We start from the raw sequence: 85,169 nt of genomic DNA, 5'->3' as shown, positions 1-85,169 counted from the left end.
GCTAGTGCCCGGCGCCCAGGCGCCCGGCGAGTCGCGCGTGCCGGTCCCGGCTGTCGTCGTTCATCCCGGTGACGGTCAGGGTCCGCCCGGCGCGCTCGTAGCGCCGGTGCAGGTCGTCGAGCACGGCGACGGTCGAGGCGTCCCACACGTGCGCGGCGGACAGGTCCACCGTCACGTCCGCGGGGTCGTCGTCGGGGGTGAACGAGCCGGGCAGCTCGCTGCTGGAGGCGAAGAAGAGCTGGCCGCGGACCCGGTAGACGACGCCGCCGTCGCCGTCGGTGACCCGATCGACCTCGACCAGGCGCGACACCCGGTTCGCGAACAGCACCGACGCGACCAGCACACCGGCGCCGACGCCGAAGGCCAGGTTGTGCGTGCCGACGGTGACGGCGACGGTCGTCAGCATCACCGCCGTCTCGCTGCGCGGCATCCGGCGCAGCGTCGTGGGCCGCACGCTGTGCCAGTCGAAGGTGCCGACCGACACCATGATCATCACGGCGACGAGCGCGGCCATCGGGATCAGGGCCACGACCTCGCCGAGCCCGACGACCAGGACCAGCAGGAACGCCCCGGCCAGGAAGGTCGAGAGCCGGGTCCGGGCCCCGGACGCCTTCACGTTGATCATCGTCTGGCCGATCATCGCGCAGCCGCCCATACCGCCGAAGAACCCGGTGACGACGTTCGCGACGCCCTGGCCCCAGGACTCGCGGGTCTTGTCCGAGCCGGTCCGGGTGATGTCGTCGACCAGCCGCGCGGTCATCAGCGACTCGATCAGCCCGACCAGGGCGACGCCGACGGCGTACGGGGCGACGATCCGCAGCGTCTCCGCGCTGAACGGGACCGCCGGGACGTGCAGGAACGGCAGCGTGTCCGGCAGCTCGCCCTGGTCGCCGACGGTCGGCACGGCGACCGCGGCGGTCACGGTGAACGCCGTCAGCACCACGATCGCCACCAGCGGCGCCGGGACCGCACGGCTCAGCCGGGGCAGCCCGACGATGATCGCCAGCCCCACCGCGACGAGCGGGAGGACCGCCCACGGCACGCCGACCAGCTGCGGCACCTGCGAGGTGAAGATCAGGATCGCGAGTGCGTTGACGAAGCCGACCATCACGCTGCGCGGCAGGAACCGCATGAGCTTCGCGACGCCGGCCGCGGCCAGCGCGACCTGCAGCAGGCCGCCCAGCACGACGGCCGCGAACAGGTACTCGACGCCGTACTCGCGCGCGAGCGGCGCGACGACCAGCGCGATGGCACCGGTCGCGGCCGAGATCATCGCCGGGCGGCCGCCGCAGAGGGCGATGACGACGGCCATCGTGAACGACGCGTACAGCCCGACCCGCGGGTCGACGCCCGCGATGATCGAGAAGGCGATGGCCTCGGGGATCAGGGCGAGCGCGACGACGAGGCCCGCGAGGACCTCGGTGCGCAGCAGCCGGGGGGTCCACCGCGCGCGCAGCGCGGCGAGGTCGGGCGGGCCGGGGAGGGCCGGAGTGGTGCGGGACACGGTGCGACGGGTCGCTTTCACGTCGGGGGAGGGGGCGGGCGCGGGCCACGACGCCGGGGACGCGCGATCACGACGACCGTACCCTCACGTGATGGGAGAGTCTGCGGAGTGTGACGGCCCCGACGGTGCTGTCCCGCAGGAGGATCTGGGCGCGGTCCCGGCATGGTCCTCAGCGTCGTCACAGCGGCGATGAGCACCATGGTGTGCATGGCGACGATTCCGGACGTACCGACCTGGGTGGGCGAGCTCGACCGGCTCGCCCCGGCCGCGGACCTCGACGTCGACCCGCGCTTCGGCGCCGCACGCCTGCTCGTGACCGTCGGGGGCACCCCGCAGGGCCAGGTCACCGTGCCGCTGCGTGCGGGCCGGGCCACGGCCGCGGAGCTCTCCGCCGCCGTCGCCGGGCTGGGCCCGGTCGAGGCCGTCGAGGCCGCCCCGGCCGGCACGGAGCCGATCACCGTCGTCGTCGCGACCCGCAACCGTCCCGAGTCGCTGGCCCGCTGCCTGCGCGCCGTGCTGGCCTCCGACCACCCCGCGCTGTCGGTCGTCGTGGTGGACAACGACCCGGACGACGAGCGCACCCGGCAGGCGGTCCTCGACACCGGCTCGGACCGTGTGCGCTACGTCCGCGAGCCCCGCCGCGGCGCGTCCGTGGGCCGCAACCGCGGCCTGGCCGAGGCCCGCACCGCGCTCGTCGCCTTCACCGACGACGACACCGAGGTCGACCTCGCCTGGGCCTCCCGCATCGCCGGCGCCTTCGCAGGCGACCCCGACCTCGCCTGCGTCTCCGGCCCCGTCCTCGCCGCCCGCCTCGCCAGCCCCGAGGAACGCGCCGCCGACATCGCCCTGGCCTGGAACAAGGGCTTCACCCCCCGCCGCTTCACCCTCGCCGAGCCCCCCGCGGACTCCCCGATCTTCCCCTTCGCCCCCGGCCTGTTCGGCATCGGCGCCAACCTCGCCGTCCGCGCCGCCGCCGCCCGCGCCGTCGGCGGCTTCGACGAGGCCATGGGCCCCGGCACCCCCACCCACGGCGGCGAGGACTGCGAGTTCCTCGTCCGCATGATCCTGGCCGGACACGTCCTGGGCTACGCCCCCGGCGCCTACCTCTGGCACCACCACCGCCCCGACCAGGCCGCCCTGCGCACGCAGCTCGAGGGCTACGCCGTCGGGCTGGGCAGCTTCCTGGCCAAGGTCGCGCTGTCCCCGCAGGGCCGCGCGGTCGCGCTGCGCCGGCTGCCCGCGGCGGTCGCACGGCTGCGCCACATCTCCGAGCGCGAGTCCGGCGCCGGCGAGGCGATGCCCTCGACCGGGCTGCTGGAGCGCGGCGGCCGGTTCGCCCGTGGCGGGTGGGCCTACCTGCAGCGCTCCCGCGAGGTCCGCCGCAACGGCGGCGCGGTGCCGCCGATGGTCCTGCCGGCCCGCTCGGGGCTCGTCCCGGCGCACATCCGGCGGGCCGCCGAGGCGGCGCGGGTGCGGTCTGCGGCGGGTCCGGTGCGCGCGGTCCCGACGCCGCGGTCGCGCTGGGGTGCGACGGACGCGGCCGCGGAGCTCACCCGGAGCCCCGCGGCCTGACCCGCTACAGGCCGTAGGACTTGCCGATGATGTCGCGCTGGATCTCCGAGGTCCCGCCGTACACCGTCGACACCACGCTCTGCCGGAGCAGCCGCTCCATGCCGTACTCGGTCGCGTAGCCGTAGCCGCCGAGCATCTGCATGCCCTCCAGGGACAGGTGCTTGGCCAGCTCGGTGGCCTTGAGCTTCGCCATCGACGCCTCGCGCGGGAACAGCGCGCCCGGCTCGGCCTCGTCGATGGTCCGCGCCGTGTCGTGGACCAGCAGGCGGGTCGCGGCGAGCTCGGTGGCGTTGTCGGCGATGCGGTGGCGCATCGCCTGGAAGCTGCCGACCGGGCGGCCGAACTGGGTGCGCTCCTTGACGTAGGCGACCGTGTCGTCGAACGCGCGGCGCGCCAGCCCGAGCATCAGTCCGGCCAGGATCATCCGCTCCAGGTTGAGTCCGGCCATCAGCTGGCGCCAGCCCTGCCCCTCGGTCCCGACGACGGCGTCGGCCGGCAGCTCGCAGGCGTCGAAGTACAGGTCGTTGACCTCCTTGCCGCCCATCGTCTCGATGCCCCGGATCGTCAGGCCCGGCGCGTCGGCGGGGACGACGAACATCGTGAGCCCGTCGTGCTTGCCGCCCTCGGTCGAGGTCCGCGCGACGAGCAGGATGTGCGACGCGATGTGCGCGTTGGAGCACCAGGTCTTCTGGCCGTCGATCCGCCAGCCGGTGTCGGTCTTCGTGGCACGGCACTTCAGGCCGCCGACGTCGGAGCCGGCCTCGGGCTCGGACATCGAGATCGACAGCACGTCGCCCCGGCACATCCCGCCGAGCAGCTCCTGCTTCTGGGCGTCGGTGCCGAACTTCTCCACCGCGGCGGCGGTGATGACCGTGGTGCCGAACCCGGAGATCGGGGCCTGGTTGTAGGCGGTCTCCTCCAGGAACACCAGCAGCTCGCGCATGCCCTGGCCGGCGCCGCCGTACTCCTCGGGGGCCGCGATCCCGAGCCAGCCCAGCCCGGCCATCTTGCGGTAGATCTCGTCGGAGTGCGGGTGCCGCCCGCCCCCGGTCAGCTCGTCGCGGCGCTCCTTGGACCCGATCTCGCGACGGCAGAACTCGCCGATCGCGTTCGCCAGGTCGGCCTGGTCCTCGGTCAGGGTGACGGGCATCAGGTGTCTCCTCCGTGGTCGGTCCACATTCCGGTGCGGTCCAGATGGGTGAGCAGCAGGTCGCGTCCGTCGAGCACGTGCCGGCGCATGGCCGCGCGGGCGGCGTCGGGGTCGGCCGCGGCGAGCGCGTCGAGCAGGACGGTGTGCGCGTCCAGGGCGCCGGCCCGCCAGGTGGGGGAGCCGGTGTAGAAGTGCGCCGGCAGGTAGTGCGACGAGCGGCCCACCAGCCAGGCGAGCTTGCGGGAGCCCGCGAGCCGGTTGACCTGCGCGTGCAGCCGGTGCTCGGCGGACACGAGCGGGTCCAGCCCGGCGGGGTCCTGGGTCTCCGGGGTGCGCGCGCACAGGTCGGCGACCCGGTCGGCGAGCTCGCGCAGGGGCGCCAGGTCGGCGGGGGACAGGCGCTCGGCGGCGCGGGCGGCGAGCGTGCCGGTCAGGTCGGCCTGCACCTCGAACAGGTCAGCGACGTCGTCGCGGGTCAGCTCGGCGACGACGAACCCGCGCCGCGGCACCGCGTGCACCATGTCCTCCGCGCGCAGCGACTGCAGGGCCTCGCGGACCGGGGTGTGGCTGACGCCCAGGTCGGCCGCGATGCGGTCCATCCGCAGGAACGTGCCCGGGCGCAGCTCGCCGGAGAGGATGCGGTCGCGCAGGACGAGCGCGATCCGGTCGGGCAGCTGCGGGGTCCGCCCCGGGGAGGGGTCGAGCACGAGGTCGGCCGTCGACACGACGACTATCATATACGATCTGACGGCGACAGGCGCGACGGCGATCTCAGGGCCTTCACCCCGACGACATCCCCGGTTAGCCTGGCCTCAGTACCGGTGAGGGAGGGCTTGGATGTCTCTGCGAGTGCCGACCGGCAGCATCACGGTGCTGCTGGGGCCGTCGGTGCAGCGTCGCCGGATGATGAACCGGCTCGACGACGCCAGCGGCCGCTGCGCGGACGGGCACGACGCCGTCGTGCGCCGGCTCGGGGCCCGCGAGGCCGAGTCGGCGGCGGACCGGCTGGCCACCGTGGACACGGCCCGGACGGGGCCGACCGCGATGGTCCTCGCCGACCGCCTGACCGACGGCCTCGACGCGCACGACCGCAGCACCGTGCTGAGCGCGCTGCGGGCGGTCGCCGCGGACGGGGTCGCCGTCCTCGTGGACGACGTCGACCCCGTGGCGGCCCTCGCCGTCGCCGACAACGCGCTGCGCATCGACGAGACCGGCGAGGTCCGCGCGGAGGAGCTGGCCTACTTGGCCTCGTAGGTGAGGCAGTCGGCGGCGTCGGCACCCTTGCCGATGTTCACCGACGACGCGGTGCACTCGAGCTTCTCGTTGAACCGGCAGTCCGAGCGGTGGCAGGCGCCGACGAGCCCGTTGCCGTTGCCGCCGCGGAACGAGATCTCGACGAACGTGCCGCACGCGGCGTGGTCACCGGAGATCGTGATCGCCCCCGCGCCGCAGCTGGAGTCGGAGTTGTACGAACAGCTGGTCGCGGAACACTGCTGAACCTGGGGCATGTCCTGGGCCGTGGTCATGGGGGGAGCGTGTCGGTTCCCGCCGGGGCCCACCAGGCAACGCAGGCTCGCCTGACTCCCGGTGGGGTCGTCCTCACTCCCGGTGGCGACCTGCGCGGATCGCCTGCCAAACGCCGATCGTCTGTGATGGACGTCACCTTGTGCGTCGACCCATCGGGTGACGCCCCGGTCCCGGGTACGGGCCGTCGCGCCGTGGCGGGCATGCTCGTCCCGCCGCCGACACGGAGGGGACGCGTGGACAGCGATCTGATGACCCGGCTGATCCGGTACGCCGACCTGACGGCCTGGCCGGCGTTCGCCGCGCTCGGCGTGCAGGAGCAGGAGGTCGACCGGCTGCTGGCCGTCACCGCCGGGCTCGACCCGTCGGCCGTCGCCGGGGTGCGCGCGGAGCTGGGCGGACGGGTGCGGGCCGCGGCCGGGGCGCTCGTCGGCGAGCCGCCGGTCGCGGACGGCCTGCGGCGGATGGCGCTGCGACCCGGCGAGCGGGTGGTCGTGGTCGGGGACTCGATCTCGGCGGACCGCCTGAGCTGGGCCCGGCTGCTCGCCGAGCTCGTGCCGATGGCCGAGCCCGAGGCCTCGGTGGAGGTGCTCGCGCTGTCCGGGCGGACCAGCTCGGAGGCGCTCGCGCTGGGACCGGTCCTCGTCTCCCGGATGCCGACCCGGGTGCTGGTGATGCTCGGGACCAACGACGTGCGCCGTGAGGGGGCCGCCACCGGGATCCGGATGGTGTCGGCCGAGGAGACCGGCCGCAACCTGCGGGCGCTGCGGCTGCTGCTGGAGACCGAGGCCGGTGCGCGGGTCCGGTTCGTCGTGCCGCCGCCGCTCGACCCGGGCCGGGCCGGGCTGACCCGCGAGCTCACCGGGGAGTGGTGGGACGGCGCGGACATGCCCGGCCTCGTCGCGATCGTGCGCGACGTCGATCCCGACGCCGTCGACCTGTCCCGGATGCCGCTGCGCGGCGACTTCTGGGAGGACGACGGGCTGCACCCCAGCCCGATCGGCCAGGTCGCGATCCTGCGCGCGGTGCTGACCCGCATCTGACCCCGGCCCCGCGCGGGCGGTGCGCTCAGGCGCGTACCGCCGCGATCGCCGCCCGGGCCGCGTCGGCGACGGCCGCCTCGCCCCGGGCCTTGTCGGTGGGGTCGGCCGGGACGGTGAACACCGTCAGCACGACCGGGGCGCCGTCGGGCGGGTAGAGCACGCCCGAGTCGTTGCGCTGGCCGAGCGGGCCGGTGCCGGTCTTGTCCCCGACCGTCCAGCCGGGCGGGACGGCGGCGCGGATCTGCCGGTCGCCGGTGGTGTTCGCGCGCAGCCAGCCCGCGAGCCGGTCGCGCTGGGCGGGCGGCAGCGCGTCGCCGAGCACCAGCGTGCGCAGCGTGGCGCCGAGCGCGGCGGGGGTCGAGGTGTCGCGGTCGCCGTCGCGGTCGTTGAGCGCGGTCTCCGTGCGGTCGGAGCGGGTGACGGTGTCCCCGGTGCCGCGCAGCCAGGCGGTGAGGTCGGCGGGGGACCCGACCTCGCGCAGCAGCACGTTGTGCGCGGTGTTGTCCGAGACGGTGACGGCGGCCTCGCACAGCTGCGCGACGGTCAGCCCGGTGCCGAGGGCGCGCGTGGTGACCGGTGCGTACTCCAGCAGGTCCGCGCGGCTCCAGCGGACGGTGCGGTCGAGCAGCCCGGGGTCGGACAGCGAGCGGTGCAGCACGAACCCGGCCATCAGGGCCTTGGTCACCGAGCAGAGCAGGAAGCGGTCGCCGTCGCGGTGCCCGGCCGCGACGCCGGTCCCGGTGTCGAGCACGTGCACGCCGACGGTGCGGCCCCAGCGCCGCTCCACCTCCGCCATCGCCGGGATCGGTCGTACGGGTGCCGGAGCGGCCGGCGCCGGCGCCGCCGGGGCGGGCGCGCCCGCGCAGCCGGTCAGCGCGGCTCCGGCGAGTGCGGCACCGGTGAGCAGCAGGGAGCGGCGGGAGATCGTCATGGACGCACGGTGGCGCAGGGAGGGGTGATAGCGCGAATATCATCGTGCTCCGCGTGTGATACTCGATGGATATGGGGTGAGGCCGGTGGACCTGCTGCGGCACCTGAGCTTCGTCGTCGCCGTCGCCGAGGAACGTCACTTCGGCCGGGCGGCGGCCCGTCTGGGGATGGCGCAGCCGCCGCTGTCACAGGGGCTGCGCCGCCTGGAGGCCCGGCTCGGCGTGGTGCTGTTCGACCGCGGTCCCGGCGGCGTCGCGCCGACCGCGGCCGGGCGGGACCTGCTGCCGCGCGCCCGCGCCCTGCTGGAGGACGCCGAGGCCCTCGCCCGCGCCGCGGCCCGGCACGCCGACGCCGCCCGGCTGCTGCGCCTCGGCGTCGTCGCCGACCTCGGCCCCGCGACGACGGCGCGGCTCGCCGCGCGCGCGGCCGCGGTCACCGGGTTGCGCGTCGCGCCCACCGTGACGACGACGGTCGCGCTGGTCGACGCCGTCTCCGACGGCACCCTGGACGTCGCGGTCGTCGCGCACCCCACGGTGCTGGAGTCGGCGCGCGGCGGGCCCGTGGTGGCGCTCCCGACGGCGGTCCTGCTGCCCGCGGGCCATCCCGCGGCCGGGCCGGGCCCCGTCGTGCTGCGCGCCCTGCGCGGGCTGGCGCTGGCCACCGCGCCCCGCGCCCACGCACCGGCCGCGCACGACCTGCTGCTCGACACCCTCGACACGCGCGGCTGCCCGGCCTCCGCGGCCGGGGCGGCGTCGCCCGCGGAGGCGCTCGCGCTGGTCGCGACCGGTGCGGCGTTCGCGCTGACCGCCGACCCCGGGCTCGGCGCCGACGGCGTCGCCCGCCGCGAGCCCGCCGGCGCGCCGGTGCCGTTCCGGGTGCGGGTGGTGCACCGCGACGGCGTGCCCGACGGCGTCGTCGACGCGCTGGCCGGGGTGCTGCGGGAGGGGGCGTGAGCACCGCCGCCGCGGTCCGCGCCGTGTTCCGCGACGCCGGGGTGCGCGGCTGGCTGCACGCCCGCCCGGTCACCGGCGACGGGTCGGGCTGGGCCGGGCGCGCGGTCGGCGCGGGCGCGGACGTGCCGGTGGTGATGGCGTCGGTCTACAAGGTCTTCGTGCTCGTCGCGTACTGCCGGGAGGTCGACGCGGGCCGGATCGACCCGCGCGAGCCGGTCGTCGTGCCCGAGCGCCGGACCGCAGGCGGCACCGGGATCTCCGCGCTGTCCGACCCGGTCACGATGAGCTGGCGGGACCTGGTGACGTCGATGGTGACGGCGTCGGACAACGCCGCGGCCGACGTCGTCCACACCCGGGTGGGGCGCGACCGGGTGGCGGCGCTGCCCGCCGAGCTGGGGCTGGGCGGTACCCGCATCCGCGGCGGCACCGACGACGTGTTCGCCGACCTGCTCGCCGACACCGGAACCGACGACGTCGCCGCGGCCTTCGGGGTGCTCGCCGACAACGACGTGCCCGTCGAGATCCGCGCGCTCAGCCCGGTCTACGGGTCCTCGACCACCGCGGCCGACACCACGGCGCTGCTCGCCCTGCTGTGGCGCGGGGAGCTGGCCTCGCCGGCGTCGACGGCGTTCGCGCGCCGGGTGCTCGGCGCGCAGATCTGGCCGCACCGGCTGCGCGCGGGATTCCCCGCGGCCGCCGCGGTCGCGGGCAAGACGGGCACCGTCGGCGCGGTCCGCAACGAGGTCGGCGTCGTGACCTACCCGGGGGAGCACCCGGTCGCGGTCGCCGTCTACACCCACGCCGCCCGCAGCGACGCCACCGTGCCCCGCGCGGACGCGGCGATCGGCGCCGCCGCGCGGGTCGCGGTGCACGCGCTGCGCGCACCCGCCGTCTGAGCCGGGCCGGTCAGCCGGCGGGCAGCCACTCCCGGGCCGCCGCGACGAGTGCCGCGACCCCCGTCGAGAGCGTCGGCTCGATCACCGGCGCGTAGCGGGGGGAGTGGTTGGACGGCAGCGACGCGGTCCGCTCCCGGATCTCCTCCACCGTCGTGCAGCCCTCGAACGCGGCCGGGTCCGCCCCGCCGAGCAGCCAGAACACGCACGGCACCCCGGCGGCGACCGCGAACCGGCCGACGTCCTCGCTGCCGGTCACCGGGCCGGGGTCGACCACCGGCAGCGGGGTGACCGCGGCCAGGGCGGTGCGCGTCCGCCCGACGGCGGCGGCGTCGTTGACCACCGGCGGGAACGACTCCAGCAGCCGGACCTCGGGGTCGCGCGGCGCGCCGGACGCGGCCGCCTCGCCGCGCACCGTGCGCTCCACGGCCGCCAGCACCCGGTCCCGCACGGCGGCGGTGTAGGAGCGCACGGTCAGCCCGAGCTCCGCGGAGTCCGGGATGACGTTCTCTTTCGTCCCGGCCCGCAGGGTGCCCACGCTGAGCACGGCGGTCTCGCTCGCCGCGACCTCGCGCGGCACGATCGTGTGCAGCCGCAGCACCGTCGCCGCGGCGAGCAGCACCGGGTCGACCGTCGTCTCCGGGCGCGAGCCGTGCCCGCCCGAGCCGTGCAGGGTCGCGCGCAGGGTGTCGCTGCCGGCGAAGGCCGGGCCCGGGGTGACGGCGAGCAGCCCGGCGGGCAGCGGGGCGACGTGCTGACCGAGGACGACGTCCGGCGTGCCGAAACGCGCGTAGAGGTCGTCGTCGAGCATGGCGTCGGCACCGGCGCCGAACTCCTCGGCGGGCTGGAACACCACGAGCAGCGTGCCCGCCCAGGTGTCGCGGGCGGCCGCGAGCTCCTGCGCCGCCCCGATCAGGCAGGTGACGTGCATGTCGTGCCCGCACGCGTGCGCGACGCCGGTCTCCTCGCCGTCGCGGGTCGTCGCGCGGGCGGTGCTGGCGTAGGCGAGCCCGGTCTCCTCGGTGACCGGCAGCGCGTCCATGTCCGCGCGCAGCAGCGCGGTGGGGCCCTCCCCGTTGCGCAGCACCCCGACGACACCGGTCCGGCCGACGCCCTCGGTCACCTCGTAGCCGGCGGCGCGCAGCCGGCCCGCGGCGACGCCCGCGGTGCGGGTCTCGGCGAAGGAGAGCTCGGGGTGGCGGTGCAGGTCGCGGTACACGTCGGCCAGGTCGGCGGGGTCGGCGCTGCTCACCCGGCCGAACCTAGTGACCGGGCGCGGTACCCGCACCCGGCCGCGGGTCCGGGCGCACGGGGCCCTGCTCGGCCGTCCGGCCGTCACCCCGGTGCCGCGACACGAACGGGTGGATCGGCCATCCCGGCGACGGGCACAGGACCGGTCGAGTTAACCGCGTGTTCAGCCACCCCCTACGATTCGCCCATGGAGCGACAGTTCGGGACGAGTCGATGACGCTCGAGGAGATCCGGCCGGTCACCGCGGACGGCGCGGGTTCCTGGCGGGGTCTGTCGGTGTTCGTCGTCCGGTCGGCGGCCGCGCCGCTGCTCGACGAGGCGGTCGCCGGCGTCGCGCGCGGGCTCGAGATCCTCGATGTCATCGTGCTCGACGACCTGCAGGCCGCACGGGTCCGCGGGATCGTCCCGGCCCCGCCGGCCCGGCCGGTGCCGTGCGGCGCGCCGTACGCGCTGGTCATCGCCTGCGACGTCGTCGCCCCGGTCGGCATGTCCGGCGTGCGGGCACCGGCGGACCGGGTCCTGGCCGTGCTGGACTACACCGAGAAGCGGGTGCTGCGCCGCGTCCCGCCGCGCGACCGCTACCTGCCGGTGCAGGCGTCGTCCTCGCCGGAGCAGGCCCTCGACCTGATCGACGCCGTCGGCGACCCGGGTCTGCGCGAGCGCCTCGTCGCCCCGGTGGCCGCGCTCGCCCGCCGCTGCTCGATGCCGTTCCCGGTCGTGCGCATGCTCGGGGGCACCTCGCCCGGCTTCCGCGCCCGCGTCGCGCTGGTGCACCACCCGGTGCACGGGCCGTCGGTGTGCAAGGTGTTCCGGCCCGGCGCCCGCGAGGCCTTCGACCGCGAGCTCGACGCGCGGCTCGCGCTCGGCGACCTGCCCGAGGTCCCCGAGCTGCTGGAGCGCGGCGACAACTGGCTGCTCACCCCCTTCTACGGCGACACCGGCCGGCACGTGCTGCGCCGCCTGCCCGGCGAGCTCGCGCAGCTGCGGCCCGAGGTCGTCCGCGCGCTGCTGCGCTTCTGCCGCGACCTGCACGACCGCGGCCGCTTCGTGCTCGACCTGTCCCCGCACAACCTGGTGTACGACGACCGGGCCGGGCTCAAGGTGCTGGACCTGGAGTTCGTCCTGCCCTACCCGGACCCGGCGCCGGACTGGGAGCACTGCTGGAGCCTCAACGGGGTCCCGGACTCCTACCGCGCGTCGGTCGAGGGGCTGCCGGACCTGGTCCTGACCCGCGGGGTCGGCAACTCGGTGTTCCACCCGGCGATCTCGGGCATGAACCGCGCCCGGCTGCTGGGCGCGCCCCGGCGCGGCGAGACCGCCCGCCGCGCGGCCACCCAGCTCGCCTGGGCGGGGGCCCTCGGTACCGTCGGACGGTTGCATCCCGCACTCCGCGGGACGCGCTGACCCGCCCGAGAACCGGAGGACCCCGCGTGACCGGACCCGGAGGCGACCCGTCCGACGACCCGACCCGCCCGCTGCAGCGGGTCGGCCCGGAGCCCCGGCCGGACCGTCCCGGTGCCGGTGCGTCGCTGACCGCCCGCACCGCGCGCGGCTTCGCCTGGGCCTTCACCGGGACCGTCGGCCAGGCGGTGCTGCAGATCGGCGCGACCGTCGCCCTGGCCCGCCTGCTCACCCCGGACGAGTTCGGTGCGGCCGCGGCCGCGCTGCTCGTCGTCGGGCTGACCCAGCTGGTGACCCAGCTCGGCGTCGCCGCGTCGCTGGTGCACCGCGAGGACCTGGGCGAGCGCGACATCACCGCGGCGTTCTGGTTCTCGGTGCTGACCGCCGCGGTGTTCGCGGCGGTGCTCGCGCTCGGGGCGCCGGTGCTCAGCCCGCTGGTCGGGCTGCCCGCGGACTCCGGGCTGCTCCCGCTGCTGTCGATCGCGCTGCTGCTCGCCGGCGGCGCCGCGACCCCGCTCGGGCTGCTGCAGCGCGACCTGCGGTTCCGCTCGATGGCGACGGTCGACCTCGTCGCCGCCGGTCCGGCCCTGATCGGGGTCAGCGTGGCGCTGGCCGCCGCCGGCTTCGGCGCGAGCGCGCTGGCCTTCGGCGAGATCGCCGCCGGTGCGGCCAAGTGCCTCGGCTACCTCGCGCTGACCCGCCCGCGGCTGCGCCCGGAGGGGCCGTCCGCGACGTGGGCGCGGCTGCGCCCGCTGCTCGGCTACGGCGCCGGGTTCTCCCTGGCCCAGCTGGGCAACTGGTTCGCGCTCAACGCTGACAAGCTCGTCGTCGCCAACGCGCTCGGCACGGCCCCGCTGGGTGTCTACGGCCGCGCCTACAACCTGCTGTCCGAGCCCGCCAACATCATCGGCGGCGCCGCGGACAAGGCGCTGTTCCCGGCGATGGCCCGGGTCCGCGACGACGGCCCGCGCCTGCGCGCCGCCTACGTCCGCAGCGCCAGCCTGGTCGCGCTGGTCACCGCACCGGCCGCGGTGCTGCTGTGCGTGCTCGCCCCCGAGGTCGTGCGGGTGCTGCTCGGCGACCAGTGGGACGCCGTCGTCCCGCTGGTGCAGCTGTTCGCGCTGGTCCTGCTGCCGCGCACCTCCTACAAGATCAGCACCTCGCTGACCCGGGCGACCGGGGCGGTCTACCGCGCGGCGTGGCGGCAGTGGCTCTACGCCGGCTACGTCGTCGCCCTCACCGTGACCGGCGGGCTGCTGTGGGGCCTGACCGGCGTCGCGGCCGGGGCGTCGCTCGCCATCGTGATCCACTTCCTGGTGATGCTGCAGTTCTCCGCGCGCGTCTCGCCCGGGCTGATGGGCGCGGTGCTGCGGATGTACCTCAAGCACCTGCCCGCGCTCGTGCTGACCGTCGTCGCGACCTGGGGCGTCGCGACGCTCGTGCGCCCGCTCGGGATCGACCTGCTGACCCTCGCGGCGGCCGCGGCCGCCGGTGGCGTCGCCACCCTCCGGACGCTGGTCGTGCTGCGCTCGCGCTTCGCCCCCGAGCTCTCGGTGGTCCGCAGCCTGCGCGGCGGCGGCGGCCCGCCGCCCGGTGCGCGTCCCGAGGCCCCGGAGCCGGCGCCGGTCGGCCCCGCCGCGCCGGACGCCCCCACCGTCCAGCTGCCCGCCGTCGGGAGCACGGCCGAGCGGCGCTGACCGCTGGGCGGGTGAGTCCGCGCACGCCGCGGGGCGCCGGGTTGTGCGCGCGGCCCCCGCGACGGAAGCCTCGACGGGTCGACCGCGTCCCGGTGATCCCGGGGCGCCCGAGGGGAACGAGGTGCGCATGGAGCGCGTAGGCGTCGTCGGCTGCGGCCAGATGGGATCGGGGATCGCGGAGGTCGCGGCCCGCGCCGGGTACGGCGTGCGGGTCGTCGAGACCTCCGCCGCGGCGGTGGCCGCCGGGCGGGCCCGCCTGGAGTCGTCGCTGGCCCGGGCCGAGAAGCGCGGCCGGATCGGCTCCGCGGAGGAGGTCCTGGCCCGTCTCGAGGTCGTCGAGGGGCTCGACGCGCTCGCCGACCGCGAGCTCGTCGTGGAGGCGATCGCGGAGGACGAGACACTCAAGACCGGGATCTTCCGGGAGCTGGACCGGCTCGTGGCCGACCCGGACGCGGTGCTGGCGTCCAACACGTCGTCCATCCCGATCATGAAGCTGGCGGTGGCGACGGGGCGGCCGGAGAAGGTCGTCGGGATCCACTTCTTCAACCCGGTGCCGGTGCTGTCGCTGGTCGAGCTGGTCCCGAGCCTGATGACGGCCGAAGACACGCTGACCCGGGCGCGGACCTTCGTCGAGGGCGGCCTGGGCAAGAAGGCCATCGACTGCCAGGACCGCGCCGGGTTCGTGGTGAACGCGCTGCTGGTGCCGTTCCTGCTCTCGGCGATCCGGATGATGGAGTCCGGGTTCGCCACCGCCGAGGACATCGACGAGGGCCTGGTGCGCGGCTGCGCGCACCCGCAGGGCCCGCTGGCGCTGTCGGACCTGATCGGCCTGGACACCGTGCAGGCCGTCGCGGAGTCGATGTACGCGGAGTTCAAGGAGCCGCTGTACGCCCCGCCGCCGCTGCTCGCCCGGATGGTCGACGCCGGCCTGCTCGGCAAGAAGACCGGGCGGGGCTTCCACACCTACCCCTGACGGGGGCGTCCCGGGACACCCGGGGCGGTCTCGCCCCGGGTGTCAGGACCCGGCGGCCTCCGCCGCGCGCAGCCGCCGCTTGAGGATCTTGCCCTGCGGGTCGACCGGCAGCTCGGGCACCAGGTGGACCGCCTTGGGCACCTTGTAGGCCGCGAGCCGGGCCCGGCAGTGCGCGACGAGCTCCTCGGCGGTGAGCTCGCACCCCTGCCGGGCCACGACGAAGGCGGTGACGGCCTCGGACCAGTACGGGTCGGCCAGCCCCACCACGGCGGCCCGCTCCACACCGGCGTGCTCGTGCACGACCCGCTCGACCTCCTGCGACGACACGTTCATCCCGCCGGTCTTGATCATGTCCTTGAGACGGTCGTGGAAGAACAGGTTCCCGTCGGCGTCGATCCGCACCATGTCGCCGGTGCGCACCCAGCCGTCGCGGAACACCGCGGCGGTGCGCTCGGGATCGTCGAGGTAGCCGAGCATCGCCGACGGCGAGCGGCAGATGAGCTCGCCCACCTCGGCGTCGCGGTCCTCGGCGTCCACGACCCGGATCTCCAGGTGGGTGACCGGCTTCCCGATCCAGGTCGGGTCGCCGCCGGGGACCTCGTCCAGGGTGCGGAAGAAGCCGACCGTGCCGAGCTGGGAGAGTTCGGACTGGCCCCAGTAGGTGCCCCACAGGACCTCCGGGGCGGCCGCCGACCACGCGTCGATCACGTGCGGCGGGATCTGCCCGCCGTAGGTCATGCACCGGCGGACCTGGCCGACCGTGCCGGGGCCGAAGCCGTCCTGGGCGGACAGCGCGATGTAGAAGGTCGGGGTCTGTGCGATCACGGTGACGCGCTCGCGTCCGATGACCCCGAGCGCCGTGGCCGGGTCGGCGCTCGCGGGCAGCACGAGGGTGGCGCCCATCAGCGTCAGGCTGGTCATCGACCCGAGCCCGGCGATCGTGTGGAACGGCATGACGAACAGCCAGGTGTCGCGCGGCCCGGTGTCCAGGCCCCAGCCCCACGCGGGGGCGGTGGAGGCCAGGTAGTTGCGGTGCGGGATCAGCACGCCCTTCGGGGCGGCCTCGGTGCCGGAGGTGTAGACGATCAGGGCGACGTCGTTCTCGTCGAGGTCGGTCTCCGGTTCGGTGGCGGGCTGCGCTGCGAGCAGCGCGTCCAGCTCGGCGCCGTAGCCGAGCCGGTCGACCCCGGCGGGCCGGGCCGCGTCGACGACGGGGGCGAACGCGTCGTCGGCGAGCACGAGCGAGGCCCGGCTGTGGCCGAGCTGGTGGGCGACCTCGGCCTCGCGGTAGAGCGGGTTCACGCCGGTGAAGGCGGCGCCGATCTTCAGCGCGCCGTAGTAGGCGGCCACCACGTCGACCGCGTTGCGCGCCATCGACGCGATCCGCCCGCCCCGCCCGATGCCCCGGGCGGTGAACAGCTGTGCGAAGCGGTTCGCGCGCTCGTCGAGCTCGCGGTAGGTGGTCTCGGTGCGGACGCCGTCGAGGTCGTAGGCGACGAACGCGACCTTGTGCGGCCGGGTGCGGGCGTGCCGGCGCAGCTGGTCGCCGATGGTCGCGCGGCCCAGGAGCGTGCGGTGGTGCGGGGCGAGGTCGGCCACGGTCGTCCTCCGGGCCCGGTCAGACGCCCGCGGCGGCGAAGAACGGACGGCCGTAGGTCTCGGCCGAGACGATGTCCTCCACCGGGCTGCGGGTCAGCGAGGTGGGGAAGCCCTTCTCCGGGTAGCCGACGGCGACGTGCGCGGCGGTGAGCACCCCGTCCGGGATCTCCAGCAGCTCCCGGACCTCCTCCTCGTGGTGGCAGAGCAGCGTGGTCACCGCCGAGCCGACCCCCTGGTCGCGCAGCGCGAGGCAGAAGTTCTGCACGGTCGGGTAGATCGACGCGCCGCCGACCACCGACACCCGCTCCAGCTCCAGGTCGGTGGGGTGCAGCCCGTCGACCTGCGCGCAGACCACGACGATCGCCGGCACGGTCGCGAGGTTCTCGGCGAAGTGGTCGGCGTCGCGCACGGTCCTCGGCAGCGCGCCGACGTTCACGGTGCCGTCACCGATCCCGCCCAGATAGGCCTTCCACATCGGCAGGTAGAGGTCGGCGAGCGCCTGCTTGCGGGCCGCGTCCCGCACGACGACCCAGCGGACCGGCTGGCGGTTGCCACCCTGCGGGCCGAACCGGGCGACGTCGAAGGCCCGGCGCAGGACCGCGTCCGGCACCGGGTCGGCGGTGAAGTACCGGCAGGTCCCCACGGTGCGCATCGCCTCGGTCAGCTCCATCGCCAACTCCTACCTATCTGTGGTTAGGTTCTGGTGCGGATAGTGGTGTGACCCCGTGCACATGTCAAGCGACCGAGGGGGACGACGTGGCCTCGACCGACCCGGAGCTGCTCCGCGCGCTGGAGCACGCCAACCTGCCCTCGCTCGTGCCGGTGCTGCACCAGCTGACCGGCGACCGGCGCTGGCTGCGCGACCCGTACCGGCCCACCCGCAGCCGCGGGATGGACGACAACGACCAGGGCGGGTTCGCGCCCGGGGTGGCCGCGGAGATCCGCACCGCCGTCGCCGCCGCGGTCGCCGCGCACGACGCGGGCCGCCCGCCCGCCGTCCCCGCCCCGACCGGCGAGGCCCTGCGCGAGCTGCTGGAGCTCGCCAACGGCGAGCCCGTCGCGCCGGAGTACGCCGAGATGCTGGCCGAGGACATGGGCTTCGCCCCCGCGCCGGCCAGGGTCGCGCCCGGCACCGGCATCGACGCCGTGGTCATCGGGGCCGGTGTCTCCGGGATGCTCGCCGCGATCAAGCTCGCCGAGGCCGGGATCGCCCACGTCGTGCTGGAGAAGAACGACGACGTCGGCGGCGGGTGGTACGAGAACACCTACCCGGGTGCCGGCGTCGACACCCCCAGCCAGCTGTACTCCTACTCGTTCCACCCGCGGGACTGGAGCACCCACTTCGGCAAGCGGGACGAGGTGCAGGCCTACCTGCGCGACGTCGCCGACACCCACGGCCTGCGCGACCGGATCCGGTTCGGCACCGAGGTCGTGGGCGCCGACTGGGACGACGAGCGCGGCACCTGGACCACCCGCACCGCCGACGGTGCGGCGTTCACCTCCCGGATCCTCGTCAGCGCCACCGGGGCGCTGAACCGGCCGCGGGTCCCGGACATCCCCGGCCTCGACACGTTCGCCGGCCCGGCGTTCCACACGGCGCGGTGGCCCGCGGACCTCGACCTGGACGGCAGGCGGGTCGCCGTCGTCGGGGCCGGGGCGAGCGCGATGCAGGTCGTGCCCGCGATCGCGGGCCGGGCGCGGGAGCTGACGGTGTTCCAGCGCTCCCCGCAGTGGGTCGCGCCCAACGACGTCTACTTCACCCCGGTCGACCCGGCCGTCGCCGTGCTCATGGCGCGGGTGCCGTTCTACCGGCGCTGGTACCGGGCCCGGCTGGCCTGGAACTTCAACGACCGGGTGCACGCCAGCCTGCAGGTGGACCCGGAGTGGGAGCACCCGCAGCGGTCGGTGAACGCGGTCAACGACGCCCACCGCCGCGTCTTCACCCGGTACCTGGAGTCCGAGCTGGACGGGCGCCCGGATCTCGTCGCGAAGGCGCTACCCACCTATCCGCCGTTCGGTAAGCGGATGCTGCTGGACAACGGCTGGTACCGGGCGCTGCGCCGCGACGACGTCACGCTCGTGACCGAGGCGGTCGCCGAGGTCACCCCGACCGGGCTGCGCGGCGACGGCGGCACCGAGGTGGCGGCCGACGTCGTCGTGCTCGCCACCGGGTTCCACACCCACCGCTACCTGTGGCCGATCGAGATCCGCGGCCGCGACGGTGTCCGGCTCGACGACGTGTGGGGTCCCGAGGACGCGCGCGCCCACCTGGGCATCACCGTCCCCGGCTTCCCGAACCTGTTCGTGACCTGCGGCCCGGGCACCGTGCTGGGGCACGGCGGCAGCTACATCACGATCGCCGAGTGCCAGGTCCGCTACCTGGTGGACCTGGTCGTGACGATGGCGGAGAAGGGTCTGCGGTCGGTCGAGGTCCGCCCCGAGGTCGAGGCGGAGTGGACCCGGCGGCACGACGAGGCGCACGCCCGGATGCTGTGGACCCACCCGGGGATGACGAACTGGTACCGCAACGCCGCAGGCCGGGTGGTGTGCACCATGCCCTGGCGGATCGTCGACTACTGGCGCATGACCCGCGCCGCCGACCTCGCCGACTTCCGCGCGGAGCCCGCGCGGTGACCGTCCCGGAGCCGATCCCGCAGCCCGCCGCGCGGCGCAAGCGCACCACCGAGCGCCGCGCCGAGATCGTCCGGGCCGCCGCCCGGATCTTCGCCGACCAGGGCTACGCGCAGGTCGGCATGCGCGACATCGCCGACGCCATCGGCGTCCGCGGGGCGAGCCTCTACCACCACTTCCGCTCGAAGGAGGAGATCCTCTACGCGATCTGCCTGACCGTGACCCGGGAGCCGGTGGAGGAGAACCTGCCCCTGCTCGACGCGGCCGGCACCCCCGCCGAGCGGCTGGCCGAGCTGGTCCGCGCGCACGTCCGGCACCTGCTGCGCCGGCGCACCGAGTACCTGGTGGGCCTGCACGAGCGCGCGGCGCTCACCCCGGAGCACCGGGCCGAGATCGACGGCCACGTGCGCCACTACCACCGGCGCGTCCGCGACGTGCTCGCCGCCGGGATGCGCGGCGGCGAGCTGCGGGAGACCGACCCGACGCTGGCCGCGCTCGGGCTGCTCGACATGCTCAACGGGGTGAGCGGCTGGATCCGCGGGGAGTCCGACGCCGACGCCGACGCGGTCGTCGCGGCGCACACCGCGCTGCTGTTCGACGGCCTGCGGATCCGCTGATCCCCGCGGCCCGGACGTCAGATCCGCTGCCCGCCCAGGAAGCCGGTGACGACCTTCGTCAGGTCCTCCGGCCGCTCCAGGTGCATGCAGTGGCTCGATCCCGGCCCGGTGACCAGCTCGAAGCGGGCCCCGGGGATCCGCTCGGCCACCGCGCGGGACTGCCACTGCGGCGTCAGCAGGTCCTGCTCGCCGACCACCACCAGCGTCGGCGCGGTGATCGCCCCGAGCCGGTCGAGGGTGTCGTGGGCGAGGTCGGCGTCCCACTGCTCGACCGTCACCTGCATCTGTGCCTCGTCCTGCGGGAACCCCGGGAGCAGCGCCTCCAGCAGCGCGCCGACGTCCGGGTCGTCGAGGGCCTGTGGGGAGAACGCGATCCCCGACGCCGCCAGTGCCGACTCCATGTCGCGGTGCACGTAGGGCAGCCGCAGCGCCGTGAGCACGGCGCGCTGGAAGCCGTCGCAGCGGCCCCAGGTGCCGTAGAGGACCTGGGAGGCGACCTGCTCGGGGCGGGCCAGCGCCATCTCCTGCGCGACCGCCGAGCCGAGCGACCAGCCCAGGACGTGGGCGCGCGGGACCTGCAGCGCGTCGAGCAGCGCGGCGCAGTCCGCGGCCATGGAGGCGACGGAGATCGGGCCGTCGCCGCGGTCGCTGCCGCCCATGCCCCGGTTGTCGACGGTGATGACGCGGTGGGTCTGGGCGAGCCGTGCGGCGAGCTCGCCCCAGAGCGGGAGCGCCCCGGAGGTCCCCATGATCATGAGGAGGGGGTCGCCGTCGCCTGCGGTCTCGTAGTGCAGCTCGACGCCGGTCGACACGGGGATGCGGGGCACGGTGGGTCTCCTGGTGGGTGTGGTCGGGGCGGGCGGGGTCAGCGGTACTGCAGGCCGTCGTCGAGGTCGGCCTTCGGCAGCTCGACCCGGTCGACGTCGTGCTCGTGCATGTGGGTCCACGGCTCGCGGTCGCCCTGGCGGAACATGCGGTGCTGGGAGCGGCCGACGTAGCCGGGGTTGAAGTTGTCCTCGGACACCCACGGCAGCAGCGGCATGTCGGCGTCCTGCGGGCGCAGCGTCGGCACCACGGCCCGGTGCCCGCGCTCGTCCATCCGCGCCAGGATCCGGGTGATGACGTCGTTGACCAGGTCCAGGCGCAGCGTCCAGCTGTGCCGGAAGTAGCCGAAGGCGTAGGCCATGTTCGGCACGCCGCTGATCATCAGGCCGCGCCAGGTGACCGAGCGGGTGAAGTCGACCGGCTCGCCGTCGACGCTGAAGGGGACGTCGCCGAACACCGACAGGTTGAACCCGGTCGCGGTGACCACGACGTCGGCCTCGATCGTCTCGCCGGAGTCGAGCTCCACGCCCTTCTCGGTGAACCCGGCGATGGTGTCGGTGACGACCGAGGCCTTCCCGGCGCGCATGGCGGCGAAGAAGTCGCCGTCGGGGACGAACGCGATGCGCTGCTGCCACGGCCGGTACCGCGGCACGAAGTGCTTCTCGACGTCGACGCCCTCGGGCAGCAGCGGCCGGATGGACTCGACGAGGAACTCGTGCAGCGCGTCGGGGTCGTCGCGGCCGGTGGTGGCGAGCCAGTCGAGCTGCTGGACGTAGGTGCGGCGCAGGATCTCGTGCGTCCACTCGGCGGGCAGGTCCAGCGGCTCCAGCATCGTCGCGAGCTCGTGCACGGTCGGCGCCGGGAACCAGTACGACGGCGAGCGCTGCAGCATCGTCACGTGCGCCGCGTCCGGGGCCATCGCCGGGACGACGGTCGCCGCCGTCGCGCCGGAGCCGATGACCAGCACCTGCTTCCCGCCGGTGTCGAGGTCGTCCGGCCACGCCTGCGGGTGCACGACCCGGCCCTCGAAGCGGTCGAGCCCGGGCCACTCGGGGGTGTAGGGCTCGTCGTGGTTGTAGTAGCCCTGGCACATCCACAGGAAGGACGCGGTGATCGACAGCGTCTCGCCGGTGTCGGCGCGCGTGACCTCGGCGGTCCACCGGTTCTGCGGCGATGACCAGGACAGCCCGGTGACGCGGTGGTGGTAGCGGATGTGCCCGGCCAGGTCGTCCTCGGCGATGACCTCGTCGAGGTAGGACAGGATCTCGCCGCCGGCGGCGATGGACGGGCCCCGCCACGGCTTGTGCCGGTAGCCGTAGGTGAACAGGTCGCTGTCGGAGCGGGCGCCGGGGTAGCGGTGCGTCCACCACGTCCCGCCGGCGGCGTCCTGGGCCTCCAGCAGCACGAAGCTCCGCTCCGGGAACTCCTCCCGCAGCCGGTGCGCCGCGCCGATGCCGGACACCCCGGCTCCGACGATCAGGACGTCGACGTGCTCGGCGGTGGTGGCGGTCATGGGTCCTCCGGGCGGTCCGTGACGGTGGTCACCCGAAACTAGGTCCGCCGCGGGACCGTCCGGTGTCCGAACTTCGGACACCGGAGGCTGTTGACCGGTGACGCATGATGTGAGGACGAGCACAGAGAGGTGCAGGCATGGGGGATCCGCTCGCCCGTCGGCGGGAGCTCGTGTCCGCGCGCGCCGCGCTGCTCGACCGGCCCGACGCCCGGCTGCCCGGCGTGCCGCAGCACGTCGCCGCCTCGTGGCGGCGCAGCATCGCCGGGGGCGTGGACCCCGCGATGATCGCGAACCGCTTCCACCCGGACCTCGACACCGGGTCCCGGCTGGTCCGCTGCGCGCGTCCGGTGATGGAGCAGCTGGCCGAGCAGGTCGCCGGCATCGGGGTGTGCGTCGCGCTGACCGACGACCGGGCCCGGCTGCTCGTGCGCCTCGACACCGAGGCCGCGATCGCCCGGGCCGCCGACGGCAACGCCTTCGCCGAGGGGTTCGGCTACGCCGAGGGCTCCGTCGGCACCAACGGCGTCGGGACGGTGCTGGAGTCGGGCCGGCCGGTGCACATCGTCGGCGCCGAGCACTTCGTCGAGCAGCTGCACGACTACGCCTGCGCCGGCGCCCCGGTCCACGACCCGGCCACCGGGCGCGTCGAGGCGGTGCTCGACCTGTCCTGCCGCGCCGAGCACTCCTCGCCGCTGCTGCTGTCGCTGGTGCGCTCGGCCGCCGCCCGGATCACCGACGCGCTGCTGCACGACCGCGACGCCGCCCAGCAGGCGCTGTTCGACGCCTACGCCCGCACCGAGTCCCGGACCCGGCGGGCGGTGCTCGCCGTCGGGCGGCGCACGGTGCTCGCGAACACCGCGATGCAGACCCTGCTGGGGCCCGGCGACCACGCCGCCCTGACCGACCACGCCCGGTTCCTGCTGCTGCGCGGCCCCGGGGTCGACGACCGCGTCGACCTCCCGTCGGGTGCGCGGGCGCGGCTGCGCGGCGCGGTCGTCCCGGTCGGCGGGTCGGTGGCCGGGCTGGTCGCGGTGGTGACGCTGCTGGGCGAGCCGCCCGCCGGGCCGGTGGTGCCCGCCGCCGGGCCGCCGCCGTCGCGGGCCGGTGCGGCGGCGCCGGGAGCGGCCACGACGACCGGCCCGGCCGCGGGCGGCGGCCCGGCCCGGCGCTCGGCCGCCGCCGCGGTCGCCGCCGCGCTGGCGGCCGGGACCCCGCTGCTGGTCACCGGCGAGGCCGGGTCGGGGCGTGCCCGCCTGGTCCGCGACGGCGCGCCCGGCCCGGTCGTCGAGCTCGCCGCCGGGGACGACGGCGCCGACCTCGCCGACCGGCTCGACGCCGCCGGGCCGGACGCGCTGGTGCTGGCGCGCGACCTCGACCGGCGGAGCACTCCACTGCCCGCGCTGCCGCCCGGGCGCCGGATCGCCGGCACCCGGTCCGACACCGCGGCGCCCGACCCGGCCCGCGACGCCGAGCTCACCCGCTTCCGGGCGTCGGTACCGGTGCCGCCGCTGCGCAGCCGCCCCGCCGACCTCCCGGGCCTGGTCACCGCGCTGCTCGCCGAGCTGGCCCCGGGCCGCGCGGTGCGGCTGTCGGGCGCCGCGCTGCGGACGCTGGCCGCACACCCGTGGCCGGGCAACGTCGCCGAGCTGCGCGACGCCCTGACCGCGGCGCTGGGCCGGCGCCCGGTCGGGACGGTCGAGGCGGCCGACCTGCCCGCGTCGTGCCGCAGCGCGCCGTCGGCGACGCTGCGCCCGGTGGACCGGGCCGAGCGGGACACGATCGTCGCGGCGCTGCGCGACTCGGACGGCAACCGGGCCGCGGCCGCGGCCGCGCTGGGGGTGGCCCGCTCGACGCTCTACCGCAAGATCGCGCAGTACCGGATCACCGGCTGAGGAACGCCGTCAGCTCGCGGGCCACCTCCTCCGGACGCTCCTCGGGCAGGTAGTGGTCGGCGTCCAGGGCGACGCCGCGCACGTCCTGCGCGTGCTCCCGCCACACGGCGGGCACGTCGTAGGTCCGCCCGACGAAGGAGTGCGCGCCCCACAGCGCGAGCAGCGGCGCGGTGACGCGGCGGGCGGCGTCGGCCCCGTCGTGCTCCCGGTCGATCCCGGCCGCGGCGCGGTAGTCCGCGCAGGACGCGGCGATCGTGTCCGGGGTGAGGCAGCGGACGTACTCGGCGATCGCGCGCTCGTCGAACGGGGTGCCGCCGTGGTGGCGCGACCGCATCCGCGCGGTGATCCAGAACTCCGGGTCGTGGCCGATCAGGCGTTCGGGGATCCCGGCCGGGGCGGTGAGGAAGAACCAGTGCCAGTAGCCGTGCCCGAACCGGGCGTCGGCGTGGTCGAGGGCGTGGCGGGTCGGGACGATGTCGAGCACGGCCAGCGCCGACACCGCGTGCGGGGCGTCGAGGGCGAGCCGGTGCGCGACCCGCCCGCCCCGGTCGTGCCCGGCGACGGCGAACCGCCCGAACCCCAGCGCGGCCATGACGGCGAGCTGGTCGGCCGCCATCGCCCGCTTCGCGTACGCGGCGTCGCCGGGGCCCGGGGGCGGGGCCGCGCTGTCGCCGTAGCCGCGCAGGTCGGTCGCGACGACGGTGAACCGCTCCGCGAGCAGCGGCGCGACCCGGTGCCAGATCACGTGGGTCTGCGGGTAGCCGTGCAGGAGCAGCAGCGGCGGGCCGTCGCCGCCGACGAGGGTGTGCACGGCCGTCCCGCCGGCGTCGACGGTGCGGGCGGTGAACGAGGTGGGGAACAGGCTCATCGCGCCGCGCCCCCGCCCGCACCGTGCTGCCTGGCCGGGACCGCGCCCGGCGACCGGGCCGTGGTCTACCGGACCGGGCCGGGCGGCGGGGTCGTCGCGCTGTTCGCGTTCACCGGACCCGTCCGGCCCCACCCCGGCGGCCGGCACGCGCCCGGCGAGCTCGTGCCGGTCGGCCGTGAGGTGCCGCGCCCGGAGCTGCTCGCCGACCCGGTCCTGGCGCCGGTGTTCCGGCACCTGCGCGGCCGTCGCCGGCTGCCGCCGGACGCGGCCCGGCGCCCGCTCGCGCTGCTCGAGGGCTGACGTGGTCCGCGTCGCCGCGGCGCCCGGCGGGCGGGTCACCGGCGGTCCCGCACGGCCCCGGCGATCGCGGCGCCCAGCTCCGCGGTGGTCGCGGTGCCGCCCAGGTCCGGGGTGACGCCCGCGCCGCCCCGCCCGACGACCTCCTCGACCGCGGCCAGCACCGCGGCGGCGGCCTCGTGCTCGCCGAGGTGCTCCAGCATCATCGAGCCGCACCAGATCTGGCCGACCGGGTTCGCGACGCCGGTGCCCGCGATGTCCGGCGCCGAGCCGTGGACCGGCTCGAACAGGCTGGGGAAGGTCCGCTCGGGGTTGATGTTCGCGCTCGGTGCGACGCCGATCGTGCCGGTGCAGGCGGGGCCCAGGTCGGACAGGATGTCGCCGAACAGGTTGCTGGCGACGACGACGTCGAAGCGCTCCGGGCTCATCACGAACCGGGCGGCGAGGATGTCGATGTGGGCGGAGTCGACGTCCACGTCGGGGTACTGCGCGGCCATCGCGGCGACCCGCTCGTCCCAGTACGGCATGGTGATCGCGATGCCGTTGGACTTCGTCGCCGAGGTCAGGTGCCGGTTCGGGTGCCGCCGCGCGAGCTCGAAGGCGTAGCGCAGGATCCGGTCGACGCCGGTGCGCGTCATCACGGTCTCCTGGATGACGACCTCGCGGTCGGTGCCCTCGAACATCCGCCCGCCGACCGAGGAGTACTCGCCCTCGGTGTTCTCCCGCACGATCAGCATGTCGACGTCGCCGGGGGAGCGGCCCGCCAGCGGCGACGCGACGCCGGGCAGCAGCCGGGCCGGGCGCAGGTTGACGTACTGGTCGAAGCGGCGCCGGAACTGCAGCAGGCTGCCCCACAGCGACACGTGGTCGGGCAGCACCTCCGGCCACCCGACGGCGCCGAAGAACAGCGCGTCGAAGCCGCGCAGCTGCTCGAACCAGTCCTCGGGCAGCATCGTCCCGTGCTCGAGCCAGTGGTCGGCGCTCGCGAACCCGAACTCGGTGAGCTCCAGCCCGATGCCGAACCGCTCGGCGGCGGCCCGCAGCACCCGGACGCCCTCCGGGACGACCTCCCTGCCGATCCCGTCACCCGGGATGACGGCGATGCGGTGCGTGGTCATGTCGTGTCCTCCTCGACTCGGTTGCTTCTATCCTGAGCAGCGACCGGACCGCGGAGAAGTCCCATCCGGACCGGAGAGTCTTTCGTCAGGGGAAAGGAATGCCGGTGGAGCTGCCGGATCTCGACGACCTGAGCTTCTTCGCGGGCGTCGCGGCGGCCGCGACGCTCACCGAGGTCGCCCGGCAGTGGGGCGTCTCGGTGTCGGCGGTCAGCAAGCGGCTCGCGCGCCTGGAGCGACGCCTGGGCGTGCGCCTGGTGAACCGCTCCACCCGGCGCCTGACCCTCACCGAGGAGGGCCGCCGCTACGCCGAGGGCGCCCGCGACGTCCTCGGCCGGATCGACGACCTGGAGGACGAGATCGGCCGCCGCCGCGCCGGGCTGCACGGCCGGATCACCGTGCACTCGTCGATGGGGTTCGGGCGCGCGCACGTCGCCCCGCTGCTCGGGACGTTCGAGGCGGCCAACCCGGACCTGCGCATCGACCTGGAGCTGTCGCACCTGCCGGTCGCGGTCGGCGGATCCGGGTACGACTTCGCCGTGCGCGTCGGGCCGCTGCCGGACTCGCGGCTGCACGCCCGCGTGCTGCACCGCAACCGCCGCGTGGTGTGCGCGGCGCCGTCGTACCTGGCGCGCCGGGGCGCCCCGCGCACCCCGGGCGACCTCGCGGAGCACGACTGCATCGTGATCCGGGAGAACGACACCGCCTACGCGCACTGGCGCTTCGGCACCGACGCCGACCCGGCCGGGGTGCGCGTGACCGGCGCGATGACCTGCAACGACGGCGAGGTCGCGACCGCGTGGTGCCGCGCCGGGCGCGGCCTGGTGATGCGCTCGCTGTGGCAGGTCGCGCCGCTGCTCGCCGCCGGTGAGCTGGTGCAGGTGCTCGACGGCATCCCGACGCCGTCGGCGGACCTGCTCGCGGTGCACGACGCCGCCCCGCCGCGCCGCGTGGTGGCGGCGCTCGACCACCTCGTCGCCGGGCTGGCGCAGCGGCTGCCCCTCAGACCGGGGCCCGCTCCCGGCGCCGCGTCCACGGCCACGTGATCGCCGCCCACCCGGCCGCGACCAGCACGAGCTCGACCACCAGGTAGGTGGGCCACGGGCCCAGCAGGTCCAGCGCGGAGGCGTTGGTCGGCTTGTGCGCGAGGAAGCCGTAGTTCGTCCCCGCCGCCAGGTCGAAGGGCAGCACGACCGCGGCCCAGGCCACCGTCGCGGCCAGGGCCACGCCCATCCCGCGCCAGTCCGGGCGCACCCCGGCGCCCCAGGTCAGGTACACCGCGGCCCACGTCACCAGGAGGTGCAGCGCCCAGAAGTGCAGGAACGCGACGTGCGGGAAGTCCGGGGCGTCGGTCGCCGGGGTGAGCAGCGCCTGCGGGGTGAGGGTGAGGCCCCAGTAGTACAGCGGCGCGCACGCCCACCACCGCCGCGTCCACAGCGCGACGGCGGCGGTGACCCACGACAGGTCCGACAGCTGCAGCGGCAGCGAGATGTGCACGTCGAAGGCGGCGGGGGTCAGCAGCCGCAGCTGCAGCGGGACCAGCAGCACCACCACGACGACGGCGGCCGCCCGGGAGAACCGCCGCTCCGCCGGGGTGCCGCGCAGCCGCCGTCCGAGCAGGACGAGCACGGCCCCGCCGAGGACGCCGACGGTCAGCGCGGCCCAGTGCGTCGGACCGTAGGGGACGAAGTGGGTCATGGCCGCCCGGGCAGCGCGGCGAGCAGCCGCCACAGCGGGCGCTGCACCGCGTCGGGGAGGCCGGCGAGGGAGAAGTCCAGGTCGTGGGCCACGTTGAGCCGGGCGAGCCGGCGCAGCGGCGGCAGCCGCCCGGCCGTGGCGAGGATGCGGAACTGCTCCTCCAGCGACCCGGCCGGGGTCTCGACGGTGCGCACGCGCACCGGTGCGTCGCCGCCGTTGCCGAAGGAGTGCGTGACCCCGGGCGGCACCACGATCCCGTCGCCGGGGTGCAGCAGGCTCGTCCAGCCCCCGACCCGCACCCGCAGGACGCCCTCGAGCACGGTGAACGCCTCGGTGGCGCCGCGGTGCCGGTGCGGCGGGGGACCGGCCACCCCGGCGGGCACGACGGCCTCGAACTCGAAGGCCGGGGCGCCGCTGTGCAGCACGTCGATCGTCTCACCCGTCGGCATCACGATGCGGCTCACGGCGGCCCCCGGTCAGGCGTGTGCGGTGTCGTCCTTCGTCCCGCGCCGCGGGACCAGGTGCAGCACGGCGACGATCACCGCGCCGACGACGATCCCGAGGATCGCCGACCCGACGGTGTTGGTGAGCCAGCCGAGGAACCCGCCCAGCGCGCCGGTCGCGTCGGCGACGGCGACCTCCAGATGGTGCACCAGGTCGTAGGGCGGGGTGAAGCCCAGCTCGTCCAGACCGACCAGCAGGATGTGCCCGCCGACCCACAGCATCGCCGCGATCCCGACCACCGACAGCGTGCGCAGCACGATCGGCATGGCCTTCACCAGGCCGCGGCCCAGCGCGGCGACGGCGCCGGTGCCCCGCCTCGCCAGCGCGAGCCCGGCGTCGTCCATCTTCACGATCAGCGCGACCGCGCCGTAGACCAGCGCGGTGATCGCGACGGCGACGACGGCCAGGATGACCGCGCGCGACACGAGCCCCTCGGAGGCGACCTCGTTCAGCGCGATCACCATGATCTCGGCGGAGAGGATGAAGTCGGTCCGCACCGCGCCGGAGACGACCGTCCGCTCGTGCTCGGCCGGGTCGGCCGCGACCTTCTCGTCGCGCTCCTCGGGATGCTCGGTGTGCCCGGAGAACGCCTCCCACAGCTTCTCCGCGCCCTCGTAGGCGAGGTAGCAGCCGCCGAGCATCAGGATCGGCGTGAGCGCCCACGGCGCGAACTGGGACAGGATCAGCGCGACCGGCAGGATGAACAGCAGCTTGTTGCGCAGCGAGCCCTTCGCGATCCGCCAGATGATCGACAGCTCGCGCTCGGGCTTGAGCCCCTGCACGTAGCGCGGGGTGACGGCGGCGTCGTCGACGACCACGCCGGCGGCCTTGGCGCCGGCCCGCCCGGCCGCGCCGGCCACGTCGTCCAGCGACGCCGTCGTGAGCCGGGCGAGGGCCGCGATGTCGTCGAGCAGGGCGAAGAGTCCGCTCATCGGGTCACCGTCCGTTGCGGGGCTGAATCCGTGCGCACGCGCGGCAGCCTACGGCGCGAGCGTGACGAACGGGACCGAACCCGCGGGCTTGACCGTGCCGCGACGGCACGGTGTCGACTGGCGCCATGTCCCAGGACACCACCGCCGCCCCGCCCCCGGCCGACGCCGACCCGGTCGCCGCGTTCTCCGCCCTGCGCGAGGCCGTGCCCGTCGCCGAGATCCCGCTGGAGGTGCCCGGCAGGGCGACCCAGCAGGGAATGCTGGTGACCCGGCACGCCGACGTCCGGGCCGTGCTGACCGACGGCCGCCTCCGCCACGACGCCGCGTCGGTCCCCGAGGCCCGCAACTTCCTGACCGAGGTCCAGACCGGGCTGATCGGGCTGCCCGAGGACCTGGCGCTGCTGCGCCGCCCGCTGCTGTCGCGCGACGGCGCCGACCACGCCCGGCTGCGCCGGCTCGTGTCGCGGGCCTTCACCGTCCGCCGGGTGAACGCCCTGCGTCCGCGGGTGGAGGAGATCGTCGCGGGCCTGCTCGACGACATCGCCGCGGCCGGGGCCGACGGCAGCCCGGTCGACCTGGTGGAGGCACTGGCCTACCCGGTGCCGATCACGGTGATCTGCGAGCTCGTCGGGGTGCCCGAGGCCGATCGCCGCCGCTGGCGGGAGTTCGCGCGGTTGCTGATCCACCCCGACACCGGCCGGATGCCCGCGGTCGCCCGCGACGTCGTCGCGCACGTCCACGAGATGATCGCCGCGCGCCGTGCGCAGCCGACCGGCGACCTGCTCTCCGGGCTGGTCGAGGCGCACGAGGAGGACGGCGACCGGCTCTCGGAGCAGGAGATCCTCGACCTGACCGTGAACCTGACCGTCGCCGGGTTCGAGACCACCGCGCACGTACTGGCGAAGGGGACCCTGGCGTTGCTGACCCGGCCCGGCCAGCTCGCCGCGCTGCGGGCGGAGCCGCAGCTGTGGCCGACGGCGGTGCACGAGCTGGTCCGCACCTGCGGCCCGGTCCCGACCGGCGTCCCGCGCTACGCCGCCGGGCCGATGGAGATCGGCGGCACCGCCGTGCCCGCCGGGACCGCGGTGCTGCCCGGCCTGCTGACCGCCAACACCGATCCGCGGGTCCTGCCCGACCGGCCCGACGAGCTCGACGTCCGCCGCGACCCGGGCCGCGGCGAGGGCCACCTCGGGTTCGGGCACGGGCCGCACTACTGCCTCGGCGCGGCGCTGGCCCGCCAGGAGGTGGAGGTCGTGCTGTCGGCCCTGCTGACCCGCTTCGACGCGCTGCGGCTCGCCGGGCCGGCGGACGGGCCGTCGGTGCTGGGCTTCGAGCGCCTGCCCGCGCTGCGGGTACGGGTCGACCGGCCGGACCCGCAGGCCCGGCCGGCCGGTGCTCAGGACGAGGAACGCGACTCGTAGAGCCGGCGCGACCAGAGCACGCAGGCCGCCGTCACGACCACACACCAGCCGACGGCCAGTGCCGCGTCGGTGCCGAGCCCGGCCGTGTCGCCGACGCCGAGCAGGCCGCGCAGCGTGTCGATGACCGGCGTGAACGGCTGGTACTCCGCGAACCACCGCAGCCCGGCCGGCATCGACTCCACCGGCACGAACCCGCTGCCCAGGAACGGCAGCAGCACCAGGAACATCGGGGTGTTGCTCGCCGTCTCCACGCTGCCCGCGGCCAGGCCCAGCGCGACGGTCAGCCAGGTCAGGGCCAGGGTGAGCAGCGCCAGCATCCCGGCGACGCCGAGCCAGGCGAGCGGGCCCGCGTCGCTGCGGAACCCGAGCAGCAGCGCCACGCCGAGCACCACCGCCAGCCCGGCGGCGGTCTGGACGAACGCCCCCGCGACGTGCCCGGTCAGCACGCTGGAGCGGGCGATGGCCATCGTCCGGAACCGGGCGACGATCCCCTCGGTCATGTCGGTCGCCACCCCGATCGCGGTGCCGAGCGCGACGCTCGCGACGGTCATCAGCAGCACGGCCGGGGTGATGAAGGCCAGGTAGGCGTCGCGTCCGCCGCCCGGCCCGGCCAGCCCGGCGCCCATCGTGGCGCCGAAGACGAACACGAACAGCAGCAGGAACACGATCGGCTGGGCGATCAGCATGATCGTCAGCGACAGGTAGCGGCGCAGGTGCCGGACACGGCGGCGCAGCATCGTCGCGGTGTCGGCGACCAGCATGGGACGGTCGGTCGCGATCGGGATCACGGGCGCGCTCATGACGCGGCCACCTCCTGGGCGGTCGGGTGGCCGGTGAGGGCCAGGAAGACGTCGTCGAGGTCGGGGGTGTGGGTGGTCAGCTCGTCGGGCTCCACGCCGGTCGCGGCGAGCCGGTCGAGCACGTCGCGCAGGTCGCGGGCCCCGGTGGCGGGCAGCTGCAGCGTCACCGCGGACGGGTCGGCCACCGCGGCCGGCAGCGCGGCCCGGGCGGCGGCGAGGACGCCGTCGTCGGCGAAGCGCAGGCGCACGTGCCCGCCGGGGACCCGGGCCTTGAGCTGCGCCGGCGTGCCGCGGGCCACGAGCCGGCCGCCGTCGAGGACGGCGACGTCGTCGGCGAGCTGGTCGGCCTCCTCCAGGTACTGCGTGGTCAGCAGCACGGTGACGCCGCGGCCGACGAGGTCGCGCACGGCGTCCCACAGGTCGCGCCGGCTGCGCGGGTCCAGGCCGGTGGTCGGCTCGTCGAGGAACAGCACCTGCGGGTCGGAGACCAGCGTCATGGCCAGGTCCAGCCTCCGGCGCATCCCGCCGGAGTAGGTCCCGGCCCGGCGGTCCGCGGCGTCGGCGAGGTCGAACCGGTCGAGCAGCTCGCGTACCCGGTCCCGGCGCCGCCCGCGGGGCAGGTGGTGCAGGTCGGCCATGAGCCGCAGGTTCTCCGCCCCGGTCAGCAGGCCGTCGACGGCGGAGAACTGGCCGGTCACCCCGATCGCGGCGCGGACGCCGTCGGGGTCGGTCGCCGGGTCCCTCCCGGCGATGCGGATGCGGCCGGAGTCCGGCGCGAGCAGCGTCGACAGGATCCGGACCAGGGTGGTCTTGCCGGCGCCGTTCGGGCCGAGCAGGGCGAGCACGGTCCCGACGGGGACGTCGAGGTCGATGCCGCGCAGCACGGCGTGGTCGCCGAAGGACCGGTGCAGGGCGGCGACGGCGATGGCGGGCGGGGGTGTGGGCACGGTGGTTCCTCTCGTGGTGGTGACGGTGGACGGCGGTGCTCAGGCGCGGCGGACGACGATGTCGCCCTCGCGGGAGCGCGCGTGGACGGTGACGGTGTCGGTGAACCCGTCGGGGTCGTCGCGGGGGGTGAGCGTGTTGGTGATCCGGCCGGTGGTGTCGGCGTCGAGCCAGACGGCGCTGCCCTCGGCGACGCCGACCTCGAGGCGGCCGTGGGTGCTGGTCATCGACACCTCGCCGCGGTGGACGCGGCCGAGCCGGACGTTGCCGTAGGCGGTGCGCACCCGGGCGCCCGCGCCGAGCTCGTCGACCTCGATGACGCCGTGGGTGCCGGTCAGCTCGGCCTCGCCGGTCAGCTCGTCGGCGCGGATCACGCCGTGCTTGCTGCTCAGCGTCGCGCTGCCGCCGATCCGGTGGACGGTGAGGCCGCCGTGGTCGGAGCGGACCGTGGCGTCGCCGCTGACGGTCCCCCCGATCCGGACGTGGCCGTAGCCGGTGCTCAGCTCGGCGGAGCCGGAGTCGTCGAGGCGGACGTCGCCGTAGCGGGTCCGGGCGGTGCAGCCGGCGAGCCTGCCCTCGACGGTGATCCCGCCGTAGGTGGTGCCCGCGGTCAGCGACGACCCGGTGGGCAGCGCGATCTCGACCTCGACGGAGCGGCCGGGGGTGCGCGGGGTGAGCTTCTGCAGCAGTCCGAGCTGCGGGCCGGTGACGCGCAGCTCGCGACCGGTCAGCTCGACGCGGACCTGGTCGGCCTGCGCGCGGTCGGCGGGGGAGGACCGGACCTCGACGACGGTGTCGGTGCGGTCCGACGCGGTCACCCGCACCTCGCCGATGGTGAGGTCGACGGTCGCGGTGACGGGCTCGGGGGTCTCGTAGCTGGGCACGGGGCATCGCCTCCTCGGCGTCGCGGTGACGCCGTGAGTCAGGGGTGGGTGGTGGGCCTCAGCCGAACCAGCCGACGCGGCCACGGCGGGCCGGGTCGGCGGGCCGGTCGGTGGCGGCGGGCCGGTCGAGCGCGGCCGCGGCGACCCGGGTCAGCCACGTGTTGACGCTGAGACCGTCGCGGCCGGCGGCCTCCTCGATCCGGGCCTTGAGCGCCTCCGGCGGGCGGAAGTTGATCCGGGCGACCGGCCCGGACTCGCTCTCGACGCCGACGGCCGGTGCTGGCGCCACGGGTGGCGCCATCGCCGGCGTCTCCGTCGCCACCGGGGGAGCGGCGTGCTCCGTGGTGACGACGAACTCGGGGTCGTTGCCGCGCAGCCGTACGTGCACCGACCCCGGTGCGAGCTCGAGGGTGATCTCGTCGGCCGCCGCGGCCAGCGCCTCGAGCAGGACCAGCCGGGTCGTCGACGTCAGGGGGGTGAGCAGCCGCTCCGCGGCCGCCGCCGTGTCCTCGCCCGCGGCCTCGCCCAGTGCGGCGAACTCGGTGCGCAGGCGGTCGACATATCCGTCCAGCTCCATGGCGCAACTATGGCGCACGATGGCGCCATCGTCAAGCCCGCGGCGCCACGGCGGGTGCGGGCTTGACCCGGACGCGACGGCACGGTGTCGGGTGGTGGGGTCCCGCCGTCGTCGTGGAGGAGCAGCCCGTGGACCGCACCGCCGACCCCGCACCGCCCCGTACCTGCCCGGTCGCCGCCTTCGGGCGCCTGCGGGAGGAGAGCCCCGTCGTCGCGATGCCGGGGCTGGAGGGCGTCTCGCTCGTCACCCGCCACGACGACGTGCACGCCCTGCTGCTGGACCCCCGGCTGCGCAACGACCCCACCGGCGTCCCCGGCGCGCGGGACGTCATGGGCACGATCCTCACCGCCGTCGGGCTGCCGCCCGAGCTCGGCCACCTCGGCCGGGGGCTGCTCGCCCGCGACGGCGCCGACCACGCACGGCTGCGCCGGCTGGTGTCGCGGGCGTTCACGGTCCGCCGGGTCACCGGGCTGCGGCCGCGGGTCGAGGCGCTCACCGCCGCCCTGCTCGACGACGTCGCGGCCGCCGGCGCGGGCGGCGCGCCCGTGGACCTGGTCCCGGCGCTGTTCCGGGAGCTGCCGATCGCGGTGATCTGCGAGCTGGTCGGCGTGCCGGTGGAGCGGCGCGGCGCCTGGCGGGAGCTCGCCGGGCTGTTCGTCGCGCCCGACCCGGAGCGGATGCCCGCGGCGGCGCACGCCGTCGTCGGCCAGGTGCACGAGCTCGTCGCGGCCCGCCGCGCCACCCCGGCCGACGACCTGGTCGGCGCGCTCGTCGCGGTGCACGACGACGGCGACCGGCTCACCGGCGAGGAGCTCGACGTGCTGCTGTTCGACCTCGTCGTCGCCGGGTTCGAGACGACCTCGCACGTGCTGGCCCGCGGTGCGCTCGCCCTGCTGACCCGCCCCGGCCCGCTCGCCGCGCTCCGCGCCGGTCCGGAGCGCTGGCCCGCCGCCGTGCACGAGATCGTGCGGACCTGCGGCGCGGTCCCGACCAGCGCGCCCCGCTACGCGAGCACCGACCTCGTCGTCGGCGGGGAGCCGGTCGCGACCGGCGGCGCGGTCACGGCGGGCCTGGTCACCGCCAACTTCGACCCGCGCCGCCACGACCGCCCCGACGAGTTCGACGTGACCCGCGAGCCGGGCCGCGGCGAGGGGCACCTCGGGTTCGGCCAGGGCGCCCACTACTGCCTGGGCGCCGCGCTGGCCCGCCTGGAGATCGAGGTGGCGCTGCGGGCCCTGGCCGAGCGCTTCCCGGCGCTGCGGCTCGCCGAGCCGGCGGACGGGCCGTCGGAGCTGGGGTTCGAGCGGCTCGGGTCGCTACCGGTGCGGGTGGACCCGTGACCGGCTCCCACCCGTTCGGGTGGCGCGGACCGGCGGCGTCACTGGGACCGTGACCGGGGTCACCCGCTGCGGCGTCGCGGCGGGCTGTCGGACCGGAGCGGGGGCGGTCGGGGATGACGACGTCGGTACAGCGGGCGGCACCGGAGGACCGGGCACGGCCCGCGGGCTTCCGCGGCCCCGGTCACGTCCGCAACGTCATCGCGCGCCGGCGCCTGACCGACCTGCTCGACCGGGCCGGGCCGCGCCCGCTGACCGTCATCCACGCCCCCGCCGGGTACGGCAAGACCACCCTGGCCGTGCAGTGGCTGCAGATGCTGCACGCCCGCGGCGCGACCGTCGCCTGGATGGGCCTGCACCGCGACGACGACACCCCGCACTGGTTCCTGACCCACCTGCTCGGCACCGTCCGCCGGGTGCTGCCCGACCCCACCGCCGTCGACGACCTGCTGGAGCTCATCGAGCAGAACGCCGAGGACACCCGCGCCTTCACGCTCTCGGCGCTGCTGGAGACCCTCGGCGCCCACCCGGGCCCGTTCGTCCTCGCCCTCGACGACTGGCACCTCGTCGAGAACCCCGAGGTCCACCGGGCCCTGATGCACCTGCTGGACCTCGCTCCGCCGAACCTCGCGGTCGTGCTGACCAGCCGCAGGCGCCCGCGCCTGCCGCTGAGCCGGCTGCGCGTCGGCGGCCGCCTCACCGAGATCGACGCCGACGTGCTGCGCTTCGACCTCGTCGAGACCCGGGAGTTCCTCGTCGAGCTCAACGGGCTGCGCCTGGGCGTCGACGACGTCGCGCGGCTGTCGGAGGGCACCGACGGCTGGGTCGCGGCGCTGCAGCTGGCGTCGCTGTCGCTGCGCGACACCGACGACCCGGAGACCCTGATCCGCGGGTTCTCCGGGCGCCACCACTCGGTGGGGGAGTACCTCGCGGAGAACGTCCTCGACGCGCTGCCCGCGGACCTGCTCGACCTGCTCCTGGCGACCTCGGTGTGCGACCGGCTGTGCGGCGGGCTCGCCGGTGCGCTCGCGGGGCGCCCCGACGGCGGGGCCGCGCTGGCCGAGCTGGAGTCACGCGACCTGTTCCTGCGTGCGCTGGACCCGGAGCGGGAGTGGTTCCGCTACCACCACCTGTTCGCCGAGTACCTGCGCCGCCGGCTCGACCGCGACCACCCCGGCCGGGCCGCGGAGCTGCACCGGCGGGCGTCGGGCTGGTTCGCCGGGCACGGTCTCGTCGCCGAGGCGGTGGTGCACGCGCTCGCCGCGGGGGACGTCGACGGCGCCACCGACCTCGTCGAGCAGCACGCCATGCCGCTGGTCGAGCACAGCCGGATGGTGAGCCTGCTCGGGCTGGTCCGGCGGCTCCCGCCGACCGCCGCCGACGGCCGCCCGCGGCTGCTCATGGCCGTGGCCTGGGCGAACTGCCTGCTCCAGCGCAGCGACGCCGCGCAGGCGGCCCTCGACGTGCTGCGCGCGGCGCTGCCGGTCGACGACGCCCACGACGAGCTGCACAGCGAGGCCGACGTCGTCCAGGCGTGCATCGACGTCTACGGCGACCGCACCGACCGGGCCGAGCTGCTCGTGCGCCGCAGCCTGGACCGCTCGCTGGTCTACCGGCCCTGGGTGGTGGCGGTCGCGGCGAACATCCAGTCCTTCTGCGACCTGCACGCCGCCCGGTTCGAGCTCGCCCGCGAGCGGCAGCGCTGGGCGCGGCGCTTCCACGACCGCGCCGGCGGGCCGTTCGCCGGGGTCTACGGCCGCTGCTTCGCCGGCATCGCCGCCCTGTCGGTGCTCGACGTCGACGGCGCCGAGCGGCAGCTGCGCGACGCGGTGGCGCTGGCCCGCGAGATGGCGGGACGCCGCTCGCACGCCGCCCAGCTGGCCGGGGCCCTGCTCGGGGAGCTCTGCCACCTGCGCGGCGAGCGCGAGGAGGCACAGCGGCTGCTCGTGGAGAGCGGGGAGCTGGGCGCGGAGAGCGGCGTCGTCGACTTCATGGTCGCCAGCTACGCGCTGCTGGCCCGGATCCGGGCCGACGAGGGCGCCGGCGACGAGGCCGCGGAGCTGCTCGCCGAGGGCGCCCGGGTCGCCGACCGGCTCGGCCTGCCCCGGCTGCGCGCGGCCGTCGGTGCCGAGCGGATCGACCAGCTCGTCGCCCGCGGCCGCATCCGTCAGGCCCGCCGGGCCGCGCAGGAGCTGCCGACCGGCGCAGACCTCGACGGCGGCATCGCCGGCCGGGTGGACGCCGCCCGCGGTGCCGCGCTGGCCGCGGTGCTCGCCGCCGAGGGCGAGACCGACCGGGCCGCCGCGCTGCTGGAGGAGCTGGCCGCCGAGGCCCGCCGCCGCGGCCGGGTGCGGGAGGAGACGGAGCTGACGGTGCGCCTGGCCGGGGTGCTGGAGGGCGCGGCCCGGCGGCTCGCCGCCGAGCGCACCCTGGCCCCGGCCCTGGAACGGGCGGTGGCCGCGGGCGCCCCGCAGCTCGTCCTCGACGGCGGCCGCGACGTCCGCGCTGTGGCCGTGCGGCTGCGCGAGCGGGCCGCCGCCGACGGGACGGCGGACCCGGCGGCGGACCGCCTCGCGGCCCTGCTCGACGACGGTGGTGCCGCCCCGGCCGCGGCGGCCGGGCTCACCGCACGCGAGCACGAGATCCTCGGGATGCTCGGCCTGGGCCGGGACAACCGGGCCATCGCGGGCGGTCTCGGCGTCACGGTCAACACCGTGAAGTGGTACCTGAAGCACATCTACGGCGAGCTCGGCGTCCGCAACCGCACCGAGGCCGTGCCTCACCGCAGCGAGGCGTACACCGCCTGCTCGAAGTCGCCGTAGAGCGCGAACGCCCCGGGCGAGACGAACGGCAGCGAGTTGGTGTAGATCGAGGCGCAGATCCCGGTCGTGCGGTCGACCCAGAAGTGGGTGTTGAACAGGCCCGCCCACGCCCCGGTCCCGGCCCGGCGCCCGCCGGGCACGTCGGAGGTGTTGAGCATCAGGCCGTACCCCCACTTCCAGCCGGGGCCCGCGTCGAACGGGAACGTGATCGCCGGGTCCGCCGACGGGATGGCGGGCGGGAAGTCCAGCTCGCCGATCTGGTTGCGGAACGCCTCGTCCACCGTGGACCCGGCGAGGATCCGCGCCCCGTCGAGCTCGCCGCCGCGCAGCAGCGCCTGCTGGAAGCGGACGTAGTCGCGCGGGGTGGAGTACAGCCCGTGCCCGCCCGCCCACCACTCCGGCTGTTGCGGCAGCAGCTCGCCGGCCGAGACCCAGCCGCCGTCCTCGCCCGGGACGTGCACGGTGACCGCGTTCGCGGTGCGCGCCTCGTCGAGCAGGAACATCGTGTCGTCCATGCCCAGCGGGCCGGTGATGTTCTCCTTCACGACGACGTCGAGCCCCGCCCCGGAGACGGACTCGACGACCTTGCCGAGCCAGTCGGTGTTGATGCCGTAGGTGAACCGCTCGCCGGGGTCGTGCAGCATCGGCGCGCGGAACGCGCCGAGCCCGCCGAGCACGTTCGGGGTGCCGGTGACCTGCTCGTAGCGGGCGAGGTCGGCGTCGAAGAACCAGTAGCCCAGGCCGGTGGTGTGGGTGAGGAGGTGCCGCACGGTCGCCGGGGTCCGCGGCGCCCGCAGCCGCGGGGTGTCGCCGTCGAAGCCGTCGAGGACCTGCACCTCGGCGAACTCGGGCCGGTACTCGGTGACGGGGGCGTCGAGGTCGAGCGTCCCGGCGTCGCGCAGCTGCAGCGCCGCGGTCGTCGCGACCATCTTGGTCATCGACATGATCCGGAACTGGGTGGCGGCGCCGACGTCACCGCCGGACCCGCCGACCGTCCCGGGGCCCGCACCGCCCTCGTAGAGCACGCCGTCGCGGTCGGCGACGATCGCCGCGACATGCGGCACCGCGCCGCTGTCGACCGCCCGGCGGAGCACCGTGTCCACGGCGGTGCGGTCGACCGAGCCGTTGATGAGCGTTCCCATGTGTCGTGTCCTCTCAGGTCCGGGTGAAGGCGGGGTAGCCGTTGGCCGCTTCCTCGGCGCACTTCTGCCGGTAGGTGCCGACCCCGCCGATGTAGGACAGCAGGCGCCGCGGCTTTCCGGGCACGTTCGAGCCGAGGTACCACGAGGTCGTGTTCGCGACGAGCGTCGCGCCCGCGACCTCCTCGTGGTGGTCGACCCAGGCGTCCTCGCCCTCGGCGGTCGGCTCGATCACGGACCTGCCCTCCGCGCGCAGCGTCGCGATCGCCTCGGTGATCCACTCGGTCTGCTGCTGCAGGCAGGTGGTCATGTTGCACAGCGCCGCGGACGGCGCGAGCGGCGTCGCGGTGGTGAGCAGGTTGGGGTAGCCGTGTTTGGCCAGGCCCATCGTGGTGCGGATGTCGCGGCCCCACTCCTCGGCGAGCGACCGGCCGCCGCGGCCGCGGATGTCGATCCGGGTCAGCGCGCCGGTGCCGGCGTCGAAGCCGGTGGCGAGGATCAGCACGTCCAGCTCGTGGACGGTGCCGTCGGCCAGCTCCACGCCCTCGGGCCGGATCCGGGCGATCGGGGTCCGGCGGCAGTTCACCAGGTCGACGTTCTCCCGGTGGTAGACCTCGAAGTAGCCGTTCTCCAGCGGGACGCGGTGGGTGCCGAACCCGTAGTCGGTCGGGACGAGGGTCTCGACGAGGTACGGGTCGTGGTGCAGCCGCTCGCGCATCTTCTCCCGGACGAACTCCGAGATCTCGTCGCTGACCTCCTGCACGAAGAACATCTCGCCGAAGCTCGCCAGCCACAGCTTGAGCGAGCCGTCGGCGTAGATCTCCTCGAGGATCTCGCGCCGCTGTTCCGGGGTGCAGTCCGCCCACACGTGCTCGAAGTCGTACTCGAACCCGGTGAAGGTGTGCGGGATCGTCTCGCGCAGCTCGTCGAACCGGGCGTGGTAGCGCTGCTGGTCGGCCTCGGTGTAGGTCGGGTTCTTCATCGGCAGCGCGTACTGCGGGCCACGGGCGAACACCGTCAGGTGCCCCACCTCGGACGCGATCGTCTGGATGATCTGGATGCCGGTGGCGCCGACGCCGACCACCCCGACCCGCTTCCCGGCGAGGTCGAGCCCCCCGGCCGGGTAGGACGAGCTGTAGGCCAGCTGTCCGGCGAAGGTGTCGGCGCCCTCGATGTCGTGCAGCGGCGCGGACAGCATCCCGGCGCAGGAGACGAAGAACTGGGTGTCGACGACGTCGCCCCGGTCGGTGCGGACCGTCCAGCGGCCGCGGTCCTCGTCGTAGTGCGCGGCGGTGACCCGGGTGTCGAACCGGATGTCGCGGCGCAGGTCGAGCCGGTCGGTGACGTAGCGCAGCCAGCTCTCGATCTCCGGCTGGCCCGGGAACTTCTGGCTCCAGGCCCATTCCTTGTAGAGCTTCTCGTCGAACAGGTACTGGTAGATGTAGCCCTCGGAGTCGAAGCGGGCGCCCGGGTAGCGGTTCCACCACCAGGTGCCGCCGACGTCGCCCGCGGCGTCGAACGCCTGGACGGTCAGGCCCTGCTCCCGCAGCTGGTGCAGCTGGTACAGCCCGGCGACGCCGGCGCCGAGCACCACGGCGTCGACGGTCCGGGTCGGGACGGTCGGGTCGGTCATGGGTCCTCCTCGTGTGCGCGCCGGGTCAGGCGAAGGTGATGAGCGGCTTGACGATGCCGTCGGTCTTGTCCTGCATCATCGAGAACGCGGTCTCGATGTCGTCGAAGCCGAAGCGGTGGGTGGTCATCGGGGTCGGGTCGACCCGGCCGGAGAGCAGCAGCTGGAACAGCCGCGCCATGCGGGTGTTGCCGCCGGGGCACAGCCCGGTGTGGATCGACTTGTCGGCCATGCCGAGGCCGAAGGCGTCGAGCGGGAGCGTGAGGGGCTCGGGGTTCTCGCCGTGGTAGCCGATGTTGGAGACGCGCCCGCCGGCCTTGGTGACGCGCACGCACGCCTCGAAGGTCTGCGGGAACCCGAACGCCTCGATCGCGGCGTCGACGCCCACCCCGCCGGTGAGGTCCATGATCTGCTCGACCGCGTCGCCGTGGGTGAAGTCGACGACGTCGTCGGCGCCGAAGCGGCGGGCCAGTTCCTGGCGTTCGGGGCGGGACTCCACGGCGATCACCCGGCCCGCACCGAGCAGGTTCGCGCCGATCGTCGCGCTCAGCCCGACCGGGCCCTGCGCGAACACCGCGACGGTCTCGCCGAGCCCGATCCGGGCGTGCTCGGCGCCCATGAACCCGGTGGAGAGCATGTCGCAGCAGTAGGCCGCCTTCTCGTCGGACAGCTCGTCGGGGATGGGGGCGAGGTTGCCCTTCGCCGCCGGGACCACGAAGTACTCGGCCATGTTGCCGTCGACCTGCGCGGTGTAGCGGTAGCCGCCGAGCGGGCCGCCGCACTGGCTGGTGAACCCGGACTGGCAGTACTCGCAGCGGAAGCACGGCGTCACCGCGTTGACCGCGACCCGCTGGCCCTCGGTGAAGCCCTCGACTGCCGACCCCAGCGCGTGCACCACGCCGACGGCCTCGTGGCCGAGGGTCACCCCCGGCGCGACGGGCAGCGCACCCTTGACGGTGTGCACGTCGGAGGTGCAGATCAGCGCCGCCGTCGTGCGGACGACCGCCTCCTCCGGGCCGGGTTCGGGGATCGGCTTCTGGGTGACCGCGGTCTTGCCGACCTCGGGCATCACGAACGCGTTCATCATCTGGGGCATCGGTCCGGCTCCGTGGGCGAGGGGGGTGGGACGCTGCCGACCGTCGCAGCGGCCCCGGGCGGGTGGTCCCCCCTTCCGGGTGGCCCGGATCACATCCCGGGGGGTGGCGGCCGGTCCCGCAGGCCCCGTCACCGCGCCGGAAACGGTGATAACGGACAGAATGGCCGGGTGAGCCGAGACGCGTCCCCCTCCCACCTGCGCCGCACCGGGACGGCGGTCGCGGCCGTCGCGCTGATGGTGGCGGCGGGCTGCGGCGCGGCCGCCCCCGCGGCGCCCGGCCCCGCACCCGCGCCGGCCCCGGCGTCCGGCCCGGCCCCGGCGGCCCCCGGCGAGCTGCGGGTCACCGAGGTCGCGGGCGGCTTCTCCCACCCCTGGGACATCGGTGTGCTGCCCGACGGCCGGGCGCTGGTCACCGAGCGCGGCGGACGCATCTCGCTGCTCGCCTCGCCCACCCCCGGCGCCGCGGTCACCCCGGTCGCCGCCGCGCAGGACGACGTGTTCGCCCGCGGCGAGGGCGGCCTCATGGGGCTGGCCGTGCATCCCGACTTCGCGACCGGCGCCCGGTTCACCACGTGCCAGACGCACGCCGGGGGCGGGAACCCGGTCGACGTCCGGCTGGTCACCTGGACGCTGTCACCGGACGGCGCCACCGCGACCCGGGTGGCCGACCCGCTGGTGGGCGGACTGCCGCTCGCCCCGAGCGGGCGGCACTCGGGCTGCCGGATCGCCGTCGACGACACCGGGGCGCTCGTCGTCGGCACCGGGGACGCGGCCACGGGCGCGGTCCCGCAGGACCTCACCTCGCTCGGCGGCAAGACGCTGCGGGTCGACCCGGCCACCGGCGGCCCCGCCGCGGGCAACCCCTACGCCGGCGCCGCCGATCCGCGTCAGCGCCTCGTGTACACCTCCGGGCACCGCAACGTGCAGGGCGTCGCGATCGAGCCGGGCACCGGTCGCATCGTCACCGCCGAGCACGGCCCCACCCGCGACGACGAGGTCAACGTGCTGCGCCCCGGCGGCAACCACGGCTGGGACCCCGCGCAGGGCGGCACCGTCGGCGGCTACGACGAGTCCGTCCCGATGACCGACCTCGACCGCTACCCCGACGCCGTCGCGGCGGCGTGGAGCTCCGGGAGCCCGCCCGAGGCCCTGGCCGGTGCCGCGTTCCTCGACGGGCCGCGGTGGGGCCCGCGCGAGGGCATGCTCGCCGTCGCGGCACTGCGCGGGCAGAAGCTGCTGCTGATGCGGCTGGGCGCGGACGGCGTGGTCGCCGACGTCGAGATCCCGGCGGTGCTCGACGGCACCTTCGGCCGGCTGCGCGGGGTGCGGGCGGCACCGGACGGGGCGCTGCTGGTCACCACGTCGAACGGCACCGACGACCGGGTGCTGCGGGTCGAGACGGGCTGACCCGGCCGGCGCGTCAGCCCGGGGTCCGGCCCGCCCCGCCGTCGCCCCGGCCCCGGCGGCCGGGTCAGCGCTGCAGCAGGTGGACCTCGCGTTCCAGCTCGCCCATCCGGTCCCGCCGCTCCGGCGGCGGCTCGGGGACCGGCTCGCCGGAGTTGATGAGCCGCACCGTGTCGGCCAGCCGGTCGACCCGGCGCAGGATGCCGTTGCGGTGCAGGAAGTACGCCACGAACCGGGTCAGCACCGCGACGACCAGCGCGATCCCGACGGACAGGTAGTCGCGCAGCCGGATGTCGTTGATCTCGGTGATCCGGTCGTCGAGCAGCTCCCGCTCGCCGGTCTGCATCTGGTCGACCCGGCTGCGGATGCCGTCCATCAGATTCTTGCCGTAGGCCAGGTCGCCCCGGATCTCGGCGCCGGTGTCGCCACCGGCGGCGACGACGTCGCGCTGGCGGGCCAGGTCGGCCATCTGCTTGCCGGACAGGTCCCGCAGCTCGGCGATGCGGGCCAGCTTGTCGGTGCGCGGCTTCTCCCCGGGCTCGGCGGCGGCGAGCGCGTCGAGCCGGTCGAGCACGGACGGCAGCTGCGCGGACGCCTCGGTCCAGGGCTGCAGGAACTGCGTCTGCCCGGTGAGCTGGTAGCCGCGGACACCGGTCTCGGCGTCGACCATCAGGGTCGTCAGCTCGCCGAGGGTGCCGGTCATCTCGAACTTGCGCTGGATGTCGGTCTCGATGTCGACGCGCTGCAGGTTGCCGGTCAGCGCGAGCGACGCCGACACCAGGACGGCGAGCAGCGGCAGCCCGATCGTGATCCTGGTCTGGACCCGCATCGGGACGCGGTGCCAGCGCCGCAGGACGGGCTGCGTCGCAGCGCTGACGGTGTCGCGAACACTCCGGGCCACCGGGGGAGTCTAGGGACGGGCACCCGTTCCCGGCCCGTCCGAGCGCCGCCGCCGCGGCCGCGCTCGGCTACAGGAGGCCCGCGGCCCGGGCGGCGATCACCGCGCGCGCCCGGTTCCCGGCGTCGAGCTTGCGCATCGCGCTGTGCAGGTAGGCCTTGACGGTGGGGACGGTGATGCCGAGCCGGGCGGCGATCTCCGCGTTCGTCGCCCCGACCTCGACGTGGCGCAGCGTCTCGATCTCGCGGGGGGCGAGCAGGCGCGGCGCGGGCGTCGTGCGTGGCTCCGGGTCCGGCGCCACGCCGGTGAGGCCGTGATGGATCCGGACCAGCCGGTCCCGCAGCTGCGGGTCGCTCGTCGCCGCGATCAGCGAGGCCAGCTCACGGATCGCGCCACCGCTGCTGCCCCCGGGCGTCTCCGCAGGCGCCGGGCCGTCCCGCCGCTCCAGCAGCGCGGCGGTGTCGCGCCCGATGGTCGCCGCGACGACACCGGCGTTGCGGACGGCCACGTCGCCGATCGGGCGGCTCTCCCGCGACGCCGCGTATACGACGCCGTGCACCGTCCCGTGCACGACGACCGGGTAGGCGAGGATCGAGGACAGCCGCTCGTGCTCGACGACGGCGTGGTCGTAGTCGTGGGTGATGCCGGCCGTGGTCGCGTAGTCGCGGACCCGGCACGGGGCCCGGCGCGCCATCGCGGCGCCGCCGAGCCCGCGGCCCGCCGGCACGCTGAGCAGGCGCAGCGAGTCTCCGAGCGTCCCGATGAGCCGGCTGATCGTGAGCTGCCGGTCGGGGCCGAGCGCACGCGTGGCGCCGCCGAACACCACCGGCAGCCCGGTCGTGCTCCGCAGCTCGTGCAGCCGGCGGCCCAGGACCGAGTCGAGGGCGCGCGCCACGGAGTCGTCGTGCAGCACGGAGGTCCTCCTCGGTCCGGTCCGGACGTCCCTGCCCGGTGCGCGGCGGTCGTGACGAGCAACGAGGCGCCTCGCGCGAGTTCTGCCAGACGCCGGGGCCGCACGTCAAGCCGCGCCGGCGGGCCCGGTTCCCGGACGGCCGGACGCAGACGCCACCCCCGACTTCGGTTGGTAGCGGCCCGTCGCCGCCCCGCACGACGCTGCACCCACCACAGACCTGCTCGACGAGGGGCGCCCTGATGTCCACTCCACCGACCGGTCGGCCGCCGGTACCCCTGCGCCGGGTCGCCGCTGCGAGCTGCGCCGGTACGACGATCGAGTTCTACGACTTCTTCATCTACGGCACGGCCGCGGCGCTGGTGTTCCCGAAGGTGTTCTTCCCGGCGCTGGGCGCCACCGCCGGCACCGTGGCGTCGTTCGCGACGTTCGCGGTGGCGTTCTTCGCCCGCCCGGTGGGCGCGATCGTGTTCGGCCACTACGGCGACCGGATCGGCCGCAAGCGCACCCTGATCTCGACGCTGCTGCTGATGGGCGTCGCGACCGTGCTGATCGGGCTGCTGCCGGGCGCGGACACGATCGGCGTCGCCGCGCCGCTGATCCTGGTGGCCCTGCGGTTCTGCCAGGGCTTCGCCGTCGGCGGCGAGTGGGCCGGGGCGACGCTGCTGACGGCGGAGTACGCACCGAAGGAGAAGCGCGGCCTCTACGGGGTCTTCCCGCAGCTCGGCCCGGCCATCGCGTTCGCGCTGTCCTCGGGGACGTTCCTCGCGACCGGGCTGATCATGGGCGACACCGACGAGGCCTTCCTGGCCTACGGCTGGCGGATCCCGTTCCTGCTGTCGATCCTGCTGGTCGGCGTCGGGCTGTGGGTGCGGCTCTCGATCGAGGAGACGCCGGCGTTCCGCGCCGAGCAGGCCCGTGCGGCCGCCGCGCCGCGCCCGGCGCAGAAGCTGCCGTTCCTGCAGGTGCTGCGCGACCAGCCGCGCGAGGTCCTGCTCGCCGCCGGTGCGCTCACCATGCAGTTCGCGTTCTTCTACATGGGGACGGCGTACCTGACCTCCTACGGCACCAACCCCGAGGGCGCGGCGCTGTCGCGGCCGGTCGTGCTGTCGATCGGCATCGGCGCCGCCGTCGTGTTCGGCGCGGTGATCGTGGTGTCCGGGATGCTGTCCGACCGGTTCGGCAGGCGGACGATGATCCGGATCTCCTGCGCGGCGGGCGTCGTCTGGGCGCTGGTGCTGTTCCCGCTGCTCGACACCGGCAGCGCGGCCGCGTTCGCGCTCGGGCTCACCGGCACGATGGTGATCTTCGCGATCACCTACGGCCCCGTCGGGTCCTACCTGCCCGAGCTGTTCCGGGCCCGGCACCGCTACACCGGCGCCGGGCTCGGCTACAACCTCGCGGGCGTGCTCGGCGGGGCGATCCCGCCGCTGCTCGCGCCCGGGCTGGCCGCGACCCACGGCTCGATCGCGATCGGCGTGATGCTCGCGCTGACCGCCGTCCTGTCCTTCGTCTGCGTGTCGGCGCTGACCGAGACCCGCAACCGCGCCCTCGAGCACGAGGCCGCGCCCGCCGTCGTGGAGTCCTGATGACCGCTCGACCCTCCAACCACGAGCTCTACCGCGGTGCCCGCGACCGGCTGGTCGCGCGGCACGGCGACCACGAGGGGGCCGTCGACGACTTCGACTGGCCACGGCTGGACGGCGCGTTCCAGTGGGCCCACGACTGGTTCGACGTGATCGCCGACGGCGAGTCCCGCACGGCGCTGCGCATCGTCGAGGAGGACGGCACCGAGGGCGCCTGGAGCTTCGACGAGCTGCGCCGCCGGTCGAACCGGGTGGCCCGGTGGCTGTCCGGGCTGGGGGTCGGCCGCGGGGACAGCGTGCTGATCATGCTCGGCAACCGCGTCGAGCTGTGGGAGTCGATGCTGGCGGTGATGAAGCTGGGCGCGGTGATCATGCCGACGACGACCGCCCTCGGCGCCGTCGACCTGCCCGACCGCCTGGAGCGCGGCGACGCCCGGTTCGTGATCGCCGACGTGTCGTGCACCGGCAGGTTCGAGGGCCTGCTCGACGGGCGCACGGCCGTGGCCGTCGGGGGAGCGGCGCCGGGCTGGCTGGCGTTCACCGGTGCCGATGCGGCCGACGACGCGCCCGTCGAGCACCCCGGGACCACCGCCGAGGACCGGCTGCTCCTGTACTTCACCTCCGGCACGACGAGCCGGCCCAAGCTGGTCGAGCACACCCAGGCGTCGTACCCGGTGGGGCACCTGTCCACGATGTACAGGCTCGGCATCAGGCCCGGCGACGTGCATCTCAACATCAGCTCGCCGGGCTGGGCCAAGCACGCGTGGAGCTGCTTCTTCGCGCCGTGGATCGCCGGGGCGACGATCTTCCTCCACAACTACTCCCGCTTCGACGCCGCCGCGTTGCTGGGCCAGATCCGGGACAAGGGCGTCACCACGTTCTGCGCGCCGCCGACGGTGTGGCGGATGCTCATCAAGGCCGACCTGTCCGGCGGCCCGGGCGCGCTGCGGGAGGTCATCGCCGCGGGCGAGCCGCTCAACCCGGAGATCATCGAGCAGGTCCGGGCGCAGTGGGGCCTGACCCTGCGCGACGGGTTCGGCCAGACCGAGACCACCGCCTCGGTCGGCAACACCCCCGGCTCGGTCGTGAAGCCGGGCTCGATGGGCCGCCCGCTGCCCGGCGTGCCGGTGGTCCTCGTCGACGAGGTGACCGGCGAGGTCTCCGACACCGAGGGCGAGATCTGCATCGACCTGTCCCGGCGGCCGGTGAGCCTCATGACCGGCTACCTGGACATGCCGGAGAAGACCGCCGACGCGATGGCCGGCGGCTTCTACCACACCGGCGACACCGCGACCCGCGACGACGAGGGCTACCTGTTCTACGTCGGGCGCACCGACGACGTGTTCAAGGCCAGCGACTACAAGGTCTCGCCGTTCGAGCTGGAGAGCGTGCTCGTCGAGCACCCGGCGGTGCTGGAGGCCGCCGTCGTCCCGCAGCCGGACCCGGTCCGGCTGGCCGTGCCGAAGGCCTACGTCGCGCTGGCCCCGGGCCACGAGCCGACCCGGGAGACGGCCGTGGCGATCCTGACCCACGCGCGCGACCACCTGGCGCCGTACCTGCGGGTGCGGCGCCTGGAGTTCGCGGAGCTGCCGAAGACGATCTCCGGGAAGATCCGGCGGGTGGAGCTGCGCGCCCGCGAGCGGGACGCCCCCGGCGCCGTCGCGCAGACCGAGTGGCGCTACGAGGACCTGCCGGAGCTGCGGGGCTGACGGTCCCGACCCGGGGGCCCGGACGTGAGCCCACCCGGATGCCGTGCGGTGCGCGCTCGACCGCGAGTACCCGCATCGGCTCGACCAGCCCGTGCTCGGCCGCGCGGTAGTGGGCCTGGTCCGGGAGGCCCGCGAGCCCGGCGACCGAGCTGGTCAGCACGACCGAGTCGCCCGGCCGCCGTCGATGATGTCGAACATCTCCTGCCGGTCGCCCCGGTGACGGTCGCCGCGGCCCTCTCGGGGCTTGGCGTCCTGAGCAGTGCTCGTGCTCGAGCGCCGCCGGCGGGGCCCAGGGCCTGTTGAAGTACTGCCGGCAGCAGACCGTCGTCGCCGAGCGGATCGAGCCGCGCTCCGAGCCGAACTGGTATCCCGTGTCGAAGTCTCGCGGCGACCTCATCGCGAAGGTCGTCCGGTTCCTCGGTGCCCCCGACTGGCGACGGCGACTCGGTCGCCCCGGGGCGGGGAGCTGACCCGGGCCGGGGTCCGGTCGTCGCCGGATCCCGGCCCCGCTCGGTCCCGAGTCCGCGTGGGTGGACACACGGCCCCTCGGGGCTCTCCGTCGGACTCGCGGCCTTCGGCTGCGAACCGCCCCGTCTCGATGGAGGCTCTGAACCCGCGGAGGGGTCGGCGTGATGCCGGCGCCGAGGAAGTACGGGGCCTGGCCCTGTTCCCCGGACACGATCGGTGTGCTGATCATGTCGCGGTAGCGGCGGCGGTGTGACGTCGTCCGCGGCCGGGGCGGGGCGGGGCGGGGTGGCCGGTGCTGGTGTGGCGTCGGCGGGGGTTGTACCAGGCCTCGATCCACTCGAAGATCGCCGCGGACAGCTGCTGCGGGGTGTCCCGATCGCGGGTGTCGAGCGGCTCGCGCCGCGCAGCCGACCGGAACGGTCCGATCGGCGTGTCGTCCACGCTGGACGCGACCCGGCCCATCGAGCCGAGCAGCCGGCCTCGCGCAGCCGGTGCCCGAAGATCCAGGAGGTGGACTGGGCTCCGCGGTCGGCGTGGACGATCGCACCGGGTGCGGGCCGGCGTCGCCAGGTCGCCATCCGTGGTGTGTCGACGACCAGCTCGGCGCGCATGTGCTCGGCGATCCCGGCGGCGCGTAGCAGCCGTGCGACTCGTTCACGTCCGCGGCGCACCTCGCGGGCCATCCGCAGCCCGGCGTGCACCCCGCGGTCTGCGGCACCTACTCGAGGAGGCCGGGACCGTCGGTGGTCTCTGCTGTCCTCGCTGCTCCGACGGGGCGGACGCGACCGGGCCTGCCCCGGCCCCGTGGCGGACGTTCAGTCCCGAGCGTCCCGCGTCCTCGCGGATGCGGCCGCGCGGATGACCGCGACGACCGGGGTCGCGACGTCCCGGGCGTCGTTGCGGCGGACGACCCAGGTGTTCATCGGCTGCCCCAGGCCCTCGACCGGACGCCACACCCAGTCCGCCAGCTGCCGGGCGGCGGTGTGCGAACCGGCGAGCACCGCGTCGGCCTCGGCGGCCTCGGCACTGGCCCTGGCGTGCTCGACGAACCGGGCGAAGATCCATACCGGGGCGATTCCGAACGTGCTGGCTGCGGCGAGCACACCGTCCTGCTGAGTGGGGATCTGGTCGCGGGAGTGCACCAGCACGCGGAGCCCGTCCAGATCGACGAGTCGATAGACGGCCGATGCGGCGAGCGGATGGTCGGGGCGGACCGCGACACCCAGGGGCTCACTCGCAACCAGCGCGGACCAGGTGCCGGCGGGCGGGATCTGATGGACCAACGCCACGTCGAGGCGCCCCTGGGACAGGAGTCGCAGCTGTTCGGCGCTGCCCGCCTCGACGAATCTGACGGTGGCCCCGGGAACGTCGTGCAGCAGCCCGCGCGCCACGTGAGAGGTCCACTCGGTCGACAGGCCCGGCGGCAGCCCGATCTGGACGAGCTCACGTGGCGGTGCCTCGGCCCGTACCGCCTCTCCTGTCGCGTCGGCCAACGCGATGACCTGCCGGGCATGGGTGACGAATGCCCGCCCGGCCGCGGTCGGAGTGACCCCGCCTGGGCCCCGCACGAACAGAAGCTCTCCGAGCTCGGTCTCCACGGCGCGGACCTGCCTGCTCAACGACGGCTGGGCCACCAACAGCGCCTCGGCCGCCCTGCCGAACGACCCGTGCTGCGCGACCGCCAGGACATAGCGCATGTGTCGCAGCTCCACCGGACCAGTATCGCCCGAACCCCACTGGTCATGCTTCGCAGGCATGCCCGGGTGACGCGGGCGGTCTTGGACAGCCGGAGGGGTTCGAACGTTCACTTCTTCCGTGACCGACGACGACGTGGACATCAGAACGAGCCCCCTGGCCGTGTGCTCGATCATGCTCTTCGAGCACACCCCCGATGAGGCGATCGAGACCGTCGCGGCCTCGGGAGCGACCGGGATCGAGTGGCGGGTCGACGATCGGGGCCCGGGTGCGGGCACCGACGTGTTCACCGACAACCGCTGCACCCTGCGGTTCGACGACGTCGCACCCGTCGTGGAGCGGTGCCGCCGGGCCGGGCTGGAGGTCGTCGGGCTCGACACCTATGTCGACTCCGGGGACCTGACGACCGCCCGACGCGCGGCCGTGGCAGCCGCCGACGCGGGCGTCGGCTGGTTCCGCTTCCGCGCCCCCTGGCGCGACGGCGAGCCGTGGGTCGAGCACGCCCGGGCCGCCCGTCGGTTCGTCGGCGAGCTGGAGGAGCTCACCGCGCAGTACGGGGTGCGGGCGCTGCTCGAGCTGCACCAGCGCTCGATCTGCCCGAGCGCGTCGCTGACCGCCCGCATCCTGGAGGGCGCCGACCCCACCCGGGTCGGCGCGATCTACGACGCCGGGAACCTGCTGGTCGAGGGCTACGAAGACCACGACACCGCAGTGGAGCTGCTGGGTGCCCACCTCACCCACGTGCACGTCAAGAACGCCCGCTGGGTGCCGTCGGTGGCGGGAGCTCCGTGGCAGCTGCAGTGGTCCCCGATGGACCGCGGCGTCCTCGACGTCGCTGCGCTGCGTCTTGCGCTGCACCGCGGCGGCTACCGCGGCTGGGTCTCGCTGGAGGACTTCAGCACCGATCTGGCCCCGGCCGCGGCGCTGCGGCGCGGGCTGGAGGTCCTCGGTCGGACCGAGCCCGCAGTGGAGCCGGCGTGAACGCCGGGCGGGTCGCCGTCGTCACCGGTGGCGCGGGCGGGCTCGGTGCTGCCATCGGGACACGACTGATCGGAGTGGTCGAGCACGTGGTGCTCGCCGACCGGAACCTCGACGCGGCCCGCGACCGTGCCGCGCAGATTCCCGGCGCCGTCGCCCTGCCCCTCGACGTCGCCGACGACACCTCGGTCGAGGAGTTCGTCGCGGACGTCGAGAAGCGGTACGGGCGACTCGACGTCGTCGTCAACAACGCCGCCGTCACCGCAGTCCGGGAGCTCGACGCCCTGCAGCGTGCCGACTGGGAACGGCTGATGGCGGTCAACGTCTGGGGGCCGACCGCGCTGTGCAGGGCCGCCGCCGGGGTGTGGCGCGGGTCGGGCACCGGGGGACGGGTCGTCAACATCACCTCGCGGACCTGGCTGTCCGGTGGGCCGGTGGCCTATGTGACCTCCAAGGCGGGCGTCGTGGGGCTGACCCGCTCGCTCGCCCTGGAATTCGCCCCGCTCGGGGTCACGGTCAATGCGGTCGCACCCAGCATGGTCGCCACACCCTTCACCCGGTCCGGGCGCACCGAGGCCGAGTACGCGGCCTTCGAGGCCAGGCACCTCGCGATGACTCCGATGGGCCGCTTCGCCACCCCACAGGACATCGCGGAGGCCGTGGGTTTCCTCGCTTCGCCCGGCGCGGGGTTCATCACCGGCGAGGTCCTGCACGTCTGCGGCGGTGCGCAGCTCGCGCCGTCGCCCTGAACGACCCACACCACCTTCATGATCCGCACGACCCGTGGCCGGAACTCCTCCGGCCCGATGGCTCTCGACGAGGAGACGCGATGACGACCGAACTGAATCGAACCGGGGCGGCCGCCACACCCCGGACCGAGCGGACATGGATGCCCTGGGCGGTGACCTCGGCGGCTGCGGGCGCTCACGTGCTGGTGTTCCTGGACAAGGGACTGCTCGGCATCGTCGCGACACCCATCCGCACCGAACTCGGGATGTCCGCCACCACCTACGGTCTCATCAGCAGCGCGACCTATCTGCTGACGATGATCAGCTGTCTGGCCATCGCCCTGTCGGGTCGTAGGGTCTCCACGCGCGCGGTGCTGCTGGGGTGCGGGTTGCTCATCGCGCTCGGCCAGATTCCTGCGGCGCTCGCCGGGGGCGCGCTGATGCTCATCGCCAGCCGGGTCGTCGTCGGTGCCGCCGAGGGGCCGGCAGTGCCGCTGGCGCACAACGCCGCCTACTCGTGGTTCCCGGCCAGCCGCCGCGGCCTGCCCGCCGCACTCATCACCAGTGGTGCGTCGTTCTCGAAGATCGCGTTGCTGCCGGTCATCTCGCTGTCGGTCGTCGCGTTCGGATGGCGGGTCGGGTTCGTGGCGATCGGCGTCGTGGCGCTGCTGTGGCTGGTCGCCTGGTACCTGCTCGGTCGCCCCGGCCCCTACGCCGGCGCGCAGGGGCCCGCCCCGGCCCGGGATCGCGGATGGATGCGCGGTCTGCGCACCCCCACCATGCTCGCCTGCCTGTTCGCCACATTCGCCCAGGGAGCGCTCGCCGCTGTCGTGTTCACCTGGCTGCCCTCCTACTTCCAGAACGGTCTCGGCTTCTCCGCTGCCACCGCCGGCACCCTGTTCGCCCTGCCCAGTGTGGCCGGGCTGGGGGCGCTGTTCCTGATCGGCGGGCTCGGTGACCGGATCATGCGCCGTGGCGCCCCGGCCCGGGTCGGTCGAGGCCGTGTCGGCGGGATCTGTCTGCTGCTGTCCGGTCTGGTGCTCGCGGCGATCCCGCTCGTGGACGTACCGGCCGTCGCGGTCGCCGCAGTGATCCTGGGTTACGGGTTCTCGGTCACCGTGAACACCGTGACCTTCCCGGTGGTCTCGGAGCTGTTCGGCGCCGCCCATCGGGCCGGAGCGCTGGCCATGATCACCGCGTCGTCCGCCGCCGCGGGGGTGGCCAGCCCGCTGCTGGCCGGGCGGCTGATCGACACCGGTGCCGCACCGGGCAGCGGGTACACGATGTCCTTCCTGGTGTTCGGGCTGCTGCTCGCCCTCGGTGGGCTCGTCTTCGCCCTCGCCGTCGACCCGGCCCGGGACCGCGCGACCGACTGACCGTGCGGCTCCGCCGGGCAGCCCGTCCTCGGTGGGACGGCTGCCCGGCCCGTCGACCTGTCACCGGGGCCGCGTCGGCGCCGTCGTGGGGTCCGCGTGGGTCTCGCAGGTCTCCCGGAGCGTGCGGTCCGGTCCCTGCCCGTCAGCGTGACGCTGTCCGACCGCTGTCGCACGACCGGTCCCCGGGCAGATGGGTCGTGGACGGCCCGGACGCCTCGGGGAACAGCGCCCCCACGGGGGACGTGGACGTATGCACTCGCCGGTACCACTCGAGGGTGCTGCGCCCGTCGGCAGGCGCTCGGGAAGCGAGACCGCTCAGCACGAGGGCACCGGGGCCCTGGACCGCCCGGCCGGATGTGCTGTCCCGCCGGCTCCGCGACCGGCGAGCTGTGGTGCCCATGACCGTTGTCGACGGCGTGGCGGCGTGACATCGCGGAGCCCTCCGGGCGAGGTGAGGTCAGTCGTGTTGCAGGAAGAGCGTGGCGCCGCCGTCGGCGAAGTTGGCCAGGTCGCCGGCGGCCGCCTGCCCCTGCGGGGAGGCGAGCCCGGCCTGGACGGCATCGGCGGAGTCGAACGTCAGCTCCGCCACGAGGTGGTAGGGCGCCGGAGTGCCGTCGAGACCGGCGCAGTGCAGGACACGGATCGCCCGCACCCCGGGGACCGCAGCGGCGAGGGGCTGATGGACGGTCTCGTAGTACCGGTCGAACGCGGCCGGGTCCGAGGGGTGGCCGTAGGCCACGGTGAGCACGTGCACGACAGGTCTCCTTGGTGAACGGGGATCACAGGTCCAGGACGAGACGGGGACTCCTGCTGCGCGAGACGCAGACCATCAGACATGCCTGTTCTTCCCGCTCAGCGGTGGTGAGCACATGGTCGCGATGGTCGGCGCTCCCCTCGATGATCGGGGTCTCGCAGCTGCCGCAGATGCCGTCCTGGCAGTCGAACACGATGTCCGCCCCGGCCTCGATCGCCTTGGCCAGGATCGACTCACCGGGCTGCACCGTGAACGAGACGCCACTGTGGGCGAGCTGGACCTCGAACGGCTGCTGCTCGTCGACGTCGTCGATCGTCCCGGGTGCCGCGAACAGCTCGAACCGGACCGCGTCCGGGTCCGCCCATCCGGCGCACCGCTGCCGTACGGCATCGATCAGCCCGGCCGGTCCACAGCAGTACACGAGGGTCCCCGGTGCGGCACCGTCGAGCACACCTGCGAGGTCGGGGTGGCCGAGCTCGTCCTGGGGGACGAGCTGGACCCCGTCGGGCAGCTCGTCCCGGAACGCCATCGCCGACCGGGTCCGGCCGCCGTAGACCATCTGCCAGGACCCGCCCCGTCGCCGGACGGCGTCGAGCATCGGCAGGAGCGGGGTGACCCCGATGCCGCCGGCGACGAAGACGTGGTGCGGAGCGTCCACCAGGGTGAAGTTGTTGCGTGGTCCACGGATCCGCAGCCGGTCACCGACGGCGAGTCGCGTGTGCAGGAACTCCGACCCGCCGCGGCCGGTCGGTTCGCGCAGGACGCCGATCCGGTAGCGGCTGCGGTCGTCGACGTCACCGCAGAGCGAGTACTGGCGGACGAGGTCGCCGGGCAGCACGACATCGATGTGTGCTCCCGGCTCCCAGGCCGCGAGCTCGGCCCCGTCCGGGTCGGTCAGCTCGATCGACACGACGCCGTCGGCCTCGTGCCGCACACCGGCGACGAGGAGATCGCGCTCGGAGGATTCCATGTGAGACCTCTGTCAGTGGGCCGTGGGCCAGGAAGCGCGCAGCTCCTCCAGACCCCGGAAGAAGTAGCTCGCGATGTAGACGGGGTCCCAGCCCGGCTCCAGCACCAGCTGCGGGAGACGGGCGGTCAGCGTCTCGATCGCGATGCGGACCTCGGTCCTGGCCAGGGTCGCGCCCGGGCACTGATGGATGCCGTGACCGAAGGCCAGGTGGTCACGGACGTTGGGCCGCTCCGGGTCCAGGACGTCCGGTTCGGGGAAGGTGCGCCCGTCCCGGTTGCCGGAGCCGAAGAGGAGGAGCAGGGCGGTGCCCGCGGGCAGATCGACGCCCCCGAGGTCGGTGTCGCGGGTGGTGACGCGCATGAGTCCGCGGTGGGGGGCGTCCTTGCGGAGCGTCTCCTCCGTGAGGCGAGGGATGATCCGGGGGTTCTGCACCGCCTCGTCCCACCAGCGCCGGTTCTGCAGCATCGCCAGCAGCGTGCTGGTGATGGTGTCCCGCGTGGTGTCGTGGCCGGCGACACGCAGGCCACGGAACACGTACTGGATGTCGGAGTAGCTCATCGGCGGGAACGTGTCGCCGTCGCCGTGCACCATGTCCGAGATGAAGTCCTCGCGCCGGTGCGCACGGCGGTCCTCGATGAGCGCGGCGATGTAGCGCTCGTACTCCACCATGCGCCGGGCGGCCTCGACCTTCCCCTCGACGGGGGCGAGCGGGTTCCAGAGCAGGACCTGGTCGTTCGTCCAGTCCTGGACGAGATCGATGTCGGAATCCGGGATCCCGAACACCGCACTCACGACGGCCTGCACGAACGGGTCCGCGTAACGGGACAGCAGGTCGACGCGGCCGTCGGCGGCGAACGCGTCGATCAGCTCCTCGGCCTTGCGCTTCATCAGCGGCTGGACGGCGCGGATCCGCCGCCCGCCGAACGCGTGTTCCAGCGCGCGGCGCAGAGGGGCGTGCTCCGGTTCGTCGGTGTTGACGACCGTGGCGCCCTCGGGCGTGCAGCCCGCGTCCTCGAAGACCTTCACCACCTCGGGTGGGTTGTTCCAGATGGACGGGATCGCGTTGCGCGAGGAGAAGGTCGCCGGGTCGTCGACGACCGTTCGCAGGTCGTCGTAGCGGGTCACCAGCCACGCGCCGAGCGTCGCACTGAAGCGGACCGGCTCGTTGTCCCGGCAGTCCGCGTAGAACGGGTTCGGGTCGTCGCGATCGGGGCCCGTCATGGGGTTGAAGTCACGGGGGCAGGTCTGGCTGGTCATCGGTCTCCCTCGACTGTGTGGTGGGTGGCTGTCAGGCGGCGTCGGCAGGGGTGAACTTCTCGCGGTGGATCAGGCGGGGCGCCATCCGGCGACGCTTGAACGCCTTCACCCCGGCTTCGACCATCGCCGGCGGGCCGCACAGCCATCCGGACCAGCCGCGGGCCGAGGCCACGTCGTCGACGAAGAGGTCGGTGGGGAGACCTGTGCGGTGGAACGTCCCCCGTGGCGGGTCCTCGTGCGACAGCACCGGGACGAAGTTGAAGTTCGGATGGGCGCCCGACAGCCCGGCCATGAGGTCGAGGTCGTACAGGTCGGCTGCGCCCCGGACCCCGTGGTAGAGCAGGATCTCGCGGTCCGGTGTACGACCGAGCGCCGTCCTGACCAGGGCGATCAGCGGCGCCAGGCCGGTCCCGCCGCCGATGAGGACCATGGGCTCGCCGCCGTCGTCCTCCGAGTCGAGGAAGAAGTCACCCAGCGGCCCGGTGACCTGCACACGGTCGCCGACGGCGAGGTCGCTGAAGATCCACTGCTCGGTGGCCAGCCCGCTGGGCACGGAGCGGACGTGCAGTTCCAGGACCTTGTCCTCGTCGGCGGTGTTGGCCAGCGAGTACTGGCGCCGGGCCCCGGACGCCGGAGCGACGAGCTCCACGTACTGCCCGGCGTGGAAGGCGAGCGGCTCGGTGAGGCCGAGCCGCACCCGTCGTGTGTCGCGGGCGATGTCCTCGATCCCGACGACGGTCGCGTCCAGGTCGCGCAGGGGGTGGGTCGTGCGGCCCACGCGCCGGTCGCCGGGGCCGGACGGGGCGACGACGGCGTCCGAGCGCAGCCGGGCCTGGCAGGCCAGGGCCAGCCCGTCGGCGCGTTCCTGCTCGCCCAGGGTGTCGACGGGGGAGTCGCGGTGGTCGACCTCTCCGCTCAGCACCCGGACCTTGCAGGTCCCGCAGGTGCCCTGGTTGCACGAGTTCGGCATCCACACACCGGCGCGCAGGAACGCGTCGAGGATCGACTGGTCCGCTCCGCAGTCCACCGGCCGCCCGGCCACCGTGGCCGTGAACGCCACGCGCTCACACCTCCCACGTGGCGTGCAGCGTGGTCGGGCCGCGGAAACCCCACCCCCAGAACTCGACGTCGGAGGAGGTGTCGCGCTCGAGGTTCGGGATGGACTCGAACAGCTCCTCCAGCGCGATGCGCATGACGTGATTGGCGTAGTAGATCCCGGCGCAGGCGTGGTTCCCCGCGCCGAACGCCAGGTGCGGCATCGGCGGACGGTCCATGTCGAACCGGGTCGGCGCCTCGTACCGGCCGGTGTCGTGGTTGGCGGATCCGTAGGAGAGGATCACCGGGGTCCCCGCCGGGAGGTCCACCCCGGCGATCCGCACCGGACGGGTCGAGATGCGCGCGGTCGCCGACCAGATCGGTGAGGTCCAGCGCATCCCCTCGGAGATCGCCCGCGGGATCAGCGCGGGTTCGTCGACGACCCGCTCCAGCTGCTCCGGCTCGCCGAACAGGCCCACCAGCGTCGACGCCATGCCGTGCCCGGGCTCCTGCATCGCACCGAGCAGGTAGACGTAGATGGTGGGGTAGATGTAGGCGCGGTCACGGGTGCGGCCCGGCGGCATCCCGTCGTGCAGCCAGTGCGAGATCGCACTGTCGTCGGGGTGGGTGATCCATCGGTCGATGAGCGGATCGACCGCGGCCTGGATCTCGGCCTTGGCCTGGTCGCCCTCGACGAATCCCTCCGGATTGGCGAACCGGCCGTCCTCGGTCATCGCCGCGTTCGTGAACGACCGGCTCAGCTTCGCGAACCAGTCGCGCAGGACGTCGGACTCGACGTCCCGCAGCCCGAGCAGGTCGCCGAGGGACCGGACGCTCACCGGCTCGCAGTACTGGGAGACCAGCTCGGCGCGGCCGGCATTCTCGAACTGCTCCAGGTACCGGCGGGCGATGGGCCGGACCAGGTCGTCGACGTAGCGGTCCACCTCGACCGGCTGTAGCGCGGGCTCGACCATGCCGCGCAGGTCGGCGTGCACGTCGCCGTTGACCCCGATGATCGCCGGGTGGCCGAACGTACGGCCACCGGCAGGCGTGATGACGGCCTCGAAGTCCACGCTCGTGGCGATCTCGCGACAGATCTCCTCCGTGGACGCCACGTAGGACCCGAGGACCGGGACGAAAGCGAGGGGAGCCTCGGCCCGCAGCCGCTCGTAGGTCGCGTACGGGTTGCGCTCCAGGTCCGTCATCGTGACCTCTTTCAGCCACGACAGGTCCGGAGTCCTGGTCTCGTCCACCGTCGTCATCGAGGTGACCTCCTTCACTACGTCGTTCGGGACGTCGAGAAGGTAGGGACGGTCCGAGGCCGCTGACGACACCGATCGCGCGGATCCGACACCGAAGGCGCGACAAGTTCGAATGTGATCTGCGTCGGTTACCATCACGAGCATGGCGGCACGGCGAAGTGCGCCACCCCGGGACTGGGACCAGGTGTCGCGGAGCGTGGCGGAGGCGTACTTCCCGCACGAGCTCATACCGAGCACCGCCCGGAGCGAACCCCGGTTGACCTTGCAGACCCTCGACCTCGGGCCGGTGCTGATCGGGTACGTCGGCTGGGGCGCGGACATCGCGCTGAACTGCGACTGCCCCGGGGCCTACGAGGTCAACATCCCGCTGACCGGACACCTCGTCAGCCGCGGTCGTCACGGCTCGGTCACCTCGGTGCCAGGTCAGGCGACGGTGTTCCGGGCCGACAGCTCGTGCCGGATCACGCACTGGGACGCGACCTGCACGGTCCTGGGGGTCAAGTTCGACCGGGGCCGGCTCGACGTGGAGGCGGAACGTGTACTGGGTGCCGAACTCGCCCGGGCGGCCGTGAGCCTCCCGGACCAGCTCGATCTCGACCGGGGTGCGGGCCAGGACTGGCGGCAGCTGGTGAACAGTCTCGCGGCCCACCTCCGGCGGCCGACGCTGTTCAGCGGTTCCCCGGTGATCCGCGAGCAGCTCGCGGGGGCCGTGACCGCCGGCTTCCTGCTGAGCAGCTTCCCCGATCTCGGAACCGGCCCGGCGGCGCGGCCGCGGACGATCTCGCGGGTGATCGACGCGATCCGGGACGATCCGGCCCGTCCGTGGACGGTGGCGGACATGGCCAGCCTGGGCAGTACGACTGTACGACGGTTGCAGGAGGGCTTCCAGGAGTGGGTCGGTTCCACCCCGACCGAGTACCTGACGACGGTTCGTCTGCAGCGCGCGAAGGCAGACCTCGAGGAGCAGGCCGGACCCACGGTCAGCCAGGTCGCCGCCCGCTGGGGCTTCTCGAGTTCGAGCCGTTTTGCCGCCGCGTTCCGAAGTCGGTACCACCTGTCGCCGTCGGACTTCAGGAGGGGGCACGGCGCGGACTTCTGTTGAGCGAGTCCGCGGACGTGCTCTGGTTCGGCAACTGCGGCGCGGGAGGAGTCCCGTCGTGGGACGGACCGTCGTCACGCCGCGTTCCCGGCCGGCTCGTGGTCGGCGGCACGCGATCTGATCCGGATCGGGTCCAACGCTGTCTCCCGGCTCGGTGGTGTCGTCGTGGCCCGCATCGCTCCTTCCGGTCACTCGCGTGGGGATGCGCGCAGGATCGGGACGCTCACCGACTCGGTTTCCGAGACACGCGGCCCGGCGAGGTTCGCCGCTTCGCGGAGGCGGCCGACGAACCCGGCCCGGGGACTCCGGCGCAGTGCGCACAGCTCGCCCCGGCGCGCACCGGTCGTCATGGCGAGCCACAAGAACGCCCCCCACCATGCCTCGCCGAGGGCTGCGTTCAGGATCGTCGCGTCCTGCGCGCCTCGGTGCACCCGTGGGTGCCGTCGACGGCGTGCTGGACGGCTTGACGGCCGTCGCAGTGGTCTCGGCACCGGCGGAGGACCGCCTGGTGGCTGTCGAGCGTCTCGCCGTCGAGGAAGTCCTAGGTGGCGGTCCGTGAGCCGGATGACGGTCGCCGTGATGCGCGGGTTGCGCTGCTCGTCGACCTGGTCGACGGACCGGTTGCGGATCTTCTCGGCCTCCGCCCCGGTCTCGGGGCGGCCGGCGGGCACGGTCTCGACGAGGTCGTTCCGCTTGCCGCTCGGGGCGTCGATGCCGGCGTACACTCTGACCCGCAATGACCTGCTGGGGAAGGCGTGGATCCGGCGGCGTTGCCGCTGTCGTGCGCCACGAGGTCACGCCACGGGGTCACGCCACGGAGCGGGCGTAGCGACAACTCGCTTTACGGCTAGCTCCATGAGCGCCGGTCGGAGGATCGTCGTTGCGCCTCTGACCTGTGTGCCCCCGGCAGGATTCGAACCTGCGGCACCCGCTTTAGGAGAGCGGTGCTCTATCCCCTGAGCTACGAGGGCGTAGCGCGTGAAGGGTACCGGTGCCCGTCCGGCACGGCCCGCCCACCTGCACCGTCCCGGGACCGTCGCGCCGCCCCCGGCGGCTGGTGGTTTCATGAACTTTGCCCGTTTGCGTCCGACGGCAGCGACGCGGGTGTCGTTCTCAGGAGGGAGAGCCGGTGTTCAGCATCACCGTCCGTGACCACGTGATGATCGCGCACAGCCTGCGCGGTGAGGTGTTCGGACCGGCCCAGCAGCGGCACGGCGCGACCTTCCTCGTCGACGCGACGTTCCGCCGTCCCGAGCTCGACCCGGACGGCATCGTCGTCGACATCGCGCTGGCGACGTCGCAGCTGAGGGAGGTGCTCGCCGATCTCGACCACCGCGACCTCGACGACCACCCGGAGTTCGCCGGCGTCAACACGACCACCGAGTTCCTCGCCCGTACCGTCGCCGACCGGCTCGCCGACCGCATCCGCGCCGGGCGGCTCGGCGGCAACGCCGGGGGCCTGTCCGGGCTCGTGGTCACGCTGCACGAGTCGCACGTCGCGTGGGCGAGCTACGAGCGGGAGCTGTGACGTCTGCCGCCCCGGCCGCCCCGGCCCGGGCCACGGGCCGGGCGGTGCACCTCGTCCTCCCCGCGGGGAGCGGTGACCCGCGCTCGCCGAGCGGGGGCGACCACTACGACCGCCGGGTCCGCGACGCGCTCGACCGGACCGTCGTCGAGACCCCGGTCGCGGGCGCCTGGCCGGACCCGGACGGTGCCGACCGGGACCGGTTCGACGCGGCGCTCGCCCGCGTCCCCGCCGGCGCACCCGTGCTGCTCGACGGGCTCGTCGCCTGCGCCGCACCGGACGTCCTGGCCCGCCACGCCGGGCGGCTGCACCTCGTGGTCCTGGTGCACCTGCCGCTCGGTGACGAGCTCGGGCCCGGCCCCGGGCTCGCCGCGGACCGGACGGCCCGCGAACGGGCCGCGCTGCACCACGCGGCCACGGTCGTCACCACCAGCGTCTGGACCGCGCGCCGGGTCGTCGCGGTGCACGGGCTGCCCGCGTACCGGGTGCACGTCGCCCGCCCGGGCGCCGACCCCGCCGCGGTGACGACACCCGTCCCCGCCGGGACGCGGCTGCTCGCCGTCGGCGCGCTCACCCCCACCAAGGGTCACGACCTGCTCGTCGACGCGCTCGCCGCCGTCGCCGACCTCGGCTGGACGCTGCACCTGACCGGCCCCGCCGACCGCGACCCCGGCCACGCCGCCCTGGTGCGCGCCCGGGTCGGCCGGCACGGGCTCGGCGACCGCGTCACGCTCACCGGGCCGCTGACCGGCCCGGACCTCGACGCCGCCTACGCGGCCGCCGACCTGCTCGTCCTGCCCTCGCGCGCCGAGACCTACGGCATGGTCGCCACCGAGGCGCTGGCCCGCGCCGTCCCCGTCCTGGCCCACGACGTCGGCGGGGTCGCCGAGGCGGTCGACGGCGGCGGGCTGCTCGTCGCGCCCGGCGGGCTCGCCGCCGCGTTGCGCGCCTGGCTCACCGACCCCGCCCTGCGCGCGGACCTGCGTGCCGCGGCCCGCGCCCGCCGCGCCCGGCTCGACGGCTGGACCGTCACCGCCCGCACGCTCGCGGCGGTGCTCCCGTGAGCGCCGCGCCGGTCCAGGGCCCGGCCGGGAACCCGCTCTGCCCGCCCGAGTGGCTGGCCCTGCGCGAACCCGCCGACGCCGCCGCCCGCTCGGCCGCGCTGGCCGATGCCGTCGCCGCCGTGCTATCGCCCGGCCCGCTGCTCGTGCGCGACCTCGGCTGCGGCACCGGCTCGATGGGGCGCTGGCTGGCCCCCCGCCTGCCGCACGACCAGCACTGGGTGCTGCACGACCGCGACCCGGTCGTGCTGTCCCGCGCGGTCGCGGCGCTCCCGCCCGGGGTCACCGCAGAGGCCGGGCCGGGCGACCTCACCGGGCTCGGGCCCGCGGACCTGGCCGGGACGTCGCTGGTCACCGCGTCGGCGCTGCTGGACCTGCTCACCGCGCAGGAGACGGACGCGCTCGCCGCGAGCTGTGCCGCCGCGCGGGCGCCCGCGCTGCTCACGCTGTCGGTCTCCGGGCGCGTCCGGTTCCATCCGGCCGAGCCGCTCGACGCCGGCCTCGCCGCCGCCTTCGACGCCCACCAGCGCCGCGAGGCGGGCGGCCGCCGGATGCTCGGCCCCGACGCGCCCGCCGTCGCGGCCGCCACGTTCGCCCGTCACGGCGCGACGGTCCGCACCGCGGACACGCCGTGGCGGCTCGGGCCGGACCGGCCCGCGCTGCTGCGCGAGTGGCTGGCCGGGTGGCTCGACGCCGCCTGCGTCCAGGACCCGGCGCTGGCCGTGCACGTCCCCGGCTACCTGCAGCGGCGCGAGGCCGCGCTCGCGGCCGGGACGCTGCGGGTCGAGGTCGGCCACGTCGACCTGCTCGCCGTGCCGGGGGAGCGGTCGTGACCACGCACCGGCCCGCAGCGCCCGGCGGGGCGCCCCGGCAGGGGCGGACCGGGGCGGTGCTGCGGCTGCTCGGCGGCGCGGTGCTGCTCGTCGTGCTGGTCGTGCAGGTCGGCGTCGGTCCGGTGCTGGAACGGCTGCGCGGGATCGGGCCGGGCGCCGTCGTCGCGGCCCTCGTGCTCGGCGCGCTCGCGACGGTCCTGTCCGCGTGGCGCTGGCGGATGGTCGCCCGCGGGATCGGGCTGCGGCTGCCGCCGTCGCGGGCGGTCGCCGACTGCTACTCCGCGACCTTCCTGAACTCGCTGCTGCCCGCGGGTGTGCTCGGTGACGTGCACCGCGCGGTCAGCCACGGCCGCAGCGAGGGCGACCTCGGGGCCGGGGTGCGCGCCGTGGTGATCGAGCGCGCCGCGGGGACGCTGGTCGCGCTCGGCGCGGCCGTCGTCGTGCTCGGGCTGCAGCCGGACCTGCTGCGGGCGGTGGCCGGGCCGCTGCCCGGCGGCACCGTGGCCGTCGTCGTCGCCGGGGCCGTCCTGCTCGGGGCCGCGTCGTGGCTGCTCCGCGCCCGCCTGCGACGCCTGTGGGCCGACGCCGCGGTGGTGCTGCGCCCGCGCACCGCCGCCGGGGTGCTCGCCACCTCGGTCGGCGCGCTCGCCTGCCACGTGACGCTGTTCGTCGTCGCCGCCCGGGCGGCGGGGGCCGGCGCCCCGACCGCCGTCCTCGTGCCGCTGCTGCTGGTCGCGCTGCTGGCCATGACGATCCCGCTCACCGTCGGCGGCTGGGGCCCGCGCGAGGCCGCGGCGGCCGGCGCGTTCGCCGCGGTCGGGCTGCCGGCCGCGGAGGGGCTCGCGACCGCCGTCGCCTACGGGGTGCTGGCGCTGGTCGGCGTCGCCCCCGGCGCGCTGGTCGTGCTGCGCCGCCGCGGCTCAGCCGGTGCGGGTCGCGAGCGCCCGCAGGTGCCCGCCGAACGACCCGGCGAGGGAGTCGAGCACGTCCCGGCCCTTCGCGGCGGTGGCGAGCGACGGCCGCCCCACGACGCCGGTGGCCGTGTAGGCGCCCAGCCCGGTGGTGAGCAGGTGGGGCCGCTCGTCGGCGTCGTGGTCGGCGCCGGCGGACGACGGCCGGACGAGCTCGGGGCAGGTGTGCAGCAGGATCGAGGTCTCCAGCTCACCGGCGTGCATGTCGGCGGAGCCCGAGGTGACCAGCCCGCCGGCGCGCCGGGCGGCGGTCCAGTCCTCGGGGCCGGGGAACAGCGCCATCGGGAGGGGGCCGACCGACGCCTCCTGGACGACGTTGCGCAGGACGTAGTTGCCGCCGTGCGCGTTGACCAGCACCAGCGCGGTGGTCCCGGCGGCCCGCAGCGAGGCGGCGACGTCACCGACGACGGCCGCCAGCGTCGTCGCGGAGATGCTGACCGTGCCGGCCCAGGCCGCGTGCTCGTGCGAGCACGAGAAGGTCAGGGGCGGCAGGACGCGCACGGTGTGGGCCTGCGCGACCCGGTCGGCGACGGCGCACGCCACCAGGGTGTCGGTGGTCAGGGGCAGGTGCGGCCCGTGCTGCTCGAGGCTCCCGACGGGGAGCAGGGCCACCGCGGCGGCCCGGCCGGCCACGTCCTCGGTGGTGTCGGCGGGGAGGGGATTCACGCAGGCGAGGCTCCCACGAGCCCATCCGATCATGGAGGAACGACGGTGCACGACGCGCAGCACGACGGCACGGCTGAGTTCGCCGAGTCCGAGCTGACCACCCGCGACGGACGGTTCCGCGCGATCGCCTTCCGCGAGCACGACGGCGGCGCCGAACACCTCGCGCTGGTGTACGGCGACCCCACCGAGGCCGACGCGCCGCTGGTGCGGATGCACTCCGAGTGCCTGACCGGCGACGTGTTCGGCGCGCGGCGCTGCGAGTGCGGCGCGCAGCTGTCGCTCGCGGTGCAGGCGGTCGTCCACGCCGGGCGCGGGGTGATCGTGTACCTGCGCGGGCACGAGGGACGTGGCATCGGCCTGATCGCGAAGATCCGCACGCACGTGCTGCAGGACGAGCACGGCCTGGACACGGTCGACTCCGCCGTCGCGCTCGGGCTGCCGGTCGACACCCGCGACTTCGGGGCGGCCGCGCTCGTGCTGCGCCACCTCGGGATCGGCCGCGTGCGGCTGCTGTCCAACAGCCCGGCGAAGGTGGAGGCGCTCACCGCGCACGGCATCGACGTCGCCGAGCTCGTGCCGGTGCTGGAGCCGGTCGACGAGCACAACGTCCGCTACCTGACCGCCAAGCGCGACCGGCTCGGGCACGTGCTCCCGCAGCTCGACGCGACCGGCAACTGAGCCGCGGGGTCAGTCGTGCGACACCCGCAGGCACAGCGACGGCGAGCCGCCGGCTGCCATCGCCGCCAGCGCGGCGGGCAGCGCGTCGAGGACGACCTCGCGTTCGACCAGGGCGTCGAAGCGGGGGTCGGCCAGCAGCCGCAGCGCACGCGCCATCCGCTCGCCGTACCCGCGGTGCGCGCGGCGCGGCGACACGGTCCCGACCTGGCTGGCGCGCACCGCGAGCCGGCGGCTGTGGAACGGCCCGCCCAGCGGCAGCGACACCGGGCGGCTGCCGTACCAGCTCAGCTCGACGACCTCGCCCTCCGGGGCGAGCAGCTCCAGCGACCGGGCGAGCCCGGCCGCGGTGGCGCTGGCGTGCACGACGACGTCGCAGTCGCCGGTCGCCTCCGCCGGGGAGGCGAACCCGACGCCGAGCGCGGCGGCGAGCGCGGCCCGGGACGGGTCGGTGTCGACGAGCTGCACCCGCGCCCCGGGGATCCCGGCCAGGACCGCGGCGACCGACGCCCCGACCATCCCCGCCCCGACGACGGCGATCCGGTCACCGACCAGCGGCGCCGCGTCCCACACCGCGTTGACGGCGGTCTCCACGGTGCCCGCCAGCACCGCGCGGTCCGCCGGGACGTCGTCGGGGACCACGGTCACCGCCGCGGCCGGCACCACGAACCGGGTCTGGTGCGGGTACAGGCAGAACACGGTGCGCCCGACGAGCCCCGCGGGGCCGCGCTCGACCTCGCCGACGGCCAGGTAGCCGTACTTGACCGGGCCGGGGAACACGCCCTCCTGGAACGGTGCGCGCATCCGCTCGTGCTCGGAGGCGGGGACCTCCCCGCGGAACACCAGCGTCTCGGTGCCCCGGCTGACCGCGCTGTACCGGGTCCGGACCAGCACCTCGTCCGGGCCGGGCTCGCCGACCTCGACGTCGCGGATCTCGCCGTGTCCCGGCGCGGTCACCCAGAACGCCCGTGCCCGCATCCGTCACCCCTCCCGTCCGGCGGCCCCGACCCTAACCGGGCGAACCGGACGTCCGCCGGGGGTGCGCGGTGAGCCGGCCGCACGTCGTCGCGTCGGTGGCGATGTCGCTCGACGGCTACATCGACGACGCCGGCCCGGCGACCCTGGTGCTGTCCGACGCCGACGACCTCGACCGGGTCGACGCCGTGCGCGCCGGGGTCGACGCCATCCTCGTCGGTGCGGGCACCGTGCGCGCCGACGACCCGCGGCTGCTCGTGCGGTGCCCGCGCCGGCGGGCCGAGCGCGCGGCGGCCGGGCGTCCGCCGTCGCCGTTGCGGGTCGTGCTCACCACCGGTGCGTCGCTGGACCCGGCGGCGCGGGTGTTCGCCGGGGGACCTCCGCCGCTGGTGTTCACCGCGGCCCCGGCCGCGGCCGCGCTGCGCGCCCGCCTCGGTGACGCCGCCGAGGTCGTCGCGGCCGGGGACCCGCCGGACCCGGCGGAGGTGCTCGACGCGCTCGCCGACCGCGGGGTGCGCAGCCTGCTGGTCGAGGGCGGCGGCGTGGTGCACACCGCGTTCCTCGCCGCCGGGCTGGTGGACGAGCTGCACGTCGTGGTCGCACCGTTCCTCGTCGGGGACGCCCGCGCGCCCCGCTTCGTCGGCGACGGCCCGTTCCCGCAGTCCCCGCACCGGCCGATGACGCTGGTCGAGGCCCGCGCGACGGGCGACCTCGTGCTGCTGCGCTACCGGCCCGGCTGAGGCCCGGAGTACGCGGCGAGGAACCGGTCGCGGAACTCGGCCATCCGCCACGGCGTGGCGCCGGGCGGCGGCCGGAGCCCCGGGGTCCAGCCCCAGCCGTCGGTCGCGGCGAGCACCGCCGGGTCGCGGCTGATCACCGAGACCGGCACGTCGGCGCCCGCGCCGGGCCCGGACACCGTCGCGCCCGGCTCGTGGTCGCCGAGCAGGACGACGACGAGGTCCCGGCCGGTGCGCGGGCGGTCGGCGAGCCAGCCGGTGGCGCTGCGCAGCGAGTACTCCAGCGAGGTCAGGTAGTCCTCGCGCAGGGTCGCCCGGCCGAGGGAGAAGATCGACTCGTAGGGCCGCCCGCCGCGGGCGTACGGCGCGTAGACCGAGCCGTCGCCGAGCTCGGCCGGGTCGAGCAGCGGCGGCACCGGCGACCACGGCGCGTGGCTGGAGGTCAGGGTGACCATGGCGAACAGCGGGCCGCGTCCGGGGCGGTCGAGCTCGAGGCGCGAGAAGGCGGCCAGCGCGAACTGGTCCGGCACCGGCGACCAGCTGAACGGCGGGCCCGCGTAGCCGAGGTCGTCGCTCGCGTACACCCGCTGGTGGCCGAAGAATGCCGCCTCCGGCCACTCCCGGGTCGTCCCCGGGGTCACGACGGCGGTCTCCCACCCGGCGTCGCGGAACAGCCGCGGCAGCGTCGCCCGGCCGGAGGCGGTCAGCCGGTCGTGCGTGGCCTGGTCGGCGACGGTCACCCCGGAGAACAGGGTCGCGTGGGCCAGCCAGCTCCCGCCGCCGCTGACCGGCGCGGTGAGCACGCCGCTGCGGACGCCGAACCCGGCGCGGGCGAGCCGGTCGTCGGCCCGGGCGAGCACCGGGGTGATCCGCGGGGCCGTCTCCGGGGCCAGCTGGGCCGTGCGGCCGTAGCTCTCGACGAAGGCGACCACGACGTCCTTGCCGCGCAGCGCGCTCAGCAGCCGGTCGGACACCTCGACGTCGTCGTGGGCGAGCTGCGCGGCGAGCGCGCGGCGCTCGCCGAGCGTCCGTGGGATCTGCTGCGCCCGGTACGTGGTCTCGGCGACCCCGTCGGCCGCAGCGACCGGCACCCCCGCCACCAGCGACGCCCCCGCGACCGGCCCGGTGACCAGCCATGCCGCGCCCAGCAGCACGGCCCCGCCGAGGACGGCCCGCCGGTGCCGGGACGCGATCGTGCCCAGGCGCACCGCCGCCGCGGCGGTCGCGACGACCAGCCCGACCGCGGCGACGACGGCGAGCACCGCGGTCGCCGTCCCGGCGCCCGCCCCGGCGGTGCCGCGCACGAACTCCACGGCGTTGCCCAGCAGCGCCCAGTCCGACACCGCGTCGAACCGGCGGCCCTGCACCGTCCGGAACCCCAGGTCGGCGGCCTTGAGCAGCCCGAGGGCCGCGAGCAGCACCCCCAGCCCGGCCGCGACGACGGCGCGCGCCCGCCCGGGCAGCACGGCCAGCAGCGCCGCGCCGAGGACGGCCTCGACCGGCAGCCGCAGCAGCGCCGCCGGGGCGAGCGCGACCGGGTCCGACGGCAGCACCAGCACGACCGCGACCAGCACCAGGCAGACGGCGGTGAGCAGCGCGCCGCACGCCCGTCGCCGGTCGAACGGGTGCCGCTCCGAGGCCCGCCACAGCTGCGCCACCGACACCCCGAACGACCACACCAGCGCGGCCAGCGCCACCGCCACCGCGGCCAGGGCCGCCCCGGCGGGCAGCACCCCGGCCGCGGTCACGACCAGGACGACGCCCTGCAGCGCGGCGACGACCTTCGCCGAGTACCGCGGCGGCAGCGGGCCGCGCAGCCACGGCGCCACCCGCCCCGCGGCGACGAAGGCGTAGCGCAGCAGCCCCAGCGCGGTGACCCACCAGTGCCCGGTGGTCGCGGCGACGTGCGCCGACAGCACCATCAGCAGGAACGCGTCGGTCTCCATGTCGAACCGCGCGCCCGGCGCGGTCACGGTGCCGGTGCGGCGGGCGACCGGCCCGTCCGCCCCGTCCAGGGCCAGCGCGACGGCGGCGAGCGCGACCAGCGCGACCGTCCCGGGGCCGTCCAGGCCGACCAGCGCGACGGCGGCGACCGCGAGCGCACCGCGGCCGAGCGTCACCAGCCCGGCCGGGCCCAGCGTCCGCTCCCCGCCCCGCCGGGTCGCCCGCACGAGCAGGGCGGCGGCGACGGCGCCGGTCACGGCCGCGCCGGTCAGCCGCAGCGCCCCCGCCGGGGTCGTCGCGGCGAGCACGGCGAGCACGGCCGCGAGCAGCACCGCGCCCGCCGCGACCTGCGCGGTGACGGGGGCGGTGGTGGGCGCACCGCGGGACGGACGGGACATCGCAGCTCCAGAATGCCGACGCGGCCGGACGGGGGGCACGGCGAACCCGTCGGCCGGTCGCGGTCAGTCGGTGACGGGGCGGGCGTAGACGTCCCCGGAGCGGCCGAGCGGCCGCCGTCGCTCCAGGATCGCGCGCAGCCCGTCGGCGTCGACCCAGCGGTCGCCTGCGGAGTCGTCCCAGGTCATGGTCTCGACGGGGGAGTAGCGGTAGGCGTGGCGGCCGAGCGCCTCGACGCGGGCGAGCGCGGCGGCCGCGGCGTCGTGCGCCGCGGGCAGGTACTCGAACGACAGCGCGGGCAGCGGGCGGGACAGCCCGGCGAGGACCTCGGCCTCGAACCCCTCGACGTCGATCTTGCAGAACGCGGGGACGCCGTGCGCGGCGATCAGCTCGTCCAGGGTGGTGACGGCGACCTCCACGGAGCGGTCCCAGCGCACGGCGGCGAACCCGGCGTCGCCGGCGACGGTCTCGCGCCACCGCGCCGACAGCGTGGACACCGTCGGGGTCGCGGTCGACACGCCCAGCGTCGCGGTGCCGGGCCCGGCGCCGAGCGCCACCGGGAGGACGGTCACGTCGTCGTCGCGGCCGAAGAACAGCCGCAGCAGCCGGGTGAAGTCCGGCTGCGGTTCGACCGCGACCACCCGCGCGCCCAGCGCGCGCCAGGCCCGGACCCGGTTGCCCGCGTGCGCGCCGACGTCGAACGCCAGGTCGCCCGGCCCCAGGAACTGCCCGTAGAAGCGGCGCATCCGGCGCTGACGTCCGGGGATCGCGTGGTAGGTCGCGAGCGAGCGGGCGATGCCTGCGGCGCGGGTCAGCACCGGGCCGAGCCTATCCGGAACCGGATGATCAGGACGATTCGTCGCCGGTGTCCGGTGGGAGCAGCGTGTCCGCGACGGCACGCGCGTGCCGGATCGGGCCGGGCCCCCGGTCGAGCACCGCGGTCGTGGCGGCGCCGTCGAGCAGGATCAGCAGCGTCGCGCCGAGCGTCGGGTCCCCGGGCCCGGCGAGCCGGTCGACCTGGGCCTGCAGGTAGCCGCGCAGCGCGGTCTTGTGGTGCCGGACGACCTCGCGGGCCGGGTGGTCGGGCCGGGCCAGCTCGGAGGCGGCGTTGACGAAGGCGCAGCCGCGGAAGCCGTCGCGGGCCTGCCAGGTCTCGTAGGCGTCGAAGACGGCGAGGATCCGCTCCCGCGGCGAGGCGTGCGCCGCGGTGATCCGGTCGATCTCCTCCTGCCAGCGCCGGTCCCGCTCGCGCAGGTAGGCGACGACGAGCCGGTCCTTGGACCCGAAGTGGGTGTACAGCGCGGCCTTGGCGACCCCGGCCTCGGCGGCCACGGCGTCGACGCCGACGGTCCCGATGCCGTCGCGGTAGAAGAGCCGCGAGGCCGCCTCGAGCACCCTCGGCCCGGCGTCGCCCCGTCGTGTGCGCGGCACGGTGACCTCCTCTCGTGGACCGGTCGGTCGGTCCGGGAACAGTGACGCTAGCAGGCGAGAACGTGGATCGGCGGCGAACCGGGGTTGCGAGATAGTAGACCGATCGGTTCACTACGGGCATGACCGAGACCCGCGCCCGGCCCGTCCCCGCCGCGACCGGCCGCCCGTGGTGGGCGACCGCGCTGCTCGGCGCGGGGGTGATCGCGCTCTGCTACGGCTTCGCCCGCTACGCCTACGGCCTGTTCGTCCCGCGGTTCACCGAGGCCTTCGCCCTCGGGCCGGTCGCGGTCGGGGTGCTGGGCGGGCTGTCCACGACCGGTTACGTGCTCGGGCTGCTCGCCGCGCCGCTGCTGTCGGCGCGGTCGGCGCGCGGCAGCACCGTCGCGGCCGGGCTCGCGGCGACGGCCGGACTGCTCGCGATGGCGCTCGCACCGGGCGTCGCGGTGTTCGCGGCGGGGATCGTCGTCGCCGGGTCCGGGGCCGGGCTCGCGTCGCCGGGGGTGGCGCAGCTCGTCGTCGAGACGGTGGGCCGGGCCGACCGCGGGCGGGCCCAGACGTGGGCGAACACCGGGACCGGGGCCGGTCTCGCGCTGACCGCGTCCGCCCCGCTGCTGCCCGGGGACTGGCGCCCGGTGTGGCTCGGCTTCGCCCTGCTCGCCGCCGCGACGACCGCGGTGACGGCGTGGCTGCTCCGCCGCGCCGGCACCGGACCGGACCCCGGCGTCGCCGGGCCCGCGGGTCCGCCGGCCGCGGGGCGGGCGGGCGGGACCGGGGCACTGCTGCTCGGCGCGGCCCTGCTGGGCGCGGTCAGCGCACCGTACTGGACGTTCTCGACGACCCGGCTCGCCGAGGCCGGGGTCGGTCCGCTGGTCGCGACCGCGGCGTGGGGCGCGATCGGGCTGGTCGGCCTGCTCGGCGGGGCCGCGGGCCGGGCGGTGGAGCGCCACGGCCTGCGGGCGGTCGGGCTCGTCGTCTGGACGGCCTGGTCAGCGGGCATCGCGCTGCTCGCGCTGCCCGCGCCCGGGGTCGCCGGTGCGCTGGTCTCGGCCGGGCTGTTCGGGACCGGCTACATGGCGCTGACCGGGCTCTGCATCCTGTGGGCGGCGCGGCTGTTCCCGGCGTCCCCGGCGCGCGGGGTCACCCGGGCGTTCCTGGCCCTCGGGGTCGGCCAGACGGCCGCGGCACCGCTGGCCGGCGCGCTGGCCGGGCAGATCGGTCTCGGCGCCACCTTCGCCGTCACCGGGGCGGCCGGCCTGCTCGCCTGGACCCAGCTGCACCCGCGGCTCGCGCCGCCGGCGGACTGAGCGCCCGGACACCGGTGGCCGGGTCCGGGCGGTCCGGGTGCGGCCTCAGCCGCGGGCGGTGCGGTCCCGGTCCGGGGTCCGGACGGGCGCCGGGGCGCGCCCGTGGGTCACCGCGCTCCAGGTGTCGATGCCGACCCAGATCTCGCGGAGCACACCCCCGGTGCGCTGCGCGGCCGTCCGCAGGGTCTCGGGCCAGGACGGCAGGGGCATCTCGGTCGTGGTCATCGACTACCTCCTCGTGACGAGCGGCGACTCCGGTGTCCGGCTCGCGTCACCACGGTAGCCAGTGAGACAGAGCTGTCTCAATAGTGATGTGCGTGTGCCACGCCTCACCCGGCTGCGCGTCAGGTGGCCGACGGTGCCCGCGCGGCCGTCTCCACGACCCCGGCCAGCAGGGTCCGCTCGGTCACCGCCGCGATGTCCTGGCGGGCCAGCCGCCCGTCGTGCGCGGCGAGCACGGCCCGGATCAGCAGCGCGTACAGCGCCTCGGTCATCCAGGTGGCGGACTGGGTGACGCAGAAGGCCCCGGCCCGCTGTCCGCGCCGGAACAGCTCGACGAGCAGGGTGTCCATCTCGGCGTAGCGGGCGAGGACCTCGTCGCTGGACTGGATGCGTTCGGCCAGCACCCACAGGTCCACCGACGGCATCAGCTCGACGATCACCCGCCGGACGGCCTCGACCGGGTCGCCCTCCCCGGTGCGGGCGGCCCGGATCGCGGCGATGCCGCGCTCGACGCCCATCTCGCTGAGCTCCTCGATCAGCGCGTCCCGGCCGTCGACGAGCCGGTGCAGGGTCGCCCGGCTGATGCCGGCACCGCTCGCGATCTCCGTCATCGACGCGGCCGGGTTCTGCACGAGCACGGTCGCGGCCGCGAGGAGCACGTCGTTCCGCTCGATGGCCACCACCCGACGGTAGCCCTCCAGGGCTCAGACCATCGCGGCCGTGCCGACCTGCGGGTTCGCCAGGAAGAAGCGCACCATCGCGTCGACGTGGTCGTCGAAGGACGGGCAGTGCACGCCGAGCCCGCCGAGCATCGCGGTCGTCGCGGCGGTGTCGTAGCGGGTCGGGTGGGTGAGGTACTCCAGCGTGCTGGACGGGACCTTGAACAGCCGTCCGACGCCGGGGACGTGGTCGATCGAGAACGCGGCGAGCCCCACCGGCATCGGCACCGCCCGCAGCCGCTTGCCGAGCCGGTCGGCGAAGACCTCGCACATCCGGGTCACCGTCGGGGGCTCGGGCTGGGCGAGGGCGAACGTCCGGTTCACGGCGGGGGCGTGCCCGGCCAGCGCGGCGATCGCGTCGACGACGTAGTCCGAGGGCACCAGGTTGAACTGCGTGCGCGCCGCCGCGCCGGGCAGCGGCATGAACGCCGTCCGGCCCTGGCGGGCGAGCAGCTGCAGCACGTAGTACGGCCCGTCGAACTTGCTCGTCGTCCCGGTGACGGAGTCCCCGACGACGATCGACGGCCGGTAGACCGACACCGGCAGGCCGGCGTCGCGGGCCGCGGCGACCACCCGCTCGGCCTCGTGCTTGGTGTGGTCGTAGTGGTTGGCGAAGGGCTGGCCGAGCTCCAGGTCGGTCTCGGCGAAGACGCCGTCGTGGCGGCCGGAGACGTAGCAGGTCGACACGTACTGCAGCCGGACCAGCCCGGGTGCGGACTCCGCGAGGCGCACCACCTGACGGGTGCCCTCGACGTTGACCGCCCACGCGACGTCCGCGGGCACCGACAGGTCGTAGACGGCGGCCAGGTGGAAGATCTCCAGCGGTCCCGCCAGCAGGCGCTCCCGCTCGGCCGGGTCGAGCCCCAGGCCGTCGGCGGTGATGTCGCCGGTGACGAGGTCGGTGCGACCGGCGATCTCCGGGCTCTCGCGCTCGATCCGGGCCAGCGTGGACCGGGCCTGGTCGAGGAACTTCGCCTGGACCAGGGCGACCGCCCGGGCGTCGGGAGCCCGCCGCAGGGTGCGGGGGAGCAGGGCCGAGCCGAGGAAGCCCGGGAACCCGGTGAACAGCACGACGCCCACGTCGGCACCGCCTCTCCGCGCGGCGTCCGTGCCGCGCCCGTCGTCTCGCGCCACGGTATCCGGTACCGGCGGTACCGTCAGGGCGGGTGTGACCTAGATCAGCGTCGCGGCGTGGTCGGGGACGTCGCGCTGCACCTCGCGCGGCGGCCGCTCGTAGCCGCTCGACGGGGCCCGCTGCGGCAGCGTCAGCACCCGGCGCTCCACCGGCTCCCACGGGACCGACGACAGCAGGTGGTGGATCATGTTGATCCGCGCGTTGCGCTTCTGCTCGGCCTCGACGATCCACCACGGCGCCTGCTCGGTGTCGGTGTGGGTGAGCATGTCGTCGCGGGCCTTGGAGTAGTCGTCCCAGCGGGTCATCGACTCGAGGTCCATCGGCGAGAGCTTCCACTGCTTGAGCGGGTTGTCCAGCCGCTCGGCGAACCGGCGGGCCTGCTCCTCGGCGCTGACGGAGAACCAGTACTTGCGCAGGTGGACGCCGTCCTCGACGAGCAGCTGCTCGAACGCCGGGGCCTGGCGCAGGAAGCGGCGGTACTCGGCCTCGGTGCAGAAGCCCATGACCCGCTCGACGCCGGCGCGGTTGTACCAGGAGCGGTCCATCAGCACGATCTCCCCGGCCGCGGGCAGGTGCTCGACGTAGCGCTGGAAGTACCACTGCCCCTTCTCGCGCTCGGTCGGCGCGGGCAGCGCGACGATCCGCGCGAACCGCGGGTTGAGGTACTGGGTGACCCGCTGGATCGCCCCGCCCTTGCCCGCCGCGTCGCGGCCCTCGAACACGACGACCACGCGTTCGCCGCGGGCGCGGACCCACTCCTGCATCTTCAGCAGCTCGCCCTGCAGGCGCAGCAGCTCGGCGTCGTAGACCTTGCGCGGCAGCTTCGGGGTCGTCACCCGGCACAGCCAACCAGACCGCACGGTGATCCGGCGGGCACGACGCTCCGCCTCAGGAGGCGTCGCGGTACCCGGCCCGGCGCAGGGCCTCGGTGAACACCTCGGCGATCGCGGCGTAGCCGCGGTCGTTGGGGTGGAACCGGTCGGAGGCGAGCTTGCCGCGCCAGTGCCGCGTGCGCGGGTCGCGCAGCTCGGCCAGCACCAGCCCGCGGCGCTGGACGGCGTCGTCGATCAAGCCGTTGACCTGCAGCGCGGCCGCGAAGGTGCCGGGCTGGTTGCCGACCACGGTGCCGGGCGGGAGCCGGTCCAGCAGGGCGGCGTACCGGTTCCCGACGCCGTCCTGGTGCTTGGGCTGCATCAGGTCGTTGGAGCCGATCAGGCACAGCAGCAGGTCCGGCTCCAGCCGCAGCGCCGCCGGGAGCTGGGCGTCGAGGACGTCGTCGACCCGGGCGCCGTACTGGGACAGGTTGACCAGCCGCCACCCCGGCAGCCGGTCGATCAGCTGCCCGGCCCACCCGCACTCGGGCCGCGACGCCCCCACGCCCTGCGCCATCGAGTCGCCGAGCACGACGCACAGCGGCCCGGTCCGCTCCAGCTCGGCGCGGTTGCGCTCCTCCCAGCGCCGGGCGTACGGCTCGATCTGCTGCTGCACGCGGCGGATCGCGGGGACGAACCGGGACACGGCGGTGATCACCCGGCCCGGCGGCCGGCCCGTCCGGTTGGAGAACCCGAGATCACCCGTGTCGGTCACGGCGCCAGTGAAGCAGGATTCCTACCGCACCGTCGTCTCGCGGCGGGCGACGCGGGCGGTCAGCGGGGTGTCGGGGAACGAGCGCAGGCTGCGCTTGAGCTCGGCGAACCCGGGCCAGGTGGCCAGGGTGTACGTCGCGTCCCACAGCCGCAGCGCGTCCTCGCCGGTCGGCACCGAGTCGATCACGGGGCCGAACAGCGCCGGGCCGTCCGGCGGCGAGAACGACAGGATCGGGGTGCCGACGTCGTCGCCGCAGCGGGCGCGGGCCTCGGCGACGGTCGCGCGCAGCGCCTCGTCGAGGGACGTGTCGGTGGCCGCCCCGGCGAGCACGGGGTCGAGGCCGAGGCGTTCCAGCGCCGGACGCAGGTCGCGGGGCCGGGCCATGACCTGCATGACGGCGTCGATCCCGTCGTCGTCGGGCGCCGGGGTGTCCCAGACCAGCTCGCCGAACGCGGTGTAGAGATCGCCGACGACCCCGGCGCCGTGGGCCGCGGCGGCGGCCTCGATCACCCGCAGCATCTCCAGGCCGCGCCGGTGGGAGTCCGGGTAGGACTCCGAGACCGTCCTGCGCTGCTCGTAGGAGATGCCCTCGTTGAGGATCGCGAGCGGGAGCGGCCGCCAGCGCACCGTGACGTCGCGCTGCCGGGCGACCTCGACCACCCAGCGGGAGGTCACCCAGCAGAAGGGGCAGATCGGGTCGAAGAAGAACTCGACGTCGTCGCTCATGCCACCGGGTACCCGGTTCCGGGCGGGGCCTGCGGGGCCGACCTACCGTGGAGGCCATGACGACCGTCGTACTGCTCGGGACCGGGATCATGGGCGCCGGGATGGGACACAACGTCCTGTCCGCGGGCCTCGACCTACGGGTGTGGAACCGCACCGCCGCGAAGGCGCAGCCGCTCGCCGACGCCGGTGCGACCGCGTGCGCCGACCCCGCCGACGCCGTGCGCGGCGCCGACGTGATCGTCACGATGCTGGGCGACGCGCAGGACGTCGTCGCCGTCATGGAGCAGGCCGCCGACGGCCTGTCACAGGGCCAGGTCTGGCTGCAGACCACCACCGTCGGCGTCGAGCCGTTCGAGACGCTGCGCCCGCTCGCGCGGCGGCACGGCCTGGTCCTGCTCGACGCGCCGGTGCTCGGCACCCGCGCCCCCGCCGAGTCCGGGCAGCTGGTGGTGTTCGTGGCCGGGGACCCGTCGGTGCGCCCGACGGTCGACCCGGTGCTCGACGCCGTCGGCCGGCAGACCGTGTGGGTCGCCGGGGACGCCGACCGGGCCCAGGCCGGCCGGCTCAAGCTCGTCGCCAACAGCTGGGTGCTCGCGATCACCGCCGCCGCCGGGGAGACCCTCGCGCTCGCCGACGGGCTGGGCGTCGACCCGCAGGCCTTCCTCGACGCCGTCGCCGGTGGCCCGCTGGACCTGCCCTACCTGCAGGACAAGGCGGCGGCGATCCTCGCGAAGGACTACACGCCGAGCTTCACCGTCGACAACGCCGCGAAGGACGCCGGGCTCATCGTCGCCGCCGCCGAGGGCGCCGGGACGCGGCTCGACGTGGCCCCGGCCGTGCGCGACCGGCTCCGCCGGGCCTCGGAGCGGGGCCACGGCGGCGACGACATGGCCGCCGCCCACGAGGCGTCCTGAGCCGACCCAGCGTGTGACCGGGGTCACGTCCGTGGCGGGACCCGGGAGCGGCCCCCGGACCGACCTGCTGACCGACACCGGCAGGAAGGAGCCCGCGATGGGCGTCGAGATCCGGATCCCGAGCACCCCGGACGCGCGCAGCGACCCCGCAGCTCCCACCGACGGGCCCGGCACGGGGGGTGCCGGGCCCTCCGTACGCGCCTGCGGCGCCGAGCTCGTGGGCACCTTCGTCCTGGTCCTGGCCATCACCACGACCGCGTCGGCGGCCGGCCTGGCCCGGCCGCTCGCCGGGGCGGGCTTCGGCTCCCTGGCGGTCGCGCTCGTCAACGGGCTCGCGCTGGCCGTCGTCGTCGCGTCGTTCGGGCACGTCTCCGGGGCGCACGTGAACCCGGCCGTGACCGTCGCACTCGCGGCGGTCCGGCGCTTCCCCGCCCGCTGGGTCCCGGCCTACGTCGCCGCGCAGCTGCTCGGCGCCTCCGTGGCGGCCTTCGTGACCTGGGGGATCGGCGGTGCGGCCGCCCGCGGCGCACCCCACCTCGGCGCGAACGCCGTCAGCCCCGGGGCCACCGCGGGCCAGGCCTTCCTCGCCGAGGTCGTCGCCACCTTCGTGCTCGTCCTGGTGGTGGTCGCGGTGACCACCGACCGGCGGGCGCCCGAGGGGCTCGCCCCGCTGCTGATCGGTGCGGCGCTGGCCGTCGCGGTGTTCGTCGCCGGACCCGTCGACGGTGCCGCGGTCAACCCGGCCCGGGCGCTCGGTCCGATGTTCGTCTCCGGCACCGGCGCGGACTGGTGGGTGTTCGTCGCGGGTCCCCTCGTCGGGGGCCTGCTCGGCGCCGTCACCTACCGCGCGGTGCTCTCGCGCGGCGCGCCGCCGGAGACGGTCCTCGCCCGCACCGACGCCTGAGCGGCGCCGTGCTGTGGGCGACGGCGCGCTGCCGGTGCTGCGGTCACCGCCGGCGGATCGCACTGGACACGACACCGGCGGAGCTGGCCGCCGCGCACGGCGTCACCGCCGAGGTCACCGACGTGACGGTCGTGCTGCGGGGCCACTGCCGCCGCTGTCACGAGCGGAGTGACCGGGACGGGGAGGGGACACACCGGTGGACGACCTGACCCGGGCCGCCGTCGCGGCGCAGCGGGGCGGTCCCGCCGAGCTGGCCGCGCTGGTGCGCGCCGGCTACCCCCAGGTGTGGACGCTGTGCGCGCACCTCGTCGACCCCGAGTCCGCCGACGACCTCGCCCAGGAGAGCTACCTGCGGATCTGCCGGGCCCTGCCCGGGTTCCGCCGCGACGCCCCCGCCCGCACCTGGATGCTGGCCATCGCGCGGCGGACCTGCATGGACGAGCTGCGCACCCGGGTGCGGCGGCGCGGTCGCGAGCAGCTCGCGGCGGCCCCGCCGGAGCGTCCCGCCCCCGTCGCCGACGACCCGCCGTTCGCCGTACGGTCGCTGCTGGCCCGCCTGGAGCCGGAGCGCCGGGCCGCGTTCGCGCTGACCCAGCTGCTCGGTCTCGGCTACGACGACGCGGCCGCCGTGCTCGGCTGCCCGCCCGGCACCGTGCGGTCCCGCGTCGCGCGGGCGCGGACCGAGCTGATCCGCCACGCGGGTGGCGCACCGGAGGAGGGACACGAGTCCGATGCGCGATGACGACGGCCCGCCCGCGGGTCCGCCGGACGCCGGCGGCCCCGAGGTCCCGCTCGACCCGCCCGACGGCCCGCCGCAGCGCTGCCGCGACGTGCGGCTCTCGCTCTCGGCGGCCGCCGACGGCGAGGACGCCCCGGTCGGCCCGGTCGAGCGCGGCGAGCACCTCGGCACCTGCGCGGCCTGCCGGGACTGGGCGGCCCGCGCCGAGCGGGTCGACCGGCGGGTCCGCGTCGCCCCCGCGCTGCCGGTCCGGGACCGCACCGACGAGGTCGTGGCCGCGGTCCTGGCCGACGGGCGTCGTCGCGACCGGCGGCCCTCGCCGGTGCGGGCCGGGCTGGCCCTGGCCGCCGCGGCGCACCTCGTGGTCGTCGTCCCGGCCCTGGTCGTCGCGGACGCCGGGCCGGACGTGCCGCCGCACGCGGCCCGGGAGCTGGGGGTGTTCAACCTCGCGCTCGGTGTCGCGTTCGCCGTCGCGGCGTACCGGCCGTCGCGGGCACCGGGGCTGCGGCTGCCGACCGGGGTCGCCGCCGTCGCGCTGTGCCTGCTCGCGGTCGTCGACGCCGCGCTCGGGCGTACGACCGTGGCCGTCGAGCTGCCGCACCTCGCGTCACTGGCCGGGTGGGTCCTGCTGTGCGTGCTGGTCCGGCGCGGCGGCGGCGACGGGCCGGGCCCCGGCCGCGTGGACGTGGCCGCCGCCGTGCCCGCCGGGCGTCCACCGCCGGGGCCCACGGCCCGCGACGACCGGGACGCCGCCTGAGTCAGCCCGCTCACGGGCTCCGCTCAGCCCGGTCTCAGGCCGGTGGGCGAGACTGGCGCCATGCGCATTCTGGTCGTGGACGACGACAAGGCGGTCCGGGACTCGCTGCGCCGCTCGCTGGCCTTCAACGGCTACCAGGTCGACCTGGCCGAGGACGGCCAGGCGGCGCTGGACCGGATGCTCACCGACCGGCCGGACGCGCTCGTCCTGGACGTGATGATGCCGCGGGTCGACGGCCTGGAGGTCTGCCGACGGCTGCGCAGCGCCGGAGACGAGCTGCCGATCCTGGTGCTCACCGCCCGCGACGCCGTCTCCGACCGGGTCGCGGGCCTCGACGCGGGCGCCGACGACTACCTGCCCAAGCCGTTCGCGCTGGAGGAGCTGCTGGCCCGGCTGCGGGCGCTGCTGCGGCGCCGCACCGCCGACCCGGACGAGGGCGCCGGCGCCGCCGCGCTCACCTTCGCCGACCTGTCACTGGACCCCGAAACCCGCGAGGTGTCGCGCGGCGGCCGCCCGATCAGCCTGACCCGCACCGAGTTCTCGCTGCTGGAGCTGCTGCTCGCCCACCCGCGCCGGGTGCTGACCCGCGCGCAGATCCTCGAACAGGTGTGGGGCTACGACTTCCCGACCAGCGGCAACGCCCTGGAGGTCTACGTGGGCTACCTGCGCCGCAAGACCGAGGCCGACGGCGAGCCGCGCCTGATCCACACCGTCCGCGGCGTCGGCTACGTCCTGCGGGACACCCCGCCGTGACCCTGCACCCGGACGAGGAGCGCGCCGAGCGCTGGTGGCGGCGCGGCGTCGCGGGGGCGCCGGACCGCGAGCGGTTCACCCTGCGCGCCCGGATCGGGGTGCTGGCGGCGCTGGTCGCGGCGGCGATGGTGCTGCTCGTGTCGGCCGCGGCGTTCCTGGTCGTGCGCCAGAACCTCACCAGCTCGCTCGACGAGGCCCTGCTGCAGCGTGCCTACGCGGCCGCGCAGAGCGACCTGATCGACCCGCAGCTGCTCGCCGCGCTGCCCCCGGACGTCCTCGGTGCGGCCGACCTGCACATCGCGCTGGTCTACGCCTCGGGCGTGGCCACCTCGGCCGACGAGACCTCCCGGCCGCCGGTGGCGGCACCGGAGATCGCCGTCGCGCAGGGCGGCCCGACGCAGTCCGGCCGCACCGCCGACCTCGACGGCGTGCCGTACCGGATCGTCGCCGTGCGGGCCGGGGACGGCCGGGCCCTGGTGCTGGCCCAGCGGCTGGACACGATGACCCGGGTCGTGACCCGGATGGGGACCGCGCTGCCGGTCGTCGGGCTCGGCGGGGTGGTGCTCGCGGCGCTGGCCGGCGTCGCCGTCGCCCGGACCGGTCTGCGCCCGGTGCTGCGGCTGACCGCGGCGACCGAGCGGGTCGCGAAGACCGGCGACCTGCGCCCGATCCCGATCTCCGGCTCCGACGAGCTCGCCCGCCTCACGCAGTCGTTCAACACCATGCTCGGCGCGCTGGCCGCCTCCCGCGAGCAGCAGCGCCGCCTGGTCGCCGACGCCGGGCACGAGCTGCGGACCCCGCTGACGTCGTTGCGCACGAACCTGGAGCTGCTCGCCTCGGCCGACCGGCCGGACACCCCCGAGCTGCCCGCCGACGACCGCGCGGAGCTGCTCGACGACGTCCGCGCCCAGGTCGAGGAGCTGTCGCACCTGGTCGGCGACCTCGTCGAGCTCGCCCGCGACGACGCGCCGACCATGACCACCGAGGCCCTGGAGCTGACCGAGATCGTCGACCGGGCGCTGGACCGGGTCCGGCGCCGGGCTGGGGAGGTCGAGTTCGAGGTGCACCGCCACCCCTGGACCCTCGACGGCGACGCCAGCGCCCTGGAGCGCGCGGTGCTCAACCTGCTCGACAACGCCGTGAAGTGGAGCCCGCCCGGCGGCACCGTGCGGCTGTCGATGGTGCCGATGTCGCCGGAGTGGCTGGTCATCGAGGTCGCCGACGCCGGCGGCGGCATCGCGCCCGAGGACCTGCCGCACGTGTTCGACCGCTTCTACCGCGCCGACACCTCGCGCACGATGCCCGGCTCCGGCCTCGGGCTGTCGATCGTGGCGCAGGCCGCGGCGCGGCACGGGGGAGAGGTCCGGGCCGGGCGCGCGCCGGAGGGCGGCGCGCTGCTCTCGATGGCGCTGCCGGGCCGGTACGTGGCGGAGCCGGACAGCCCATAGCCTGGGGGACAACTCCCCGGAGTGCGGGGTGGAGTACGCAGCGACACGACGGACGGTGGACGCATGACCCAGGACGACCCGCCCGAGGAGACGACCCGCACCGGAGCGGGGACCCCCGGGGGGACCGGTCGTGCGCAGGACGCGCCCGCGGACGCCGCGCGGGAGGACGACGCCGCCGCGGCTCCGGCCGGGCCGGCCGCCTCCGCCACCGGATCCGGCCCCGACGGGGCGGGCTCGGCGGGGTCCGGTCCGGACCCCGCGCCCGGGGCGGACCCCGAGGCCGACGTGTCCGGCCCGGCCACCCCCGGCCCGGACGGTGCCGGCGGGACCCGCCCCGACACCACCGCGCACTCCGCCGACACCGCGGGACCGGCTGCGGAGGGCTCCGCCGCCGCGGACCCCGGCCCGGCCCCCGGCCCCGGCGCCGACGCCCCGGCCGACGCCGGCGCCGAGCAGGGCCAGGACGTCGAGGCCGTCTCCACCCAGGACCCGCCGACGGACCGCTGGCCCGCCGTCGCGAACCCGTGGGCCCGGCCGGGCAGCACCGCCGCCGCCCAGGACGCTCCCGCGGCACCGTCCGGGGCCACCCCGTCCGGGTCCGCGGCGGGAACGACCCCGACGGCCGTGTACGCCGACGGTGCCGCCGGGGACGGTGCGGACGGCGCGACCGCGGTCGTGCCCGCCGACTCCGACGGTGCCGGCCCGCCGCCGTGGGCGGCCGGGGCCACGACGCCCCCGCCGCGAGCCCCCGGCCGGGGGCGACGGGCCGTCGTCCTGGTGGCGGCCGGGCTGCTGGTCGCGCTGGTCGCGGGGGCCCTCGGCGGGGTGATCGGCGCCCGGATCGCGGGCGGCTCCGCTGCCGCGGCCGGGCCGGGCTCGGTCGAGGCGGTCGCGGCGAAGGTGCTGCCCGCCGTCGTCCAGATCCGGGTCGACGGCGGTGCCGGCAACGTGGGCGACCGCGGCGAGGGCTCCGGCATGATCATCGCCGCGGACGGGCTGATCCTCACCAACAACCACGTCGTCGCGCCGGCCGCGCAGGGCGGGACCCTGCGCGTCGTGCTGCAGGACGGCCGGGCCGGGACGGGCACGATCGTCGGCCAGGACCCGCAGTCCGACATCGCGCTCGTGCGGACCGACCTGCCCGGGCTGCAGACCGTCGAGCTCGGGGACTCCGACGCGGTGCGGGTCGGCCAGCAGGTCACCGCGTTCGGGTCGCCGCTCGGGCTCGGCGGGTCGGTCACCACCGGCATCGTGTCCGCGGTCGACCGGGCGGTCGGGATCCCCGCGGAGGCCGCCGTCGCGGGCGGGGAGGACACCGTCCTCAACGCCATCCAGACCGACGCCGCCATCAACCCGGGCAACTCCGGCGGCCCGCTCGTCGACGCCGACGGCCGCGTCGTCGGCATCAACTCCGCGATCGCGACGGCCGGGCCCGGCGGCGGCTCGATCGGCGTCGGGTTCTCCATCCCGGTGAACCAGGCCCGCCGCATCGCCGACCAGCTGCGCGACGGCGGCCGGGCCACCCACGCGGTGCTCGGCGTGACCGTGGGGAACGACCCGGAGCTGCGTGGCGCGGTCATCCAGGAGGTGACCCCGGGCGGCGCCGCCGCGCAGGCCGGGCTGCGTCCGCAGGAGATCGTCGCCCGTCTGGGCGACCAGCGGACGACGACCGGTACCGACCTGCAGGCGGCGGTCCGGTCGCAGCCGCCGGGCAGCGTCGTGCAGCTGGAGATCGTCGACGCGTCGGGCGCCGGCCGGACGGTGCAGGTCACCCTCGGCGAGCAGTGACCGGCCGTGGCCGGGCCCTCCGCACGGACGGGGCCGGGCGGGTGGCGGGGACCGCGTCTCGTTGACCGGTGAAGCATCTACGTGATGGGGTGACACCGTATTCGGTGGTGCCCCACCGGATGCGCCCGGAGCGCCGTGTCGGTGCCGGTCCCCCCTCCCCGCACCGGCATGGCCTCCCCCGGGGGCGGGCCCGCTGCCGGGGCTAGGGTGACGGCATGGAGATGTCGGGTCCCCAGATCGGCCGTGCCCTCGTGGTGATCGTCGACGACCGGGTCAGTGCGGGCGAGCGGTCCGACGGGACCGGCCCGCTGGTGACCGAGCTGCTGGAGGAGGCGCACTTCGTCGTCGACGGCGTCGTGTCCGCGCCGGGCGACGTCGTCGCCATCCGCAGCGCGCTGAACACGGCCGTCATCGGCGGTGTCGACCTCGTGGTGACCGTCGGCGGCACCGGGGTCTCGCCCCGCGACGTCACGCCCGACGCGACCACCGGGGTCCTCGACCGGCCGGTGCCCGGCATCGCCGAGGCCATCCGCGCCTCCGGGCTGGCCGCGGGCGCGGTCGACGCGGGCGTGTCCCGTGGCGTCGTCGGTGTCTCGGGCAGCACGCTCGTGGTGAACCTGGCGGCCTCGCGCGCCGCCGTCCGCGACGGCATGGCGACCCTGACGCCGCTGGTCCCGCACGTCATCTCGGAGCTGTCCGGGCTCGACGACTGACGCCGCGCCGACACGGACGGGCCCCGGCGATCCGCCGGGGCCCGTCCGTCGTCAGGGGGTCAGTTCGCCGGGGGCACCGGCGGG

At 75.5% G+C, this 85,169-nt stretch carries 79 protein-coding genes, 1 tRNA gene and 2 pseudogenes; 39 read left to right on the top strand and 43 right to left on the bottom strand.

Features of this window, described 5'->3' with window-relative positions:
* Position 1: 1 nt before the first annotated feature.
* A complete protein-coding gene (locus tag WJX68_RS23785; protein ID WP_422785762.1) occupies positions 2–1,504 on the bottom strand; it encodes a SulP family inorganic anion transporter in 1,503 nt (500 codons plus the stop codon).
* Positions 1,505–1,711: 207 nt separating this feature from the next.
* Between WJX68_RS23785 and WJX68_RS23780 the strand changes: the two genes are divergently transcribed.
* A complete protein-coding gene (locus tag WJX68_RS23780) occupies positions 1,712–3,076 on the top strand; it encodes a glycosyltransferase family 2 protein (protein WP_340294931.1) in 1,365 nt (454 codons plus the stop codon).
* Positions 3,077–3,080: 4 nt separating this feature from the next.
* On the opposite strand, the gene WJX68_RS23775 is transcribed toward WJX68_RS23780, so the two are convergent.
* Positions 3,081–4,226, bottom strand: a complete 1,146-nt coding sequence (locus WJX68_RS23775; RefSeq protein WP_340294929.1) for an acyl-CoA dehydrogenase family protein — start codon at positions 4,224–4,226, stop codon at positions 3,081–3,083.
* A complete protein-coding gene (locus WJX68_RS23770) occupies positions 4,226–4,951 on the bottom strand; it encodes a GntR family transcriptional regulator (RefSeq protein ID WP_340294927.1) in 726 nt (241 codons plus the stop codon). Before WJX68_RS23770 ends, WJX68_RS23775 begins: the two co-directional genes overlap by 1 nt.
* Before the next feature lie 112 nt (positions 4,952–5,063).
* Here WJX68_RS23770 and WJX68_RS23765 point away from each other — a divergent pair, with 112 nt between their 5' ends.
* Positions 5,064–5,480 (top strand): hypothetical protein, encoded by a 417-nt coding sequence (locus tag WJX68_RS23765; RefSeq protein WP_340294925.1) that lies wholly within the window; start codon positions 5,064–5,066, stop codon positions 5,478–5,480.
* On the opposite strand, the gene WJX68_RS23760 is transcribed toward WJX68_RS23765, so the two are convergent.
* Positions 5,465–5,752: a DUF1540 domain-containing protein gene (locus WJX68_RS23760; protein WP_340294923.1), complete on the bottom strand. Its 288-nt coding sequence runs from the start codon at positions 5,750–5,752 to the stop codon at positions 5,465–5,467. The two genes, WJX68_RS23765 and WJX68_RS23760, sit on opposite strands and share 16 nt — an antisense overlap.
* A 234-nt stretch (positions 5,753–5,986) precedes the next feature.
* Here WJX68_RS23760 and WJX68_RS23755 point away from each other — a divergent pair, with 234 nt between their 5' ends.
* Positions 5,987–6,793, top strand: coding sequence for an SGNH/GDSL hydrolase family protein (locus tag WJX68_RS23755; RefSeq protein WP_340294921.1), 807 nt, complete (start codon positions 5,987–5,989; stop codon positions 6,791–6,793).
* A gap of 25 nt (positions 6,794–6,818) precedes the next feature.
* Here the strand turns inward: WJX68_RS23755 and bla are convergent, their stop codons facing one another.
* A complete protein-coding gene (gene bla / locus WJX68_RS23750) occupies positions 6,819–7,724 on the bottom strand; it encodes a class A beta-lactamase (RefSeq protein WP_340294919.1) in 906 nt (301 codons plus the stop codon).
* Positions 7,725–7,809: 85 nt separating this feature from the next.
* Here bla and WJX68_RS23745 point away from each other — a divergent pair, with 85 nt between their 5' ends.
* Positions 7,810–8,676 carry a LysR family transcriptional regulator gene (locus tag WJX68_RS23745; protein WP_340294917.1) on the top strand — a complete coding sequence of 289 codons (867 nt, stop codon included), beginning with the start codon at positions 7,810–7,812 and terminating at the stop codon, positions 8,674–8,676.
* On the top strand, positions 8,673–9,572 hold the full coding sequence (locus WJX68_RS23740; protein WP_340294915.1) for a serine hydrolase: 900 nt from the start codon (positions 8,673–8,675) through the stop codon (positions 9,570–9,572). Before WJX68_RS23745 ends, WJX68_RS23740 begins: the two co-directional genes overlap by 4 nt.
* Before the next feature lie 10 nt (positions 9,573–9,582).
* Here WJX68_RS23740 and WJX68_RS23735 read toward each other — a convergent pair whose 3' ends face one another.
* A complete protein-coding gene (locus tag WJX68_RS23735) occupies positions 9,583–10,821 on the bottom strand; it encodes an amidohydrolase (RefSeq protein WP_340294913.1) in 1,239 nt (412 codons plus the stop codon).
* Positions 10,822–11,033: 212 nt separating this feature from the next.
* Here WJX68_RS23735 and WJX68_RS23730 point away from each other — a divergent pair, with 212 nt between their 5' ends.
* The 3 genes from WJX68_RS23730 (at position 11,034) to WJX68_RS23720 (ending at position 14,891) form a co-directional block, all read left to right on the top strand.
* The gene (locus tag WJX68_RS23730; RefSeq protein ID WP_340294911.1) at positions 11,034–12,224 is read left to right on the top strand and encodes a hypothetical protein; all 1,191 of its coding nucleotides are present in this window, start codon (positions 11,034–11,036) and stop codon (positions 12,222–12,224) included.
* A 26-nt stretch (positions 12,225–12,250) separates the two neighbouring features.
* Positions 12,251–13,918 carry a lipopolysaccharide biosynthesis protein gene (locus tag WJX68_RS23725; RefSeq protein ID WP_340294909.1) on the top strand — a complete coding sequence of 556 codons (1,668 nt, stop codon included), beginning with the start codon at positions 12,251–12,253 and terminating at the stop codon, positions 13,916–13,918.
* 127 nt (positions 13,919–14,045) lie between these two features.
* Positions 14,046–14,891, top strand: coding sequence for a 3-hydroxybutyryl-CoA dehydrogenase (locus WJX68_RS23720; RefSeq protein ID WP_340294907.1), 846 nt, complete (start codon positions 14,046–14,048; stop codon positions 14,889–14,891).
* A 42-nt stretch (positions 14,892–14,933) separates the two neighbouring features.
* On the opposite strand, the gene WJX68_RS23715 is transcribed toward WJX68_RS23720, so the two are convergent.
* Positions 14,934–16,490 carry a class I adenylate-forming enzyme family protein gene (locus tag WJX68_RS23715; RefSeq protein WP_340294905.1) on the bottom strand — a complete coding sequence of 519 codons (1,557 nt, stop codon included), beginning with the start codon at positions 16,488–16,490 and terminating at the stop codon, positions 14,934–14,936.
* A gap of 19 nt (positions 16,491–16,509) precedes the next feature.
* Positions 16,510–17,160, bottom strand: coding sequence for a nitroreductase family protein (locus WJX68_RS23710; RefSeq protein ID WP_340294903.1), 651 nt, complete (start codon positions 17,158–17,160; stop codon positions 16,510–16,512).
* 86 nt (positions 17,161–17,246) lie between these two features.
* On the opposite strand from WJX68_RS23710, the gene WJX68_RS23705 reads away from it, so the two are divergent.
* A complete protein-coding gene (locus WJX68_RS23705) occupies positions 17,247–19,124 on the top strand; it encodes a flavin-containing monooxygenase (RefSeq protein ID WP_340294901.1) in 1,878 nt (625 codons plus the stop codon).
* Positions 19,121–19,738 (top strand): TetR/AcrR family transcriptional regulator, encoded by a 618-nt coding sequence (locus WJX68_RS23700; RefSeq protein ID WP_340294899.1) that lies wholly within the window; start codon positions 19,121–19,123, stop codon positions 19,736–19,738. Before WJX68_RS23705 ends, WJX68_RS23700 begins: the two co-directional genes overlap by 4 nt.
* A gap of 17 nt (positions 19,739–19,755) precedes the next feature.
* On the opposite strand, the gene WJX68_RS23695 is transcribed toward WJX68_RS23700, so the two are convergent.
* Positions 19,756–20,565 carry an alpha/beta fold hydrolase gene (locus WJX68_RS23695; RefSeq protein WP_340294897.1) on the bottom strand — a complete coding sequence of 270 codons (810 nt, stop codon included), beginning with the start codon at positions 20,563–20,565 and terminating at the stop codon, positions 19,756–19,758.
* A gap of 38 nt (positions 20,566–20,603) precedes the next feature.
* A complete protein-coding gene (locus tag WJX68_RS23690) occupies positions 20,604–22,076 on the bottom strand; it encodes a flavin-containing monooxygenase (RefSeq protein WP_340294895.1) in 1,473 nt (490 codons plus the stop codon).
* A 137-nt stretch (positions 22,077–22,213) separates the two neighbouring features.
* On the opposite strand from WJX68_RS23690, the gene WJX68_RS23685 reads away from it, so the two are divergent.
* Positions 22,214–23,968, top strand: a complete 1,755-nt coding sequence (locus tag WJX68_RS23685; protein ID WP_340294893.1) for a sigma-54-dependent Fis family transcriptional regulator — start codon at positions 22,214–22,216, stop codon at positions 23,966–23,968.
* Here WJX68_RS23685 and WJX68_RS23680 read toward each other — a convergent pair.
* A complete protein-coding gene (locus WJX68_RS23680) occupies positions 23,958–24,836 on the bottom strand; it encodes an alpha/beta fold hydrolase (protein ID WP_340294891.1) in 879 nt (292 codons plus the stop codon). The genes WJX68_RS23685 and WJX68_RS23680 overlap by 11 nt on opposite strands.
* A gap of 60 nt (positions 24,837–24,896) precedes the next feature.
* Between WJX68_RS23680 and WJX68_RS23675 the strand changes: the two genes are divergently transcribed.
* Positions 24,897–25,136 (top strand): hypothetical protein, encoded by a 240-nt coding sequence (locus tag WJX68_RS23675; RefSeq protein ID WP_340294889.1) that lies wholly within the window; start codon positions 24,897–24,899, stop codon positions 25,134–25,136.
* A 35-nt stretch (positions 25,137–25,171) separates the two neighbouring features.
* Here WJX68_RS23675 and WJX68_RS23670 read toward each other — a convergent pair whose 3' ends face one another.
* Positions 25,172–26,251 (bottom strand): tartrate dehydrogenase, encoded by a 1,080-nt coding sequence (locus WJX68_RS23670; protein WP_340294887.1) that lies wholly within the window; start codon positions 26,249–26,251, stop codon positions 25,172–25,174.
* 104 nt (positions 26,252–26,355) lie between these two features.
* Here WJX68_RS23670 and WJX68_RS23665 point away from each other — a divergent pair, with 104 nt between their 5' ends.
* The gene (locus WJX68_RS23665; protein ID WP_340294885.1) at positions 26,356–27,294 is read left to right on the top strand and encodes a LysR family transcriptional regulator; all 939 of its coding nucleotides are present in this window, start codon (positions 26,356–26,358) and stop codon (positions 27,292–27,294) included.
* Here WJX68_RS23665 and WJX68_RS23660 read toward each other — a convergent pair.
* From WJX68_RS23660 to WJX68_RS23650, 3 genes are read right to left on the bottom strand one after another with little or no spacing between them, the layout of a single operon-like run.
* Complete coding sequence (locus tag WJX68_RS23660) at positions 27,251–27,946, bottom strand: YwaF family protein (protein WP_340294883.1); 696 nt, start codon at positions 27,944–27,946, stop codon at positions 27,251–27,253. The genes WJX68_RS23665 and WJX68_RS23660 overlap by 44 nt on opposite strands.
* On the bottom strand, positions 27,943–28,410 hold the full coding sequence (locus tag WJX68_RS23655; RefSeq protein WP_340294881.1) for a cupin domain-containing protein: 468 nt from the start codon (positions 28,408–28,410) through the stop codon (positions 27,943–27,945). The genes WJX68_RS23660 and WJX68_RS23655 overlap by 4 nt, the downstream gene beginning before the upstream one ends.
* A gap of 12 nt (positions 28,411–28,422) precedes the next feature.
* Positions 28,423–29,382, bottom strand: coding sequence for a DUF808 domain-containing protein (locus WJX68_RS23650; RefSeq protein ID WP_340294879.1), 960 nt, complete (start codon positions 29,380–29,382; stop codon positions 28,423–28,425).
* 125 nt (positions 29,383–29,507) lie between these two features.
* Between WJX68_RS23650 and WJX68_RS23645 the strand changes: the two genes are divergently transcribed.
* On the top strand, positions 29,508–30,803 hold the full coding sequence (locus tag WJX68_RS23645) for a cytochrome P450 family protein (protein ID WP_340294876.1): 1,296 nt from the start codon (positions 29,508–29,510) through the stop codon (positions 30,801–30,803).
* Here the strand turns inward: WJX68_RS23645 and WJX68_RS23640 are convergent.
* The 4 genes from WJX68_RS23640 to WJX68_RS23625 are packed head-to-tail and all read right to left on the bottom strand — an operon-like array spanning position 30,779 to position 34,009.
* Entirely contained in the window at positions 30,779–31,603 is an 825-nt protein-coding gene (locus WJX68_RS23640; protein ID WP_340294873.1) for an ABC transporter permease, read from the bottom strand. The two genes, WJX68_RS23645 and WJX68_RS23640, sit on opposite strands and share 25 nt — an antisense overlap.
* Positions 31,600–32,550: an ATP-binding cassette domain-containing protein gene (locus WJX68_RS23635; RefSeq protein WP_340294871.1), complete on the bottom strand. Its 951-nt coding sequence runs from the start codon at positions 32,548–32,550 to the stop codon at positions 31,600–31,602. Before WJX68_RS23635 ends, WJX68_RS23640 begins: the two co-directional genes overlap by 4 nt.
* 39 nt (positions 32,551–32,589) lie before the next feature.
* Entirely contained in the window at positions 32,590–33,432 is an 843-nt protein-coding gene (locus WJX68_RS23630; RefSeq protein ID WP_340294868.1) for a DUF4097 family beta strand repeat-containing protein, read from the bottom strand.
* 58 nt (positions 33,433–33,490) lie between these two features.
* Complete coding sequence (locus WJX68_RS23625; RefSeq protein ID WP_340294865.1) at positions 33,491–34,009, bottom strand: hypothetical protein; 519 nt, start codon at positions 34,007–34,009, stop codon at positions 33,491–33,493.
* Between the two features lie 128 nt (positions 34,010–34,137).
* Between WJX68_RS23625 and WJX68_RS23620 the strand changes: the two genes are divergently transcribed.
* Positions 34,138–35,349 carry a cytochrome P450 gene (locus WJX68_RS23620; RefSeq protein WP_340294862.1) on the top strand — a complete coding sequence of 404 codons (1,212 nt, stop codon included), beginning with the start codon at positions 34,138–34,140 and terminating at the stop codon, positions 35,347–35,349.
* A gap of 113 nt (positions 35,350–35,462) precedes the next feature.
* Positions 35,463–38,168: a winged helix-turn-helix domain-containing protein gene (locus tag WJX68_RS23615; RefSeq protein ID WP_340294859.1), complete on the top strand. Its 2,706-nt coding sequence runs from the start codon at positions 35,463–35,465 to the stop codon at positions 38,166–38,168.
* Here WJX68_RS23615 and WJX68_RS23610 read toward each other — a convergent pair.
* Genes WJX68_RS23610 through WJX68_RS23600 form a run of 3 tightly spaced genes read right to left on the bottom strand, consistent with a single transcriptional unit; the run spans position 38,126 to position 42,033 of the window.
* Positions 38,126–39,310, bottom strand: coding sequence for a serine hydrolase domain-containing protein (locus WJX68_RS23610; RefSeq protein ID WP_340294856.1), 1,185 nt, complete (start codon positions 39,308–39,310; stop codon positions 38,126–38,128). The genes WJX68_RS23615 and WJX68_RS23610 overlap by 43 nt on opposite strands.
* Positions 39,311–39,323: 13 nt before the next feature.
* Positions 39,324–40,940 (bottom strand): flavin-containing monooxygenase, encoded by a 1,617-nt coding sequence (locus WJX68_RS23605; protein ID WP_340294853.1) that lies wholly within the window; start codon positions 40,938–40,940, stop codon positions 39,324–39,326.
* Between the two features lie 25 nt (positions 40,941–40,965).
* Positions 40,966–42,033 carry an NAD(P)-dependent alcohol dehydrogenase gene (locus WJX68_RS23600; protein WP_340294850.1) on the bottom strand — a complete coding sequence of 356 codons (1,068 nt, stop codon included), beginning with the start codon at positions 42,031–42,033 and terminating at the stop codon, positions 40,966–40,968.
* Between the two features lie 195 nt (positions 42,034–42,228).
* Between WJX68_RS23600 and WJX68_RS23595 the strand changes: the two genes are divergently transcribed.
* Positions 42,229–43,440: a PQQ-dependent sugar dehydrogenase gene (locus tag WJX68_RS23595; RefSeq protein WP_479692290.1), complete on the top strand. Its 1,212-nt coding sequence runs from the start codon at positions 42,229–42,231 to the stop codon at positions 43,438–43,440.
* Positions 43,441–43,504: 64 nt separating this feature from the next.
* On the opposite strand, the gene WJX68_RS23590 is transcribed toward WJX68_RS23595, so the two are convergent.
* Both WJX68_RS23590 and WJX68_RS23585 read right to left on the bottom strand, forming a co-directional pair.
* Positions 43,505–44,338 carry a CHASE3 domain-containing protein gene (locus WJX68_RS23590; protein ID WP_340294845.1) on the bottom strand — a complete coding sequence of 278 codons (834 nt, stop codon included), beginning with the start codon at positions 44,336–44,338 and terminating at the stop codon, positions 43,505–43,507.
* Between the two features lie 67 nt (positions 44,339–44,405).
* Complete coding sequence (locus WJX68_RS23585) at positions 44,406–45,248, bottom strand: helix-turn-helix transcriptional regulator (RefSeq protein WP_340294842.1); 843 nt, start codon at positions 45,246–45,248, stop codon at positions 44,406–44,408.
* A gap of 239 nt (positions 45,249–45,487) precedes the next feature.
* Here WJX68_RS23585 and WJX68_RS23580 point away from each other — a divergent pair, with 239 nt between their 5' ends.
* Positions 45,488–46,834, top strand: coding sequence for an MFS transporter (locus WJX68_RS23580; RefSeq protein WP_340294839.1), 1,347 nt, complete (start codon positions 45,488–45,490; stop codon positions 46,832–46,834).
* A complete protein-coding gene (locus tag WJX68_RS23575) occupies positions 46,834–48,540 on the top strand; it encodes an AMP-binding protein (protein ID WP_340294837.1) in 1,707 nt (568 codons plus the stop codon). Before WJX68_RS23580 ends, WJX68_RS23575 begins: the two co-directional genes overlap by 1 nt.
* Before the next feature lie 40 nt (positions 48,541–48,580).
* On the opposite strand, the pseudogene WJX68_RS23570 reads toward WJX68_RS23575, so the two are convergent.
* Both WJX68_RS23570 and WJX68_RS23565 read right to left on the bottom strand, forming a co-directional pair.
* Positions 48,581–48,937, bottom strand: a pseudogene (locus WJX68_RS23570) (hypothetical protein); the annotation flags it as partial.
* Between the two features lie 886 nt (positions 48,938–49,823).
* Positions 49,824–50,720, bottom strand: a complete 897-nt coding sequence (locus WJX68_RS23565) for a LysR family transcriptional regulator (protein ID WP_340294835.1) — start codon at positions 50,718–50,720, stop codon at positions 49,824–49,826.
* A gap of 103 nt (positions 50,721–50,823) precedes the next feature.
* On the opposite strand from WJX68_RS23565, the gene WJX68_RS23560 reads away from it, so the two are divergent.
* The 3 genes from WJX68_RS23560 (at position 50,824) to WJX68_RS23550 (ending at position 53,785) form a co-directional block, all read left to right on the top strand.
* The gene (locus WJX68_RS23560) at positions 50,824–51,684 is read left to right on the top strand and encodes a sugar phosphate isomerase/epimerase family protein (RefSeq protein ID WP_340294833.1); all 861 of its coding nucleotides are present in this window, start codon (positions 50,824–50,826) and stop codon (positions 51,682–51,684) included.
* The gene (locus WJX68_RS23555; protein ID WP_340294830.1) at positions 51,681–52,430 is read left to right on the top strand and encodes an SDR family NAD(P)-dependent oxidoreductase; all 750 of its coding nucleotides are present in this window, start codon (positions 51,681–51,683) and stop codon (positions 52,428–52,430) included. The genes WJX68_RS23560 and WJX68_RS23555 overlap by 4 nt, the downstream gene beginning before the upstream one ends.
* Positions 52,431–52,510: 80 nt before the next feature.
* Positions 52,511–53,785, top strand: a complete 1,275-nt coding sequence (locus WJX68_RS23550) for an MFS transporter (RefSeq protein ID WP_340294827.1) — start codon at positions 52,511–52,513, stop codon at positions 53,783–53,785.
* A gap of 457 nt (positions 53,786–54,242) precedes the next feature.
* Here WJX68_RS23550 and WJX68_RS23545 read toward each other — a convergent pair whose 3' ends face one another.
* The 5 genes from WJX68_RS23545 to WJX68_RS23525 are packed head-to-tail and all read right to left on the bottom strand — an operon-like array spanning position 54,243 to position 59,063.
* Entirely contained in the window at positions 54,243–54,539 is a 297-nt protein-coding gene (locus tag WJX68_RS23545; protein WP_340294825.1) for an EthD family reductase, read from the bottom strand.
* A gap of 25 nt (positions 54,540–54,564) precedes the next feature.
* A complete protein-coding gene (locus tag WJX68_RS23540) occupies positions 54,565–55,509 on the bottom strand; it encodes a PDR/VanB family oxidoreductase (RefSeq protein WP_340294823.1) in 945 nt (314 codons plus the stop codon).
* 12 nt (positions 55,510–55,521) lie between these two features.
* Positions 55,522–56,766, bottom strand: coding sequence for a cytochrome P450 (locus WJX68_RS23535; protein ID WP_340294821.1), 1,245 nt, complete (start codon positions 56,764–56,766; stop codon positions 55,522–55,524).
* Between the two features lie 31 nt (positions 56,767–56,797).
* Positions 56,798–57,826 carry a 2Fe-2S iron-sulfur cluster-binding protein gene (locus WJX68_RS23530; protein WP_340294818.1) on the bottom strand — a complete coding sequence of 343 codons (1,029 nt, stop codon included), beginning with the start codon at positions 57,824–57,826 and terminating at the stop codon, positions 56,798–56,800.
* A 4-nt stretch (positions 57,827–57,830) separates the two neighbouring features.
* On the bottom strand, positions 57,831–59,063 hold the full coding sequence (locus WJX68_RS23525) for a cytochrome P450 (RefSeq protein WP_340294816.1): 1,233 nt from the start codon (positions 59,061–59,063) through the stop codon (positions 57,831–57,833).
* A 196-nt stretch (positions 59,064–59,259) separates the two neighbouring features.
* Between WJX68_RS23525 and WJX68_RS23520 the strand changes: the two genes are divergently transcribed.
* Positions 59,260–60,165, top strand: coding sequence for an AraC family transcriptional regulator (locus WJX68_RS23520; protein WP_340294814.1), 906 nt, complete (start codon positions 59,260–59,262; stop codon positions 60,163–60,165).
* A 542-nt stretch (positions 60,166–60,707) separates the two neighbouring features.
* Positions 60,708–60,902, top strand: coding sequence for a hypothetical protein (locus tag WJX68_RS23515; protein WP_340294812.1), 195 nt, complete (start codon positions 60,708–60,710; stop codon positions 60,900–60,902).
* 158 nt (positions 60,903–61,060) lie between these two features.
* On the opposite strand, the gene WJX68_RS23510 is transcribed toward WJX68_RS23515, so the two are convergent.
* Positions 61,061–61,133 (bottom strand) — tRNA-Arg (locus tag WJX68_RS23510).
* Positions 61,134–61,291: 158 nt separating this feature from the next.
* Between WJX68_RS23510 and WJX68_RS23505 the strand changes: the two genes are divergently transcribed.
* The 4 genes and pseudogenes from WJX68_RS23505 to WJX68_RS23490 all read left to right on the top strand — a co-directional run.
* Positions 61,292–61,690 carry a 6-pyruvoyl trahydropterin synthase family protein gene (locus WJX68_RS23505; RefSeq protein ID WP_340294809.1) on the top strand — a complete coding sequence of 133 codons (399 nt, stop codon included), beginning with the start codon at positions 61,292–61,294 and terminating at the stop codon, positions 61,688–61,690.
* Between the two features lie 44 nt (positions 61,691–61,734).
* Complete coding sequence (locus WJX68_RS23500; RefSeq protein WP_340294807.1) at positions 61,735–62,751, top strand: glycosyltransferase family 4 protein; 1,017 nt, start codon at positions 61,735–61,737, stop codon at positions 62,749–62,751.
* Positions 62,748–63,581: a class I SAM-dependent methyltransferase gene (locus tag WJX68_RS23495; protein WP_340294805.1), complete on the top strand. Its 834-nt coding sequence runs from the start codon at positions 62,748–62,750 to the stop codon at positions 63,579–63,581. The genes WJX68_RS23500 and WJX68_RS23495 overlap by 4 nt, the downstream gene beginning before the upstream one ends.
* Positions 63,578–64,459: pseudogene (locus WJX68_RS23490) on the top strand (lysylphosphatidylglycerol synthase transmembrane domain-containing protein); the annotation flags it as partial. The gene WJX68_RS23495 and the pseudogene WJX68_RS23490, both read left to right, overlap by 4 nt.
* Positions 64,460–64,501: 42 nt before the next feature.
* Here WJX68_RS23490 and WJX68_RS23485 read toward each other — a convergent pair.
* Positions 64,502–65,251, bottom strand: a complete 750-nt coding sequence (locus tag WJX68_RS23485) for a creatininase family protein (protein WP_340294935.1) — start codon at positions 65,249–65,251, stop codon at positions 64,502–64,504.
* A 12-nt stretch (positions 65,252–65,263) separates the two neighbouring features.
* Between WJX68_RS23485 and WJX68_RS23480 the strand changes: the two genes are divergently transcribed.
* Entirely contained in the window at positions 65,264–65,896 is a 633-nt protein-coding gene (locus WJX68_RS23480; RefSeq protein WP_340294933.1) for a GTP cyclohydrolase II, read from the top strand.
* 9 nt (positions 65,897–65,905) lie between these two features.
* Here WJX68_RS23480 and WJX68_RS23475 read toward each other — a convergent pair whose 3' ends face one another.
* Entirely contained in the window at positions 65,906–66,871 is a 966-nt protein-coding gene (locus tag WJX68_RS23475) for a zinc-dependent alcohol dehydrogenase (protein ID WP_340294802.1), read from the bottom strand.
* A 68-nt stretch (positions 66,872–66,939) separates the two neighbouring features.
* Between WJX68_RS23475 and WJX68_RS23470 the strand changes: the two genes are divergently transcribed.
* Complete coding sequence (locus WJX68_RS23470; RefSeq protein WP_340294800.1) at positions 66,940–67,608, top strand: RibD family protein; 669 nt, start codon at positions 66,940–66,942, stop codon at positions 67,606–67,608.
* Here the strand turns inward: WJX68_RS23470 and WJX68_RS23465 are convergent.
* The 3 genes from WJX68_RS23465 to WJX68_RS23455 form a co-directional block, all read right to left on the bottom strand.
* On the bottom strand, positions 67,593–69,947 hold the full coding sequence (locus tag WJX68_RS23465) for a CDP-alcohol phosphatidyltransferase family protein (protein ID WP_340294798.1): 2,355 nt from the start codon (positions 69,945–69,947) through the stop codon (positions 67,593–67,595). The genes WJX68_RS23470 and WJX68_RS23465 overlap by 16 nt on opposite strands.
* Positions 69,948–70,010: 63 nt before the next feature.
* Entirely contained in the window at positions 70,011–70,763 is a 753-nt protein-coding gene (locus WJX68_RS23460; protein ID WP_340294795.1) for an FkbM family methyltransferase, read from the bottom strand.
* Positions 70,764–70,791: 28 nt separating this feature from the next.
* Positions 70,792–71,376: a TetR/AcrR family transcriptional regulator gene (locus WJX68_RS23455; RefSeq protein WP_340294792.1), complete on the bottom strand. Its 585-nt coding sequence runs from the start codon at positions 71,374–71,376 to the stop codon at positions 70,792–70,794.
* Positions 71,377–71,495: 119 nt separating this feature from the next.
* Here WJX68_RS23455 and WJX68_RS23450 point away from each other — a divergent pair, with 119 nt between their 5' ends.
* A complete protein-coding gene (locus tag WJX68_RS23450) occupies positions 71,496–72,680 on the top strand; it encodes a YbfB/YjiJ family MFS transporter (protein ID WP_340294790.1) in 1,185 nt (394 codons plus the stop codon).
* Between the two features lie 45 nt (positions 72,681–72,725).
* On the opposite strand, the gene WJX68_RS23445 is transcribed toward WJX68_RS23450, so the two are convergent.
* The 6 genes from WJX68_RS23445 to WJX68_RS23420 form a co-directional block, all read right to left on the bottom strand.
* Positions 72,726–72,905, bottom strand: a complete 180-nt coding sequence (locus tag WJX68_RS23445; RefSeq protein WP_340294788.1) for a hypothetical protein — start codon at positions 72,903–72,905, stop codon at positions 72,726–72,728.
* A 119-nt stretch (positions 72,906–73,024) separates the two neighbouring features.
* Entirely contained in the window at positions 73,025–73,582 is a 558-nt protein-coding gene (locus tag WJX68_RS23440) for a TetR/AcrR family transcriptional regulator (RefSeq protein ID WP_340294786.1), read from the bottom strand.
* A gap of 24 nt (positions 73,583–73,606) precedes the next feature.
* Entirely contained in the window at positions 73,607–74,701 is a 1,095-nt protein-coding gene (locus WJX68_RS23435; RefSeq protein WP_340294784.1) for an SDR family oxidoreductase, read from the bottom strand.
* Positions 74,702–74,794: 93 nt separating this feature from the next.
* On the bottom strand, positions 74,795–75,592 hold the full coding sequence (gene ppk2 / locus WJX68_RS23430) for a polyphosphate kinase 2 (protein WP_340294782.1): 798 nt from the start codon (positions 75,590–75,592) through the stop codon (positions 74,795–74,797).
* A 52-nt stretch (positions 75,593–75,644) separates the two neighbouring features.
* Entirely contained in the window at positions 75,645–76,343 is a 699-nt protein-coding gene (locus tag WJX68_RS23425) for an SGNH/GDSL hydrolase family protein (protein ID WP_340294780.1), read from the bottom strand.
* Positions 76,344–76,364: 21 nt separating this feature from the next.
* Positions 76,365–77,069, bottom strand: coding sequence for a mycothiol-dependent nitroreductase Rv2466c family protein (locus WJX68_RS23420; RefSeq protein ID WP_340294778.1), 705 nt, complete (start codon positions 77,067–77,069; stop codon positions 76,365–76,367).
* Positions 77,070–77,125: 56 nt separating this feature from the next.
* Here WJX68_RS23420 and WJX68_RS23415 point away from each other — a divergent pair, with 56 nt between their 5' ends.
* The 8 genes from WJX68_RS23415 (at position 77,126) to WJX68_RS23380 (ending at position 85,085) form a co-directional block, all read left to right on the top strand.
* On the top strand, positions 77,126–77,983 hold the full coding sequence (locus WJX68_RS23415; protein WP_340294776.1) for an NAD(P)-dependent oxidoreductase: 858 nt from the start codon (positions 77,126–77,128) through the stop codon (positions 77,981–77,983).
* Between the two features lie 31 nt (positions 77,984–78,014).
* A complete protein-coding gene (locus WJX68_RS23410) occupies positions 78,015–78,887 on the top strand; it encodes an MIP/aquaporin family protein (RefSeq protein WP_340294773.1) in 873 nt (290 codons plus the stop codon).
* A gap of 196 nt (positions 78,888–79,083) precedes the next feature.
* Positions 79,084–79,629, top strand: coding sequence for a sigma-70 family RNA polymerase sigma factor (locus WJX68_RS23405; RefSeq protein ID WP_340294771.1), 546 nt, complete (start codon positions 79,084–79,086; stop codon positions 79,627–79,629).
* Complete coding sequence (locus WJX68_RS23400) at positions 79,619–80,383, top strand: hypothetical protein (protein WP_340294768.1); 765 nt, start codon at positions 79,619–79,621, stop codon at positions 80,381–80,383. Before WJX68_RS23405 ends, WJX68_RS23400 begins: the two co-directional genes overlap by 11 nt.
* A gap of 60 nt (positions 80,384–80,443) precedes the next feature.
* A complete protein-coding gene (locus WJX68_RS23395; protein ID WP_340294765.1) occupies positions 80,444–81,136 on the top strand; it encodes a response regulator transcription factor in 693 nt (230 codons plus the stop codon).
* Between the two features lie 2 nt (positions 81,137–81,138).
* Positions 81,139–82,584, top strand: coding sequence for a sensor histidine kinase (locus tag WJX68_RS23390; protein ID WP_422785764.1), 1,446 nt, complete (start codon positions 81,139–81,141; stop codon positions 82,582–82,584).
* A 63-nt stretch (positions 82,585–82,647) separates the two neighbouring features.
* A complete protein-coding gene (locus tag WJX68_RS23385; protein ID WP_340294761.1) occupies positions 82,648–84,372 on the top strand; it encodes a trypsin-like peptidase domain-containing protein in 1,725 nt (574 codons plus the stop codon).
* 221 nt (positions 84,373–84,593) lie between these two features.
* Entirely contained in the window at positions 84,594–85,085 is a 492-nt protein-coding gene (locus tag WJX68_RS23380; protein ID WP_422785763.1) for a MogA/MoaB family molybdenum cofactor biosynthesis protein, read from the top strand.
* Positions 85,086–85,169: the final 84 nt, after the last annotated feature.

Source organism: Pseudonocardia spirodelae (assembly GCF_037727765.1).
GTDB lineage: Bacteria > Actinomycetota > Actinomycetes > Mycobacteriales > Pseudonocardiaceae > Pseudonocardia > Pseudonocardia spirodelae.
Note: the sequence above shows the minus strand (reverse complement) of the source record. Positions and strands in the feature narration are given on the sequence as shown.

Coding starts and splice junctions, on each gene's coding strand:
- WJX68_RS23640 (WP_340294873.1), bottom strand. CDS start 31,603: ATGAGCGCGCCCGTGATCCCGATCGCGACCGACCGTCCCATGCTGGTC.
- WJX68_RS23465 (WP_340294798.1), bottom strand. CDS start 69,947: ATGTCCCGTCCGTCCCGCGGTGCGCCCACCACCGCCCCCGTCACCGCG.
- WJX68_RS23680 (WP_340294891.1), bottom strand. CDS start 24,836: ATGAGCCTGTTCCCCACCTCGTTCACCGCCCGCACCGTCGACGCCGGC.
- WJX68_RS23550 (WP_340294827.1), top strand. CDS start 52,511: ATGACGACCGAACTGAATCGAACCGGGGCGGCCGCCACACCCCGGACC.
- WJX68_RS23645 (WP_340294876.1), top strand. CDS start 29,508: ATGTCCCAGGACACCACCGCCGCCCCGCCCCCGGCCGACGCCGACCCG.
- WJX68_RS23685 (WP_340294893.1), top strand. CDS start 22,214: ATGGGGGATCCGCTCGCCCGTCGGCGGGAGCTCGTGTCCGCGCGCGCC.
- WJX68_RS23395 (WP_340294765.1), top strand. CDS start 80,444: ATGCGCATTCTGGTCGTGGACGACGACAAGGCGGTCCGGGACTCGCTG.
- WJX68_RS23535 (WP_340294821.1), bottom strand. CDS start 56,766: ATGACCAGCCAGACCTGCCCCCGTGACTTCAACCCCATGACGGGCCCC.
- WJX68_RS23525 (WP_340294816.1), bottom strand. CDS start 59,063: ATGACGACGGTGGACGAGACCAGGACTCCGGACCTGTCGTGGCTGAAA.
- WJX68_RS23690 (WP_340294895.1), bottom strand. CDS start 22,076: ATGACCGCCACCACCGCCGAGCACGTCGACGTCCTGATCGTCGGAGCC.
- WJX68_RS23445 (WP_340294788.1), bottom strand. CDS start 72,905: ATGACCACGACCGAGATGCCCCTGCCGTCCTGGCCCGAGACCCTGCGG.
- WJX68_RS23730 (WP_340294911.1), top strand. CDS start 11,034: ATGACGCTCGAGGAGATCCGGCCGGTCACCGCGGACGGCGCGGGTTCC.
- WJX68_RS23540 (WP_340294823.1), bottom strand. CDS start 55,509: ATGGAATCCTCCGAGCGCGATCTCCTCGTCGCCGGTGTGCGGCACGAG.
- WJX68_RS23415 (WP_340294776.1), top strand. CDS start 77,126: ATGACGACCGTCGTACTGCTCGGGACCGGGATCATGGGCGCCGGGATG.
- WJX68_RS23380 (WP_422785763.1), top strand. CDS start 84,594: ATGTCGGGTCCCCAGATCGGCCGTGCCCTCGTGGTGATCGTCGACGAC.
- WJX68_RS23775 (WP_340294929.1), bottom strand. CDS start 4,226: ATGCCCGTCACCCTGACCGAGGACCAGGCCGACCTGGCGAACGCGATC.
- WJX68_RS23660 (WP_340294883.1), bottom strand. CDS start 27,946: ATGACCCACTTCGTCCCCTACGGTCCGACGCACTGGGCCGCGCTGACC.
- WJX68_RS23610 (WP_340294856.1), bottom strand. CDS start 39,310: ATGGGAACGCTCATCAACGGCTCGGTCGACCGCACCGCCGTGGACACG.
- WJX68_RS23625 (WP_340294865.1), bottom strand. CDS start 34,009: ATGGAGCTGGACGGATATGTCGACCGCCTGCGCACCGAGTTCGCCGCA.
- WJX68_RS23720 (WP_340294907.1), top strand. CDS start 14,046: ATGGAGCGCGTAGGCGTCGTCGGCTGCGGCCAGATGGGATCGGGGATC.
- WJX68_RS23575 (WP_340294837.1), top strand. CDS start 46,834: ATGACCGCTCGACCCTCCAACCACGAGCTCTACCGCGGTGCCCGCGAC.
- WJX68_RS23710 (WP_340294903.1), bottom strand. CDS start 17,160: ATGGAGCTGACCGAGGCGATGCGCACCGTGGGGACCTGCCGGTACTTC.
- WJX68_RS23650 (WP_340294879.1), bottom strand. CDS start 29,382: ATGAGCGGACTCTTCGCCCTGCTCGACGACATCGCGGCCCTCGCCCGG.
- WJX68_RS23385 (WP_340294761.1), top strand. CDS start 82,648: ATGACCCAGGACGACCCGCCCGAGGAGACGACCCGCACCGGAGCGGGG.
- WJX68_RS23485 (WP_340294935.1), bottom strand. CDS start 65,251: ATGATCGGATGGGCTCGTGGGAGCCTCGCCTGCGTGAATCCCCTCCCC.
- WJX68_RS23760 (WP_340294923.1), bottom strand. CDS start 5,752: ATGACCACGGCCCAGGACATGCCCCAGGTTCAGCAGTGTTCCGCGACC.
- WJX68_RS23605 (WP_340294853.1), bottom strand. CDS start 40,940: ATGACCGACCCGACCGTCCCGACCCGGACCGTCGACGCCGTGGTGCTC.
- WJX68_RS23475 (WP_340294802.1), bottom strand. CDS start 66,871: ATGCGGGCACGGGCGTTCTGGGTGACCGCGCCGGGACACGGCGAGATC.
- WJX68_RS23450 (WP_340294790.1), top strand. CDS start 71,496: ATGACCGAGACCCGCGCCCGGCCCGTCCCCGCCGCGACCGGCCGCCCG.
- WJX68_RS23765 (WP_340294925.1), top strand. CDS start 5,064: ATGTCTCTGCGAGTGCCGACCGGCAGCATCACGGTGCTGCTGGGGCCG.
- WJX68_RS23400 (WP_340294768.1), top strand. CDS start 79,619: ATGCGCGATGACGACGGCCCGCCCGCGGGTCCGCCGGACGCCGGCGGC.
- WJX68_RS23580 (WP_340294839.1), top strand. CDS start 45,488: ATGTCCACTCCACCGACCGGTCGGCCGCCGGTACCCCTGCGCCGGGTC.
- WJX68_RS23600 (WP_340294850.1), bottom strand. CDS start 42,033: ATGCCCCAGATGATGAACGCGTTCGTGATGCCCGAGGTCGGCAAGACC.
- bla (WP_340294919.1), bottom strand. CDS start 7,724: ATGACGATCTCCCGCCGCTCCCTGCTGCTCACCGGTGCCGCACTCGCC.
- WJX68_RS23780 (WP_340294931.1), top strand. CDS start 1,712: ATGGCGACGATTCCGGACGTACCGACCTGGGTGGGCGAGCTCGACCGG.
- WJX68_RS23420 (WP_340294778.1), bottom strand. CDS start 77,069: ATGAGCGACGACGTCGAGTTCTTCTTCGACCCGATCTGCCCCTTCTGC.
- WJX68_RS23670 (WP_340294887.1), bottom strand. CDS start 26,251: ATGACCACGCACCGCATCGCCGTCATCCCGGGTGACGGGATCGGCAGG.
- WJX68_RS23615 (WP_340294859.1), top strand. CDS start 35,463: ATGACGACGTCGGTACAGCGGGCGGCACCGGAGGACCGGGCACGGCCC.